The organism is Pantoea sp. X-Soil-TKNS-1211, from assembly GCF_059730495.1.
On record NZ_AP035953.1, the window covers coordinates 2980752 to 3096094 of the forward strand.

Here is a 115343-nt window from a genome sequence, read left to right on the forward strand (position 1 = left end):
CACGCGGAATGTTTTTCGCCGGATCCTCAGATTCACCCGCGGCAATACCGATCAGCTCGGTGCCCTGGAAGGAGAAGCCGACAATCATCGCCACGCCAATCATCGCGGCAAAACCACCGGCAAAGGGTGCATCCCCTACCGTCCAGTTATGCCAGCCCGCATTTTCCGCGCCGCGCATAATACCGACAATCATCAATACGCCGACCACGATAAAGATGATCACGGTGGCGACTTTAATCAGCGAGAACCAATATTCCGCTTCACCAAAACCTTTTACCGAGATGTAGTTGAGCAGGAACATCAGGCCGAGGAACAGCGCACTCCAAATCCAGCCGGGGGTATCCGGGAACCAGTAGTTCATCACCAACTGAGAGGCCACCAGATCAACCGCGATGGTCACCGCCCAGTTGTACCAGTAGTTCCAGCCCAGCGCGAAGCCGAAGCCCTCTTCCACATATTTTGCACCGTAGGTGGCAAAGGAGCCGGATACCGGCATAAACGCAGCCAGCTCGCCAAGGCTGGTCATCAGGAAGTAAACCATCAGGCCGATCAGCGCGTAGGAGAGCAACGCGCCGCCTGGACCGGCCTGGGAAATGGTGGCACCCGAGGCGACAAACAGACCGGTGCCGATCGATCCGCCAATGGCGATCATAGTGAGATGGCGCGCTTTTAATTCACGGCGCAGCCCAGGTTGTTGTGTTGTTTTTGAGTCATTATGCATGTGTAAACGCTATGCTGAATAAAAATAAGGCGCGATTGTAGCAGCTAAGCCTGCTCTGTATAGCATTCACGTCGGGTTATTAGTTACGTTCATAATCGTTACCAAATTATTAGCCAATTGCGTTTATTCACGGCAATAGGTCAGAAAACGATTGAGTGCTTTTGACAAATGTTTCTGCCGATGATGAATGCGATACAGGGTGCGCGTCAGACGCGGCAGCGGCACCGCCACCTCAACCAAGGTGCCTGCGTCCAGCTGATCGGTAATCACTCGCCGTGACAGGCAACTGATGCCCATCCCGTGGCGCACGGCGTGTTTGATCGCCTCTGAGTTACCCAGCTCCATGCCCAATTGGAACTGCGGCAAATGCGACAGCAGCAGATAATCGACGATTTCACGCGTACCGGAACCGCGCTCGCGCAGGATCCAGGGCGCAGCCGCCAGGCTCGCGAGGGTGATCGGTTGTTGCAGAATGGCCGCATCGGGTGCCGCAAACACCACCAATTCATCTTCCAGCCAGGGTTCACTAATCAGCTCCGGTACATGGCATGGTCCTTCAATCAGCCCAATATCCACGCGGAAATCAGCCACCGCATTAATGGCATCCTGGCTATTACCAACGCTCAGCTCCAGCGGCAGCCCGGGAAAATCGCGACGATACGCGGCAATCATCCCCGGTAACAAATAGTTGCCGATGGTGCTGCTGGCGAACAGACGGATCGCTCCGTTATCCTCTTTAAACAGTTGCTCGATTTCCCCGGCCTGCTCCAGTAACCCAACAGCCCGGGGATACAGCAGACGCCCATGCTCGTTTAACACCAGCCGTTTGCCGACGCGGTCAAACAGTTGCACGCCAAGCTGGATTTCCAGGTCCGCCAGCGCAGCACTTACCGCCGACTGCGATAACGCCAAAACCTGCGACGCTTGAGTTGTCGAGCCACTTTTCAGTACTTCGGTAAAAACCTCGATCTGACGCAGCGTAATATGCACGCGTCCTCCTCACATTGCTTACCACTTATAATGGTTAATTATAAATATATTATCAATTTCACTTTTAAGCCAGCCAGGCGCACCCTAAAGCCCTACTAAGGAGAAGAGTATGGCTGAGATAAGCGTAAGCAAAACCCCGTTTCCCTTTCATCACTGGCTGCCCGGCTTGCTGCTGACCGCTGCGATTGCGGGTTGCGCGGCGTTACTGGCTCAGCAGCCGTGGTTGGCTGGCGCAGGTTTCGGGGCATTAACGTTGGCGATTATGTTGGGCATCCTGCTCGGAAATAGCCTCTATCCCCGACTGGCGACCCAGTGCGACAGCGGCGTGCTGCTGGCGAAACAGCGCCTGTTGCGCCTCGGCATCATTTTGTATGGCTTTCGCATTACCCTACAGCAAATTGGTGATGTTGGCCTGAGTGGCGTGTTGATTGATGTGCTGGTGCTCAGCTCCACCTTTCTGCTGACCTGTTTTCTCGGTATCCGTCTGCTGAAAATGGATCGTGAAACCGTCTGGTTGATTGGCGCGGGCAGCAGCATCTGTGGGGCGGCGGCAGTGCTCGCCAGCGAACCGATCATCAAAGCCGAGCCGTCAAAAGTGGCCGTCGCGGTCGCCACTGTGGTGTTGTTTGGCACCCTTGGCATCCTGTTGTATCCGGTGATCTGGTCGTTGATACCGCCGGTCAGCGAGGCGCATTTTGGCATCTACACCGGTTCGACGCTGCATGAAGTGGCTCAGGTGGTCGCTGCTGGTCATGCTATCGGCGCAGATGCAGAAAACAACGCAGTGATCGCCAAAATGCTGCGCGTGATGATGCTGGCCCCTTTTCTGCTGGTGCTGGGCAGTTGGTTACGCCGTCAGCGCAGTCACAGCAGTACGCGTTCTCAATCGGTCGCCTTTCCGTGGTTTGCCTTGCTGTTTATTGGCGTGGCGTTGTTTAACTCATTGCATCTGCTGCCTGCCAGCGTTGTGGCTGGCATCAACCAACTGACAAACCTGATGCTGGCGATGGCGATGGCCGCGCTTGGCTTGACCACCCGCTTTAGCGCGCTGAAGCAGGCTGGCGTTAAACCTCTACTGTTGGGATCGATGGTGTTTATCTGGCTGATTATCGGTGGCGGCGCACTGAATGTGCTGGTGCAACATTTCATGGCCCAGGCACATCCGCTATGATGGGCGTTTTGCAAAACCCCAGCCCATTCAGGAGAGCGGCATGAAATATATCGGCGCACATGTCAGTGCATCAGGCGGCGTAGACCAGGCAGTGATCCGTGCCCATGAACTGGAAGCCACAGCCTTCGCGCTATTCACCAAGAATCAGCGTCAGTGGCGCGCCGCGCCCCTCTCCGGCGAGGTGATTGATGCGTTCAAAAGCGCCTGTGAGACTTATAAATTCACACCGGGCCAGATTTTGCCGCATGACAGCTATCTGATTAACCTTGGTCATCCGGTGATGGATGCGCTGGAAAAATCCCGTGATGCCTTTCTTGATGAAATGCAGCGCGCTGAACAACTCGGCCTGACGCTGCTGAATTTCCATCCGGGTAGCCATCTGCAACAGATTGAGGAAGATGCCTGTCTGAAACGCATCGCAGAATCGATCAATATCGCGCTGGAGCAGACGCACAACGTCACCGCAGTGATTGAAAACACCGCCGGTCAGGGCAGCAACCTTGGTTTCCGTTTTGAACATCTCGCGACCATTATTGAACACGTTGAAGACAAATCACGCGTCGGCGTGTGCATTGATACCTGCCATGCCTTTGCCGGTGGGTATGATCTGCGTACGGAAGAAGCCTGTGTTGCCACCTTTGCTGAGTTTGAACGCATCGTTGGTTTTCAGTATCTGCGCGGTATGCATTTAAATGATGCCAAAAGCACCCTGGGCAGCCGTGTTGACCGTCACCACAGCCTCGGCGAAGGCAATATCGGCAAAACCGTGTTTAGCTGGCTGATGAAAGATGCACGCTTTGATGGCATCCCGATGATTCTTGAGACCATCAACCCGGATATCTGGAAAGACGAAATTGCGTGGCTGAAGTCAGAACAGCAGGGATAAAAAAAAGGGGCGACCTTAGGGTACGCCCCTTTGCTTTTCCTGGTGTTAGCGGTAAATCAGGCGGCTTTTGCCAGCTCTTCTTCCGGACGTTTCAGGATGGCGTAGCCAAGGCCCGCCACCGCAGTACCGATAATGATTGAGAGTAAATAACCCAGTACCGGCGTAATCGCCCCCGGAATCAGCAGCACAAACAGGCCACCGTGCGGTGCCATCAGTTTGGCACCAATCGCCATCGAAATCGCACCGGTCACCGCACCACCAATGATGCAGCATGGCAGGACACGCATCGGGTCACGGGCCGCGAACGGAATCGCACCTTCAGAGATAAAGCACAGTCCCAGTACCAGCGCAGCCTTGCCACCTTCCTGCTGACCTTTGTTGAATTTACGACGCGCGACGATAGTCGCCAGCCCCATCGCCAGCGGCGGCACCATGCCGGCTGCCATGATAGCGGCCATCGGGGCATAGGTTTGCGAACTCAGCAGTCCGACACCAAACGCGTAGGCCACTTTGTTCACCGGGCCACCCATATCGGTACACATCATGCCGCCGAGGATCGCGCCCAGCAGGACAGCATTTGCCGTACCCATGTTCGCCAGCCAGTGAGTCAGGCCGCTCATGATGCCCGCGACCGGTTTGCCCACCACGTAAATCATCAGCAAGCCGGTGATCAGACTGGCAACTAATGGAATAATCAGAATCGGTTTCAACGCTTCCATACTCTGCGGCAACTTCACTTTGCTGCTGAGCATCTTCGCGGCGTAACCCGCAATGAAACCGGCGATGATACCGCCAAGGAAACCGGCGTTAATGCTGGTGGCGATCATACCGCCAATCAGACCAGGCGTCAGGCCCGGACGGTCGGCAATCGAGAAGGCGATAAAGCCCGCCAGCACCGGCACCATCAGGGCAAAGGCGCTACCACCACCGATCTGCATCAGCGCTGCGGCAAGGGTGCCCTGCTCTTTAAACGCGGTGATACCAAAGGCGAAGGAGAGCGCAATGCTCAGACCACCCGCCACCACCATCGGCAGCATGTAAGACACGCCGGTCAGCAGGTGACGATAGGCACCGGTTTTCTCCTGCTTCTCTTCCTGGCCTCCGGGGGCACGCGCGCCACTCGGCTGGTAAGTTTTGGCTTCGGCCTGAGCTTTATCCAGCTCCTGCGCGGTTTTCTTCAGCGCGAGGCTGGTTGAGGTGCGGTACATCGGCTTACCGGCGAATTTCGCCAGATCGACATCGATATCTGCCGCGACCACCACCAGATCGGCCGCCGCCACCTCTTCCGGGGTGATGGCGTTGCCAGCACCGACGGAACCGCGGGTTTCTACTTTCACCCACCAGCCACGTTTTTTGGCTTCGGCTTCAATGGCTTCGGCAGCCATAAAGGTATGTGCCACGCCGGTCGGACAGGCGGTGACGGCAACGATACGCTTTGGACCCGCGCTCTGAGTCGCAACCGGTGCCGCCACTGCGGCAACCTGGACAGTCTGAGCATTAGCTTTCGCCTGGCTGATTGTCGCCAGAGGATCGCGCAGCAGCTGCTGGACATCCACCAACGCCAGCGCTTTGCCTGCCAGCTGTGCATCGCTCGGAGCGTTATGGCCCGCCACCAGCACCAGGTCGGCGTCAGCGGCATTTTCTGTAAGGGTAAGACCAGCCTGCGCCGCGACCGCACGCAAACTTTCCATCGCTAAATGACCTGAGGCGAGACCCAGGGAAGAATCTTTAATCAGCAGCGTTTTCATTATACCTCTCCTGCTGTTAGTTAACGGGTTGTAAGTCAACACGCGCCATCATCGCGGCCAACTGGGTACGATCGGTAACCCCAACGTTGCTCTGGCTGACGGCCATGGCCGCCACTGCCGTTGCAAGACGCAGGGTGTGTTCACTGGATTCGCGCATCAGCAGGCCATAAATCAGCCCACCAACCATTGAATCCCCGGCACCTACGGTGCTGACCACTTCACACGCAGGCGGTTTGGCAATCCATTCGCCTGAAGCATTCACCCACAGCGCCCCTTCTGCTCCGAGTGAAATCACTACATGGGCAATGCCCTGCTCGCGCAGCTCGTGCGCGGCGTCAATCACTTCTTTCAGCGTGGGCAACTTACGGCCCGCCCAAATCTCCAGCTCGCGGCGATTGGGTTTCACCAGCCAGGGTGCTGCTTTGAGGCCCGCTACCAGCGCTTCACGGCTGCTGTCGAAAATGATGCATGGACATTGGCTGCGCAGATCGCTCATCCACTGGGTGAAGGCTTCCGGCGCGACGCCTGCTGGCAGGCTGCCGCTGACACATACCATGTCGAACTGACCCAGCCAGGTCAGGGAGTCGGCGGTGAAGCGGTCCCAATCCTGCGCGGTGACGTCAAAGCCGGAGAAATTCAGGTCAGTCACTTCACCGTCTTTTTCTGTCAGCTTGACGTTGATACGGGTACGCCCCTGCACCACCTGAAAACGGTTGGCGATACCCAGCTCGCTGAACAGTTGCTGAAAACCGTCCTGATTCTCTTTACCGAGGAACCCCCCCACGGTGACATCAATGCCTAAGTCCTTCAGCACTTTGGCGACATTGATACCTTTACCTGCGGCATGCAGGCCGGTGGTTTTTACCAGGTTAACTTCCCCGCGCTCGATCTCCGGCGTATAACCAACCAGATCGTAAGCCGGATTTAGCGTGATGGTGGCTACGCGACGACTCATGCTACCCCCTCGCCCAGGCCGCTATTAATGGCCTCTTCAATGGCATTCAGTGCCTGCTGTGCATCTTCACCGCTGGCGGTAAAGCGCAGGCGATGACCTTTCTTCACGCCAAGTGCCACCACCTTCATCAGGCTGCGACCGTTGGCGGGTTTACCGCTGCCGTCGAGGTTGGTGACCGTGATATCGCTGTTGAACTGTTTGATCACGCTGACCAGCGCCGTACCCGGACGAGCGTGTAAACCGTGCTCGTTACGAATGGTGAATTCGCCGGTCAGGATGTCGGCCTGCTCGTCAACTTCGCTGGTCAGCAACGCCAGAATCCCGGCGGCATCCGCTTTCAGCAGACGTTCAGCTTTATTGGCGTGCAGCAAGCTGCTGAGGTAGCCCAGCACTTCCAGCGGACGATCGTCGCTGGCCGCAACGGTTACCAGCAGCGCCACGCTTTCACCGGCGTGGTCAAATGGCGTTACCGCACGGCTGACGGCCACACCGCTGTTGAGATTGCCGATGGCGCTGTCACTCAGCCAGATACCCTGGCCCAGACTCAGCGGGGCATTCGACACCACGCTGGCGACGAAACCGGCATCGACTGAGCCAGCTGCCTGTAAACGACCGGCGTTCAGCGCCTGCAAGGTGATCAGATCACTGGCAGCAACATCCACCGCAATTAAGGAGGTATCGAATTTAAATTCTGCCGCCTGCTTCTCACCCATCAACAGCGCGCGCAAATCTTCCGCTGATGCGGTTTTCAGCTGGTCAGCAATGCTGTCATCGCTAAGCACGTGAGTCAGCTGACGTAATAAGGCGAGATGCTCGTCGGATTTCGCGGCAATACCGATGGCGACATACGCCGTCTGACCGTCGCCCCAGGCCACGCCCTGCGGGAACTGGAACACCTGCACGCCGGTGTTTAGCACCAGGTCGCGGGTGTCGGTGGTGCCGTGTGGGATGGCTATGCCGTTACCCAGAAAAGTGGTGGTTTGCTGTTCACGCGCCAGCATGCCATTAACGTAGCCTTCCGCTACATTGCCCGCTGCGGTCAATGCCGCCGCTACCTGACGAATGGCCTCTTCTTTGTTCTGTGCGCTGGCACCGGTATGAATGGCCTGAACTTCGAGCTGGAACATATCTCTCCTCGCTTGCTGAATTGAATCGTTTCAGCTTGATGGCGAAAAAATACGCTGTACGACACTGGCTTAGCCGGGACGACAACGCTGAAACGTTTCAGGGAATATGGTACAGCTGTGCCAGTCAGGCAAGAAAATGCGTAAACCACGTAGCAGATTTTTGACGCTACGCACACTTCAGATGTGATTTAGGACTTTCGCCAGATGCGAAGCTGACGGTTTTGCTGTAACGCCAGGTGCACTTAAGGCAAATATTTCAGCAAAATATCAGCAAATCTTCAGGGCGCAGTCTCCGCTTCCAATTTAAGCAGATAAATCATGGCGTCAGCGCGGCTGGTGCGGCACATCTCGGCACTGGGTTGCAGACCCGCGCACACCGCTGGACGCAGTGGTGAACCAAAGATTTTGCAGCGTTGTTGTACATCAAGCTGAACGCAGGGGGTATTGGCCGGTTTGCCATTGGGCATGCCCGGAATGGGGGAAGAGATAGAAGGAGCTGTGCAACAGGCACCGCATTGGTCACGACACAACATTACAGGCTCCTGCGCAGGGATTTCGCGCCGACAATAGCAGGCTGACAAGGGGAACTCCACTTCATTTCCCTACAAGACGGGAAAATTTGCGCCAGTCCGCTTGCCTGTTTTTACCGGCGCGAGTAACGTGGCGCGATCTATTTCTCTCTGAGCGAGTAACACACGATGCCAAAGGCAAACGAAGTTAAAAAAGGAATGGCTGTCACCTGGAACGGCAAACTGTTGCTGGTGAAAGATATCGATATTCAAAGCCCCAGCGCGCGTGGCGCATCTACCCTTTACAAGATGCGTTTTACCGACGTACGTACCGGCATGAAAGTGGAAGAACGTTTTAAAGGCGATGATATTCTCGAAGCCATTAACCTGACCCGCCGTTTTGTTTCCTTCTCTTATATAGATGGTGACGAATACGTGTTTATGGATGATGAAGATTACACGCCATACACCTTCAAAAAAGATCAGATTGAAGAAGAACTGCTGTTTATTCCTGAAGGTGGCATGCCGGGTATGCAAGTGCTGACGATGGATGGCCAGTTACTGGCGTTGGAACTGCCGCAAACCGTTGATCTGGAAATTGTTGATACGTCTCCGGGCATCAAAGGAGCCTCTGCCAGTGCACGCACCAAACCCGCCGGAATGAGCACCGGTCTGGTGATTCAGGTCCCGGAATATCTCAGCAATGGCGAACGCATCCGTATTCATATCGCCGAACGTCGTTATATGGGACGTGCTGATTAAGCATCCCAGCCTGTCCGGCGCACGGCAGATGTTATAGTATAACAATCTGTTGTGTGCGCCGGACGAATCTTTCCGCGCACGTTGTTCTCGTTCATTGAGGCCGAATTGTGACGCACGTAAACCTTATTACCGGATTTCTCGGCAGCGGCAAAACCACCGCCCTGCTGCATCTGCTCGCCAATAAACCCACCAGTGAAAACTGGGCGGTGCTGGTGAATGAGTTTGGCGAAATTGGCATTGATGGCGCGTTACTTGCCGATCGAGGTGCCACGCTGAAAGAGATTCCTGGTGGTTGTATGTGTTGCGTCAATGGCTTGCCGTTGCAGGTGGGTCTGAATATGCTGCTGAAGCAGACCAAACCTGATCGCCTACTGATTGAACCTACCGGGCTGGGTCATCCCCGACAATTACTCGATATGTTGCGTGCCGCCGTCTACCAGCCGTGGATTGAGGTTGATGCGACGCTGACACTGCTCGACCCCCAGCATCTCGCTGACGATCGCATCGTGCAGAATGAAAACTTCCGCGATCAACTCATCGCCGCCGATATCGTGATTGCCAGCAAAAGTGACCGCTGGAATGCAGAGGATCGTCAACGCCTCACGGCCTGGCGGCAGCAAAACCTTGGTGATCGTCAGTGGGTGGAAATGGCCAGGGGGCAGCTCGATCCGACTCTACTCAGGCAAAAAGCTTTGGCGGATCGTGCGGTTCCCGCAGCGCAACATCACCACGCAGAATCACGTCCGCAGGGTCTGGCAGCGTTAAAACTGGACGGTCAGGCGCGCTGGCGACGTGCGTTAAATGAAGGTCAGGGCTATGCTTCCTGTGGCTGGATTTTCGATGCTGATACCGTGTTCGATACCATCCAACTCCTTGAATGGGCAAGGCTTGCACCGGTTGATCGGGTTAAAGGCGTGCTGCGTACCCCTGACGGGTTAGTCACGGTTAATCGTCAAGGCGAGGACTTCTTTATTGAAACGCGTCCCACCACGCCACCGGATAGCCGCATTGAATTAATCCACCATCAACCTGTCGACTGGAACAATTTGCAGTCCAGCTTGTTGAAGATTCGTTTAAAATAGTTGCGCTAGGTTTCCCCGTTATTTTTCTTTTTTTGAGTTGAACTATGCGCGCATCTCGTCTTTTCACCATCCTGCTGTTGAATGTTCTGGGTGTGGTGATTTTCTTTTCCTGGTATTTGCCGCCCGATCACGGGTTCTGGTTTGGTCTCGATAAAGCCATTTTCTTTGGCTTCAACGATCAAATGGTGGTGCATCACGGTTTTGCCATCCTGGTGGCAATCACCAACTTTCGCGGCTTTGACCTGGTGTCACTGCTGGCAATGGGGCTGCTTTATCTGTGGTTCTGGCGTCGCGAAACGCCGCAGGGCCGTCGACGTTTACTGGCAATCGGCATCACTATGCTGCTGACTGCGGTGGTGCTGAACCAACTGGGCCACCTGATACCCGTGCAACACGTCAGTCCGACGTTGTTCTTTGAAAACGTCCATCGCGTAAGCGAACTGACCGGTATTCCAGCTAAAGATGCCTCCAGCAACAGCTTCCCTGGTGACCATGGCATGATGCTGATTATCTTCGCCTGCTTTATGTGGCGCTATTTCGGCTTCCGCCCTTTTCTCGTCGGGCTGGTGATTGTGGTGGTGTTCGGCCTGCCGCGTGTGATGGCGGGTGCGCACTGGTTCACTGATATCGCTGTCGGTTCACTGTCCGTGGTGCTGGTGGGCCTGAGTTGGTGGTTATTAACCCCAGCCAGTGACAAATTGGTTAACTGGTTGTATCGAACGCTGCCGGGAAAATATAAGCCGCAGGCATAATTGTTTAGCGCGAGTGATCAAACAACAAAATAGTGATCGCTCGCGCTTAATGAAACCGAAAATAGATTATTAGCTTACTAAGTAATTGTGCGTAAAAAGAAAAGATTATGATGTGATCGACCGGAGAATCAGCTTTTTCCTAAGCTGTCCAGTCGGAACCCTCTCAAAATCGGCCTTAACGCCAGAATTAGCCCCTGATCCTGCCGTTATTTCCCTGTTTAATCACTGCCAGTTGTCGATAAAGTAGCCATTGTGTTACAGATTGATTTCACATAGAAAAATCCTATAAAAATTTATATAAAAGCACTCGCCACGCGGTCTGTAATCGGTTAACCTCAAACGCAATCAGTAGCTGAACAGCATAAAATGTGGTTCCGAAGGCAACTAAAATGTGTTCATTAACACATTTTAGTAAATAAGGAATTGTCTTAGCTGGTCGCTCTTATTAATCTCGACTCGTTTTGTCATCTGGCTGGCGACATTTTGTCGTAAGGATTTCGAAGGAAAACACCCATAATGGTCAAGTCTCAACCAATACTGAGATACCTCAGACGGATTATTCCGGCAGTAGCATTAGCAACACTCTTATCGGCATGTAGCAGTACCCATAACGGGCAGAACGCGAATAACGAGAATCATGAAGTTAACAACCAGAATGGTTTTTTACTTCAGGCGTCTCAGGATGAATTCGAACAAATGGTGCGGAACGTGGATATCAAATCCCGCATCATGGACCAATACGATGACTGGAAAGGCGTGCGTTATCGCTTAGGCGGCGACACCAAACGTGGCATCGATTGTTCCGCTTTTGTTCAGCGCACCTTCCGTGAGCAGTTTGGGTTAGATCTTCCCCGTTCAACCTATGGACAGGAAGATACCGGCAAGCAGGTTTCGCGTACGAAACTGCGTCCGGGTGATTTAGTGCTGTTCCGCGCCGGTTCCACCGGTCGCCATGTCGGCATCTATCTGGGTAACGACAATTTCGTGCACGCATCCACCAGCAGTGGTGTGATGATCTCCAGTCTTAACGAGAGTTACTGGAAAGCACGTTATCGTGAAGCACGACGTGTTTTAGGGCGCAATCCCAGCTAATCAATACCCTTTGAAGATCCTCTCAGCCAGAGAATCAGAAAACGCTGCCACGGCAGCGTTTTTTTTTCGTCTGTGTGTTTTTTTGCCCATCAGAACCGATAAAAAGTAATTGAGAATCAAAAATATAACGAGACTTTTCTCGCGCTCTCGTTATATTCTCGTTCACTTACTTACCCTTGCTAAATCGGGTTGTGCAGCGGCGAAAGACGCAATGGCAGCCGGACGAAAGACGGGAAGACACCAGATAGCAGTAGTGCGCGGTTAACATAATAAAATGGCAAGACAAGGGGAATTCACTCCATGCCACTGTCGGGGACGTTAAAACGTCATGCAACCTATTCGCGCCGAATCGCCTGGAGCAGCGTGATCGTCGGCGCGGTGTTCTTTCTGTTGTTTGTCACTGTCCTGTTAACGATGACCTGGCAAAAAAGAGTTCAGCAACATGCGCTGTTGCTGTCACACAGCCGGGACGATTTACAACAGGTGATGACAACCCTGGTCAATACCCTTTATCCACTCCAGCAATATACTCAGTTGGAGTGCAACAGCGTTGGCCGTGAGCTTACCTCACGCGCTGCTTTTGCCGGGAATATTCGCGCTATCCTGTTAGTGCGGGATGGTAACGCCTATTGCTCATCCGCCACCGGTGCCTTCCTGATGCCGGTGGGCGATATCTCACCGGAATCTGATCTTGAGCGTGATAACGATTTACGCTTAATGGAAGGCACACCGCTGCAACCCAAAAAACCGGCTCTGGCGCTGTGGATGAAAAATCCCGGCAACAATGAAACCGGCATTTTCACCACTATGAATCTCAGTCTTACGCCTTATCAGTTGCTGGCGTCTTACCATCCGGAAATCACCGGCATGGCGTTAATTGTCGGAGACCGGGCGATATTAAGCGGTAGCAATCAGGTTGTTCGTGTCAGCGATTTACCCCCGGCGCTGGCGAGTATCGCGTTAAATCAACAGACAATGCATTTTGTTCTGTTCGGCTCCGTGCTCGACTCGCGTGATTATCATCTGATTATTCTCAGTGGACTGCTGTTTTCACTGCTGGTGGGCGGAGCCTGCTGGTTGCTACTGATGATGCATTTGCACCCCAGGAAAGAGATTATGCAGGGGATCAAACGCGGCCAGTTTCACGTGGAGTATCAGCCGCTGGTCACGGCCCAGGACGGAAAACCTTATGGCGTAGAAGCCCTGCTACGCTGGACCCATCCCAGCGAAGGTATGATCCCGCCCGATGCCTTTATCAGTTATGCCGAAGCTCAGAACCTGATTATCCCTCTTACCCGCCATCTGTTTAAACTGGTGGCACGGGACGCGCATGAAATGTGCCATCAATTACCGCGCGGCACGCGGATGGGCCTGAACCTGTCGCCGTTGCACCTTGCCTCTGACAGTTTCCGTCATGATGTGCAAGACTGGATTGCCGACATGCCGCCGAATCACTTCAATTATGTGTTTGAAATCACCGAACGCACCATGGTCAAAGAGAAGAACGCCGGTGAAATCTTTGCCTGGTTGCATGATAACGACATCAAAATTGCCATTGATGATTTTGGCACCGGACATAGTGCCTTGATCTATCTTGAAAAATACCCCTTCGATTACCTGAAAATTGACCGTGGTTTTGTGCAGAGTATTGGCACCGAAACCGTCACCTCACCGGTACTGGATGCGGTGTTGCTGCTGGCGAAAAAACTCAATCTGAAAACGGTCGCTGAAGGGGTGGAAACCGGTGATCAGGCGGCCTGGCTGGTCAATCGTGGGGTGACACATTTGCAGGGTTATCTGTTTAGTCGTCCACTGAAACCGGAAAACTTAGTGAATTACTATCAGCAGCAGCTGGCAGCGGCTGGTTAACGTCACGCGAACGTCATGAAACTGCTACCATAAGGTGCGGATAACGAAAGGAGAGCGTCCCTCTTATGCTGCTTCGTTTAATCACAGCGTTATTAATTAGCTGTGTCATGTCGTCAGTACATGCGGAAACCATCAATGAAAGCTATGCCTTTGCCAAGCTGGGCGAGCCGAAGTATGGGGTGAACTTCACCCATTATGATTATGTCAACCCGGCAGCACCAAAAGGTGGCAAGCTGACAATGGCGGTGATCGGCACATTTGATAACTTCAACCGCTACGCTTCACGCGGCAATCCAGGCGCTGCGACCGACACGCTGTACGACGGCCTGTTCACCACCTCCGATGATGAGCCAGCCAGTTATTATCCCCTGATTGCCGAATCCGCTCGCTATCCCAGCGATTTCCACTGGATGGAAGTATCCATCAACCCGCACGCCCAATTCCAGGATAGCACGCCCATTACCGCGCAGGACGTGGCCTTCACTTTCCAGAAATTTATGACCGAAGGTGTGCCGCAGTTCCGCGTAGCGTTTCGTGGCGTGACGGTTAAAGCGTTGAACCGCCTCACGGTACGTATTGATCTGCCAAAGCCAGATAAAGATTTAGCCCTCAGCTGGCTGACGCTGCCGGTACTGCCGCAAAAATTCTGGCAGGATAAAAAATTCAACGAACCCATTGGTTATCCCCCGCTTGCCAGTGGCCCTTATCGCGTCACGTCATATAAATCCGGGCAGTTTATCCAGTACAGCCGGGTGAAAAATTACTGGGCCGCCAATCTGCCGGTGAATCGTGGTCGTTTTAATTTCGACACCATCCGCTATGACTACTATCTCGACGACAATGTGGCGTTTGAGGCCTTTAAAGCTGGCGCTTTCGACCTGCGCATTGAAGGTTCCGCCAAGAAATGGGCAACCCAATATCGTGGGCGCAATTTTGACAGCCATGCCATCGTCAAACAGGTCACGCCAAATGATGTCTCCACCAATACCACTTGGCTGGCCTTTAATAATGAAAAACCGCTGTTTCAGGATTTGCGGGTGCGCCAGGCGATAAGCCTCGCCTTTGATTTTGAATGGATGAATAAGGCTTTGTTTTACGGGGCGTATAACCGTTCCAGCAGCTACTTCCAGAACACCGCTTACGCGGCAAAAGGCTATCCCGATGCCGCACAACTGATTTTGCTGGCACCTTATAAAGCCGAGCTGCCCCCCGAGGTGTTTAACAATGAGTACACCCCGCCCCGCTCTGACGGCAGCGGTTTCGATCGTGGCAATTTGCTGAAAGCCATGAGCCTGCTGAAAGAAGCGGGTTGGGAGATTAAAAATCAGCAATTGGTGAACAGTAAAACGGGTCAGCCGTTCCGCTTTGAGCTGCTGCTGAACAGCGGTTCAACCAATGACTGGACCCTGCCGTTTCAACACAGCCTGGCGCGGCTGGGTATCCAGGTCTCTCTGCGTCAGGTGGATAGCTCGCAATATCTGCGCCGCCTGCGCCACGGCGATTATGATATGACGCCATCAACCTATTACGCGATGCCGTGGCCATCGACCGATCTGCAAACCATCTGGCAGTCAGAATATATCGAATCAACCTGGAACACCGCGCGGGTCAAAGATCCCATCGTTGATCACTTTGTGCAGCAGATTGTTGCGGCTCAGGGCAATCAGCACGCGCTGCTACCGCTCGGCCAGGCGCTGGATCGCATCCTGCTATGGCGCGCCTACATGATCCCGATGTGGTACAACGCCGAACAGCGGCTGGCATACTGGGACAAATTCTCGCACCCCGAAATTAAGCCCGCCTTTACCACCGGGCTGGATAACTGGTGGTACGATGTGAACAAAGCCGCGCGTTTGCCGGCCGATAGACGCTGAGGAGTGCGGTTTGGGTGCTTATTTCCTGCGCAGGCTACTGCTGATCATCCCCACCCTGTGGGCGATTATCACGCTTAACTTTTTTATCGTGCAAATCGCGCCGGGTGGGCCGGTGGATCAGGCGCTGGCAAATATTCAGTTCGGTCACAGTAGCGGGATCCCCGGTGCGGCGGTTGGCGACAGTGGGGGCGGCGCGCGTGGTGCGCTCAGCCGCGATAATCCCGGTGATAGCCAGTATCGCGGTGCGCGTGGTCTTGATCCGGAAGTGATTGCCGAAATCAAAAAACGCTACGGTTTCGACAAACCGATGTGGCAGCGCTACGTGGAGATGCTGTGGAACTACGTACGCTTTGATTTTGGCGACAGCCTGTTTCGCAGTTCGTCTGTACTCCAGCTCATCAAGGAGAGTCTGCCGGTCTCCATCAGCCTGGGGCTATGGAGCACGCTGATCATTTATCTGGTATCGATTCCCCTCGGCATCAAAAAAGCGGTACGTAACGGCAGCGCTTTCGATATCTGGAGCAGCAGCTTTATTATTATCGGCTACTCCATCCCCGCATTCCTTTTCGGGGTGATGCTGATCGTGTTGTTTGCCGGTGGCAGCTATCTCGATTGGTTCCCGCTGCGTGGCCTGACGTCGCCACAATTTGATGCCTTACCCTGGTACAGCAAAATTACCGATTATCTGTGGCATATCACGTTACCGGTGCTGGCGACGGTCATTGGCGGTTTCGCCACGCTGACCATGCTGACCAAAAACTCCTTTCTCGATGAGATCCGCAAACAATATGTCGTGACCGCGCGGGCTAAAGGTCTCGATGAGAAACGCATCCTGTATGGGCACGTGTTCCGCAACGCCATGCTGCTGGTGATTGCTGGTTTTCCTGCCACCTTTATCAGCATGTTCTTCACCAGCTCGGTACTGATTGAAGTGATGTTCTCGCTGAACGGCCTTGGCCTGTTGGGCTACGACGCCACCATCCAGCGCGACTATCCGGTGATGTTTGGCACACTGTATATTTTTACGCTGATTGGCCTGCTGATGAATATTCTCAGTGATTTGACCTACACGCTGGTTGATCCACGCATTGATTTTGAGGGTCGCTGATGCGCTTGTCTCCGTTAAACCAGCAGCGCTGGCAGCGTTTTCGCCACAATCGCCGAGGTTACTGGTCGCTGTGGATTTTCCTGATCATTTTCCTGCTGTCGCTGGGCGCTGAGTTACTGGCGAACGATAAACCGCTACTGGTGCATTATCAGCAACGCTGGTATGTCCCGATACTGTTTAACTATAGCGAAAGCGATTATGGCGGGGATTTTTCGACCCCGGCGGATTATCAGGACCCATGGCTGAAGCAGCGTATTGACCAACATGGTTGGGCCATCTGGGCACCGATTCGTTTCAGCGACAGCACCATCAACTTTGCGACCAACGTGCCCTTCCCTTCCCCCCCCTCGTCGCAGAACTGGCTCGGCACCGATGCTAACGGCGGGGATGTGCTGGCCCGCCTGTTGTATGGCACCCGCATTTCTCTGTTGTTTGGCCTGCTGCTGACGTTATTTTCCAGTGTGATCGGCATTGTGGTCGGCGCGGTGCAGGGTTATTTCGGCGGCCGTATCGATTTAGTCGGACAACGTCTGATTGAAGTGTGGTCGGGCATGCCATCGCTGTTTTTATTGATTTTGCTTTCCAGCGTCATTCAGCCGGGTTTCTGGTGGCTGTTGCTGGTGACCGTGGTGTTTGGCTGGATGAGCCTGGTTAGCGTGGTACGCGCTGAATTTCTGCGCGCGCGCAACTTTGACTATATCCGTGCCGCACGCGCACTTGGTGTCAGCGATAGCCGTATCATGTTGCGCCATATGCTGCCCAACGCGATGGTCGCAACCTTAACCTTTTTGCCATTCATCCTCTGTGGATCGATCACCACACTGACCTCGCTTGATTTCCTTGGCTTTGGCCTGCCGGTGGGGTCGCCCTCCCTCGGTGAATTGTTGTTGCAGGGCAAGAATAATTTGCAGGCACCGTGGTTGGGGCTGTCGGGCTTTTTTGCCCTGGCGATCCTGCTGTCGCTGCTGATTTTTATTGGTGAAGCGGTGCGTGACGCCTTCGATCCGAGCCGGGGGAGATAAATGAGCAACTTACTGACGGTTAATCACCTCGCCGTCGCGTTCCAACAACGCACCGTGGTGGAAGATATTTCGCTGCGTGTTGACGCGGGTGAAACGCTGGCGCTGGTCGGCGAATCCGGTTCCGGTAAAAGCGTTACCGCGCTGTCGATTATGCGCCTGCTGCCGCAACCGCCGGTCAGCTATCCACGCGGTGAAATTCTGTTTAATGGGCAGGACCTGTTACAGGCTAACGAACGCGCGTTGCGCGGCTTGCGCGGTGACCAGATGGCGATGATTTTTCAGGAGCCGATGGTGTCGCTCAATCCACTACACAACGTGGAAAAACAGCTGTATGAGGTGCTGTCGCTGCATCGGGGCATGCGGCGTGAAGCCGCACGGGCGGAGATTCTCAGTTGCCTTGATCGTGTCGGTATCCGCCAGGCGGCGACGCGTTTGCAGGATTTCCCGCATCAGCTCTCTGGCGGGGAACGCCAGCGCGTAATGATCGCAATGGCACTGCTGACGCAACCCAAACTGTTGATTGCCGATGAACCGACCACGGCGCTGGATGTCACGGTGCAGGCGCAGATCCTGCAACTGCTGCGCGAACTGCAACGCGAACTGAACATGGGGATGCTGTTTATCACCCACAACCTCAATATCGTGCGTCAACTGGCGCATAACGTGACAGTGATGCGCAATGGCAGGGAAATCGAACATAACCGTTGTACTGCGTTGTTCAGTCAACCGCAGCAGGCCTATACCCGCGAATTGCTGGCGGCTGAGCCAGATGGCAGGCCCGCTCCGCTCAGTGACAGTGATCCGCTGTTACAGGTAAAGAACCTGCATGTTGGTTTTCCAGTGCGTCGGGGGCTGCTGAAACGCACCGTAGCGGAGAAAATGGCGGTTAAGGATCTGAGCTTTACCCTGCGGCGCGGCGAAAGTCTCGGTCTGGTGGGGGAATCGGGATCGGGCAAAAGCACCACCGGGCTGGCGTTGCTACGATTGATTGCGGCGCGCGGGGAAATCTGGTTCGACAACCAACCGCTGCACCAGCTGTCAGCGAAGCAATTGCTGCCGCTGCGGGAAAAAATTCAGGTGGTGTTTCAGGACCCGAACTCCTCACTCAACCCACGGATGACGGTGCAGCAAATTATCGCGGAAGGTCTGGCGGTACATCGCCCGTCACTCAGCGCCGCCGAGCAGGAAGCCAAAGTCATTGCGGTGATGGAAGAAGTTGGGCTGGATGCCGAGAGCCGTTCACGCTATCCGGCTGAATTCTCCGGCGGTCAACGCCAGCGCATTGCCATCGCGCGAGCATTAATTCTCGAACCACAACTGATGGTGCTGGACGAACCAACGTCATCGCTCGATCGTTCGGTGCAAAAACAGATCCTTAACCTGCTACGCCGCTTACAGCAGCAACACCAGCTGGCCTATCTGTTTATCAGTCACGATTTGCAGGTGGTACGTGCCCTGTGCCATCAGCTGATTGTGCTGCGCCAGGGAGAGGTGGTAGAGCAAGGTGAATGTGATGCGCTGTTTAATGCACCGACGCAAGAGTACACACGTCAGTTATTGGCCTCAGCGCAGGGTGAAAGCCGGGTTTAATGGCCGTCAAAGGTTTCCGCGATTGCCACACCCTGATTCTTCAGGCAGCAGTTGGTGGCGCTTTCATCGCCACGCTGGATCAGCAGGCACAGCTGCCCTTCACATTGCGCGATCTTGCACTCAACCTGAATCTGCGCCAGCGTATCCTGCAACTCACGTAAAATTTCCAGTGCCGGGTGACCATCGTGGCTCAGCAAGCGTAACGCGACCAGATCCTGGTCATTTTCAGCATCGGCAGATTCCTGACGCTCAATCTCACCGGCATGATCAACAGACCAGCGGTAGTGTTGCGGCAGACGATGCACAACGGAAAGTTGCAGCATAGATACCTAATCCCCAGAGACGTTAACGTTATTCACAACGAACGGCGCACAAGCAGTGAATCCTTTTTCCTGGTTAACTCAGAATACGGACGTCAAGGTTAGCCTTCTCGTTTTAAACACAAAGCCTATAGCAGAGTTATTATTTGCGAGTTTGCTCGCATTTATCGCTATATGTACCCTGTTCGGCGGCACTTAACAATCATTTTAGACGCAATACCGTTACTTTTTTGCTTATTTATTTTCACAATATGGAAACATTACAAACGGTAAAGGTATTACATAAACCTTAGCGGCGTGATTTATCACACAGTTTTGGGCGGCAAGGATGGCGGCGGTGGATAAAAAAACAGCGCGATAAATCGCGCTGTTACGAGTTTGGCGGCCTTATCAGATCAGACGATCGCGTGACGGGGTCGTGAAGCGTAACTGAACAACACGATGGATACGGTGGCACACAACGCAATGGTCGCCACCATTGGCCAGGCGCTGCTGACATTCACCATTGATAACAATGCCCCAACCAGCGCGCCGACACCGAAACGTAAAGTGCCTGCCAGCGAAGATGCGGTGCCTGCCATATGCGGAAACTCATCCAGCACCACCGCCATCGCGTTGGACGAGACTGTCGAAACGCAGCCAATAAACATTGCCACGCCCAGCACCAGCGGCAGAAATCCGAGGCCAAGCGCGCTGACCACCAGCAGCCAAACGCCCATGCAGAACTGGATTACCAGGCCGATACGGAACATCGCCAACGGACCAAAGCGACGCACGGCGCGGCTGTTGATTAACGTCATCACAAACAGGAACACCACATTGAGGCCAAAGTAATAGCCAAAATTCTGCGGCGAAACGTGGTTAATCTCGATATAGACAAAAGGACCGGCATTGAGAAAGGCAAACAGCCCGGCAAAGGAGAAGCCACTCGCCAGCATATAACTGAAGGCACGTTTATGGCGAACCAGAGCGACAAAATTTCCCAGCGTGGTGCGCAGGTGAAACCGCTGTCGTTGCTCCGGTTTTAGCGTCTCGCGGATCTGCGTCACCACCAATACCGTGGTGACGATCGCGGCAATCGACAGCGTCCAGAAGATGGCGTGCCAGCTCCATAATAGCAACAACCAACCGCCGATAATCGGTGCCATCAATGGCGCAATGGTGGTGATCAGCATGACGAACGACATCATGCGCGAAAAGTCCTCTTTCGAATAACTGTCGCGCATCAGGGCGTTAATCACCACGCTGGCCGCCGCAGCTGACAGGCCGTGCAGAAAACGCATGAAAATCAATTGATCAATGGTTTGCGACAGCGCGCAAGCCGCCGCCGCACAGGCAAAAATCAGCGTACCAAGGGCGATCACCGGTTTACGGCCGTAGCTATCAGCCAATGGGCCATACACCAACTGACCAATCGCAAAGCCGAAGATATACAGGTTTAACGTCATCTGTACGCTGCCGGATGACACCGCAAACTGACGTGCAATTTGCGGCATGGCCGGCAGATACATATCGATGGAGAGTGGCATCAACATCGCCAGCAATCCGAGAATAACCACTAACCCGACCGGTGAGTTCTTTTCCTTTGGCACCACATGCTCCCGCTATTTCTGCTGTTTTAGTTCGTCAGGCAAGCCAATGCTGGCAACTTCTTCCTCAGTCAATTCACGGTATTCACCTTCCGCGAGGTCCGCATCAAGCACGATGTCGCCGATACGTTCACGGTGCAGCGTCACCACATGGTTACCCACTGCGGCAAACATGCGTTTTACCTGGTGATATCGTCCTTCGCTGATGGTCAACAGTGCTTCCTGCGGCCCCACAATCTCCAGCGTAGCCGGTTTGGTCAGATCTTTTTCGTTGTGCAGTTGCACCCCGGCGGCAAATTTTTCCACCAGTTCAGGATCTATCGGCAACTCAACACCAACACGGTAGGTTTTTTCGCAGTGGTGACGCGGCGACGTAATGCGATGTGACCATTGGCCATCATCGGTCAGCAGTACCAGGCCAGTGGTATCCACATCCAGACGCCCCGCCGCATGCAGTTTCCCCACCATCGGCTCTTCAATAAAGAACAGAATAGTTGGGTGATCGGGATCATCGGTGGAGCAAACATACCCCTGCGGCTTGTTCAGCATGAAATAACGTGGGCCGTGTTGCTGCACCAGCGGATTGCCGTCATAGGCGACTTCGTCATCCGGCAGTACTTTATAGGCGGTATCGCGCACCACTTCGCCATTGATGGTGATTTTTTTTGCGCGGATTTCACGTGCTGAGATGGCACGGCTGATTTCCAGTTGCTGAGATATGAATTTGTCGAGTCGCATGAATTCGCTTTGCCTGTTACTGCGGAGGGAAACTGAAACGGTGTTTTTATCCGTTGAAAATGTGCGGGCAGTATAGCCTGAACCATCGGCGGCTAACAGAGCTGATCCTGCGTTTCACGCCCTTTCATGGCATAATGCGCGCCCGTTTCAGAAAAAAGTTTTTTCCGATGTCCTTCACCCTGCGCCCCTACCAACAAGAGGCGGTTAATGCGACCATTGCACACTTCCGCCAGCATGCCACACCGGCTGTGATTGTTCTGCCTACCGGGGCGGGCAAAAGTCTGGTCATCGCTGAGTTGGCCCGCCTGGCACGTGGGCGGGTACTGGTGCTGGCGCATGTAAAAGAACTGGTGGAGCAGAACCACAGCAAATATCAGGCATACGGTCTGGAAGCGGATATCTTCGCCGCTGGTCTGCAACGCAAACAAAGCGAACGCAAAGTGGTGTTTGGCAGCGTACAATCGGTGGCGCGTAATCTCGACCGCTTTGATAGCGCTTTTTCGTTGGTGATCGTCGATGAATGCCATCGCATCAGTGATCAGAGCGAAAGTCAGTACCAGCAACTCTTCACCCACCTGCGTCAGCATAATCCACAGCTCCGGTTACTGGGATTGACGGCAACCCCCTTCCGCCTTGGCAAAGGTTGGATCTATCAGTTTCATTATCACGGCATGGTACGCGGTGATGAAAAAGCGCTGTTTCGCGACTGCATCTACGAATTGCCGCTGCGCTATATGATCAAACACGGTTTCCTGGTGCCGCCGGAACGGCTGGATATGCCGGTGGTGCAATATGATTTCAGTCGCCTGATCCCGCAAAACAATGGCCTGTTTAGCGAAACCGATCTGAATCGCGAACTGAAACAACAGCAGCGCGTCACGCCGCATATTATTCAGCAGATCATTGAATTCGCTGAAGATCGGCGTGGCGTGATGATTTTTGCTGCTACCGTCGAACACGCACGGGAAGTACTGACGTTGCTACCGCCGGACAGCGCGCTGGTTTCCGCTGAAACCGCCGCGAAAGAGCGTGACCGACTGATTAACGCCTTCAAGGCGCAGCAACTGAAATTTCTGGTCAATGTCGCGGTATTAACCACCGGATTCGATGCTCCGCATGTCGATCTGATCGCTATCCTGCGTCCGACCGAATCCGTCAGCCTGTATCAGCAAATTGTCGGACGCGGCCTGCGCCTTGCGCCCGATAAAACCGACTGCCTGATCCTCGATTACGCTGGCAACCCGCACGATCTTTTCACCCCAGAGGTCGGCGCGCCGAAAGGTGCCAGCGACAACCAGCCGGTGCAGGTTTTTTGCCCGGCCTGTGGCTTCGCCAATACCTTCTGGGGCAAAGCCACCGCCGATGGCCATGTGATCGAGCATTTTGGCCGCCGCTGTCAGGGGGTGCTGGAAGATGATGACGGCCTGCGCGAACAATGTGATTACCGTTTCCGCTTTAAAAGCTGCCCGGATTGCGGCGCGGAAAACGATATTGCGGCGCGTCGCTGCCACCAATGTGACAAGGTACTGGTCGATCCTGACGATATGCTGAAAGCGGCGCTGAAGCTGAAAGATGCCCGCGTATTGCGCTGTGGCGGTATGACGCTGACGCAAGGGCGTGATGAAAAAGGCGAATGGTTAAAAGCCACCTATTACGATGAAGATGGGTTGGACGTGAGTGAGCGCTTCCGTTTACATACGCCCGCGCAGCGTAAAGCATTTGAGCAGCTATTTATGCGGCCACACCAGCGTGCCCCCGGCGTGCCACTCGGATGGCAGACCGCTGCTGACGTGGTGGCATTGCAGCCGTTACTGCGACACCCCGATTTTGTCGTGGCACGTGCCAAAGGCCATTTCTGGCAGGTGCGTGAAAAGGTGTTTGATTATCAGGGCCGTTTTCGCCGCGCCAACGAGCTGCGATAAGCCACGGAATCATTTGCCCGCAGCGGGGATAGCGGCTATAATGCCGCCCGCTTTTGCATCCGCAAGAGCGTTTGAATAATCGTCCTGTTGCTGGGTCGCCTGTAGCAGGAATCAACGAAGAGACATTAAGATGTTCACTATCAACGCAGAAGCACGTAAAGAGCAGGGTAAGGGTGCGAGCCGCCGCCTGCGCCACGCTAACAAGTTCCCGGCCATCGTTTATGGCGGAACTGAAGCACCGGTTTCTATCGAACTGGATCACGATGCAGTCATGAACATGCAGGCTAAAGAAGGTTTTTACTCTGAAGTTCTGACCATCGTTGTTGACGGTAAAGAAACCAAGGTTAAAGTTCAGGCTGTACAGCGTCACCCGTTCAAGCCGAAACTGCACCACATCGACTTCGTTCGCGCTTAATCGCCTGACGAGTTGAAGAAAAAACGCCGCATCTGCGGCGTTTTTTTATGGGGAAAAATCAGTTACCACCCGTACGACGTTGCAGCTGATCGCGCAGATTCGGCGGTGTACCTTTGATGGTTAACGTGTCAGTCGCCGGATCCCAGAAAATACGCTCGCCCAATAGCATGGCATCGAAGTTCAGGGTTAAGCCACCGCCACTACCGGCAAATTTGGTCAGTTGACGCAGCGTGCTGCGGTCAGCAGGAAAATGTTCTTCCAGTTCGTAGCCCTGCTCCTGGGTAAAGGCCTGGAATGTCTTCTCGCCCAGCGGTGGCAGTTCGCTGGAGAGATCTTCCAGCGCAATCTCCTCACCAGCTTGCAGCTGATCGTTGCAGTAGCTGTAGACCTGCTGGCGATAATTCTGCCGCTCATTTTTATCCAGATTCGATTCCGCGCAATAATCATCGACCGCCTGCAACAAACCACGGTTCTGCGCTTTGGTATCCAGACCGACGCTGGCACCGAGGAAATCCATAAAGAAGTCAGCGACCTTGCGCCCTACCCGTCCACGTAGAAACGTCAGATAGCGGGTGGACTCCGGGTTAGTTTCCCATTCGGTGAGATCAATACGCGCCACAATATCCGCATGATTGATATCGAGATAGTGGGTACTGCTGATATCCAGCTGTTCGTTAACGCGCATGCTGGACTGGCTATTCAGCACCGCCACCAGCAGATACTCCACCGCCAGATAGCGATAATGGATGAACAGCACAATACCGCCTTCCGCAAACGGATATTTGCTCAGTTCATCGCGCAGGCGCCCGGTCGCCGCACGGCTGAAGGCCAGAAAATCATCCTCCCCTTTGCGACAGTTACGCAGCGCTGCGGCCAGTTCGCTCTCTGCATCGAACAGTCCATAGGCTTTGTTTTTGGCGCTGTAAACCCGATGTAACTCCTCTGCCATCTCTTCCACCGCTTTGGTAGCAGGCAGCAGGGTATCGCGCAGCACCAGCTCCAGCTGGTTTTCATCACGTTTGACTAACTGATGCAGGGCGATCTGGTCGATATCCAGACTCATGATAGACTCTCCTTTAAGCTCAGGCGCGTATTCAAACACCGCCTGCCGCAGCTTTCAACTCCATGCACAACGCGAACATTTCTCTTGCGATAAAATTGCGGAAAAAATCGCGTGGTTACGGTAATATACCGCCTTTTGATACTTGATTAGTCGACGATATGCCACAATCATCCCGTTACAGTGACGAACGCGTGGAGAAACTCCTCGCGCAGCTAGCGCAGATTCTTGAGAAAGACAAAGCGCCTACCGACCTTTCCCTGATGGTGCTGGGAAATATGGTAACCAATTTGATCAACACCAGTGTTTCTCCGGCGCAGCGCCGTAGCCTGGCGCGATCTTTTGCCGATGCGTTGCAAGCGTCGGTTCGCGATGACAACGCCCATTAATTTGCAGATTTGACCTTATAATATGGTAACCAACCGGCAGCGCTACCGTGAAAAAGTCTCCCAGATGATCAGCTGGGGGCATTGGTTTGCCCTGTTTAATATTATCTTCGCGTTAATTTTAGGCAGCCGCTACCTGTTGGTTTCCGACTGGCCTGCCTCGCTGGCTGGTCGTATCTATGCCTACAGCAGCTGGATTGGCCACTTTAGTTTCCTGGTGTTTGCCGCCTATCTGCTGGTCATCTTTCCCCTCACCTTCGTGGTGATGTCGCAACGGCTGCTGAGATTCCTGTCGGCCATTATTGCGACCATCGGTCTGACGCTAATTGTGGTCGACAGCGCGGTGTTTAATCGCTTCCATCTCCATCTCAACCCGGTGGTATGGGAACTGGTGATTAACCCTGACCAAAGCGAGATGGCGCGCGACTGGCAGCTGATGTTTATTGGTGTGCCCATCATTTTTCTGGTGGAGATGCTGTTCGCCACCTGGAGCTGGCAGAAACTGCGCAGCCTCAACCGCCGCTCATTTGGCAAGCCGCTGGCGGCACTCTTTATCTCTGCCTTTTTCGCCAGCCATCTGCTGTATATCTGGGCTGATGCCAATTTCTATCGCCCAATTACCATGCAGCGCGCTAACCTGCCGCTCTCTTACCCGATGACCGCACGACGTTTCCTTGAACGCCACGGCCTGCTGGATGCACAGGAATATCAACGTCGTCTGGTGCAACAAGGCGATCCGGAAGCCTTATCGGTGCAGTATCCGCTCAGCGACATCACTTTCCGCGATGGCGGCACACGGCATAACTTACTGGTGCTGACGGTAAATGGCCTCAACAACGCCACGGTAGACAAAGCGCTGCCATCACTCAATCAGTTTGCCAGTGACAATGTGCGCTTCACGCAGCACTACAGCGCGGGCAATCAGCCGGAAAAAGGTCTGTTTGGCCTGTTCTATGGCATCTCATCCAGTTATATGGATGGTGTCCTGGCCGCGCGAATGCCTTCTGCCTTGCTCAGCGCGTTGAACAGTCAGGGCTATCAGTTTGGCCTGTTCTCGTCCGATGGCTTTAACCAGCCACTCTATCGTCAGGCACTGCTGGCGGATTATTCGCTGCCAACCATGGACAGCCAGCCCAATAGCGCAACCGTTGCCCAGTGGCAAAGCTGGCTAAATGGACAGAAAGACAACAGCGCCCCGTGGTTCTCGTGGGTTGCGCTGAACGGTGTCACCGTCAATGGCGACAGTGTCAAAGCGCGCCAGCGCAGCTATCTGCGTCAGGCAACTGGCGTTGACAACCAAATCGCCGCCGTGCTGCAAACCTTGCAGGACCGCGATTTGTTGAAAAATACCGTCGTAGTGATTACCGCCCAGCACGCTATTGCACTGGATGACAATGACGATAACCCTGGCAACCGCGCGACGCTCCAGGTACCGCTGGTGGTGCACTGGCCTGATACGCCCGCACAAACCATTGACCGTCTGACCGATCAGCAGGATGTGATGACCACGCTGATGCAACGTCTGTTGCATGTACGCACCAACCCGGTGAATTACTCGCAGGGTGAAGACCTGTTTGCAGCACAGCGCAGCCATGACTGGGTTGCGAGCAGTGAAGATGGCAGGCTGGTGGTCACCACCCCTGAAACTACGCTGGTCTTGAACAACAATGGCAGCTATTACGCCTATGATGCACAGGGGAACGTCCTGAAGGACCATAAACCGCAACTGGCGTTGTTATTGCAGGTATTGACGGAACAGAAGCGTTTCATCGCAAACTGATTAATAATGAGGCAGTTAAATCCGTCGCATCTTGCAATCGCGCACGGAAACGGTAGTATATGCCTCCACGTTCGGCACGTAGCGCAGCCTGGTAGCGCACTGTCATGGGGTGTCAGGGGTCGGAGGTTCAAATCCTCTCGTGCCGACCAAATCATTATTCAGCATGTATCGGTTACATGCTGAAACCCCACAAAAAACCGCATTCTCTCTGAGTTTGCGGTTTTTTGTTGTCTGTAACTTCCGGTTTGGATCGTTTACAGCCGGAATTTTTAGCTATACGCACACCATATAGCTAAAGACCGTATAACTATGGCTCGTATAACTACACCGCTTACCAATACTGAAATCCGCGCTGCAAAACCAGCAGACAAAGATTATACCCTCCAGGATTGAAACAGCCTGTGCATATTCCGACCTAATTCGATCACCCATTCCGATTTAATCCGATCGCGATTTCCGATGTAATCCGTTCACTTTTCACCGCTCGTCGGAATCACTGACCGACATCATCGGAATACACACACTGCCGAAAGTTTCTTGAGGCAGCGCAATACCACGCTCATTTTTTAGTCGTAAAGCTTGGTGTCATCATTGTCTGCTTAAAGGGAAATCACATGGTTAACAGAATGATCCTCAATGAAACATCCTACTTCGGTCAGGGGGCAATTCAGTCCATTTTTCAGTTGCCACGCGCGTCACTGGCCTGCTTGAGAAACACGGCCTGCCGTTCGCCATCTATGACGGTGTTATTCCCAATCCCTCGGTCGAGGTGGTGCATGCCGGTGTGTCGGCATTCCGCGATTCAGGTGTTGACTACCTGCTTGCCGTTGGTGGGGGGGTAACCACAGGATACCTGTAAAGCTATTGGTATAATGCTGGCGAATCCTGCATATACCGATGTAGGTATGCTGGAAGGAGGATCACCAACGCGCAATCCCTCGATTCCGATCGAAGTTACCATCAACTACGTCATCACCGATGAAGAGAGGAAGCGTAAGTTTGTCTGCTACGACCCTCACGATATCCCGGTTATTGCGATTATCGACCCGGACATGATGTCCCGCGCATGCCTGCGGACCTGAAGGCGGCAACCGGCGTTGACGCGCTGACACACGCAATAGAAGGTTACATAACCCGTAACGCGTGGGAACTGACGGATATGAAGCGATCGAGATTATTGGCCGCTTTCTGCGCGATTCAGTGAAAGGCCTGACATCTGGCGTGGAAGACATGACGCTGGGCCAGTACATCGCGGGTATGGGGTTCTCAAACGTCGGACTCGGGCTGGTACACAGAATGGCACGCCCAGAAGTGGGTAGGCATGTTCAACGCAACCCGCGCGCGTTTCCAGACTGAAATATCCGACATCCCGATCGCTAATAAGGCGTATTGACAGCGAACGCTTGACCGCATGGCGACCTGGACTGAGCACATGAAGGACTTTGCATTCATTGCCTTACCCTTTGAACAGGCGGCGAAAGAGTGCGCCGACGCCTGAACCAACCGATAAAAGGTGGAGCACACAGGCAACGATCGCGACGCTTGCCCGCCGTCAGTGTACAGACCTGTATGAATAGTCCCCGGTAAATCAGCAGAAGCGATTCATGCTTAACCTGGAATGTTTAGAGCAGAATACTCAGGAATGTATAAACCAGCGATATTCAGAAAATCTGCAATTTAATAACTACACTGATTTAGAACCTGTCGGAAGTTGTAGCTGTTCACATCGCGAGCAGCATTAACCGTCGAAGTCAGCCGGCTGCTGAAAAAATTTTTCGGACAGCCGATAAACAGGTAATACCACACAGAGGGTCTGCCATGTTATCTCCTGCCAAAACATCACTGATCGCCACTCTTTTTATCTTAGTAGTCACCCCTGCCAGTGCGAAGGATATGCAGTCTGGTACCATTAAATTTACCGGCAGTATTGTGGAAGGTGCCTGTGAGCTAAATCCGGTGAATTTGCACTTACAATTCCAGTGCCCAAATGGCGAAAAGTCACTGAATATAACATCCCGCACGGACAGCAAGCAGCTTGCCAACATCGCACCACAGTTTGCATCGATAAAAATTGACTGGAAAGATCCTGAGCATCACATAGGCATAATCACTACAACCTATCAATGAAGGCTCTAAGGGGACACTGAATACCGTGGAATGAAATCCCGTTACTGAGTCAGATGATTGGCTGAGTAACGTTCCCCCTTGCTGCACCGCAACTGATGTTCCAGGGCAGGCAGAACCGCACAGATATTTTATCGCAGTCACGACACGAGGAGACTTTTCTGCCATCACTACGCAAGAAGCAAGGTATAGATAAAAACAAAATTACCATACTCTCGTGCGACCAAAATTCCCCAAAAAAGCAGCCTTTATGGCTGCTTTTTTGTTTCCTGCTACCCTTCATTCACCCAAATTCGCATCTCCCCTTCCCCGCGATTCGCCCAGCTAAACCACGGAATAAAGGTTAGGGTCTGCGTCTGGCTAGTAGCTGGAGAACGGTCGTAATGCCACAGTAGCTGCTGCTCTGGCGCGCTGGTGCTATGTTTGCTGCCCTCGGCCTGGATCAACACCTTGTGCGCGAATAGCCCCTTACCTTCGAAGGTACGAAAGGTCGCCGTCTGCGGTAACCACAGGTTATGCAGCTCCTCGCCGTTGTCGGCCTGCTCAAGGCAATACACCAACGGTCCGCGTTGCAGCGCCACTTTGCCCGCGACATGACGCACCAGCGGGTTGCCATAGACACGACGTACCGGCATCGGCAAAGTCAGGGTTAAGGTATCGCCCTCGCTCCAGTTACGGTTGATGTGCAGATAGCCTTTTCGAATATCGCTGACCACCGTGGCATCATTCAGTGTGACCTGCGGCGCGTCGCACCAGTCCGGCAAGCGCAACGCCAGCGTGTGCTGAATGGGTTGCGGTGAATCGATGGTGATAGTCACCGTCTCCTGCCACGGGAAGTTGCCGCTGATGCGCAGCCGCAACATTTTCTCGCCCACCGGCACCTCAAGGCTATTGCCGACATAGAGATTGATGTACAACGCATCTTCACGCGGCGTGTAAATGTAATGACCGAGCGACGTCAGCACGCGGGCAATATTGGGCGGGCAGCAGGCGCAGCCGAACCAGCGTTGGCGCACCGGTTTTACGTGATCATAGATATGGTTGAAGCTGAGGGTTTTCGGGTGCACCTCCAGCGGATTAACGTAGAAGAAGTGTTTACCATCCAGCGCCATACCGCCCAGCACGGTGTTATATAACGCCCGTTCCATCACATCGGCGTACTGACTGTCAGCTTCCATCTCCAGCATGCGACGGGCAAACATCATCAGGCCAATCGACGCACAGCTTTCGGCATACACGCTGTCGTTCGGCAAATCGTAATCGCTGCTGAAGGCTTCGCCACTGCTTTGTGAACCGATACCGCCGGTAATATATAGCTGACGCTGAGCCATGTTATGCCACAGGCGCAAGCAGTCCTGGCGCTTCGCCTCATCCTGGCTGAGCCTGGCCAGGTGCGCCACGCCGGTCATCAGATAGACAAAACGCACCGCATGGCCGATGGCGGTTTGTTGCCCGGCAATCGGTTGATGGGCCTGGCTGTAGGCTTTGTCTTTCACCATCCATGCCGGGCCATAGGTGTTCCAGTAAGAGGTTTTGCCGCGCTTTTCATACTCGCTATCGTAGAAATGCGGCTGCGTGCCGCGCTGCTCAACGAAGTAGTTCACCAGCATCTGGTAACGCGGTTCCTGAGTCACTTCGTACAGGCGCATCAGTGCCAGTTCAATTTCCGGGTGTCCCGGATAACCGTGCAACTGCGAGTCACCCGGTCCAAATACGCTGTCGATATGGTCGGCGAGTTTACACACCACCTCCAGCAGACGACGCTTGCCGGTGGCCTGCAAGAAAGCGACTCCGGCTTCGATCATATGCCCGGCACAATACAACTCGTGACATTCCGCGAGGTTGGTCCAGCGTTCGCCAGGTGCTTTGACAGTGAAATAAGTGTTGAGATAGCCGTCGTCACACTGGGCTGCCGCCACCAGCTCAATCACCTCATCAGCGGTTTTCTCCAGCTCCGCGTCCGGCTGCTGGCATAGCGACCAGGCCACCGCTTCCAGCCACTTCGCCACGTCACTGTCCTGAAACACCATGCCGTAGAACTCACCGCTCTGTAACCCAGCGGCGATGCGAAAATTTTCAATTGCATGGCTGGGATCTGCTTCCGCAATGCGATCATTCAGCGCATCCCACTGATAAGGAATCACCACCTCGCGCACCAGTTGCTGATACTGGCCGAGGAAGGGATCGTTAATTTTAAGCTTGTGCAGATCGACTTCCATCACAGACATAATGTTCTCCTTAAGAGGAAACATGGCGGACACGCAGATCGCTGGCAATGCGCGCCATCAGTGGATTATTGAGTTTGCAGGCGAGAATGGTGAATGCCAGCAACAGGTGAAATAAGGCAGGCAGCAAGGTTTCCATGCTGGTGATGCCATGCAGTGACGCCGCCGTCTGGTTGCCCGCACCCGGCTGATAAGCGACGAAGATAAATATCAGGCTGATAATCCCGGCACTGGAGGCCCAGGCAAGTTTGATGCAGAACAGGTTAAAGGCGAAGTTCATACCAGAGGAACGCACGCCGGTTTTCCACTCGCCATAATCATCGGCAAAGGCCATCAACGCAAAATGCAGCGGCAAGGTGAAGCCAAGGATAATACCGTTGCCAAGGATCACCACCAGCCACAGGGTTTGCCACGCCGGACCGGTGGGCAGGAGCCACATCACTCCCGCCAGCGCCGCCAGCACGATATTGGTCCAGTAGTACAACCTGACGGTATCCACACGTTTTGCCAACGGGCTGACCAGCACCGAGCCAAGAATCGAGGCAAAGGTGACCATGGTAAAAAACAACGAGGTATAAGCGGTGCTGCCCTGCAACACGTAGGTGATGAAGTACATATAACCCCCACCCCGGATGTTGAACACATTAATCAGCAGGAACGACATCAGCAGCATCAGCAACAGCTGGTCATTTTTGCGTAATCCTGCCAGATGTTCCCGCAGAGTAAATTTCCCCATACTGTCCAGCGATACGCGTTCACGTACCGAAAAGAAGCAGCACAGGAACATCACCACCGCCACGCTACACAGGATCCCCACGCCTAATTGATAACCCTGCGCGACATTGCCTTTACCCAGCGTTGATACCAGCCAGGGTAGGCCCACCGATACCAGAAAGCCCGCCACGCCGCACAACACAAAACGCCATGACTGGCAGGAAATCACCTCACTATGGCGACTGGTCATAGTGTTGATCAGCGCGCAGTAAGGCACGTTAATCGCGGTATAACTGACGGAAAGCAACAGATAGGTGCCAAACGCCCAGACGATCTTCATGTTGGTACTGACGTCAGGGACGGTAAAGGTCAGTACGCCGATAATGCCAATCGGCACCGCAATCCACAGCTGCCACGGACGAAAACGTCCCCAGCGGCTCTGGGTACGGTCAGCCACGATCCCCATGATCGGATCGGATACCGCATCAAACACGCGCAACGCCATAAACAGCGTCCCGACCAGCGCCGGGGTCAAGCCAAACACATCGGTATAGAAAAATGTCAGGAAATTCATAATCAGGCAGGTGATCACCGTACCACCGGCGTCACCCAGCCCGTAACCGATTTTCTCACGCAGTGAGAGCGCATCATTCGTGGCCTGCTGCGCCAACTCGGTTTGGGTAATCGGGGTAGAAGTCATGGCAAACTCCTCATCAGGGTCAGAGTCCATCGCCCGCATCTGGGCGGACTTATTAGTGGGTACGGATTTATTCTGCCCGGAATACTACGTGCAACAAGGGAAGGGAAAAGTATAAAAAGAGGGTAATTCCGACCTTGTTCGCAAAATGTGAACTGGATCGGGAAGAGAAGAAATTAATGTTTAATAATCAAACACAAAATGAATTTTACGTCGTTAAACAAGCGAAAAAGTGAATATCGATGCTCGAATTATCCATAGCGTTTCCGATTCAGGTGCAAAATGGCGGGTTGTTTATTTCACGTGGGATGGGAAGCCATCCGGCGCGCACCCTGACCTCATGGGAAGTGATTTTTGTGGAGCGCGGGCAACTGCAAATCCGCGAAGACGATCGCCTGTTTACCGTGCAGGCGGGCGAGAGTTTGCTGCTGCGCCCCGGACACCGCCATGTCGGTGAAGGCGCATTTCCTGCCGACCTCAAATTCTACTGGCTGCACTTTGACTGGCTGAAAGGCGTGGGTGAAACCGGGTTACATCCGGCACATCTGGCGATCCCCCAGTACATGCGGGTGAGTGATCCCCAATACGTCATTTCACTGTTTCGCCAGTTCCTCAGTGAGCAGGAGAATATTCACCGCAGCATCGCGCTGGAGTGTATTTTGTTGCTGATCCTGCAACAGATTGCCGCGCCCGGTCCGCAGGAGAACGCCAACGATAGCCCCGGTCTGGCGCTGGCGTGGAAAGCCCATCAGATCATCCGCACGCAATTTCATCTGCCGATCTCCACCTCTTCACTGGCAAAAGAGCTGCACTGCAACGCCGATTATCTTGGACGCGTCTATCGCCGTGCTTTTCGTCTGACGCTGACGGAGTCCCTCCATCGCCAGCGGGTGCTGATGGCAGAGAAGCTGTTGATCAACAACTCGCTGTCATTGAGCGAAGTGGGTCGGCAGTGCGGATTCAACGACACCAGCTACTTTCGCCAGATCTTTCGTAAACATACCGGTCTGACCCCGGCAGGCTGGAAACGCCGCTACTGCAAGGAACATATCAACTCTTGAGTGTAAAGTAGCGTTGCGGCGTCATTCCCAGCACCTTGCTGAACATGGCGATCAGCGCGCTGCCGTTGCCATACTCCTGTTGGCGGGCTACAGCATTATGCCCGCCGATCACGCTAGCAAAGACGCGTCTGCTCACTCTGGCATTGATCGCCATGCTGACGGCAGGCGCGACCTTGATCGTCGGTCCGGTATCCTTTGTTGGCCTGACCGCCCCGCCTATTGCTCGTCTGCTGGGCGCACGCCGCCCCGGTCAGCAATTACTGCTGGCTATTCCCAGCGGCGCACTGATGATGGTGGTGGCCGACTGGGCCGGGCGTAGCCTGCTGGCCCCCGAGGAACTCCCGGCCGGGCTGGTCGCCACCTTACTCGGCGCCCCCTATATGATGTGGCTATTTACCCGCCGCGCTGGCCGCTCATGACAACGAACGCTGTGCCAGCCACTCTTCGCGGGTGATTTCCCAATTGCCCGCCAGCATTTCTCCGCCGACAAAGGCTTTGCTGAAAGTTTCAATCAGCCGCATCCCGCTGCGTTCCGAAATGCGCCGCGATGCGAGGTTATCCATCGCTTTTGGCACGCGCAGGCGCGGTTGTTGCAGGGTTTGAAACCAGAAATCCGTCACCACCGCACAGGCCTCACTCATCAACCCCTGCCCCTGCCACTCCGGGACCAGCCAGAAGCCACGGTTATCTTCCTCACCCGCACGCAAGGAGATCAACCCGATTAACCGATCGGGAACTGAGCGATGGCGTAAACTCCAGTGCCAGGCCTGTCCGGCAGCCATGGCCGGTAGCGCAATCTGATCAACGTAAAAACTTGCACCGTCCGAGGGGTAGGGCCAGGGCACCGCATTGGTCAGATGGCGCACAATATCCCAGCGAGGAAAGACCTGCTGTACCTGAATGGAATCACGACTTTGTAACGGCTCAAGCAGTAAACGCGGGGTGTCAAAGCGGGGTACTGTCATCTCAACCTCCTGTTGGCTAACTACTTAAGCTTTATCAGAAAAAAATCTGTTTTTATATTGTTTTCAACAAAAATATCAGTAATTTACCGTGCGCAACCAATGAGGATCAGGATCACATTTTTGTCAGATTATGACAGCAATTCATCTGATTGAAACAAAACTGTCACACACTTACCCTACCCTTAAGCCTCCTGTTTTTCGATGGAAAACCGATATGGTCATCAAAGCAAAAAATCTGCAGGACGCTGAAGAACTCCTGCATTCCGGTATCAGCAAAGTCGAACTGGCTTACGATATTGGTAGCGACGATTTCTTCCGCCTGGCGTCTCGCTGGTGCGATCGCGGAGCGCGCATCAGTAAAGGCCATCAGCATTTTGTGGTATCGATCAAGAGTTTTGCCATTCCCCCCAATGACTAAAAAGACGGTGAGCGCTAAGCTTGCCCTCTCTCCGGCTGACTGATTAAATAGCTTTTTCCGTCAGCCGTGATTCTTTATGTTTACCTCTGCCTCAGCACTTACCCTGCCTGATTCCCCGTTTTTCACCGCTGCCGGTTTGACCTCTGGCTCGCTGCTGCTGGCATGGTGTCAGTTCGAGCAACAACATTGGCAGGCCGAGCTGCACCAGCGCTGGCAACTGCCCCTGCCTGCTGCGCTGGCAAACGCTGTCGTCAAACGCAAGTCCGAACATCTGGCCAGCCGCTGGCTGGCACGTGAGCTGCTGGCGCAATATGGCGTGGACGATTTTGTGCTGCATAACGCGGCGGATCGTTCACCCTGCTGGCCCGACGGCATCCAGGCATCGTTGTCGCACAGCCACAATCAGGTGGTGATGGCTGTCACGCGAGAACCGTTGTGCGTCGGAGTCGATGTGGAACAGGTGATGAGAGACGACACTGCACGGGAAACGGCAGAGATGCTGATGAGCGCTCAGGAACGCATTTTACTGGAACACCTGGCGCTGCCTTTTTCTCAGGGCGCGACGCTGCTGTTTTCTCTGAAGGAGAGTCTGTACAAAGCGCTGTGGCCGCAGTTGCATCAGCCAATGGATTTCTTGCAGGCAGAATTGCAAGCGGCCGATCTGACCACCGGTAACGCCGTACTGCGCTTAACCGAAGATTTTGGTAACGGGTTTGATCAGCACGTTGCTTTGCAGGCGCGTTTTTGCTGTGAAGCACAGCGTGTTATCACGCTGGTCACTCACCCGTTGCCGGGGCAATAAAAAACCGGCTCAGAAATAACCAGAGCCGGTAACAACACAAGACGACAGAAAATGTTCCAGGGAGGCAGAAACCGAAGTCTCTGCTGGCTATTACCTTAACGTGGTGCGCCTCTGCTGCCCAATAACCCTTTCCACTAAGCTTTGCCAATATTGCGCGATAAATCGCGCCGCTACGACGTTAAAAGCCAGTATCGGTACGTTTTACCGCATCCAGCGTCGCCATTTCACGTTCTCTGCCGGTCAGCTCACTCAGCTTGCCGTCACGCATTTCCAGCAGTCGGTCGGCGTGAATAAAGTAGTGATCATCATGGCTGATGGCGAACACCGTCTTGCCCGATTCCTGCAACCACGGCAGCAACTCACGATAGAAGATACGACGGAAGTGCGGGTCCTGATCCGCTGCCCATTCGTCGAGCAGCAGGATGTCACGCTCCTCCACTGCGGCCAGCAGCAATGCCAGACGCTTGCTCTGCCCTTTTGACAGTTGCAGGTTCAACACCCTGTTGCCTTCCAGCTTCAGCTTATCCTGCATCTTCAGGCGTTCCAGCCACTGCTGCACCAACGCCGGTTTGGCGGGCTTACCTGCCCGGTTGATCAGACGGTCGAACAGATGCACATCGGTGAATACCGCTGAGAAATGCTGGCGATACGCATCAAGGTTGTGCCAGTCAACCACCTTACCATCCAGCAACAACGCGCCAGATTGCGGCAGGTACAGGCCGGTGAGCAGCATCGCCAGCGTCGATTTGCCACTGCCGTTGCCGCCAATCAGAAACACCAGTTCCCCACGACGCAAAGTCAGGTTAATTGGCCCTACTTCAAAGCCATGCTCGCCATAATGGAAGCAAACATCGCGCAGTTCGAGCGTCTGCCAGTCACCGATCGTCGGCAAGGTTCTAAATTCTGCCTCATACGGCGCGAGGTCAAAGGTCTGGAGTTTACGAAACGCCACCTGCGCGCTGAGCAACGTCGGCAAGGCACCGACCGCCGCCAGCAGCGGCGTACGCAGGAACAGCAATGTCAGTGAATAGGTGGCGGCCACGGCGGTATTGGCCCAGCCAAGACCGTTGGCCATCCAGAACACGATGCCGATCGCCCCGAGCATCATAATGTTTGACCAGTTCACCGCACTGAGATGAAAAGTATCAGCGCGCACGATATGGTGACGATAGCTTTTGGCATTTTCCTGATAGACGTTGTCGTAAATCAACTGCGCACGCTGACGGTTCAGTTGCAACTCTTTACGCCCCTCAATGATGGTTTGATAATCGCGATAGAGGTCATCCTCCACCTCACGCAACTTCGCCATATGCTGATAGACACGTGATACCAGCAGCCAGCCGCCGACCAATGTCACCACCAGCCATACTGACGTCACCAGCAGCATTTTGGGAGAGAGCCACGCCATATAGAGCGCGGAACCGAGGGTAATAATGATGCCCTGAATCAGCTCAGGCAGGCGAACAAACGCGATAGTAATCGCACGCACGTCGCTGGTCAGCCCGGCCAGCAATTGCGCGTTGCCGATCTGCTCAAGGCGCTCGACGCGGGTATCGAGAATACGTTTGATAAATTCCCCACGCAGACGCCAGACAAACTGGTGGCCCAGCAACGTTAACGACAGCTGCGAACCCAGCGTCACCGCCATCAGCAAACACAGCTGCAACAGGAATTCTGGCAATACACCGACCGAGGTGTTCACTGCGGTGATCAACTCGCTGTTGATCCAGGCGATCATTCCGATGCCAAGCGCAGCGCTGAGTAAAGTAAGAAGGATGACGCCAATAAAAGGCCAGCGGAACTGGCGATAAACAACCTGAAGCAGAGCCATTAAAAGGTTCCAGCAATGAAAAAAGCAGCCTGCAGTTTAATGGGGCTTCAATTGATAGCAAGAATAATTCTCAACCAACGCGCGCGCCGCTACGAATTTAATGGGCGCGTCGGAATGTGAGGTTATAGCGGAAAGCCCCCGCCTGTGGATGTATGCCAGGTTTAAGCGGCAGGATGCCGTGATAACGCAGACGGGAAGGCCCGCCCCACACCACGATATCGCCATGCTCCAGCAAGACACGCTGCGTGGCATCGCCGCGTTCAAATCCGCCGAATTGAAAAACAGCGGGCAACCCAAGCGATACTGACACGATCGGCTGCCGCAAGTCCTTCTCATCTTTATCCTGATGCAACGTCAGTTTTGCCCCCGGCTCATAACGGTTAATCAGGCAAGCATCCGGATTGAAGCCGCTGAACCCAGCCTCCTGTGCCGTCTGTTGCGCCAGCTCGCGGAACAGGATGGGCATTGGCGGCCATTTGTGACCACTGTGGTTGTCCTGTTCGGTGTACTGATAGCCGCGCGAGTCACTTGACCAGCCTAAATCGCCGCAGTTGGTCATCGCCACCGACATGCGGTGCCCACCCGGGGTAATACGGTGGGCAAACGGATTCTGCGCAGCAGTGGCGTAAATCTCCGCCAGCAGCGCATCCGCCTGCTCACGTGCGCGGCGACGCAGGATCACCGCCCCTTCTGCCAGCGGCTCCTGCCACGGCGCTTCGTCACTAAACAGATCCAGCATCTGCGCCTCCGTTATTGCTGGTCATCCTGGGAAATCAGGAAGGATTTAAACTGGGGCGACATCCAATGAGTGAAACCATCGCCCTGTTTGGTGATCAGATACACCGCCAGATGTTCCTTCAGTGCCAACGCTTTAGCACGTTCGGTGCCGAGTACCATCAAACCGGTATCCCAACCATCCGCCTCCAGCGCGGTGGTAGCGATCACCGTTGCCGATACCAGTTTATGCTCAATTGGCCGTCCGGAACTGGGATCGATAACGTGAGAAATGCGTTTACCGTCCAGTTCATAATAGTTGCGATAGCTGCCGGAAGTGCTGATGCCGTGGCCCTGTAAATCCACTCGCGCCTCCACCGCGTTTTCCCGATCGGTGGGCTTCTGGATTGCCACCCGCCACGGCTGGTTTTGCGCATTACGTCCACGACTCAACACCGCGCCGCCCACCGACACCAGATAATCAGTTATTCCCTGTTGCTCCATCAATCGCGCCAGATGATCGGTGGCATAGCCCTCGCCCATCGTGGAGAGGTCAACATACAATCCCGGCAGATCCTTTTGCAGCCACTGGCCGTTAACTGCCTGAATCACCCGCAGATGCTGCAAACCGGTAAGCGCTTTGGCCGCGGTTATTTGCGCGTCGGTTGGCGTATGAGCAGGTTGCTTTGCCGGACCAAAGCCCCACAAATTCACCAGAGGACCGACGGTGATATCCATGGCACCACCGGTTTTTTGTCCGATGCGCAGGGCTTCCGTGACAATATCTGCCATATCGGCACTGACCGGCTGCGGATCTGTCCCCTGATACTGGTTGAAGCGCGACAGCACCGAATCTGCTTTCCAGGTGGAGAGTTCGCCATCATCACGATCCAACTGTTGTTGGATCACCTGCTGGAGTACCGCTTTACGTTGTTCATCCACACCCGCAAGGCTCACACGCCAGACGGTGCCCATGGTTTTTCCTTCCAGCACCAGTGCTGATCGGTTGGAGGTTTGATCGCAGCCGCTTACCCCAAACACAACCAGGCAGATCAGCAGAATATTCTTAAAACGCATCATTTCCTCATTTGTAACGCTTTAATAACGTCCATTACAAAGCATAACTCGCTTGTAAATCAGGCTAAAGTTGCTTGAAGTGGATGGCTGGCTGCCGCAGGATAACCCGTTCCTGTACAACCGCGAATACCGGAGCGTCAGATGATTTATACAATTCTTGTCGTGGCCGCTGGCCTGTTTTTCTACAGCAGCCTGAAATGCTGGCAACACTATCGCCACCGTCATCTGCGCGGGCGTTAAATTTTTGCACCAGAAAAAACCGCGATGCACCGCTTCAGCGCTGACGCAGTGTAGCAAAGCCAGGCTGAACCGCGTGGCGCTGAGAGCGGTGTTGTGGCACGAATTCTGCAATGTTGAAGCTGAGTTGAACATCAGTGAGGCAGCAGAATGGAAAAGGCAAAAACACAACAGGATAAATGGCAACAGTGGCTGAGCTTTTCAGCCTTCACCCTGGCGGGTGTGGCACTGGAAGGTAGCTTACCCCCTGCTCAGCCTCCGTTACAGCAGGCACCCAAAGCCAAAAAATGGCGTCCGATGCCATAAAAACCGCTACAACCCTAATTCACTCAGGCCCGGATGATCGTCCGGGCGTCGACCCAACGGCCAGTGAAACAAACGCTGAGACTCAATGATTGGCAGATCGTTGATGCACGCGTAACGTGCAATCATCAAACCGTCTGCACCAAAGTGCCAGTTTTCATTGCCGTAACTGCGAAACCAATTCCCGCTATCATCGCGCCATTCATAGGCGAAACGCACCGCCAGCCGGTCGTGATGCCATGCCCACAACTCTTTGATCAACCGGTACTCCAGCTCGTTTGCCCATTTGCGTTGTAAAAACGCCACCACTTCGGGGCGTCCGTTAACAAATTCGCTGCGATTACGCCAGCGCGTATCTTCACTGTAGACCTGAGATACCCGCTGCGCGTCGCGGCTGTTCCAGGCATCTTCCGCCATACGTACTTTTTGCATGGCACTTTGTTCATCAAACGGGGGAATCAGCATCATCGTCTCCTTATAAGTAGACAGGTCTGTCTACTTGATTCATCCTGCCGTATGTAGACAATTCTGTCTACCTCATTTTTATCGGTGACATTATGCTCGCTCCTCTCATCTTTGATCCCCAGGCTGCCGCCCGCGATCGCATCCTGGATACCGCCCAACGCCTGTTTTATCAACAGGGCATTCGCGCCACCGGCATTGATAAGGTGATTGCGGAAGCGGGTGTCACCAAGGTGACTTTTTACCGCCACTTCCCGGCCAAGAACGCCCTGATTCTGGCGTTCCTGCAACAACGCCATCAACGTTGGATGAGCGCCTTTTGTACAGCACTGGCGCAACAGCAAGAGGTGGCGGACGCCCTGCCTGCTGCGTTACTGAGCTGGTTTAGTGAAGTGGATTTCCGTGGCTGCGCTTTTATTAATAGCGCCGCAGAACTGGGGGATAGCCTGCCAGAAGCCAGCGCCCTGATTCTTGGACATAAAAGAGAAATGGCAGCGGCGATTGCGCAGAGGCTGACGGCGGAACAGCAGGATAAGATCGGTCAGATTGTGTTGCTGGTGGAAGGTGCGATTGTGCAGGTGCAACTGGGTGAAGGGGTTTTGGCTATCGTCGGGGCGCTGCGCGCGGCGTTGAAAACGCTGTTAAAAACCGGAGCGTGACCAACAGGCCACGCTCCGCAACACTTCTTAGAACTGGTAAACCAGGCCCAGTGCTACGATGTCGTCGGTGTTGATACCGGTAGCTTGGGTGAAGTTGTTGTCGTCCAGCAGGTTGATCTGGTAATCAACATAGGTGGACATGTTTTTGTTGAAGTAGTAGGTCGCGCCTACGTCGATGTATTTTTTCAGGTTCTGGCTGCCATAACCCTCGATGTCGGAACCACGAGAGGAAACGAACGCCAGGGACGGACGCAGACCGAAGTCAAACTGGTACTGCGCAACCAATTCCCAGTTATCCGCTTTGTTGGCGTAGCCGTAAGCGGTGGCATCGCTGGAACCAAAGCGGGTTGCGTTGTAGGAACGGGTGTACATCGCCGCCAGGTAGATATTGTTGGCGTCATATTTCAGACCACCGGTATATGCATCAGCGCGATCGCCACGACCGAGGATACCCGCAGAACCGCCATTCTGGTTGTTGGTACGGTCAGATGACATCATCGCGGCACCGATACCGAAACCGGCACCGATATCATAGGTGGTGCTCAGACCATAACCGTCACCGTTTTCACCCAGTACATCACGGCCAGATGAGGATTCGGTTGGGTTGTCGTTTTTGCCCTGATACTGCACAGCAAAGTTCCAGCCATCCACCAGGCCGAAGAAGTTGCTGTTGCGGTAGGTCGCCAGGCCGTTGCTACGCTGGAACATAAAGTTGTCCGCACCGTAGGTGTCGCCACCAAACTCTGGCAGGACGTCAGTCCATGAGCCGATGTCATACAGCACGCCGTAGTTACGACCGTAGTCGAAAGAACCGGCATCACCGAACTTCAGGCCAGCAAAACCAACACGGGTATAGCTGTTAGCAGTGCCCTGTGACTCAGCGGTGTTCAGCGCAGCCTGATACTCCCACTGACCATAACCGGTCAATTGGTCGGTGATCTGCGTTTCGCCTTTAAAACCGAAGCGCAGATAAGACTGGTCACCATCATTGCTGTCGTTGTCGGAGAAATAGTGCAGACCGTCAACTTTGCCGTAGAGGTCTAATTTGTTGCCATCTTTATTGTAAATTTCCGCTGCATTTGCAGCGCCTGCTACCAGGAGTGCAGGAATCATCAGGGAGAGAACGCGAAGTTTCATTTTATTACCCTCTGTAATGTGCCTTATTTATGCCACTGCGAGCTGAGTGAATAAAAATCAGCCGGCAAGCCATTGTTATTTTATACCGAGCAATAATCTATCACGAAAATGATACTAAATTTCCGAAAGTGTTTCATTGTATTAAATATATATTTCAAAATGTAAAATTCGAGGAACTAATAATCAGCACGCATCGGTAAAAAATATAGCACAGATTGATAAACCGATTTTTAATCATTAATAATCAATTAGTTACACGCAAGTTACTTTTCGCACTGAATGATAAAACTTTTCAGTCATCAGAGAATACAATTACTCCCGCTATCATCATTTATTTCATTATTACCTTCATTCACCCCGAATGAGATGTTTACCCTGAATTCCCGCCGGACATGATTGTCCGGCATTTTTTTATCTGCAATCCTACCCCCAATTGTCATTTTCCGTAAACTTAATTGACCGGACATAATTAAGATAATTCCGGGATCACATTATTTGCTCATTTCCGCACGTTTTGTTTAATAACAAACAAAAATCACTCCATGTTAATTTCTACGCGCAATAAAGTGGATTGTATTTATTTGCGGACTGCAATATTAACGCCTACGGATTGTTTCTTTGATTTTATTCAGTGGCTTAAACACCTCATTAATGATGCATTTATAGCCAGTGTTACTTATACCGGTTTCCCCTCAGGGAAAATCGACTGGAAAATATCTTGTCAGAGGTTGGGCCGGATTTAATGTCGCATTGCGCACAGTGAACTCCGGGATATAACCTCGGCATATTTATGAGAAAATCGTGACAAATATCACAGATTATCTGCTCAACCCCTGCCTCCCGTTCAGCTAACCTATTGAATATAAGCCTGATAATTTGAGTTAAGTTCATTCCATTCGGTTATCCGGCACCAGGAAAGTTCTGGAAAAAAATTGTAGTGGCTCAAAAGTCGGTAAAATGCCCGCTTGATTCTTATTTTTGATGGCACGGTACGGGTCTTTAAACCCGCTCAACACCTACTGTTGCGGCGAGTTGATGCTAAAATCGCCCTTTTACAGAGAAAGATAATAACCTCATGACAGCACTGGACGCCGCACAACAGCCACAAGACGCACGCCATCTGCACTGGTCAACCCGTACCGTGTTTCTGATTAATGGTCTCGGTATGTCAGCCTGGGCACCTCTGGTGCCCTTTGCCCGCGATCGCCTGCATTTATCCGGCAGTATGCTGGGTGCGTTATTGCTCTGCCTGGGTATTGGTTCGCTGGCCGCCATGCCGGTCACCGGCAAGTTGGTAGCACGTTTTGGCTGTAAAAGCGTGATGCTTTGCTCTACCACGCTGGTGCTGGCGATGCTGCCGCTGTTGGCAACAGCTCATCACACATTATTGATGGCGCTGACGTTGATGCTGTTCGGTGCCGGGTTGGGTACGCTGGACGTGGCGATGAATTATCAGGCGGTTGAAGTCGAAAAAGCGGCACGTCGCCCAATGATGTCAGGCTTCCACGCCTTCTTTAGTCTGGGAGGGATTCTCGGTGCCGGTACGGTCAGTCTGCTGATGAGCGTGAATTTGTCGCCACTGGCAGCCGTAGGCGTGGTGATGGTGGTGATGGTGCTGCTGTTGCTGCGCAGCCAACCGGGCATGATGACCACCCGCCTGCATCAACCTGATCAACCGTGGCTGGTGCGTCCGCGTGGCTGGGTGGCCTTTCTGGGTCTGTTGTGTTTTATCCTGTTTCTGGCGGAAGGCGCAGTGCTCGACTGGGGCGCGCTGCTGTTGTTACAAAGCCCGGAGATGACAGCCAGCCTGGCCGGACTGGGTTATGCGGTGTTTTCTGTTGCCATGACGCTGGGACGTTTCACCGGAGATAAGATTATCCAGCGCTGTGGTCGTTACCCGGTCATGCTGGGTGGCGCGCTGGCCGCAGCAGCAGGTATGACGCTGGCGGTGCTGATACCCTGGCCTCAGCTTGCGCTGCTGGCATTTTTGCTGGTTGGCTTCGGACTGGCTAATACGGTGCCAATGTTGTTCAATGCGGCAGGAAATCAACACGATATGCCGTCAAATCTGGCGATTTCCGCCATGACAACCTTAGGCTATGCAGGTATTCTTTCAGGTCCGGCTTTGATCGGATTGATATCCCAGTGGATCAGCCTGAGCGGCGCATTTCTGCTTATCGCCTTGCTGCTACTGGCCGTGGCTGCCAGTGCCCGACTGGTTGCGCGATAATTTCAGGTGCCTGAGACGCTATGCTGCCTTACAAATTCCCTCTGACATCCGGCAATGTGACCCGCTTTTTTGTGGTGTTCAACCTGGTGCTTTTTCTGGCGCTGGGCGCGATGGTACACAACAGCGTCAATGCCTGGGTGACAGAAAAGCGCTACGCCATGACCGATCTGGCGCGCGCCATGCAGAAGCGCATCGATGGCTATCGCTTCGCGACCTGGCAAATCTATGAAAACCTGGCGACCAGTGCTGCCGGTTCTGCGCCAAACAGCAGCTTGCAGGAAACCCGTCTGCGCCCGGACGTCTACTATCTGGAAAAAACGCGCCGCAAAACTGAAGCACTGATTTTTGGCTCGCATGACAGCAGCACGCTGGATATGACCATGCGCATGTCCAACTATCTCGATACCCTGTGGGGCGCAGAGAGTCCGACCTGGTCGATGTATTTCCTGAATGGTCAGGACAATAGCCTGATCATGATCTCTACCCTACCGCTGAAAGACATGGCGACGCGTTACAAAGAAAGCGCCATCAATTCGCTGGTGGACAGTCGCCGGGCAGAAATGCTGCAACAGGCTAATGCGCTGGATGAACGCGAAAGCTTTTCGCCCTTGCGTCACTTTGCCTGGCAAAACGATCACTACTTCACCCTGCGTACCACCTTTAATCAGCCGGGCCATCTGGCGACGGTGGTGGCTTTTGATTTACCGGTGAATGATCTTATCCCGCGTAGTATGCCGCTGGAGAATTTCCAACTGCGCCAGGACACCACCCAGACCAGCACCACCGATGACGAATCAAGCGAAAGTACCCACGTTTCTCTGGTAAACCCCAACCTGGAGATTGCCGCGTCACTGCCCAGCACCTCTTTGCAGCTGGTATATCGTGTTTCGCTCACCAGCCTGGCAATGGACACCCTGCACAATCTGCTATGGCCACTGCTGATCAATTTGGTGCTGTTCCTGCTTTCCATTGCGGGCATCACCCTGCTGCGTCAGCAGTCGTTGCGTCCCAATGAAAACCAAAGCGCTGAGCTGGATTCTTTGCGTATGTTGAATGAAGAGATTGTCGCCAGTCTGCCGGTAGGTTTGCTGGTGTATGATTTCGCTACCAACCGCACGCTTCTGAGCAACAAAATTGCCGAACATCTGCTGCCGCATCTGAATCTGCAAAAAATCATTAATATGTCAGATCAACATCAGGGCGTGTTGCAGGCCACCATCAATAACGAAGTCTATGAGATCCGCCATGCCCGCAGCGTGCTGTCACCACATACCCAGTTATTTATGATGCGCGATCAGGATCGCGAGTTGCTGGTGAATAAAAAACTGCAAAAAGCGCAGCAGGTACTGGATCGTAACCACCAGATGCGTCAGCAGTTGATGCATAACCTCGGCCATGCCCTGCATCGCCCACTGGAAAGTATGGTCACGCAGCTGGTGCAGCTCAGCCAGCGTGCTGATGATGAAAACGTGCTCGACCTGCTTGACGAAAGCCAGGGGCTGGCACGACTGGTGGATGACATTGTATTGCTGAATCGCCTGGAAGCGCATGACTGGTCACCCGATGCCAGCCGTTTTAACCTGCAAGAGCTGTTGGATGACATTGCACTGGAGAGCCTGCCGCTGCTACGTCGTAAGGGGTTAGCATTGGTGGTTAATAACCACCTTGCCAATGACGAAATACGTTTTGGCGATCGCCGGGCGCTGCGTAAGGTACTGACTACCCTGATGCATTACTCATTGACCACCACGCAATGGGGCAAGATCTCGCTGGAGATCAAAGCCAGCGGAGGCAAAGCGGAGCGTATCCTGTTGCAACTGGTGGATACCGGCTCCGGCCTGACGGTTGACGAGTTGGCGAATGTCGATTTCCCGTTCCTTGGCGATACCAGCCAGGACCGCTTTGGCCAGGCTTCTGGCATGGCGTTCTTCCTGTGTAAACAACTGTGTAAGCAGATGGGCGGCACGCTGGAGATCGTGGCAAAACCCGATATTGGTACCCGCTACAATATTCAGCTGCCGCTGGCACTGGAACAGCAAACCGAGCAGGAAGAGAAACTGCTGGAAGGCGTCAGCGTACTGGTCGATATCGCGATGGAAGATGTGCACAAAATTGTTTGCCGCCACCTGGAGAACTGGGGGGCGAAATGCCTGACCTCTGACGAGCGATTGTCAGGGCAGGAACACGATGTGCTGGTCACTGACGATCCCGCCCGACTAAACGGGTGGGGATTGTTGCTGGCCGGTGACGAAATGGGTCATCACGCGCTTAATGATCAACAATTCCGTGTCAATTTTAATCTCAGCAATGCGTTGCTGGATGCGTTGCTGGCACTGATCGAGAAGCAACTGGCCCATGATTTGATGGAGGAGAATAACGACGATGAAACGGCCACGCCGCTGCTAAGCGGAGGCTATTTTCAGCTGTTTACCGAGACAGTTCCGCCTGATGTCAAGAGACTGTATACTGAGGCAGCGGAAAAGGATTACCCCTCGCTTGCTCAGACAGCGCATCGCCTGAAAGGCGTGTTTGCCATGCTAAATCTGGTGCCAGGTAAACAGCTTTGTGAAGAGTTAGAACAGCACATTAAAATATGTGACGATTCAACCATTAAAAATACCACCAGTGACATTGACACTTACGTCAATCAACTGCTGCAGCAAGGTAACCCATAAGATGAATAACCTGAATGTAATTATTGCCGATGACCATCCAATTGTTCTGTTTGGTATTCGTAAGTCTCTGGAACAGATTGAATGGGTCAACGTTGTAGGTGAGTTTGAAGACTCAACAGCACTGATTAATAGCCTGTCCAAACTGGATGCCAATGTCCTGATTACCGATCTCTCCATGCCTGGCGAGAAGTACGGTGACGGTATCACCCTGATCAAATACATCAAACGCCACTATCCGGATCTCTCGATTATCGTTCTGACCATGAACAATAACCCGGCGATCCTGAGTGCTGTGCTGGATCTCGATATCGAAGGGATCGTGCTGAAGCAAGGTGCACCGACTGACCTGCCAAAAGCACTGGCCGCATTGCAAAAAGGCAAGAAATACACGCCAGAAAGCGTGGCCAAGTTGCTGGAAAAAATCAGCGCGGGGGGTTATGGCGACAAACGCCTGTCACCTAAAGAGAGTGAAGTACTGCGCCTGTTTGCAGAAGGCTTCCTGGTCACCGAGATTGCCAAGAAACTGAACCGCAGTATCAAAACCATCAGTAGCCAGAAGAAATCGGCGATGATGAAACTGGGCGTGGATAACGACATCGCGCTGCTGAATTACCTCTCTTCGGTCAGCGCGACGCAGGTCGACAAAGAGTAATCTCTGGTAGGCGGTGCAAATGCACCGCCCGCTAACCATCCGTAGCGGCGCGATTTATCGCGCTTTTTTACATGGTTAAACCCGCGCGATAAATCGCGCCGCTATGAATAAGGTATCAGGGTCAATCTTCTCGCGTTTTCCGCACCCGCTCTGCGTAGATCGCCAGCGTGGTTTTCAACACATCCAGCGTCACCGGTTTGGACAAACAATTATCCATCCCCGCCTCCATACAACGCTGTTTCTCTTCCGCTAACGCATTTGCCGTGACACCAATCACCGGGAACGCGTGCCCCAGCTGGCGCAGACGCTGCGTGAGACGATAGCCATCCATATTCGGCATATTCACGTCACTCAAGACGATATCGATATGGTTACGGCTGAGCACATTCAGCGCATCGACGCCATCCTGTGCGGTTTTCACCTGATAACCCAAAGTACCGAGCTGTTCTGACAACAACATGCGGTTGATCGGATGGTCATCCACAATCAACACCATGATGTCTTCATAGCTGGCCTCTTCAGTCACAGCACCCGGCAGCGCCAGCGGCGCAGTGGTTTCGCTGTCGATAGCAATGCGATAAATGCGCCCCAGCAACACCGGTAATTCATGCAGCGTGGCACTGCTGTGCAGCCAATATCCCGGCTCGCTCTCCTGCGGCATATCAATGTGCTCACCGCTGATGCGAATACGTGCGCGCACGCTGTGGGCTGGCGCATCATCATGATCACTGATGATCACATCATCGCTCCCCGCCTGCCCCTGAAAACGCGCGACCTGCATCCCCTGCTGTTGCAGCAAGCGCAACAGGAAGCTGGCAAGGTAATCGTTACGCAAATCGAGCCAGATGGCTTTTTCCTGTAATCCCTCCAGCAACGGAGGCGCAGCCAGATGACCTGCGTAAATCGGGATGCGTACCACAAATTGGCTGCCCATGCCCGGTTCGGAATCGACCTCGATATCGCCGTCCATCATGTTGATCAGTTTTTCGCAGATAGCCAGTCCAAGGCCGGTGCCCTGGAAGTGACGCTGCACCCCACTACCAACCTGGAAGAACGGGTCGAACAGGCGCGTCACTTCTTTAGCCGGAATCCCCACGCCGGTATCACGCACACGGAATGCCAGATACCCTTCATGCTCGTAGGCATGCAGGATAATACAACCGGTATGGGTGAATTTAATGGCGTTATTCAACAAGTTGGAGATCACCTGTTGCAGGCGCAACGGATCGCCATCCAGCGCCAGCGGTACATCGTTTTCAATAAACACATACAGCGCCAGGCGCTTGCGTACCACCAGCGAGAGGTAGTTACCGACGATATGGTTAATCACTTCGCGCGGCGAGAACGGGCGCGGTTCGATTTTCAGCTGCTCAGACTCGATTTTCGAGAAGTCGAGAATGTCGCTGATAATTTTCAACAGCAGGCTGGAGGAGTTATTCATCGCCGTGACCAGCGAATCGACGCCTTTCGGCAGCGCCTTGGTCTGCAACAGATCGAGGTTACCGATGATGCCATACAGCGGCGTACGCAATTCATGGCTGACAGTGGCAAGGAACATCGATTTCGATGCACTGGCCTGCTCCGCAGCCTGCGCCATCTCCTGTAACGACTGCTCCATGCGCACACGTGCCGAGACATCCACCAACACACAGATGGCGACGTTTTCGTTGCGGTAGCGTGAATGAACAAAGCTGATTTGCAGGTTCGTGTTGCTGCCGGTTAGCACATCGACAAAGTTCACCTGCTGGCCGCCGATGATCTCGTTGAGGCGCTGGCGGTCTTCCTGCGTTAACAACGTCAAATAGTTGTGCGCCAGTTCATTGCTGAGAATGTTGGTGCCATCGCTGGTGCGTAAAATACAGATGCCAACCGGTGCGGAAGCCACGATTTTACGGTTAAACTGCTCATGTTCCTCCAGCCGATGCGCATTATCTTCCGCCGGTAAAAACATCCGACGTTCAAATACCCAGGCGAGGGTAAACAGCAGCAGCGCACTGAAAACATTCAGCAACAGCGCATTAATCAGCATCAGCTTCAGCTGATCGACCAACACATCGGTGGAGAGTGACCACACCACATTGAGATCGGAGGGTGGCAGCGGCTTTTTCAGCACCAGTTGACGGTAGCCGTCGAGATAACCGAACCAGGTTTTGTCATCCGGTAACTCGTCAAGGGAGTAACCCGGACCACCGCGACGCGAACTCAGCAACGGACGGTAGTTATCATCGGTGATGGTTGCCACCAGCGGCAGACCGCCCGGCTGAATAAACTCGTCGAGACGGATATTTTGTTCTACCCCGAGTAGCGCCTGAAGCTTGTTCGCAACATATACCGGCATCACCATGTAGAAACTGCCCACTCCCGGCTGGGAGCTTTGGGTGATCCAGTACATCGGATTACGACGTTCGTCTTCGTTGCTGCTGCGATAGTGCAACACGCGCTCACGTAGCACTTTCAGGCTGCGTTCGCGATCCATGGTATTACTGCCGATGGTGAAATCCGCCAGACACTGATTTTCCCCACCGATAAAGAACACCCGGTTCAGCTCATAGGCCGAAGCAAAGTTACTTTTCCAGTAGTTGATGTAGTAACTAAGTGAGTCGAGGGAATTGCGCCAGGTACTGCTCATCGAGGTGCAATCACCGTCGGAGAACAGTGGCGTAAATTGCGGCAGCGTGCCTTTACTGGTCGGGATACCATTGAGCACGTCCAGACCACTGGCGCTGCTGGTCAGGCGATTTTCCGTGATGTACTTCAGCTCACGCATCACATCTGCCGAGTGGCGTACATACCACTCCGCCTGACTATAGTTGGCGGCGAACTCCTGGCGTACCGCATTCTCTTTCTCGTGCAACACATTGATGATGTAAAAGGTGGTCAGCAGCGCACCCAGCGACCAGAGCAACAATGCCAGCGCACGAAACAGATAGCGCGAGATACGGAGCGTGGTACGAAAGGAGACGAGATATTTCAAAACAGGCTCACTCGCGGAAAATATCAGGGAACAGAGGTGCCCATACACTAGCTTTATCATCCCGAAAAAGCCAGACAGAGCGCCTGCTGCGGTGAAAACTCAGAAAAAGAAACGGCAGGTCGGTTGCCCTGACCTGCCGTTGATACTCAACGCGGCGGATTACTCTTCTTCGTCCGCATCTGGCGCATCATCATCGTTGTCAACTTCCGGCGCAATATCGTCATCGCCTTCCGCCACGCTGCCGTCGATGGAATCCAGTTCTTCCTCTTCCACCGGCTCCACAACGCGTTGCAGGCCCACCACGTTTTCATCTTCCGCGGTACGGATCAGAATCACGCCCTGGGTGTTACGCCCCACCACGCTGACTTCAGACACGCGAGTACGCACCAGCGTACCGGCATCAGTGATCATCATAATCTGATCGCTGTCATCCACCTGCACCGCACCGACCACCGGCCCGTTACGTTCGGTAACTTTAATCGAGATCACACCCTGAGTTGCACGGGATTTGGTCGGGTATTCGCTGTTCGCCGTACGTTTGCCGTAACCGTTCTGCGTGACCGTGAGGATGGCCCCCTCTTCACGCGGCACAATCAGCGACACCACTTTGTCACCTTCGGCCAGCTTGATACCACGGACACCCGAAGCAGAACGACCCATCGCACGCACCGCCGCTTCGGCGAAGCGCACCACTTTACCGGCCGCCGAGAACAGCATGGTTTCGTCGCTGCCGTTGGTCAGCGCCACACCGATCAACTCATCGTCTTCACGCAGGTTGATGGCGATGATGCCCGCGCTACGCGGACGGCTGAACTCCTGCAACGCCGTTTTCTTCACGGTGCCATCAGCGGTCGCCATAAAGATATTGAAGCCTTCGGTGTACTCACGCACCGGCAGAATGGCGGTGATACGCTCGTTGGCTTCCAGCGGCAGCAGGTTAACGATCGGACGACCGCGCGCACCACGGCTGGCTTCTGGCAGCTGATAGACCTTCATCCAGTAGAGACGGCCACGGCTGGAGAAGCACAGAATGGTGTCATGGGTGTTGGCCACCAGCAGACGATCAATAAAGTCTTCTTCTTTAATACGTGCGGCGGATTTGCCTTTACCGCCGCGACGCTGGGCTTCATAGTCCGACAGCGGCTGGTATTTGACATAACCCTGATGCGACAGCGTCACCACCACATCTTCCTGATTGATCAGGTCTTCGATGTTGATGTCGGCGCTGTTGGCGGTGATTTCGGTACGACGATCGTCGCCAAACTGGTCGCGCATCGCTTCCAGTTCTTCACGGATCACTTCCATCAGGCGCTCTGCGCTGGCAAGGATATGCAGCAGTTCAGCAATTTGATCGAGCAGCTGTTTGTATTCGTCGAGCAGCTTCTCGTGCTCCATGCCGGTCAGTTTCTGCAAGCGCAGATCCAGAATGGCCTGAGCCTGCTGCTCAGTCAGGTAATACCGACCATCACGAATACCGAATTCGGCTTCCAGCCACTCGGGACGCGCGGCGTCATCACCGGCACGTTCCAGCATCGCAGCGACGTTGCCCAGCTCCCATGACTGTGCGATCAATCCAGCTTTCGCTTCTGCCGGTGTTGGCGCGTGGCGAATCAGTTCGATAATCGGGTCGATATTGGCCAGCGCAATCGCCAGACCTTCAAGGATGTGGGCGCGGTCACGTGCTTTGCGCAGTTCGAAAATAGTACGACGCGTCACCACTTCACGACGATGGCGAACGAAAGCTTCGAGGATCTCTTTCAGCGCCATAATCTTCGGCTGGCCCTGATGCAGTGCCACCATGTTGATACCGAACGAGACCTGCAACTGCGTCAGCGAGTAGAGGTTGTTGAGTACCACTTCGCCGACCGCATCGCGTTTGATCTCGATGACGATGCGCATACCGTCTTTGTCAGATTCATCGCGCAAGGCGCTGATGCCTTCGACACGTTTCTCTTTCACCAGCTCGGCAATCTTCTCGATCAGACGCGCTTTGTTTACCTGGTAAGGCAGTTCATGAATGATGATGGTTTCACGACCGCTTTTCGCGTCAGCTTCCACTTCGCCACGGGCACGGATATAGATTTTGCCGCGACCAGTACGGTAGGCTTCTTCAATACCACGACGGCCATTAATGATGGCGGCGGTCGGGAAATCAGGCCCCGGAATGTGCTCCATCAGTCCTTCAACGCTGATGTTCTCATCATCGATATACGCCAGGCAGCCGTTAATCACTTCGCGCAGGTTATGCGGCGGAATGTTGGTTGCCATACCTACGGCAATACCGGAAGAACCGTTTACCAGCAGGTTGGGAATTTTTGTCGGCAGAACTTCAGGAATCTGCTCGGTGCCGTCATAGTTTGGAACGAAATCGACGGTCTCTTTTTCCAGGTCCGCTAACAGATCGTGGGCGATTTTGGCCATACGCACTTCGGTGTAACGCATCGCTGCGGCGGAGTCGCCGTCGATGGAGCCGAAGTTGCCTTGACCGTCTACCAACATGTAACGCAGGGAGAAAGGCTGGGCCATACGAACGATGGTGTCATAAACGGCAGAATCACCATGCGGGTGATATTTACCGATAACGTCACCGACCACACGGGCAGATTTTTTATAGGGTTTATTCCAGTCGTTACCCAGTTCGCTCATCGCGAAGAGTACGCGGCGATGCACCGGCTTCAGGCCATCACGTACATCGGGTAAGGCTCGGCCAACAATGACCGACATGGCGTAATCGAGATACGAGTTTTTCAACTCTTCTTCGATATTGACCGGTGTAATTTCTCTCGCAAGGTCGCTCATGGAGCCGCTATCCCTCTACATAATCCCGGATTTCAAAGGTGCGAAAGTATATCACAAAGCTTGCTCACGGTGAATGTTAAGCACGGTTTAATACGGCTTTTCATTTGTACTGAGAGGTGCGCGGGCAGCGCTTAAGCGTTTATACTGAGGTCACATTTTGTCTGGAGCCATGATTCAATGAATGAACAACCGCAGGAAAACCGCCAGAACGTTGATCACAACGAAATTGCCAAGTTTGAGGCAGTCGCATCGCGCTGGTGGGATTTAGAGGGTGAATTCAAGCCGTTACACCGGATTAATCCCCTGCGTCTTGGCTGGATTGCCCAGCACAGCAACGGCCTGTTTGGCAAAAAGGTACTGGATGTCGGCTGTGGCGGCGGCATTCTGGCAGAAAGCATGGCGCGCGAAGGTGCCAATGTCACCGGGTTAGATATGGGTGCTGAACCGCTGGAAGTGGCGCGCCTGCATGCACTGGAAAGCGGTGTCAGCGTCAATTACGTGCAGCAAACGGTGGAAGATCATGCCGTCAGCCATGCCGGTGAATATGACGTCGTCACCTGTATGGAGATGCTGGAGCATGTGCCCGATCCGCGTTCCGTGGTGCTGGCTTGTGCGCAACTGGTGAAACCGGGCGGCGAAGTGTTCTTCTCCACCATCAACCGCAACCCGAAAGCCTGGCTGCTGGCGGTCTTCGGTGCTGAATATGTGATGCGCATGGTGCCGCGCGGCACGCATGACGTGAAGAAATTTATCCGTCCGGCAGAGTTGCTGAACTGGGTGGATGAAACCCCGCTGCGTGAACAAGGCATGATTGGTTTGCACTACAACCCGCTGACCAACCAGTTCCGTCTGGGTCGTGGGGTCGATGTGAATTATATGGTGCATACGCACCGGCAGGCAGCAGTTTAGTTCTGGGAAGGTTCCGCCCGTTGATGGCAGCGGTTTAACACCGAGAAGGTTCCGCCCGTTGATGGCAGCGGTTTAACACCGAGAAGGTTCCGCCCGCCAGGCATTTGGTAGTTTCAGCTGCAACGTGCAGGCGGACGGGCAAAGGTCCGAGGGCGCGGACCTTTGCAATCCGCGCCCTGCGGCGTCCTCGCGCAGCGCATCGCGCTGTTCCCTCGCTTATCACTCAGGCCGCACGGCACGCGCGGATTCGCCATCCATGGCTCATTCCGCTCTCTCGCCGCATCCATGCGGCTCGGCCTGGCCTTCCCTCTGCGCTCGGCGCTGTGGATGCCGCCCACCCCACCGCCTGCAAGACCGCAGAAAACACAAACAATATAAAAAGCAAAAAGAAAGGAACTGAAAAGCACAAAACGTGCAGCGGTGGATGGGGCGCCATCCGGACTCGCTGAGCGAATGAATGCTGCCAGGATGAGCCGCATGGATGCGGCGAAAGGCGGCGTTGAGCAGGAGCGAATCGACGCCAGTCCGTCGGCAGCGTGAATGAGCGAAGGCACCGCGCAGCGGCGAGGGAGGCTGGCGCGAGGCCGGGGATTGCAAAGGGTGCGGCCAGGCACCCTTTGCTCGGTCGCCGCACCGGCGGCGTGCAACTGCCAGTGCCCATGGCGAACGAAATATGCTCAGTGCCAACTACAACAACCCGGGGCCGCCCGGAACCATCAAGGATATATCCCGTTAAACACCGTTTTCTTTCTCGGCTCGGACATCAGCGCCTCCAGCGCTTCGACACAGGCAAGATAGTGCGGTGTTTTTTTATGCGCCAGTACCGCCGCTTCATTGGCGTAAGCTTCATAAATAAAAAAACGCGTCGGCACGCTGCTGTCCTGCAAGACATCAAAACGCATATTGTCCGGCTCCTGCACCGCGCCTAAATGATTTGCGCGGAAAACCCGTAAAAATTCGTCGATACAGTCAGGTTTGACGTTAATTTCCACCAAAGTGACTTCCATTCGTTCTCTCCTTAAAAATCGTAGTTATCAATATTGTCTTTCGTGAATACCACCCGTTCAGGCAACAGCACGATACCGTTGTCTTTGGCCTCATAATGATAGCCCTGAACGCTGTTGTCCGAGACCGTCACTTTCCCCACATCAGGCACCTCTAAAGTGTCACCCGGATTAAGGTTGCCCTTCAGTAACTGGTTGGCGACCGCAATAGAAATTTTGCCCTGCTTGACCACATCCCACAGACCAAACTGTTGCACCGTGCCACGTTTGACATAGGGACGCATCACGTTGGGCGTACTGAAACCCACAATGGTGACATTCTTGCGCCCGAGGTTTTCCGCCGCCTGCGCCGCTGCCGGTAACGCATTGGCATCCGGGGCGATAATCGCATCCAGATCATGCCAGGATTTCAGAATACCTTCGGCGGTTTGCAGAGATTTGGTGGCATCGTTATAACCGTACTGCGTGGTGACGATCTCCCAATTCGGGTGATCTTTGGCGATCTTCGCTTTGGCTTCTTTAACCCACTGATTCTGATCCGTCACCGTCGGGCTGGAGTAGAAAAACGCCACCTTCGCTTTGTCCTTCTTCACCTGGCTGGCCGCCATATCCACCAGCATGCCACCCAACTGCGTCGGGGTGCCCTGATTAATATAAATCGAGCGGCATTCCGGTTTGGTATCCGAATCCCAGGTTAACACCTTCACGCCGCGCTGCATGGCACGTTTCAGTGCCGGACATAACCCATCCGGGGAAACCGCCGCTACCACGATGCCGTTGTAGCCCTGATTGACGAAGTTGTTGATCATCTGTACCTGGCCGGAGACGCTTGGCTCGGTCGGACCATCGTAAGTGACATCCACCCCCAGCGTTTTTCCGGCATCCGTTGCCCCTTTGCCGCCGCTGGTGAAATACCCCACACCGACCAGCTTGGGGATAAAGGCGATGCGTTCCGCTGCCTGCGCACTGAGGCTCACGCCCAGTACACAGCAAAGCGCCAGTGATAATCGCTGCATTTTCATGATTTTTACTCCTGGTAAGATGCGCGCTCCCGCGAGAAGCGCGCACGCAAGCGCCGGCTAAGCTGGCGCACAATGCCTGGATTCAGGCTCCAGGAGCGTCCGATCACCGCAAGGATCAACAAGGCACCGGAAAGCGCACTGCTGACCTGACTCGACACTCCCACCATTTGCAAACCCTGCTGCAAAAAACCAATCACCAGCGTCGCCAGCGCCGTGCCCAGCACCGAACCGGCTCCGCCGTAGATATTTGCCCCGCCCAGTACCACTGCGGTGATCGCGGGCATCAATAAAGGAGCCCCGAGATCAGCGCGGGCAGATCCGAAATAGGCGCTCATCACCGCCGCCGCGACTGCAGATGCCACGCCGACCAGGCTGTAGAGCAGCATCAGCGTCCGGTTGACCGGCAGTGCACCGTAACGCGCAGCACGCAGGTTCTGGCCCAGCAAAAACACATAACGTCCGGTACGGGTGCGATGCATCAGCAGCCAAAACACCAGACACAACAGCGTAAACAACAGCAATGGCATCGGGATGCCCAGCGGGGTCAGATTGGCTAAATCGGTGAAGGTTGTCGGAAAATCACCAATACCTTCAAAGCCGGTGGCCCCGGCCAGACCGGAAAGCAGCAACGCGCCGCCGCCGTAGAGATAAAGGGTGCCGAGGGTAATCACCAACGGGTTGACGCCGGTCCAGAGGATCAGGACACCGTTAAGTAATCCGCACAGGCTGCCGAGCAACAGCGTGCACAGCAAGGCAACGGGCAACGGCCAGTGGCTTTGCAACATGATGCCAAGGGCGATGGCACACAAACCGGTTACCGCCGCAAAGGAGATATCGATGCCACCACTGACAATGACCAGCGTCAGCGGCAACGCCACGATACCAACGGTGATAAAATCGCTGGTGCTGAACAATAAGGTATCGATATTCAACATCCGGGGGTTGGCCCAGCCGAACAGCAAAATCTCCAGCACCAGCAGCAACGCCAGCGCCCCTTCCCAGTTCAGATAGCGTTTCATTCGGTTGCTCCCCGGCGCGTCGCCGCTGTCGGTGGCGGGTTAACACCGCTTTTTTTTCGCGCCGGAGGGGTTAAAAAACGCGCGTAGCGCTGGCGATGTAAACGCCGTGCCAACGCCTGGCGTAAGCGCCCATCAATCACCAGCACCAGCAGCAACACCAGTCCCGAGATAAAATCGTTCCACCAGGCGGGCAATCGCAGCAGCACCAGCACGCTATCGATTTGCGTCAGGAACCACGCCCCCAGGACCGCCCCCAGCAGGGTGCCGGAACCGCCCAGCAAGCTCACGCCGCCAAGGACACAGGCGGCAATGGCTTTCATCTCCATGCCAGTCCCGGTCTGATTGGGTACAAAACCAATTTGCGCGGCAAACACCATCCCGGCGAGCGCCGCCATCGCCCCATTGGCGGTAAACGCCAACAGGCGGACCTGATTGACCGGCACCCCCAGTTGGCGCGCCCCTTGCAGGTTATCGCCTGTGGCATAGAAGTTGCGGCCTGCCGCGCTGCGCGCCAGGAACACCATCATCGCTACGGCAATCAGCAATACCATGATCCCTAACGGCGACAAACCGGCGAACAGCGGCACGGCCAGGGTTTTCAATTGCTCGGGCAGCCCTTCAATCCATTTTCCGCCGGTCAGCAACAACATCAGGCCGCGATACAATCCGAGGGTGCCGAGCGTGGCGACAATCGCCGGAATCCGTAACCCGGTCACCAGCACGCCGTTAAACAACCCGGCGAGCATACCGGTTGCCAGCGTGACCAGGCAGGCCAATGGCAGCGCCATCCCCTGATTCAGCAGGATGCCCAGCACCGCCGCGCATAACCCCATGGTGGAGCCACTGGAGACATCGATGTTGCGCGTCAGCAGCACCAGCGTCGCGCCCATCGCCAGCAGGATGGCGATCTGCGCACTGCCAAAAATCATCCCCACCAGTTGCAGGCTGACATTCTGGCGATCCAGCAGCCATGGCAGCATAAACAGCAACAGGATCGCCAGCAGCGTGCTTAGCTCACGGTGAGTTTGCAGGTATTTCAGCATCGATGTTCTCCTGCCGCCTGTGCGTTGCGTCCCCAGGCCATCTGGACAATATTTTCGGCACTGACCGCCGACTGGGTTAATTCTCCAACCCATTCCCCGTGATGCATCACCACCACGCGATCCGCCAATTGCGCCACTTCATCCAGATCTGAGGAGATGATGATCAACCCGATCTGCTGCGCCACCACGGAGCGCAGCAGTTGGTAAATGTCAGCGCGCGCTGCCACATCCACGCCGCGCGTCGGTTCATCAACGATCAGGACTTTTGGCATCGCTTCCAGGCAATTTGCCAGCAGCAACTTTTGCTGATTGCCGCCAGACAAGGTGCGTGCCAGTTGGTCACTACGGCTGAATTTGATGCCCAGTGCGCGCTGGTAACGCGTTAGCACCGCCCTCTCCTGCGCAGGTCTCAGCCACCAGCTACGGCGTGGCAAAGTTAGCGCGGTAACGTTCCAGGCCAGCGGCGCATCCGGGTAGAGACCGGAGGTTTGCCTGTCTTCCGGCAAGTAGACCAGTCCGGCACGCAGACGCTGCGCTGGCGAAAGTGTCAGCAATGATTGCTGCTGCAAACGCGCCGTGCCGCTGCTGGCGGGGCGTAAACCATACAGGGTTTCCGCCAACTCAGTCCGTCCCGCACCCACCACGCCTGCCAGCCCGAGGATCTCACCGGCCTTAACCTGTAAAGAGATCTCGCGAAAACCTTCACCGCTCAGCGCTTCCACCTGCAACAACACCTCGCCTTTGCGACCGGATGGCGTGTTACCCGCCTGCAACCACAGCTGCTGCTCAGCGCTGAGTGGCGGCTGCCGTTCGGGGGGCATCATGGCCGCCACCAGCGCGTCATCATTGAGGGTGTCAATATTGCCATGCAGCACCACACAACCGTCACGCATCACGCTGACCTGATGCGCCAGCGCACGGATTTCCGGCAGCTTATGGGAGATAAACACCACGCCAACGCCTTGTGCGGCGAGCTGGCGAATCAGACGAAACAGACGTTCGGTTTCCACCGGCGTGAGCGAGGCGGTAGGTTCATCGAAAATCAGCACTCTGGCGTCGCGCATCAAACCACGCAGAATCTCCACCTGTTGCTGGTCGGCAACGGCCAGGGTGCCTGCCAGCGCATCCAGCGGCAGCGAGCAGCCCATCTGGCTGAGTAAGGTTTGTAGTTTCTGTTGATCGGCCTGAGCGCGCGGCAGACGAAACAGGATGTTTTCCCGCACCGTCAAGCTGGGAAACAGTAGCGGCTCCTGCGGCACCAGATAAATGCCACACTGATGCGCTTTGGCCGGTGTCATCAGGGTGAGAGGCTGCCCGGCCAGTCGGATCGTGCCGCTATCCGGCTGTTCGATACCGGCGATGATCTTCATCAGCGTCGATTTACCCGCACCGTTACCGCCCAGCAGCGCATGGATCTGCCCGGTTAGCAGTTGAAAATCGATGCCACGCAACACCGCCACGCCGGAGAATGCCTTGCTCACTCCGGTGATGTGTAACAGCTGACCGTGATCCTGTTGCTGCGCCATTGCCGCTCCCGTTACGAACAAATGATTTTTTTAAAACATTATGTTCACAATCCTGGATAAGCTTTTTCGATAAATCTCTCGCAGCGGTCACAGATTGTTATTTCACGATAATGGCGCGTATCATTGTGGCGAATTTGTTGTGCGAACTGCCAGCAAGGTCACATTTCCTGCAAGACTCGGAACGAACAATTGATTTACTTTTTATAAAGTGTTCATCATGAAAAGCGATCTTAACCCGGTAACGGGTCTCACTGTGGAAAACAGTATGAGTGAAGAAGAGCTACTGGCGCGCACCGCCTGGTTCTATTACCACGACGGACTGACACAGAACGAAATTGGCGAACGGCTCGGTTTGACGCGCCTTAAAGTGTCGCGCCTGCTGGAGAAAGGCCGTCAGTCCGGGGTGATCCGCGTGCAGATCAATTCGCGTTATGAAGGGTGTCTGGCGCTGGAACATGCGCTGCTTGAGCGGTTTAACCTTAAGCAAGTGCGGGTGCTGCCGCAGCTGGCCAGCCCCAATCTCAGCCAGCGGCTGGGTGTCGGGGCGGCGCAGATGCTGATGTCACTTCTGCAACCGCAGCAACTGCTGGGCGTGGGGTTTGGTGAGACCAGCATGAACACGCTGCAACATCTGAGCGGTTTTATCGCCTCACAGCAGATCCGTATGGTGACGCTGTCCGGTGGCGTGGGGCCGTATATGACCGGGATCGGGCAGTTGGATCCCGCCTGTGGCATCAGCATTATCCCCGCACCGCTGCGTGCTTCCAGCGCCAGCGTCGCACAAATTCTGCGTCATGAACGCAGCGTACATGATGTGATGCTGACCGCCTGTGCCGCCGATGTGGCAATTGTCGGCATTGGTGCCCTCAATCAGAAGCGGCAGGCCACCATTTTGCGCTCGGGATATATCAGCGAAGGTGAGCAACTGATGTATGGCCGTAAAGGCGCAGTGGGCGACATCCTCGGCTACTTTATGTGCCACGACGGACAACTGGCTGAAGGGATGCCAATACATGATGAATTGATTGCCGTTAGCCCTGACGAACTGGCAACCATTCCGGTGGTGGTTGGTGTGGCGGGCGGTATTGAAAAAGCCGACGCGATTATCGCCGCCCTCAAAGGGGCGCGAATTAATGCCCTGGTGACTGAAGAGGAAACTGCCCGCGCGATGTTGGCATTATTGTCGTAGCCCTGCGGCGGGGTCGATCCGGTAAGATTTTTTGCAGGAGTTACTGAGATGACGATATCCCACGCCCCGCATTTGATGGCGCTCGACGCTGGCACGGGTAGCATCCGCGCCGTGATTTTTAACCTGCAAGGCGAGCAGATTGCCGTGGCACAAGCGGAATGGCAGCACCTTGCCCTGCCCAATGTGCCCGGTTCAATGGAGTTTGATCTGGCAAAAAACTGGCAGCTCGCCTGTCAGTGTATCCGCCAGGCACTGCATCAGGCTCAGCTACCGGCCAGCGCCATTCGTGGCGTGGCCTGCTGCTCAATGCGCGAAGGTATCGTGCTGTATAACAAGGCGGGTGACGCTATCTGGGCCTGCGCCAATGTCGATGCCCGTGCCAACCGCGAAGTCAGCGAGCTGAAAGAGATTCATCACGGCGAGTTTGAGCGCGAAATCTACCAATGCTCAGGACAAACCCTGGCGCTCGGTGCCATGCCGCGCTTGCTATGGCTGGCCCACCATCGTCCCGATATCTACCGCCAGGCCACTACCCTGACGATGATTAGTGACTGGCTGGCAAAATGTCTCAGCGGCGAACTGGCGGTCGATCCTTCCAATGCCGGTACAACTGGCCTGCTTGATTTATCCACCCGCAACTGGCGTCCTGACCTGCTGGAGATGGCCGGTCTGCGCGGCGATATCCTGTCACCGGTGGCGGAAACTGGCACGCCGCTCGGCGCTGTCACCGCGCACGCGGCTGAAGCCTGTGGACTGCAACAGGGGACGGTCGTCGCCATGGGTGGCGGCGATGTCCAGCTCGGTACGCTGGGGTTAGGCGTAGTCAGGGCCGGGGAAACCGCGGTGTTGGGAGGCACCTTCTGGCAGCAAGTGGTCAACCTGCCCCAGCCGCAGGTTGATCCGGCAATGAATATCCGCATCAATCCTCATGTGATCCCGGGGATGGCACAGGCCGAAGCCATCAGCTTTTTTACCGGGCTGACCATGCGCTGGTTTCGTGATGCCTTTTGCGGTGAGGAAAAGTTGCTGGCAGAACGACTGGGCGTCGATTGCTATAGCCTGCTGGAAGAGATGGCAGCGCGCGTCCCGGCGGGTGCCTGGGGCGTGATGCCGGTGTTTTCCGACGCGATGCACTTCAATAAGTGGTATCACGCCGCCCCCTCCTTTATTAACCTTTCCATCGATCCCGAACGCTGTAATAAGCAGACCCTGTTCCGCGCGCTGGAGGAGAATGCCGCCATTGTCTCGGCCTGCAACCTTGATCAGGTCGCCGCGTTTTCTGGCGTGCGTGCGCCGCAGCTGGTGTTTGCCGGTGGTGGTGCCAAAGGCAAACTGTGGAGCCAAATTCTCAGCGATGTCACCGGTCTGACGGTGAAAGTGCCACAGGTCAAAGAGGCCACCGCGCTGGGCTGCGCGATTGCGGCGGGCGTAGGAGCCGGGCTGTATACCAATCTGGCAGAGACCGGGCGCGATTTGGTGCGCTGGGAGCGGGAATTTGCCCCTAATGCGACCAACCACGCCCTGTATCAACAACAGAAGATCGTATGGCAGAAAGTGTATGCGGATCAGCTGGCGTTAGTGGATAACGGGCTGACCACCTCGATGTGGAAAGCGCCAGGGTTGTAAAACATCGCGTGATAAATCGCGCCGCTACAACTGGATATCTCCCCCGTAGCGGCGCGATTTATCGCGCAAAATAACATCCCAATGTCATAAAAATTTCATAAGCAAACTCGGAAAAATCCTTACCCACGTAGCTGATGCTGCCATTTTTTCACCAGAAATTTGGCTTGCCGGAGAGGATTGCATAAGAAATACGCGCTCGATCAAGTTCTGAAAAAAATCTCCATTTTGGTTGACACGAGGTCGGGCCTTATAAGACAAGGCCTAAGAAATTTCGCAAAAATTACAACCCCTGCAAACATCATTTTTTCCTCTTGTTAACCCGCGTTAAAATACTAAAATATGCCTCCATGTTGTTATGGTTTCGCCCCTCAGCCCCTAGATGTAGTGTTTATCCACAACATTATGCACAATGAATATGCTGTGTATAACCCGGGGTTTCTTTTAATTTTTGGATACTCACGCAAAGGTAAAAACGCGACATGAACCAAAGTCTGCTCGTTACTAAACGCGATGGCCGTCAGGAACGCATTGATCTCGATAAAATTCACCGGGTACTGGACTGGGCAGCTGAAGGGCTGAACAACGTCTCTGTGTCTCAGGTCGAACTGCGTTCTCACATTCAGTTCTATGATGGTATTCGGACCTCCGATATCCATGAGACCATCATCAAGGCCGCTGCAGACCTTATTTCTCGCGATGCCCCTGATTATCAGTACCTCGCCGCACGCCTGGCGATTTTCCATCTGCGTAAAAAAGCCTACGGCCAGTTTGAGCCGCCCGCGCTTTACGATCAGGTGGTTAAAATGGTCGAGATGGGCAAATACGATCGCCATCTGCTGGAAGACTACAGCAAAGAAGAGTTCGAGCAGATGGACGGCTTTATTGACCACTGGCGCGATATGAACTTCTCCTACGCCGCCGTCAAGCAGCTGGAAGGTAAATACCTGGCGCAGAACCGCGTGACCGGTGAAATCTACGAAAGCGCGCAGTTCCTGTACATTCTGGTCGCAGCCTGCCTGTTCTCAGGCTACCCGCGTGCTACGCGTATGGATTACGTCAAACGTTTCTATGATGCGGTCTCAACCTTCAAAATCTCGCTGCCGACACCGATTATGTCCGGCGTGCGTACCCCGACTCGTCAGTTCAGCTCTTGCGTACTGATCGAGTGCGGCGACAGCCTGGATTCCATCAACGCCACCTCCAGCGCCATTGTGAAATACGTTTCGCAGCGCGCCGGTATCGGTATCAACGCCGGTCGCATCCGTGCACTGGGCAGCCCGATTCGTGGCGGTGAAGCATTTCATACCGGTTGTATCCCGTTCTACAAACACTTCCAGACCGCAGTGAAATCCTGTTCGCAGGGCGGCGTGCGCGGTGGGGCTGCCACCCTGTTCTACCCGATGTGGCATCTGGAAGTGGAAAGCCTGTTGGTGCTGAAAAACAACCGAGGTGTTGAAGGCAACCGCGTGCGTCATATGGACTATGGCGTGCAGATCAACAAACTGATGTATCAACGTCTGCTGAAAGGTGAAGATATCACCCTGTTCAGCCCGTCTGACGTGCCTGGCCTGTACGATGCGTTCTTCGCCGATCAGGACGAGTTTGAGCGTCTGTACACCACTTACGAAAAAGACGACAGCATCCGCAAACAGCGTGTTAAAGCCGTCGAGTTGTTCTCGCTGATGATGCAGGAACGTGCCTCAACGGGCCGTATCTACATCCAGAACGTTGACCACTGCAACACCCACAGCCCGTTTGATCCGTCTATCGCCCCGGTGCGCCAGTCTAACCTGTGCCTCGAGATCGCGCTGCCGACTAAACCGCTGGAAGACGTTAACGACGAAAACGGCGAAATCGCCCTGTGTACGTTGTCAGCGTTCAACCTCGGCGCTATCGACAGCCTCGACGATCTGGAAGAGCTGGCGATTCTGGCGGTACGTGCGCTGGATGCCCTGCTCGACTACCAGGATTACCCGATCCCGGCCGCGAAACGTGGCGCGATGGGCCGTCGTACTCTGGGTATCGGCGTGATCAACTTCGCCTACTATCTGGCGAAAAACGGTGTGCGCTACTCCGATGGCAGCGCCAACAACCTGACGCATAAAACCTTCGAAGCGATTCAGTATTATCTGCTGAAGGCGTCAAACGAGCTGGCGAAAGAGCAAGGTGCCTGCCCGTGGTTCAACGAAACCACCTATGCGCAGGGCATTCTGCCGACCGATACCTATAAAAAGGATCTCGACAGTATCTGCAACGAACCCCTGCACCTCGACTGGGAAACGCTGCGTGAGTCGATCAAAACGCACGGTCTGCGTAACTCAACGCTGTCCGCCCTGATGCCGTCAGAGACCTCATCGCAGATCTCCAACGCCACCAACGGCATCGAGCCGCCGCGCGGCCACATCAGCATCAAAGCGTCGAAAGACGGTATCCTGCGTCAGGTGGTGCCGGAGTATGAGCGTCTGAAAGATCAGTACGAACTGCTGTGGGAAATGCCGTCCAACGATGGCTACTTGCAACTGGTCGGCGTGATGCAGAAGTTTATCGACCAGGCAATTTCGTCGAACACCAACTACGATCCGAGCCGCTTCGCTAACGGCAAAGTGCCGATGAAGCAGTTGCTGAAAGATCTGCTGACCGCTTACAAGTTTGGCGTGAAAACCCTGTACTACCAAAACACCCGCGACGGTGCCGAGGATGCGCAGGACGATCTGGCCCCCTCCATTCAGGACGATGGCTGCGAAAGCGGCGCTTGTAAGATTTAATCAGAGGCGGAGCTACGGCTCCGCCCACATTTGGACATCCCTATGGCTTACACCACATTCTCACAAACCAAGAATGACCAGCTGAAAGAGCCGATGTTTTTCGGTCAGTCGGTTAACGTTGCCCGTTTCGACCAGCAGAAGTATGACATCTTTGAAAAGCTGATCGAGAAGCAGCTCTCCTTCTTCTGGCGTCCGGAAGAAGTCGACGTGTCACGCGATCGCATCGACTATCAGGCGCTGCCGGATCACGAAAAACACATTTTTATCAGCAACCTGAAATATCAGACGCTGCTGGACTCGATCCAGGGTCGTAGCCCGAACGTCGCGCTGCTGCCGCTGATTTCGATCCCGGAACTGGAAACCTGGATTGAAACCTGGGCGTTCTCCGAGACCATCCACTCGCGCTCCTATACCCACATCATCCGTAACATCGTCAACGATCCGTCGCTGGTGTTTGATGACATCGTGACTAACGAGCAGATACTCGCCCGTGCGCAGGATATCTCAAAGTATTATGACGACCTGATTGAGATGACCAACTACTGGCATCTGCTGGGCGAAGGCACGCATCAGGTGGCGGGTAAAACCGTGACCGTTAACCTGCGCGCATTGAAAAAACAGCTTTATATCTGTCTGATGAGCGTCAACGCGCTGGAAGCGATTCGCTTCTACGTCAGCTTCGCCTGCTCGTTCGCCTTTGCCGAGCGTGAGCTGATGGAAGGTAACGCCAAAATCATCCGCCTGATCGCTCGTGACGAAGCGCTGCACCTGACCGGTACCCAGCATATGCTGAACCTGATGCGTACTGGCGAAGACGATCCAGAGATGAAAGATATTGCGGCAGAGTGCCGTGACGAATGTTACGACCTGTTCAAGAAAGCGGCCGAGCAGGAAAAAGAGTGGGCAGAATATCTGTTCAGCGGCGGTTCGATGATTGGCCTGAACAAAGACATTCTGTGCCAGTACATTGAGTACATCACCAACATCCGTATGCAGGCGGTTGGCCTTGATCTGCCGTTCCAGACGCGTTCGAACCCGATTCCGTGGATCAACAGCTGGCTGGTGTCTGACAACGTCCAGGTGGCACCGCAGGAAGTTGAAGTCAGCTCTTATCTGGTAGGTCAAATTGACGCGGAAGTGGGCGAAGACGACTTTAACGACTTCCAGCTGTAAGTATGAGCCGTTCCGTTGTTATTCTGCGCAGCTCCGGCACCAGGCTGGAGTGCGCAGAAGACCATCCCAATCTGCTGACGACCCTCGAAGCGCACAATGTTTGCGTCGAGTATCAGTGTCGCGAAGGCTACTGCGGCTCCTGCCGCATGCGTTTGCTGAAAGGTGAAGTGCAGTACGCCGAGACACCGCTGGCGTTTATTCAGCAGGGTGAGTTTTTGCCCTGCTGCTGTATAGCCAAAGGCGAGATTGAGATCGAGTTATAACCTACCTTCTCGTCGCGGCGCGATTTATCGCGCAATCCGTGCACCTGACGGAAAAAGCCGCGCGATAAATCGCGCCGCTACAACCGTGCCGTTTTGGCTAGAGTCTCACCGTTTCCAGCACATCAATCCAGCCGTGTCCGGTGCTGACTTCGCTACCGTGCAACCAGCGCCGCAGCATATTCATCGCCATCATCGCCACCACCTTCTGCCGGATTTCGAGGTTATGCCGCCCGTGGTTAAACTTCACCAACTGGCCCCAGCTTGCCTCCGGTGTGTGTAGCGAAATCGCCACCTCGCCATCGCGCAGCGTGCCGACCGCCAGCCCGACCTCAGCCTGCTGCTGTGTCGCGAAATCGCGCAGACGCTGTACCTGCTGTTCCAGCGTTTCTGTCTGCTCCGGCAATACATTACCGGTACGCAGCGGTACGTCGGCGGATGCCAGCTGCCATTGCAATAATCCGGCGGTATAGGATTCACTGACCGCCAGCGTCAACCCGCGCGCGACGAGTTGTTGTGCCAGCCATGCCGGTAATCCTTCCGTCCCTTCAAAAATGGTGCATTCTGCCAGTTGTAGTTTGACCTGCTGCCACACCTGCTCCATTGCCACCCGCTGACTGGCCGGGCCGGTGAGTTTGATTTCAATAATCGGCATTGAGGAGCGATAGCCCATCACAACACCTTCAGGTAAGGGTAACGGCTCCAGTTCTGCCGCGATATCGCTTTCGCCGCGACCAAAGGTGGTGAGACGCAGGCATAATGGCGGCTCCGGCAGTTCGAAACGGGCTTTCAGACGCGGCAGGATCTCCTGCTCGACCATCACCTTAAATTCTGATGGCACACCCGGTGTGAAGAATATCCAGCAGCGATTGAGTTGCAGCGCGAAACCGCAGGCGGTGCCCACCGGGTTATCAATCAATTCGGCATTGGCGGGGATCTCCGCCTGCTTGCGATTGCTCGGTGCCATGACACGTCCACGCCCCGCAAACCAGGCTTCCATCTTCTCCAGCCACTCCTGATGCAGTACCAGATGGCTATCGCTGGCGGTCGCTGCCGCCAGCGCACTGAGGTCGTCGCTGGTGGGGCCGAGGCCACCATTCACAATCAGCACGTCGGCAATCTGGCTACGGCTTTGTAACGCTTCCACCAGCGATGGCAGCGCATCACCCACCGTACTGCGGCTGGTCATCGGTAAGCCATGCTGGAACAACACATCAGCCAGCCAGGCCGCGTTAGTATCGACAATCTGCCCGTGTAACACTTCATCGCCCGTCGAGAGCATTTCAACTCGTATCACGTCTATTCTCCTTATCCCTGTTGCATTAATGTAGGAAGCGGACAAGAGAAACACAATCGCTGTCGATGCGGTAAGGGAGAATTTCAGGTGGGCGGTCAGGGATGGGCGCGCACGCGACGCGCCCGATAACGATTAGCGGCGGGCCAGGAGCAACCCTATAAACAGCCCGGCGGCGGCACCAATACCAATGCCCTGCCAGGGTTTATCGTGGACATAATCATCGGCGCGGTAAGCCGCTTTTTTCGCCCGATAGTAGTAACTGTCAGAAGCATGGCTGACGCGCGACTTCACTTCTTCCAGCGCCTGCTCCGCTTTGCTTTTCAGTTCGATATATTTTTGATCGGCCGGATCGCCAGATGAGCGCAACACCTCTTCCAGCGTTTCAGTCAGCAGAGCCAAATCATCGTCAAGACGGGTTTCAAATTGATCGGTGGATGACATTACGTGGTTCCTCCATGTATTTAACTTACCTGTCGGTTAACTATAGTCATTAAAAATCCGTTCGGGGCAATGAGCGGCCAGGATTTGCCCGAGTTTCACCCGTAAAGGGTAAAGATTTGAAATCTGCTTCGCTTCTATGATTTATCTGATAAATTTCTTCGGACTGAATTTTTTCATTCGGCGACTGTCGTAACCCCCTGTAGCCTGACGCTATCAGGTCTGAAATGCGTGTGTGATGCACGGCAGTCACCTTAAACCCGAGCAGCTAAGGATTAGATTTCTGGCATGAATCGTAGAAAGTTTATGAAAGCGTCAATGGCCCTCTCTGCCCTGAGTGGCATGACGGGTCTGTCCACGCTGTTTGCACAGTCCGCCTGGGCCGAAGATGGCATCGCCGACGGTACTGCGGTTCGCTTCGATTTCGATGTACTGAAAAAGAAAGCCGCCGCACTGGCTAAACAGCCCTGGGGCGGCGCGCCTGGCCCGCTGCCTGACACCCTGGCCAATCTGACACCACAGGCTTATAACGCCATTCAGTACGACCCCAACCATTCGCTGTGGAACAACATCCCCGATCGCGAACTGGATGTACAATTCTTCCATGTCGGCATGGGCTTTAAACGCCGCATCCAGATGTTCTCCGTTGATGCCGCCAGCCGCGAAGCGCGTGAAATCCACTTCCGCCCGGAGTTGTTTAACTACAACGACGCCAACGTCGACACCAAACAGCTGGTGGGTAAAACCGATCTCGGCTTCGCCGGTTTCCGTGCATTTAAGAAACCGGAGCTGGCACGCCGTGACATCGTCTCTTTCCTCGGTGCCAGCTACTTCCGCGCCGTCGATGAAACTTACCAGTACGGCCTTTCCGCCCGTGGCGTGGCGGTGAATACCTTCAGCAACGGTCATGAAGAGTTCCCGGATTTCACCGCCTTTTGGTTTGAAACCCCGAAAGCCGAAGACACGACCTTTGTGGTGTATGCCCTGCTGGACGGTGCCAGCGTCACCGGCGCGTACAAATTCACCATCCACTGCGAAGCCAAACGCGTGGTGATGGAGGTGGAAAACCACCTGTTCGCACGCAGTGATATCCGTCAGTTGGGTATCGCACCGATGACCAGTATGTTCAGCTGTGGCACCAACGAGCGCCGCATGTGCAACACCTACCACCCGCAAATCCACGACTCTGACCGTCTGGCGATGTGGACCGGCAACGGTGAATGGATTGCCCGCCCGCTGAACAATCCGCAGCGTTTGCAGTTCAACGCTTATCAGGATGAAAACCCGCGCGGCTTTGGCCTGTTGCAGCTCAATCATGACTTTAAGGATTATCAGGATGTGATTGGCTGGTACGACAAACGTCCAAGCTTGTGGGTTGAGCCGATTGGTAAATGGGGTAAGGGAGCCATCAACCTGATGGAGATCCCTACCACCGGCGAAACGCTGGATAACGTGGTGTGCTTCTGGCAACCGGAAAAACCGGTCAAAGCGGGCAGCGAATTCAACTTCCAGTACAAACTTTACTGGAGCGGCCTGCCACCGGTACGCAGTGGTCTGGCGCGTGTCGATGCCACCCGTACCGGTATCGGTGGCTTCCCGGAAGGTTGGGCGCCGGGCGAGCACTTCCCGGAGCAATGGAGTCGTCGCTTTGCTATTGATTTCGTGGGTGGCGATCTGAAAGCTGCCGCGCCGAAAGGGATCGAGCCGGTGATTACCGTGTCAGCGGGAACCATCAAGCAGGTCGAGATTTTGTATGTCGAGCCAATCGATGGCTATCGCATCCTGTTTGACTGGTATCCCAACAGCGATTCCACCAAGCCGGTGGACATGCGTCTGTTCCTGCGCACCAAAGACGAAACCCTGAGTGAAACCTGGTTGTATCAGTACTTCCCGCCACCGCCGGATCAGCGTAAATACGTTGATGATCGGCAGATGACGCCGGGCTGATAACCATGGCGAGGTGCAAACCTCGCCATTTGTTTATTTAAAACCCGCGCGATAAATCGCGCTGCTACGCAGGCATGCAGGCCATGTCGATATGTGGGATATCATCTTCGAGATAGATATCACTCACCGCGACAAAACCATGACCGGCATAGAACGCTTGCAAATGCGCCTGGGCTGAGAGGAAGGGCGTGTGCTGCGGCCAGTAACGCTGGCAAACCTGCAAAGCCTGCACCATTAAGCGATTACCCAGGTTGATACCGCGGGCGCGACCGGAAACAATCACCCGCCCAATCTTCACCGGACTCTGCGCATCGACGGGCGATAAAATGCGTGCATACGCTACCAGATCATCACCCAGCATACCCAACAGATGGCGATTTTCCGCCACTAAATCCTGCCCATCCACATCGAGATAGGGACAGTTTTGTTCCACCACAAACACTTCGCTGCGCAAGGCCAGCAATGCATAAAGTTGTGACACCGTTAAATCGCGGTGGTGAATATCCAGCCAGTTAATATCCATGATAATTTCCTTCAAGGGACACATTACGTAGATACTCTGTTAAGCATCAACACTTTCCCGATGCTTGGTACTAAAAAGTCTCGCTGAATCAAAATCCTGACCGTGCTTTATACAGCTCCATAAGCCGGTCAGGTATTTCCGCATTACTGCGCATATCGCCTGGATTTTCTTCTTACCTCTTTTTATCAGCCCCTGATAAAACATCGCGGTGCGGGGTTCATGCTGCGCAGCACTCAGCGCGGCCATATACAGCGCCCTACGCAGATGACCGTTGCCCGCTTTACCCAGACGTCCCGGACGGTTCACGCTGCTGCCCGACTGGCTCTGCCTCACATGCAGGCCCGCATGACGGCTTACCTGATTTGCCTTCATATCCCGGGGCAGCAGGCTCAGCTCGCCCAGTACAGTAATGGCCGTTGTCTCTCCGACGCCTTTGGCTGAACACAGGCACATGAACGCCGCTTTCAGGGCGCTATTTTTCGCGATGATTTTCAGCGCCAGCGCGTGCAGCTTCTCTACCTTACGGCTGTAATATTCCACGTCTTCTTCTTCCAGCTCCAGCAGGACATCGGCAGTTCCGGCGCGGGTTTCCAGCGCATGAAGACGGTTTTTTGAACGTGTCCGGGACTGAACGGCTCGCGTCATCATGCGGGCGATATCGCGCAACGCCATGCAGTCATCATCCGGAGCCTGCCAGAGTGCAGGCCTCATGCTTTCTCCATATTCAGCCAGCAGTACCGCATCACGGGCGTCAGTTTTGGCAGCGTTCAGGCGCATGGCGGCATAGTGGTGATAACTGGCGGGATTAATGACGCAGACGGGCAGCCCGGCACGGACAAGAGCCACCGCAAGGTCAAAATGGTAGACACCGGTTGCTTCCATAACGATGCGTTCGGGGGACAGCGATATCAGCTTTTTCGCAAAAGCCTGATAGTCCTCAGGTGTCTGATTAAGCTCAGAAACCAGCGTTGTTTTACCGTTAACGCGTACGGCAAAGGTAAAGGTTCTGGCAGAAATATCGATCCCGGCAAAACAGGTCATGTGGCCTCCGGAAGGCAAAATAGCGTAAACTGTTAACCGGTTCCCGACCTCGTCATCTGAGATTGTTCAGCCTGCCTTGTAATGCGAAGTCAGTCTCGCGAGAGAAAGCTTCCTGGTACTCTTCGGCCTGAACAAGGAGGCGGGAGCCACTCTACGTACGAAGTCACTGTAAAAGCTGCTTCCAGCGGCGCACGGCTTCCCGGTTATCAGAACTGATTTCAGGGAAATCATAATCTGACCCTCCAAACATACAAGCGGCGCGATTTATCGCGCAGGTTTTATTATTTCTTAAATAAATCAACAACGTCGTTGTTGCAAGGCAAAACCGGTAAAGAAGGCGCACAATAACGCTGCCATCCACGGCAAACCATGTAGCGTGAGCGACATCGCCATCCCACCTAATGCCGGACCAATAAAGGCACCAATGCCCCATGCCACCGACAACACCGCATAGGCCGCCGCCAGTTCCGAACCCTGAAAACGCTGCCCCACCAGCGTGATGATCACCGTATAGATGCCGACAAATACCCCACCCCAGCAGAACAACAGCAAACGCGCCAGCCACAACGATTGCAACGCCAGCGGCCAGGCAAGCGCACCAAGGGTAGACAAGCCAGCCAGCCAGACAATTAAGTGATGGCGATCCATACGATCGGCCAGCCAGCCGATCGGCAGCTGCAACAGGATCGCGCCGACCAGTAAAATGGTGATCAATGATGTCGCCTGCGCTTCGGACCAACCAAGATTGATCGCATATAGCGCCAGCAAATTCATACCTGCGGCTTCCAGTGCCGCATTGAGAATGGTTGCCGTCAGTGCCAGCGGCAACAGCCGCAACCAACGTGCGAGGGTACGCGACGCGCCCTGCTCAGCGCTGAAGCGCAGTTTGCCGCTGCCGAGCAGTGCCAGCGCGGCGATGGCCGACAACGCGGCCCCGGTAATAAATGCCCCATCGCCGCTGCCCTGTAAGGTCAAGATGAAAGGACCCAACGCAAATCCTGCTGATAACATCGCGGTGTAGGTTGCCAGCATCTTCGCCCGATTGCTTTCCACGCATTGTTGATTGAGCCAGGTTTCCGTTACTACCAGGATCACTTCAGAAACCATGCCGAGCAGCAGGCGCAGCACGAAGCTGCTGGCAATCGGCAGCAAGGGAAAAAGGATTAACAACAACACTGACGCCAGCAATGAGGTGATCAGTAATGCTTGTGGCGAAAAACGACGACAGAGTGCCGGTAAGGCGGGCGCAATAATCAGCACACCTGCCGCATGCATTGCCGCATTGAGACCAATCAGCGTTTCGCTGTAGCCCACCGCCGAGAGCCTGAGCGCAATCAGCGGCGCGCTTAAACCATAGGTCAGACCAAAGATGGTAATGGCGAGGAGGATCATCACGCTGCTGCGCATCATTTAATCACACTCCGCGAGGGTGCCCGTTTCTGCTGCCACAGCGCATGGCGTAAGCACAGGCTTCGCCACAGTCGAACCGGCCAGAGCACGCTGGGCTGGGGTTCAATGACGCGGTGCAGTAAGCGGACATAATCCAGTACCAGACCGGGTGTCCAGGTCATCTCCTCCGCCCTGCCGCGCACCACACCCAATAACCAAAAGTTGGGGTCGCTGAACAGCCGCAATCCGGCATAAGCCCGTCTGGCAAGGATGCCCTCAATCGCGACATCCAACGCCTGGATAACCGCTGAGGAACAGTTACGCGCAGTCAGGTTATAGGTGCTGTCCACACGATAGCTGCGCCAGAAATTGTGCAATGCTTTGAAATTGTAATGAGCAAACAGAATTTGTTTGTCAGGCGCACACCAGTCAGCCACCTCCAGCGACAGGGAGGAAAGAAAACGCCCGGCCACATCATTGTGTTCCCCGGAACGCAGTACAGCACGGAAGTTACTGCTGTCACGATCAATATCATCCTTAGGATAGTGACTGATATACAGATCATCTCCGGCTTCTATCGCCGCATGCCCGGTTGAGATCACACCATGTTGATCGACCGCAGCGATGTATCGATTGATTAATTGGTAACTTTCGCGCAGCCTGCCTGATCCTAACGGGGTCCAGACATAGACTTTCAGTGGCTGAGCGGGCGGTCGATGAGGAAACGGCGGATGAACGTATTGGCTGCTGTGCCATTGCCGCAATCCCCCGACTTTGAACAGCGGTAGCGTGGTAACCGTGCTGTTATCTGTCAACAAATTCGCCTGCCGGGCCATTTGCAGCAGCGTGGTGCCAATGCTCAGCAGCAGCAAGGCGAAACACAAAGGTACCGCGATATGATGATGAAATGGCCAGTCGCTCAGGATAAGGATGCTGATAAACCACTCCACCACCCCGGTCAGGCATTGCTTACGCCAGCGCCAGCCGCGCAATACCAGAGCAGCCGCGATGCGAAATAGGCCATCGACCATAAACGCGATGCCAAACAGCACCGCCGAAACATCATTGTTGTCCTGAGGAATATTGAGGATCAGGAAACCGATAAACCACAATCCCAGCGCTTTCAGCAAGGTCAGGCCATCGATACGCATTTCGCGAATAAACGCGAATGTCATCTGCACCAGACCTTCGATGATAAAAAATATTGCGAGCAGGTCCAGCGGCACTGAAAGCAGGCCGTCGCTACCGATGTCATAGAGGATCAATGCGGACAACACCAGCAAGACTAAGCCGCCTAAAGCCAGCCAGTACCAACGCCTGCGAATCACCTGTGCACCGGTGAGCAGAAATATCAACTTGATCACAAGGCCTCTGTGCGACGAGTGAACACTGTTTAAAAATTAGCAACACGCGACAGAATTGTCAGATGGCGGGCAAAAAAAATCAGGCCCGTAGGCCTGATTTAGCTGGAGCAATCACGCGTCCGTTTTACATCAGCGGTTGGGCCATCTGCACCAGCGTGATCAGCGGCTGCGGATACACACCCAGCAGCAGCACCAGAATCGCGGAAATCAGGACCACCACACCGCCAGCAGTGAAGGCCCAGTTGGCCGGGGTATCACGATCGCGGGTATGCAGTTCCGGCGGGCTGAGGTACAGACTGACGGTAACACGCAGATAGTAGTACAGGCCGATGGCGCTGCCTGCCACCACCGCACCGGTCAGCCACCACAGATGGGCATTCACACCGGATGCGATCACGTAAAACTTACCAATAAAGCCCAATGTCATCGGGATACCGGCCAGCGACAGCATCATGATGGTCATCACCGCCGACAGAATCGGACGGTGCCAGAACAGGCCACGATAGGAGTACAGGGTATCAGCATCCGGGCCACGATAAGGACTGGACATCAGGCTTACCACACCGAACGCGCCAAGGCTGCTGAACAGGTAACCGGCCAGATAGACCCCGGCGGTTTCCAGCGACAGCTGATGCGTTTTCACCGCAATCAGCGCCACCAGCAGATAACCAAGGTGAGCGATGGAGGAGTAACCAAGCAGACGTTTGATGTTGCTTTGCGAAATCGCCATCAGGTTGCCGAACAGGATGGAGACAAAGGCGATCACACCCAACACGGTGCGCACTGCTTCGCTGTCGGTCACCGGCGCGTACATAAACAGACGCATGATCACGCCAAAGATAGCGATTTTGCTGGCGGTCGCGAGGAAGGTGGATACAGGGGCAGGTGCACCCTGATACACATCCGGCGTCCACAGATGGAATGGCACCAGCGACAGTTTGAAGCCAAGTCCAATAATCATCATACCGAGGCCGACCAACAGCAGCGGCTGCTGCATCATGCTGTCATTCAGGCTTTTACCCAGCTGCACAAAGCTCAGGCTGCCGGAATCCGCATAAATCAGCGCGATACCAAACAGCAGGAACGATGACGCCGCCGCTGACAGGATGGTGTATTTCAGCGCCGCTTCCAGCGAACGTTTCTGGCGGAAGGCGTAACCAATTAAACCAAACAACGGCAGCGACAGCAGTTCGATACCAATGAACAGCGCCGACAGATGGTTGGCACTCGCCAGCACGATACCGCCCAGCGCGGCAATCAGCACCAGCAGATAGAACTCATCTTTATTGTCCGGAAAACCAGCCAGCCACGGGTAGGCGAAGGTACAGGTTGCCAGACTCGCCAGCATCACCAGCCCGGTGTAGAAGATAGAGTAACCATCGACGCGCAGCATCGGCGTCACATCCATTGCCCCGACATGGGCAACAAACCACAGCGAAAGCAGCGCCAGGTTAAGACCAATTACCGTCAGCGTGGCATTTACAAAGTGGTTGCGTCGCCATGCAATGGACAGCATCACAACCACCACCGTCAATCCGACGATCAACAGCGGCAGTAACGCGATCAATTGTAGAGGAGTTATTGTCATGGCGAATTACGGCCTTGTAGTTGAAATTGAAGCGGTAAACCACTGCTGAATATTGCTCATTGCAGCATGGGAGGTATCAAGAATCGGCTGTGGATAAACCCCCAGCAGAACCAGCAACACCACCAGAACCATAATCATAGTGAACTCACGCGGTGACATGCCGGGCAGTGGTGCCTGTGATTTGGCTTCACCGTAGTACGCGCGCTGCATCATCACCAGCGAGTACACCGAAGCGAACACCAGACCAAAGGTGGCAATCACGATAATCACCGGCACCACCTGGAAGCTACCGGTCAGAATCATAAATTCCCCGGCAAAGTTACCGGTGCCCGGCATCCCGAGGTTAGCCACGGCAAAGAACAGCGACAGACCCGGAATCCATTTGATACGTGACCACAGGCCCCCCATCTGACGCAAATCACGGGTATGCAGACGCTCATACAGCTGACCACACAAGATAAACAGCGCCGCGGCGGACAGGCCGTGGGCGATCATCTGAACCACCGCACCCTGGAACGCCAGCTGGCTGCCGGTGTAAATGGCGATCAGTACGAAACCCATGTGCGAAATGGAGGTGTAAGCGATCAGGCGTTTGATATCCGTCTGCGCGAACGCCATCCAGGCACCGTAGAAGATACCAATCACGCCCAGCCACATGGCGATCGGAGCAAACTCCGCCGACGCATGTGGGAACAGCGGCAGGCTGAAGCGCAGCAAACCATAGGCGGCGGTTTTCAACAGAATCCCTGCGAGATCGACCGAACCTGCGGTCGGTGCCTGACTGTGCGCATCCGGCAGCCAACCGTGCAACGGCACCACCGGCATTTTGACCGCGAAGGCGATAAAGAAACCCAACATCAGCAGATATTCGACGGTGTGGGACATTGGGGTTTTCAGCAGTTCTTCGTAGCTGAAAGTCCAGATGCCGGTCGCGTTGTAGTGCACGAACACCAGCGCCAGGATAGCAATCAGCATCACCAGACCGGATGCCTGGGTATAGATGAAGAACTTGGTCGCCGCCGTGATACGGGTTTTACCGTCCGAAGCTTTGTGACCCCAGAGCGCGATGAGGAAGTACATCGGCACCAGCATCATTTCCCAGAAGAAGAAGAACAGGAACATGTCGATGGAGAGGAACACGCCAATCACGCCACCGAGGATCCACATCAGGTTGAGGTGGAAAAAGCCCTGATACTTCTCGATTTCATTCCACGAGCAGAGTACCGCCATCAGACCAAGCAAACCGGTCAGCACTACCATCAGCAGCGACAAGCCATCAATCGCCAGATGGAAATTGATACCGAAACGTGGGATCCAGGCTACCTGAAAACTCGACTGCCACTGCGGCATACCTGCCGCCTGCGTCAGTGAATAGCCGCCCTGCAACCATAGTTGCAACCCAAGCACCAGCGTCAACGCCATGGTGATCAGAGCGATCCAGCGCGGCACCTTCTTGCCGAGGCGCTCAGCCAGCCAGCACAGCAAGCCACCGAGAAAAGGTATGATTATTAGCCAAGGTAATAACACGGCATACTTCCCTTTTTTCTGCCTTTATCAGGCAATTTTTACTTTCTCGACTGGGGTGAAAAAATCCTCACCCCGCCCATCAATCTTGTTAGATCACCAGCAACAGTGCCAGCACTACTACTGCACCGACGCTCATCGACGCCACATACCAGCGCAGATAACCGTTTTCACTGACCACCAGGCCTTTGTTGCCAATGCGCGAAATCAGAGCTGGCAGGGTCATCAGCGAATCCAGTGGGTCGCGTTTCAGCAGCCAGGCAAGGCCGAGGAAAGGTTTAACGAACACTTTGTCGTACAACCAATCGAAGCCCCAGGCGGCAAACCACCAGGTGCCGAAGAAACGACCCGGTGCACTGTTAGCCACGCTGGTAACCAACTGACGTTTGCCCAGCCACAGCGCTGCGGCAATCAGAATGCCGACAATAGCGACCACGCCAGAGGTGATTTCCAGTGCCACTTTGCCGCCTTCGCCAAACTCGTTCTGCGGCAGAACACCGGCCAGTGGCGGCGTAATCAACGCGCCAATGAAGGTGGACAGCACCAACAGCACAATCAGCGGCAGATGATGAGTAATGCCTTTGCCAGCATGCGCATGAATTTTCTCTTCACCGTGGAACACGATGAAAATCATGCGGAAAGTATAGATAGATGTCAGGAACGCCCCTACCAGACCCGCTACCATCAGATTGATGTGACCATTCGCCAGCGCACCAAACAGGATTTCATCTTTACTGTAGAAACCTGCGGTAATCAGCGGCAGCGCTGCCAGTGCGGCACCACCCACCAGGAAGCAGGTGTACACCAGCGGGATGCTCTTACGCAGACCGCCCATCTTGAAGATGTTCTGTTCGTGATGACAGGCCAGAATCACTGAACCGGAAGAGAGGAACAGCAGCGCTTTAAAGAACGCATGGGTCATCAGGTGGAAAATCGCCGCATCCCACGCCTGTACGCCAAGCGCCAGGAACATGTAGCCGATCTGACTCATGGTGGAGTAGGCCAGCACGCGTTTGATATCGGTCTGCACCAGCGCAGCGAAACCCGCCAGCACCAGGGTGATAGCTCCCACAATACCCACCAGATGCAGCACGTCCGGCGTCAGCAGGAACAGGCCGTGTGTGCGGGCAATCAGGTAGACACCCGCCGTTACCATCGTGGCGGCGTGGATCAGCGCAGAGACCGGCGTCGGACCGGCCATCGCATCTGCCAGCCACGTCTGCAACGGCAACTGTGCCGATTTACCTACCGCACCACCCAGCAGCAGCAAGGTTGCCCATTGCAGCATGTGGTTGTCGGCGGCGAAGTGCGCCGGAGCCAGTTCCATCAGTTCACGGAAGTTCAGCGTGCCGAGTTCGTTGTAGAGAATGAACAACGCCAGCGCGAGGAACACATCACCCACACGGGTAATGATGAAGGCTTTCATCGCCGCTTTGCCGTTTTCCGGGTTGCTGTAGTAGAAACCGATCAGCAAGTAAGAGCACAGCCCCACCCCTTCCCAGCCGAGATACATCAGCATCAGGTTATCGGCCAGTACCAGAACCACCATGCTGGCAATAAACAGGTTGGTGTAGGCGAAGAAGCGTGAATAACCCTCTTCACCACGCATGTACCAGGAAGCGAACATGTGGATGAAGAAACCCACGCCGGTGACCACCGACAGCATAGTCAGCGACAGGCCATCCAGCACCAGGTTGACCTTGATGTCAAAGTGGCCGACCTGCATCCAGGTCCAGAGCGCCTGGGTGAACGGTTGCTGCCCCTGACTGAAGAAATCCATGCCGACAAAAATCGTGGTCAGGGCAGCCAGACCGACTGATCCCATCCCCACAGCGGCAGACAGGTTCTCCGACCAGCGACCACGGGAAAATGCCAACAGCAGGAAGCCAATCAGTGGAAATAAAACAGTTAAGTAGAGAAGATTCATCCGCGCATCTCGCTCACAGTGTCAATGTTCAGCGTCTGACGACGACGATAGAGCTGGAGCAGCAGCGCCAGACCGATACTGGCTTCCGCCGCCGCAAGGCTGATGGCCAGGATGTACATTACCTGCCCGTCGGCTTGTCCCCAGTAGCTGCCCGCGACCACCAGCGCCAGCGCCGCCGCGTTGATCATGATCTCCAGACCAATCAACATAAACAGCAGGTTACGGCGCAGCACCAGTGAGGTCAGGCCGAGAACAAACAGCACCGCAGCCAGAATCAGGCCATGTTGTAACGGGATCATGCGTGCCCCTCCTTATTCCCTTGCGTCTCAGCCGGGCGATTGCTCAGTACTTCACCCTGACGCTCTTCACGTCCGATATGGAAGGCGACAACCAGACCCGCCAGCAACAACATCGACGCCAGCTCAACCGCCAGCACATAAGGGCCAAACAGGCTGATACCCACCGCTTTGGCGTCAATGACGGTGCCATCGATACCCTGATCGTGTGCGGTACTGATGGCATAAACCATCACCACCAGCAGCAGCAATGAAACGATGCCGGGGCCAATCCACAGTGAAGGCTTCAGCCATTCACGCTCCTGATCCTGTTGGGATTTGCCGAGGTTCAGCATCATCACCACGAACACGAACAACACCATAATCGCGCCAGCATAGACGATGATTTCCAGCGCACCGGCAAAGTAAGCGCCCATGGAGAAAAACACGCCCGCAATCGACAATAGCGAAACAATCAGGTACAGCAACGCATGTACCGGGTTGGTGTGGGTGATAACGCGTAGCGTCGTCAGCACCGCCACCAGACCGCAAAGATAAAACGCAAATTCCATAGCTGGCTCCTTAAGGTAACAAGCCTTTGACGTCGATGGGTTTGGCTTCGTTTTCCGCGTCGCCTTTACCTTTGCCGTCAATTGCCATACCCGCCATGCGGTAGAAGTTGTACTCCGGATATTTACCCGGACCGGAGATCAACAGGTCCTGTTTTTCGTACACCAGATCCTGGCGCTTAAACTCACCCAGTTCGAAATCCGGGGTCAGCTGGATAGCGGTGGTCGGACAGGCTTCTTCGCACAGACCACAGAAAATACAGCGTGAAAAGTTGATGCGGAAGAACTCCGGATACCAGCGACCATCCTGCATTTCCGCTTTTTGCAGCGAAATACAACCTACCGGACAGGCTACCGCACACAGGTTACAGGCCACACAGCGTTCTTCGCCGTCCGGGTCGCGCGTCAGCACGATACGACCACGGTAGCGCGGCGGCAGGTACACTGGTTCTTCCGGGTACATCTGGGTTTCGCGCTTGGCGAAGGCATGCATGCCTATCATCCAGATACTGCGCACTGTCGTGCCGAAGCCAACGACAATATCTTTTAAAGTCATCTCAAAACCCCTTACTGCGCGGACAGAATCACTGCGGCGGTCGCCAGCAGGTTCAACAGCGTCAACGGCAGACACACTTTCCAGCCGAACGACAGCACCTGGTCATAGCGTGGACGCGGAAGCGCAGCACGAATCAGGATAAACATCATCATGAAGAACGCGGTCTTAATGGCGAACCAGATGAACGGCGGCAGGAAGGGTCCGTGCCAGCCACCGAAGAACAGCGTCACAATCAGCGCTGATACGGTGGTGATCGCCACATATTCACCGACAAAGAACAAACCAAACTTCATCCCGGCATATTCGATGTGGTAACCATCGGCCAGTTCCTGTTCCGCTTCCGGCTGGTCAAACGGGTGACGGTGACATACCGCAACGCCTGCGATACAGAAGGTCAGGAAGCCGAAGAATTGCGGAATGATGTTCCACAGGTGCGCCTGGCTTTCGACGATGGCGTTCAAATTGAATGAACCCGCCTGCGCCACCACGCCCATCAGCGACAGGCCGAGAAACACTTCGTAGCTCAGGGTCTGCGCAGAAGCACGCATTGCACCGAGCAGCGAGTATTTGTTGTTACTCGACCAGCCCGCAAACAGCACCGCATACACCGCCAGACCGGCCATCATCAGGAAGAACAACAGACCGATGTTCAGGTCAGTCACCATCCAGGTCGGTGATACCGGTACAATGGCGAAGGCCAGCAGCAGCGAAACAAACGCAATCACCGGTGCCAGGGTAAAGATAAAACGGTCAGTAAAGGGCGGAACCCAGTCCTCTTTAAAGAACATTTTCAACATGTCTGCGGCTAATTGCAGTGAACCGCCCCAACCTACACGGTTTGGTCCGTAACGGTTCTGCCAGAGGCCGAGCAGACGACGCTCGGCAAAACTCATGAAGGCACCACAGGCCACGACCACCAGCAAGATGACGATGGCTTTGACGATGCTAATCAGGATGTCAATAACGTCCGGTGTCAGCCAGCTCATTGCGGCGCCTCCTGCAATTTGTCAATTTGCGCACCCGAGAGGAACGGCGGCACGCCCGGCATACCCAGCGGCAGGCCAACCTGTCCCGCCTGCAACGCGCTGGAGAAGCGCACCGGCAGGCGCAGCGTTTCACCAGCACATACCAGATCAACGGCAGCACCGTTGTTAACGCCCAGTTTTTCCGCATCGGACGGGTTAATTACCAGGGTGGCCGGTGCCATACGCTTCTGGAATACCGGAGAACGCTGGGTCATCTCCTCGCTACCGAACAGTTGATAGTAAGGCGCGACACGCCACTGGCTGCCACCGACGAAGCTGTCCGGAATCGCGCTGAACCACGGCAATGCACCTTCCGTAGCTTCAAACAGGCGTACGCCCGGATCACCATTGCGCAGCTTACCGCCCACTTCGGCCTGGAATTTGTTCCACGCCTGGGGGGAGTTCCAGCCTGGCGCCCAGGCAAACGGGATCTGCGAACGCGCAGCGCCCGGCTGGTTGTTCCCTTCCATTGAGAAGGCGAACATGGTGTCTTTATCCTGCGGCTGACGCGGTTCGTGCACGCTGATATTGGCGCGTGCAGCGGTACGACCACTGTAACGATGCGGTGAACGCGCCAGTTTTTGTCCGCGAATACGGAAGCTGGCGTCTGGCGCTGCATCTTTGATGCCTTTCAGTTGCGGCAGAGCAGCAATGGCGGCATCAATCACATGATCGAGCAGCGTCCAGTCAACCTGGCGGCTTTCCACCGTGCTGTGCAGCGAGTGCAGCCAGCGCCAGCTCTCCAGCATCACTACGCTGTTGTCGTAATAAGCGGGATCGTAAACCTGGAAGAAACGCTGGGCGCGGCCTTCATGGTTGATCGAGGTACCGTCGCTTTCCGCAAAGCTGGCGGTAGAGAACACCAGATTGGCTTTCTCCAGCGTGGCGGTGCGTTGATGGTCGACCACAATCACGTTAGCAGCCTTAGCCAGCGCCGCATCCACCGTCGCTTTCGGCGCGTGACGATAGAGATCGTTTTCCAGAACCACCAGGGCATCGGCTTCGCCGTTGCTCAGTTGCGCCAGCGCGCTATCCAGCGATGCGCCGCCCATCAGACCGAGGCCGATGCTGTTCGCGGCTGAAGCCAGCAGCGTAATGCCGACATCCGCGCCACGCGCTTTCAGCGCTTTAGCGACGTTGGCTGCTGCTTCAATCATCGCGGTGCTGCCAGAGTGGGTACCGGAGATGATCAGCGGCTTCTTCGCCCCTGCCAGCGCCTGCACCACAACATCCAGCTTGCCATTCAAAGCGTTATCAAAATTGCTCACCGCCGGTGCGGTGTCATCCAGCGCGTGGGCGATGGCAAACCCGAGACGCGCCTGGTCTTCAATCGGCGCACGGTAGCTCCATGCAGCGATATCATCCAGACGGGTTTCATCAACATTGGTCACAAACAGCGGGTGTTTTGCGTGCTGACCGATGTTAAGGATCGCCGCAATCTGCCAGTCGGCCACTTTCTGTGCCGCCGCCATTTCGCGGGCTTTACCTTTCACCGCCTGACGCACCGAAAGTGCGACGCGCGCGCCGACCTGCGTCAGATCTTCACCCAGCACCAGCACCGCATCGTAGCTTTCAATCTCACGCAGTGACGGGGTATAGATGCCGCCTTCACGCAGCACTTTCAGCATCAGCTCAAGGCGCGCCTGCTCGCCAGCGGGCATACCGGTGGAGAAGTTTTCTGCACCCACCAACTCACGCAACGCAAAGTTGCTTTCAATGCTGGCGCGCGGGGAGCCAATACCGATAACTCTTTTCGCCTGACGCAACACGTCTGCCGCGGCGTTAACCGCCTGTTCGGCGTTCAGCGTAACCCAGTCATTACCGCGCAGCTGCACCGGATGACGTGGACGATCTTTACGGTTGACGTAACCATAACCAAAGCGACCACGGTCACACAGGAAGTAGTGGTTTACCGTGCCGTTATAACGGTTTTCGATGCGACGCAGTTCGCCATAACGCTCACCCGGGCTGGTGTTACAGCCGACACTGCACTGCTGGCAGATGCTCGGGGCAAACTGCATATCCCACTTACGGTTGTAGCGTTCGGAGTGGGTTTTATCGGTGAACACGCCGGTCGGACAGATTTCGACCAGGTTGCCGGAGAATTCGCTCTCCAGCGTGCCATCTTCCGGGCGACCGAAATAGACGTTGTCGTGTGCACCGTAAACGCCAAGGTCTTTGCCGTCTGCATAATCTTTGTAGTAACGCACGCAGCGGTAACAGGCGATACAGCGGTTCATTTCATGCGAAATGAACGGGCCAAGATCCTGATTCTGGTGGGTACGTTTGGTGAAACGATAACGACGGAAGCTATGGCCCGTCATCACCGTCATATCTTGCAGGTGGCAGTTACCGCCCTCTTCGCACACCGGGCAGTCGTGCGGGTGGTTGGTCATCAGCCATTCCACCACGCTTTCACGAAACTCTTTCGCTTCGCCATCGTCGATGGAGATAAAAGTACCGTCCATTGCCGGCGTCATGCAGGACATGACAAGGCGACCGCGGGTATCTTCGGCATTCTGGAATTGCTTTACCGCACACTGGCGGCAGGCACCGACGCTTCCCAGCGCGGGATGCCAGCAAAAATAAGGAATATCAAGGCCCAGGGAGAGACAAGCCTGTAGCAGGTTGTCCGCCCCGTTCACATCATACTCTTTACCGTCTACATGGATTGTAGCCATAGTGAATATGCTTCCGTAAGGCCCGTCCGGAGACGAGCGTTAAACATCTCTTTCTTCCCCTGTCGCGAGACTCTCGCCACAAGGTAATCCGTGTACGGCGGCTGATTACCAGCGCGCTTTCAGCAGGTTAGGCTGAATACCGCCAATAGCGCGGGTATTGCCAAACACCTGCGGCGCAATGCCGGCTTCAAACTCTTCACGGAAATATTTAATCGCGCTTTGCAGCGGCTCGACGGCACCCGGCGCGTGCGCACAGAAGGTTTTACCTGGGCCAAGCTGGCGGCAAAGCTGTTGCAGGGTTTCGATATCCCCCGGCTGACCTTGCTTTTGCTCCAGCGCACGCAGGATCTTCACGCTCCACGGCAGACCATCACGACATGGCGTGCACCAGCCGCAGGATTCACGGGCAAAGAACTCTTCCAGATTGCGCACCAGCGACACCATGTTGATCTCGTGATCTACCGCCATCGCCAGCGCAGTTCCCAGACGGCTACCGGCTTTACCAATGCTGGCAAATTCCATCGGCAGGTCGAGATGCTGATCGGTGAGGAAGTCAGTTCCTGCGCCACCGGGTTGCCAGGCTTTGAACTTCAGGCCGTCGCGCATACCACCGGCGTAATCCTCAAGGATTTCACGCGCGGTGATACCGAACGGCAACTCCCAGACGCCCGGATTTTTCACGCGGCCTGAGAAGCCCATCATTTTGGTGCCGGTGTCTTCGCTGGTGGATATGTTTTTGTACCACTCCACACCATTGAGGAAGATGGCAGGCACGTTCGACAGCGTCTCAACGTTGTTGACACAGGTCGGCTTGCCCCAGACGCCAGCACTGGCCGGGAACGGTGGCTTGGAACGCGGATTAGCGCGACGCCCTTCCAGCGAGTTGATCAATGCCGTCTCTTCGCCACAGATGTAGCGACCCGCCCCGGTATGGACGATCAGTTCGAAATCAAAACCGGTACCGAGAATGTTTTTACCGAGGAAACCCGCTTCCGTCGCTTCAGCAATCGCCCGACGCAGATGTACCGCGGCTTCGATGTACTCACCGCGCAGGAAGATATAGCCACGGTACGCTTTCAGCGCAAACGCACTGATCAGCATGCCTTCCACCAACTGGTGCGGCAGTTGTTCCATCAGCAGACGGTCTTTATAGGTGCCCGGCTCCATTTCATCGGCGTTACACAGCAAGTAACGGATGTTCATGGATTCGTCTTTCGGCATCAGGCTCCATTTCAGGCCGGTGTTAAAGCCTGCACCACCACGGCCTTTCAGACCGGAGTCTTTCACCGTTGCGACGATTTCGTCCTGGCTCATGCTTTTCAGCGCTTTTTCTGCACCGACATAGCCGTTTTTGCTGCGATATTCATCAATCCACACCGGCTGTTTATCATCACGCAAACGCCAGGTCAGGGGATGGGTTTCCGCAGTACGAATGATCTGTTTGATAGTCATTGATACTGCTCCAGTAAAGTGGCGATACCTTCCGGCGTCAGATGAACGTGGGTGTCTTCATCCACCATCATGGTCGGGCCTTTATCGCAGTTACCCAGACAACAGGTCGGCAGCAGCGTAAAGCGACCGTCCGGCGTAGTCTGGCCCGGTTTGATATGCAGGTTCTGTTCTAAAGCGGCCTGAATCCCCTGATAACCGGTGATATGGCATACCACGCTGTCGCAGTAACGGATCACATGGCGACCAACCGGCTGGCGATAAATCTGGCTGTAGAAGGTCGCAACTCCTTCCACGTCACTGGCCGGAATACCGAGTACCTCAGCAATGGCGTTAATCGCGCCATCAGGTACCCAGCCACGCTGTTTCTGCACGATCTTCAGGGCTTCAATCGAAGCCGCGCGCGCATCTTCGTAATGGTGTTTTTCGTGCTCAATCGCGTGGTGTTCTGCCTCGCTCAGCACAAAGACCTCATTAGGGTCGATCGTTTGGATGGCAATTTTTTGATCGTGCATAATTAGCGGTCCACGTCTGACATAACAAAATCGATACTACCGAGGTAAACGATCAGGTCGGATACCAGGCTGCCACGGATCACTGACGGGATCTGCTGCAGATGCGGGAAGCTCGGCGTACGCACACGGGTGCGGTAGCTCATGGTGCTGCCGTCGCTGGTCAGGTAGTAACTGTTGATCCCTTTGGTCGCCTCGATCATCTGGAAAGATTCGTTGACTGGCATTACCGGTCCCCAGGAAACCTGCAGGAAGTGGGTAATCAGGGTTTCAATGTGCTGCAGCGTGCGCTCTTTTGGTGGCGGCGTGGTCAGCGGGTGATCCGCTTTGAACGGACCTTCCGGCATGTTTTTCAGGCACTGCTCCAGAATACGCAGCGACTGCCACATCTCTTCCATTTTCAGCATCACGCGGGTGTAGGCATCGCTGATCCCTGCACCGACCGGAATCTCGAAATCGAAATTCTCATAACCTGAATATGGACGCCATTTACGCACGTCAAAATCAAGACCGGTGGCGCGCAGACCGGCACCGGTGGTACCCCAGGCCAGTGCTTCGTCCATGTTGTACGCCGCAACGCCCTGTGAACGGCCCATCAGCACGCGGTTGCGCAGCGCGGCTTTGTCGTACTCTTTCAGGCGTTTTGGCATCCAGTCGAGGAAGTCACGCAGCAGACGTTCCCAGCCTTTCGGCAGATCGTGCGCCACACCACCAATACGGAACCACGCCGGGTGCATACGGAAACCCGTGATGGCTTCCACTACGTCGTAGATTTTCTGGCGGTCGGTAAAGGCAAAGAACACCGGCGTCATCGCGCCGACGTCCTGAATAAAGGTGGAGATATACAGCAGATGGCTATTGATGCGGAACAGTTCCGACAGCATCACGCGGATCACATTGACGCGATCCGGCACGGTGATACCCGCCAGTTTCTCTACCGCCAGTACATACGGCATCTCGTTGACGCAACCGCCGAGATACTCGATACGGTCGGTGTACGGGATGTAGCTGTGCCAGGACTGGCGCTCGCCCATTTTCTCGGCACCACGGTGGTGATAACCGACATCCGGGACGCAATCGACGATCTCTTCACCGTCCAGTTGCAGGATGATGCGAAACGCACCGTGCGCTGACGGGTGGTTCGGACCGAGGTTGAGGAACATAAAGTCCTCATTGGCAGTGCTGCGCTTCATGCCCCACTCTTCCGGCTTGAAGGTCAGAGACTCCATCTCAAGATCTTCTTTTTGCTTGGTCAGCGTGAAGGGATCAAACTCGGTGGCGCGCGCCGGATAGTCCTTGCGCAGCGGATGCCCTTCCCACGTCTGCGGCATCATGATGCGCGTCAGATGCGGATGACCATCAAAGGTCATGCCAAACATTTCCCAGGTTTCGCGCTCATACCAGTTGGCATTCGGGAAAATTTTGGTGATGGTTGGCAGATGCATATCGTTTTCAGACAGCGCAACCTTGAGCATGATGTCGCGATTGCGTTCAATGGACAGCAGATGATAGAAAACGGAAAAATCCGCGGCAGGTAACCCAGCGCGGTTGGTACGTAAACGCTCATCCATACCATGCAAATCATAAAGCATGACGTACGGCTTCGGCAGCTTACGCAGAAATTCGACAACTTCCAGTAATTGTTCACGCTTCACCCATACCACCGGGATGCCGGTGCGGGTGGCCTGAACGGTAAAGGCGTCCGGCCCAAAACGGTTACGCAGCTCGCCGATCACCGGGTCGTCCAGGTGATCCCGGGTTTGCCATGCTGGCTGAGCGAGATCTTGCGTGGTTAAATCTGTCATACGTTACTCACCATTCCGGCCTGTAATCAGGCACTCAAAAGAAGGCGTCAGGATGGCGGCACACATTAAATTGTGGTGTTCTGCTGCGGCCGTGGCTCCATCCGTGTACGGGTGCTTAAACTTCGTCGGGTGTTCTCAGGTTGGTGACCGCTATGCGTTCACCGCGTTTTCTTTCGCGTTCCGACTGCATATTGGCGCGATACACACCCTGATCACCCACCACCCACGAGAGCGGACGACGCTCTTTACCGATGGACTCACGTAACAGCAGCAGCGCCTGCATATAAGCTTCCGGACGCGGCGGGCAGCCTGGGATATACACATCCACCGGCAGGAATTTGTCCACGCCCTGCACCACTGAGTAAATGTCGTACATGCCGCCAGAGTTGGCGCAGGCTCCCATCGAGATGACCCATTTCGGTTCCAGCATCTGGTCATATAAACGCTGAATCACCGGTGCCATTTTGGTGAAGGGCGTACCGGCAATGACCATGAAGTCAGCCTGACGCGGGGAGGCACGCATAACTTCCGCACCAAAGCGTGCCACGTCATGTACCGCTGTGAATGACGTGGTCATCTCCACGTAGCAACAGGAAAGGCCGAAGTTATACGGCCAGAGAGAGTTTTTACGACCCCAGTTCACCATGTCGTGCAGGGCATGCTCAAGTTTGCCCATATAGACGCTGCGGTGAACGTGCTGCTCCAGAGGATCGGCGACAATCTCCTGTTTTTGCAGCGGATAGCGATCGTTATCGCCCCCGTTTGGGTCTACGCGTGTCAGCGTGTAGTCCATCTTATTGCCTCGCTTTTACTGCTTATGAGGGTTGGTGTGGCTGTGACTGATCGGGACCGATTTGACGACCACGCGACGACGCGCAGGCGCCCAATCCAGCGCTCCGATGCGAACCAGGTAAACCAGGCCTGCCAGCAGCACCAAAATGAAAATTGCGGCTTCGACAAAGCCGACCCAGCCGCTTTCGCGGATGGAGGTCGACCATGCGTATAAAAAGAGGGCTTCGACGTCGAAAATTACGAAGAACATCGCAACCAGATAGAATTTTGCGGAGAGGCGAATATGGGTGTCACCGACCGAGTCGATACCCGATTCAAACGGGGTGTTTTTGTAGCGCGCTTTGGCGCGTCCACCTAACAACCAGCCACCGGTCAACATGAAAGCACAGAGACCGAATGCAATAACGATAAATACAATAAATGCCCAGTGATGAGCGATCACTTCTGTGGTTGTCGACATACTCTTTGCTTACTCATCAAAAGTGGCGCTGGCATCCTGCACTGTCGCAGCAAACACACCACATCGATTCAAGGGAAGGATAAAAAACCTTATAAACTTTGCTGTCATTATCAATTAAGCAGCAATTTTATGGGGTTTTTTACTCCTTTCTATAACCTTTTGTCAACTTTGACAAAAGTATCCAAACATTATTTTACATCCGCAGCATATTATTAACATACAAGGTCCATTGCGCCAGCTAAATCGCTTCAGTTTGTGAGGTTAATTTTAGTGTAGCGGGTATTCACATGCATGGATCGTGCATTTAACAATCATATTTTGACAGGTATTAACTGGATTTCCTTGTCCTTTTCAGGGCTATTTTTTTGATCCAGAACACATAACAGTGCTTTTTGCTGTAAAAATCGGCAAAACGGCCAGGCAAGCGCCCAGGGGAAGATGGCACGAATTGATAAAATCGTTCCACTTCAATTGAAAATGGAACGCATTTCATTTTTCAGGAAGACAGGAAATGATTTGGTGCTAATTTCACCTGATTAATATCGGAAAAACACCATAAAAAAAGCCTTAGCCAGAAAAAACCAGGCTAAGGCTTATTTATATCAGTTTTAACAATTGACCGATGTTCTATTTGAGAACGATTATCGGCTCAGATTGTCATTACTCTTCGTCATCCAGCAGCAGCGTACCATCCGGATTCGCGCTCAGGTTGTACGGATCGTTAGTTGACTGCATAGCATTGAAGATCGCCAGCGCCAGTTCATTATCGCTGTCCGGGTTACGGCACAGCAGATATTGCGTATCCGGCAATACAGGTAAACCTTCAGCGGCCCCCATGACACGCAGCTCAGGACTCATCATCTCGACCGGACGCGCGGTGACGCCAAGCCCGGCTTTAACCGCAGCACGGACCGCCGCCAACGTGGAAGCAACATAAGAAATGCGCCACGGAATACCGGCTTCGTTCAGATGGTCGATCGCCATATCGCGATACGGGCTGGGTTCATCCAGCAGCACCAATGGAATCGCTTCACCGCGCTGGAAGATGTAGTCAGCCGCGCAGTACCATAAGGTCGGCGACGTGCGCAGTACCTGATGGGTGAAGTTACCCGGACTGGAGGTGGTCACCACCAAGTCCACTTCGCCCTGGTTCAGCATTTCCATCATAAATGGATTACGCTTTACGCGGACATCAATCGCCAGTTTCGGATAGACCGACGTCACGCGATTAAGCAGGAATGGCAGGATGGTGTCAGATGTGTCATCAGAAGCGCCAATGGTCAGCACGCCCTGAATATTGCTGTACATCAGAGAGGTACAAGCTTCGTCGTTGAAACGAAGGATCTTTCTGGCGTAGCCCAGCAGTTGGATGCCATGCTCCGTCAGCAATTTATTACGTCCATGTCTGGCAAACAGCTCTTTACCTACCAATTGTTCCAGACGCTGCATCTGCTGGCTTACTGCTGATTGCGTTCTGCACACGGCTGCAGCCGCAGCTGCAAAGGTGTTCAGGTCAGCAACGGCGACGAAAGTTCTCAGCAGATCGAGGTCGAGATTCAGTATCGGACGATTTGCATTAGTCATGTTTTTCTTCACTTATAAGATTTTTTACAAACTACTACCCTGGTGTATTACCTTGCTTATCATTGGGATAAGAGGTAATGGTGCTTAATGACAGTCCTGTGTGGAGACTGTCATGAAAAACTTTATCAGGCGGATTCCAACGATTACGTCACTCTGAAGACAGAGCAGCGGCGTCACAAAGACAGAACAACTTCTTGGGCCGAAAGCGTAAATCGCGCAAATGCAGGAAGCTGTGTAGTTGCCTGGTTTTCTGCCAAAAAAAACGGCGAATCAAAAAAATGATAACTGCATGTTATGATGATGCGAAGAGGTAAACTGCATCAAATAATAAATTATACTTAATCATTTTTGCACCAGAAAGGGAAATGTTTTTATCAGAAACCTTGTAATTTTTGACCAAAACCCCTTTCCAGCACATCCTGCCACAACGCTGCTCATTTTTTAAGCCCCCCTGGCTCCTAAACTTCTTAGGGAAAGCTTAAGTTTCAGCGCAAATGCTCTTTATAGCACCTTGTCATGAGCCGCCCGGACCCGGTACGTTCCTGATTTAGCCGATTGAAACCCGATAAGAATGACGCGCATTTTCTAACGCCAGCAGAGGGTGTACCCACAATGATTAACTATTCGGCTTCTGACAAATATTCTTTAACTATTTCATTACGTCGCTAATAATTCTTTATCGCAGTTGTGAATAAATATTTTTTAATCGCACGTTGATTATCTGGATTAGGGAGTTTACACAACAGCTCATCTCACCCAGCATTAAATTTCAACATTCTTTACTTTACTGGACAATTAAACCACTTTAATTAGTCTAAGATATCTTTTCCCCCAGGACTAGCTTAAAAAATTGCCAAACACGCCAAAACCTGTAGTGACCCTTCTTTTGTTACGGGGAGAGGAGTAAATTGGGCGGGTTTGTTTTTTGTGGCAGGTTAAATGGACTCTGCCCGTTAAGGCGGTAGCGATGAATTTTCAAATTGATAAATCCGGTAAGCTGGATAATGTCTGCTATGACATCCGTGGACCGGTACTGAAAGAGGCGAAACGTCTCGAAGAAGAAGGCAACAAAGTTCTCAAACTCAATATTGGCAACCCTGCCCCGTTTGGTTTTGAAGCCCCCGATGAAATCCTGGTTGATGTGATCCGCAACCTGCCCAGCGCGCAAGGATATTGTGACTCCAAAGGTCTTTATTCAGCGCGCAAAGCGATCATGCAGCATTACCAGGCGCGCGAGATGCGCGATATGACCGTTGAAGACATCTATATTGGCAACGGTGTTTCAGAGCTGATCGTGCAAGCGATGCAGGCCCTGCTGAACAGCGGTGACGAGATGTTGGTGCCCGCACCAGATTACCCGTTATGGACAGCGGCGGTTTCGCTTTCCAGTGGTAAAGCGGTTCATTATCTGTGTGATGAATCCTCGGACTGGTTCCCGGACCTGGATGATATCCGTAGCAAAATCACGCCACGCACGCGTGGTATCGTGATCATCAACCCGAATAACCCGACCGGTGCGGTATACAGCAAAGAACTGCTGCTGGAAATTGTCGAGATTGCGCGTCAACATAACTTGATCATTTTCGCCGATGAGATCTACGACAAAATTCTGTACGACGAAGCCCAGCACCACTCTATTGCCGCACTGGCACCGGACCTGCTGACTGTCACCTTTAACGGCCTGTCAAAAACCTATCGCGTTGCCGGGTTCCGTCAGGGCTGGATGGTGCTGAATGGTCCGAAAAAACATGCCAAAGGTTATATTGAAGGTCTGGAAATGCTGGCTTCAATGCGCCTGTGCGCCAACGTACCGGCGCAACATGCGATCCAGACGGCGCTGGGTGGTTATCAGAGTATCAGCGAGTTTATCGCACCCGGTGGGCGTTTATATGAACAGCGCCAGCGTGCATGGGAATTGATTAATGACATTCCCGGTGTCAGCTGTGTGAAACCGCAAGGCGCGCTGTATATGTTCCCGCGTATCGATGCGAAGAAATTCAACCTGTTCGACGACCAAAAAATGGTGCTTGATTTCCTGTTACAGGAAAAAGTGCTATTGGTTCAGGGTACCGCGTTCAACTGGCCGTGGCCGGATCATGTGCGTATTGTGACCCTGCCGCGCGTCGACGATCTGGAGATGGCCATCAGCAAGTTTGGTCGTTTCCTGCAAGGGTATCGTCAGTAATCTCAGACGCGTATAGTTGTGGTATTTCGGGGAGAGTCCTCTCTCCCTGTAATACGACAGGAACCGCTCATGACCCGAAGCCATTTTTTCGCCCATCTCTCCCGTCTCAAACTGATCAACCGCTGGCCGCTGATGCGCAACGTGCGCACTGAAAACGTCTCTGAACACAGTCTTCAGGTGGCAATGGTTGCTCATGCGCTGGCGATCATTAAGAACAAGAAATTTAACGGTAATTTGAACGCAGAGCGCATCGCGATGCTGGCGCTTTATCATGATGCCAGTGAAGTGCTAACCGGTGACCTGCCGACACCGGTGAAGTACTACAACGCGCAAATCGCCCACGAATACAAGAAAATCGAGAAGATTGCGCAGCATAAGCTGATTGAGATGCTGCCGCCAGAATTGCAGGACGCCTACCGCCCACTGCTCGATGAACACCTGCACAGCGAAGCGGATCAGGCGGTGGTAAAACAAGCCGACGCCCTGTGCGCGTATGTGAAGTGTCTTGAGGAGTTATCTGCCGGGAACAATGAATTCCTGCTGGCAAAAGCGCGGCTGGAAAAAACCCTGGCAGAGCGCCGTTCGCCGGAAATGGATTATTTTGTTGAGGTATTCATTCCCAGCTTTAGCCTGTCACTGGATGAGATTTCGCAGGACACACCGCTGTAAAACTTAACACCCTGCAAGGCACACCGTAGCGGCGCGATTTATCGCGCGTCTTTTAAACCAGCGCGATAAATCGCGCCGCCACGGGATTGACTTAACCGTTTAATGCCAGGGTAAAACCGCCCTTCCCATCACCGGTCACCACCAAGGCTTCCAGCGTGGTTAGCGAAAAAGTCACATCGCTAAGACGTGGAGTATCGGCTGGCGCATTCACGGCAATCACCGCGCTTGCAGCATTCAACCCCGCCAGCACACCCGCAGGGGCATCTTCCACTACCACGCATTCGCGCGCGCTAAGTCCCAGTTTCTCGGCTCCCAACAGATAGGCATCCGGCTCCGGCTTGCCGCGTTTGACATTCTCCGCAGTAATAAACACCGCAGGCGCAGGCAGGCCAGCGGCTTTGTGACGTGCATGGGCTACCGGAATCGAACCCGAAGTCACAATCGCCCACGGGATTTGCAGCTCGTTCAGCGTTGCCAGCAGCGCCTGCGCGCCAGGCAAAGCGCGCACGCCGTCAGTATCTGACGCCTCATTACTTTCCAGACGTAAAAACTCCGCCTGAATCGCTTCCTCGCTCTGGCCCGCCATAAAATGACGCAGCGACGTTATTGCCTGTTTGCCATGAATAAAGCTCAGAATTTCGTGGGCAGAAAAACCATGACGTGCGCCCCATTGTGTCCACGCGCGTTCTACAGCAGGCAGCGAATCCACCAACGTGCCATCCAAATCAAACAGAAAACCTCGATACGTCACTCGCTACTCCTTCTTCAGGCATTGAGGATTTGCGCGATCTCATTCGCGCTTAAATGGTACTGACGCGGACAAGTGTGCCACAGCGCCAGCATACGTTGATATTTTTCCCACATCGGCGTTTGCGCATTGAAACCGTGGGTGCCGGAATCGAACTGCGTGTAGCGTCCTTCAGTGTTGACCATAAAGCGCACATAGCCGAGATAGCGCGCTTCCGTCGCGGCATCAAAGCCGAGAAAGGCCAGACGACGTTCCTCAACCTGAGAACCCTGTTTCAGATTGGACCAGGAAACATGCAGTGCGTGGTGCATCTCCATGATATCGATCAGGGTGCGACAGGTCGCCTCACTCAGCTCACCAAACTCTTTGTCCAGCTCGCGCAGTTGCAGGCCATAGCCGCGTTCAATGATGGTTTGATAACGACGATAGCGCTCGGCATTATCCGGCTCCAGCATCGCCATCATTTTGTACTGATTCGACAGGATGAGCCGCTGTGCGTGGGTCATTTCCATGATGTTCTCCAGGGTCATTGCGACCGTTTAAAATTTAAACCAATGGAGAAATGATTGCACAACGTAAGTGATGCGGGTATGTCCGCACCACTTTTCTTTGATTTGACCCCGGATAAGCAGCAAATTCTGTCGCCGCGAAAAGTCTCTGGCGATCAAAGATCGTCAAGGAAGGTACGATCGAGTTGCTTAAAAGCACGCTTCAGCACATCAGCCAGTGCCTGATAGGTTGGCTTCCCTTCTACGGGGGCAATCGCCTGCCCGGCCTCTTCCAGTTTGGCACGCACTTCATGGAACCATTGCAATAAGGTTGGCGGCAGCGGTGTCATCGAGCGTTTACCCAACCACCACAGCCCTTGCATCGGCAGGCTACAGGCAAACAACGCGGTCGCGACGGCCGGTCCCAGTTGTCCACCCATGGCGATTTGCCAGGTCAGGGTGAAGATGGCCAGCGGCGGCATAAAACGAATGGAAAAACGTGTTGCCGTCACCACGCGATTCTCAGGAAAAACCGGTGCCAGGCGTTTATCGGCCGGCCAGGTCTTCATGTAGTGCTGTCCACGCTGAAATAAACCAAACCAGCCAGGATTGCCTGTGTCATTCGCCATGATAGACCTCAACTATTATTACAATATTTAAAATAAACTGATAACCACACAACTTTACGTGACATCTTTCAAAATTTTTTGTCTTTAAGGGTGACACTGAGTATTCTGACGCCGTTTCAGCAACATTACCGGAAGCTACTGCTCAATTAAAGAACAGTTTAGAGCCATGTTTCGCTAAGCGGATTTCAAAAATTCGCGTAAAATTACCAAAATTTTTTGCGGAACGGTCTCTTTTTGACTACCGCATGATGTTAATCATTAATTTACCAGCTTTCATGGGCTACGCTGTTAGTCTGATCGCGTTATTTTTCGCCACTATTTAACCAATAGGTACTTCCATGTCGACGAAGTTAGTTCTGGTTCTGAACTGCGGCAGCTCCTCACTCAAGTTTGCCATCCTCAACCCCGCCAGCGGCGACGAATATCTCTCCGGTCTGGCTGAATGCTTCCATCTGCCTGAAGCACGCATTAAATGGAAGCTGGAAGGTAGCAAACAGGAAGCCCCTCTGGGTGCGGGTGCTGCGCATAGCGAAGCCCTCAACTTCATTGTTAAAACTATTCTGGCACAAAAACCAGAGCTGTCGGCACAAATCGCTGCAATCGGTCATCGCATCGTGCATGGCGGCGAACAGCTGACCCAATCTGTCGTGATTGATGAATCCGTTATCCAGGGTATCAAAGACGCCTCTTCCTTTGCTCCGCTGCACAATCCGGCACACCTGATTGGTATCGACGAAGCGATGAAAAACTTCCCGCATCTGTCAGACAAGAATGTGGCGGTTTTTGATACAGCTTTCCATCAGACAATGCCTGAAGAATCTTATCTCTATGCTCTGCCGTACAAACTGTATAAAGAGCATGGCGTACGTCGTTATGGCGCGCATGGCACCAGTCACTATTATGTGACCCAGGAAGCGGCCAAAATGCTGGGTAAACCGGTTGAAGAGTTGAACGTCATCACCTGCCACCTCGGCAACGGCGGTTCCGTTTCGGCCATCCGTAACGGCGTGTGTGTTGACACCTCAATGGGTCTGACCCCGCTGGAAGGTCTGGTGATGGGTACCCGCAGCGGTGACATCGATCCGGCGATCGTCTTCTTCCTGCACGACACTCTCGGCATGAGCGTCGATGCCATCAACAAACTGCTGACCAAAGAGTCCGGCCTGCTGGGTCTGACTGAAGTCACCAGCGACTGCCGTTACGTGGAAGATAACTACACCACCAAAGAAGATGCTAAACGCGCCATGGACGTGTTCTGTCATCGTCTGGCGAAGTATATCGGTGGCTACACCTCCCTGATGGAAGGCCGTCTGGACGCCGTGGTGTTCACCGGTGGTATCGGTGAAAATGCCGCGATGGTCCGCGAACTGTCGTTGCAGAAACTGGGTTTAATTGGCTTCGAAGTGGATCACGAACGTAACCTGGCCGCGCGTTTCGGCAAGTCTGGCTTCATTAACAAAGAAGGGACTCGCCCGGCCGTGGTGATCCCGACCAACGAAGAGTTGGTCATCGCCCAGGACGCAGCGCGTCTAACCGCATAAATGCTTCTCTCCGTCAGCTCAGGCTGACGGAGTTGTTTTGAGCCATTGCAATACCAGAGAGGATATAACGTGTCTCGTACAATTATGCTCATTCCAACCGGCACCAGCGTCGGCCTGACCAGCGTCAGCCTCGGCGTGATCCGTGCGATGGAACGCAAAGGCGTGCGCCTGAGCGTATTCAAGCCTATCGCCCAGCCACGTGCTGGCGGCGATACACCGGACCAGACCACCACCATCATTCGTAAGAACTCCGCGATCCCAGCCGCTGAACCGCTGCTGATGTCACGCGTTGAGTCGCTGCTGGGTTCCAACCAGCAGGACGTATTGATGGAAGAGATCATCGCCCGCTACCACGAAAACACCAAAGACGCCGAAGTGGTGCTGGTTGAAGGTCTGGTGCCGACGCGCAAACATCAGTTTGCCTCGGCGCTGAACTATGAAATCGCCAAAACTCTGAATGCGGAAATTGTATTTGTTACCGCGCTCGGCAACGATTCTCCGGCGCAATTGAAAGAACGTATCGAACTGACGCAAAGCAGCTTTGGCGGCAGCAAGAACAAAAACATCACCGGCGTGATCATCAATAAATTGAATGCCCCGGTGGATGAACAGGGCCGTACCCGCCCGGATTTGTCAGAGATCTTTGACGACTCATCCAAAGCCAGCATTGCCAACATCGATCCGAAGCAACTGTTTGCCGACAGCCCGCTGCCGGTGTTGGGTTGTGTGCCGTGGAGCTTTGACCTGATCGCTACCCGCGCGATTGATATGTCTCGCCATCTGAACGCCGACATCATCAATGAAGGTGACATCCACACCCGCCGGGTGAAATCCGTCACCTTCTGTGCCCGTAGTATCCCGCATATGCTTGAGCATTTCCGTCCTGGCTCACTGCTGGTCACCTCGGCTGACCGTCCGGATGTGCTGGTTGCGGCCTGCCTGGCAGCGATGAATGGCGTGGAAATTGGTGCCATTCTACTGACCGGTGGCTACCAGGTTGATGAACGTATTGGTCGTCTGTGCGAACGTGCCTTCCAAACGGGCCTGCCGGTATTTATGGTGAAAACCAACACCTGGCAAACCTCCCTCAGCCTGCAAAGCTTCAACCTGGAAGTTCCGGCTGACGATACGCAGCGCATCGAAAAAGTCCAGGAGTACGTTGCCAGCTACATCAACAACGACTGGATCGAATCGCTGACCGCCACCTCAGAGCGTAGCCGTCGCCTGTCACCGCCAGCATTCCGCTACCAGCTTACTGAGCTGGCACGCAAAGCGGGCAAACGCATCGTCCTGCCGGAAGGCGACGAGCCGCGTACCGTGAAAGCGGCCTCCATTTGCGCTGAACGTGGTATCGCAACTTGCGTGCTGCTGGGTAACCCGGATGAGATCCAGCGTGTTGCCGCAGCACAAGGCGTTGAACTGGGCAAAGGTATCGAGATTGTCGATCCGGAAGTGGTGCGTGAGAACTATGTGCCGCGCCTGGTCGAACTGCGTAAGAGCAAAGGCATGACCGAAGTGGTCGCGCAGGAGCAGCTGGAAGACAACGTGGTGCTGGGCACCATGATGCTGGAAAGCGGCGAAGTTGACGGCCTGGTATCCGGTGCCGTGCACACCACCGCCAATACCATCCGTCCACCGTTGCAGTTGATCAAAACCGCGCCGAACAGCTCACTGGTTTCTTCGGTGTTCTTTATGCTGCTGCCGGAGCAGGTGCTGGTGTATGGCGACTGCGCCATCAACCCGGACCCGAACCCGGAACAGCTGGCCGAGATCGCCATCCAATCCGCCGATTCAGCCAAGGCCTTCGGTATCGATCCACGCGTAGCGATGATCTCCTACTCCACCGGTAACTCTGGTGCCGGTAGCGATGTCGAGAAAGTGCGTGAAGCAACGCGTATCGCGCAGGAAAAACGCCCGGATCTGGTGATTGACGGCCCGTTGCAGTATGACGCCGCCATCATGGAAGACGTAGCGAAATCGAAAGCGCCGAACTCGCAGGTTGCGGGCCGTGCGACCGTGTTCATCTTCCCGGATCTGAACACCGGTAACACCACCTACAAAGCGGTACAACGTTCTGCCGACCTGATCTCCATCGGACCGATGTTGCAAGGCATGCGCAAGCCGGTGAACGACCTGTCGCGCGGTGCGCTGGTGGACGATATCGTCTACACCATCGCGCTGACGGCGATTCAGTCACAGCAGGCTGAAGGTTAAAACGCATAAGGCGTCCCGTGGGACGCCTTTTTTTGCGCGATAAATCGCGCCGCTACGGCCATCTGCGGTTTGTAGCGGCGCGATTTATCGCGCATTACTGCATTATTGCAACATCACATCCAACGCACGCAGATGCTGCGGCTGCCACGACAACGTCACCTGTGCGCCTGGCTGCCAGCTTTTATCCATCTTAGATGGCGACAGTTTCACCATAAAGTTCCCCTGCCCCGCCACGCTGGTCAGCATGCGCACATGGTCACCAAGATAAATAAACTGCTGGATCTGCGCCTGCACGATCTGATCGCCCTGTTCTGGTGCATTGACGTTTACGCGCTCCGGACGAATGCTGAGCTGGATCTTTTTACCCGGCGAGCTGGGACGCACTTTCAACGCATCGAGTTGCGTGCCATCATCCAATTTCACCTGATAGAAATCCCCGTTCTGTGCCACCTGCGTTGCCAGCAAGCTATTGTTTTCACCGATAAACTGCGCAACAAAAGCGTTCTCTGGCTGCTCGTAAAGTTTATCCGGGCTAGCCATCTGCTGGATCATACCGTCGTTAAACACCGCCACCCGATCGGACATGGTCATCGCTTCGCTTTGATCGTGCGTTACATAGACGATCGTCAGGCCAAGCATATCGTGTAACTGTTTGATCTCCATCTGCATATGTTCGCGCAGTTGCTTGTCCAGCGCACCGAGCGGCTCATCCATCAATACCAGCTTCGGCTCGAACACCAGCGCACGCGCCAGGGCCACACGTTGCTGTTGTCCACCGGACATTTGCGCCGGGTAGCGATCCGCCAGCGAGGTTAGTTTGATCATATCCAGAATGCGATCCACGCGAGATTTGATATCGGCTTTGTTCATACGCCGGATCGACAGCGGAAACGCGAGGTTTTCCGCCACCGTCATATGCGGGAACAGCGCGTAGTTCTGAAACACCATGCCAATATCACGCTGGTGCGGCGGCAGCGTATGCAACGGTTTATCACGCAATAAAATCTCGCCATCGGTCGGTGTTTCAAAGCCCGCCAGCATCATCAGACTGGTGGTTTTACCTGAGCCGGACGGGCCAAGTAGCGTGAGAAACTCCCCTTCCTCCACGTCAAGATTGAGGTTACGCACCACCAGCTTATCGCCGTCGTAACTCTTTTTTATGTTCCTGAAACTAACGAAATTTCTCATGACGTTCTCTCGTAATGCGTGAAGGAAGTGTAATCCAGGCACAGTTCCTGCATGAACAAGCTGAAAATGCACATGCTGGCGGCTCTTTTTTTAGCACTACCACATCGCATTTCAGGAACACAAGAGAAATTTGACAATTCAACTACAAAATTAGCCTGAATCAAAATTCACAGGCTATTGATTTCTATTGTCTTTTTAAATTCAATGTTGCATTAATGTTAAGCACAACAGAACTGCACTGATTACGTGCCCTGCACCGTGGCAGGGCAGCACAGGGTCAGTGAGCGACAGGCGTGGTTTTGAGGTGATGCTGCAAGCGTTGCAGAATCGGTGCAAAGGCGGTGGCCATCTGTGCTTCGTCAACGCAGGCGTAACCCAACAGCAGCCCACGACGTAGCGTGCCACGCTGGTAATACGACGAGAGCGGTCGCGTCAACACGCCGTTCTGCTCCAGTTCCGCGCTGAAGGCCACATCGTCGATGCTCTCCGGTAAACCGAGAATCAGATGCAATCCGGCGTTGCTGTGATGCACCACCCAGGACGCACCCAGCGTTTCGCTGATCAACGCCACCAGCGCCGCACGCCGACGGCTGTAAATCTGCCGCATGCGCCGCACGTGTGCCGCGTAATGTCCTTCGCGAATAAACTCCGCCAGCGTCAGTTGCACCAAACCATAACCGCCGCGATACAGCTCCGAATGGGCCATTTTCATCCGTGCCGCCAGTGGTTTCGGCACCACCATGTAACTCAGGCGGATGCCGGGATAAAGCGTCTTGCTGAACGTACCGAGATAAATCACTGGTGCATCGGGGGACAACCCCTGAAGCGCCGGAATCGGGCTGCCGGCAAAGCGGAACTCCCCGTCGTAATCATCCTCAACCACCCAGCTCCCGGTACTTTTGGCGCGATTTAATAACTCATGGCGGCGTTGCAGACTCATCACCGCCCCCAGCGGATACTGGTGCGATGGCGTTACGCAAATCAGGCGCGGCGCAGGCCGGTCACTCTGCTCCGGTGGCAGCACCAGTCCCTGCTCGTCTACCTCGGTTGGAATCAGGTCGATACCGTTGACCGCCAGCACGTTGCGAATACCCCAGTAGCCCGGCTCCTCCACCAGCGCGCTATCACCCGGATCGCACAGCATCTTCGCCAGCAAATCTAGCGATTGATGGGTGCCCGCAGTGACCAGCACCTGCTCTGCCGTGCAGTTGACTGAGCGGATCACCCGTAGGTACTCGGCCAGCGCCTGTTGCAGCTCCACGCAGCCGCCGTGGTTAGCGTAACTCAGAGATTCTACCGGCAGGCGGCGGCTGATGCGCAGCTGGATTTTGCGCCAGATGTCATGCGGCATGTAGCTGACATCCGGCACGCCGGGCATAAACGCCCCCCACTGGAACGCCCCGGCCCCACTTTGTGACAACAATCGCGATCCACGCCGGGACAGGCGAATATTATTCATACCCTGTGACCTTGCTGCCGCTGGTGCAGGCACCACTTCCGGGCTTTCCTCCGGCAACACCAGGCTGACGAAAGTACCACTTCCGGTACGCGTCTCCAGATAACCTTCCGACTGCAATTTTTCGTAGGCCGCCAGCACCGTGTTACGCGATACCGACAGCTCGCGCGCCAGGTCACGGCTGGCAGGCAGACGCACGCCGGTGGCAATGGCCCCCTGCTGGATCGCCCCCTGCAACGCATCGTACAGACGCTTCGCCAACGGGCCGCCGGAGAGCTGATTTAAACGCTGAAACAGCAGGTCACCCAGTAAGCTGCGCAAAATTGGTTCCTCAAAATAAAAAAAACTGGCTCTGGATTATAAAACCCTGAAAACGCTAAAAAGCAAGCAGGGCAGTTTTCCGGCATGAAATCAGCCGGCGAATCACATGATGAGGTTGAGCTATGAGTAACAGCGAATTACAGGCACGTCGTTTAAACGCCACCCCGCGTGGTGTCGGTGTGATGTGCGATTTCTATGCCGTGAAAGCGGAAAATGCCACGCTCTGGGATCATCAGGGCCGCGAATACACCGATTTCAGCGCAGGCATCGCGGTGCTGAACACCGGTCACCGCCATCCCAAAGTGATGGCCGCAGTGAAGCAGCAGCTGGATTGCTTCACCCACACCGCTTTCCAGGTCATCCCTTATGAGAACTACATCAGCCTGGCCGAGCGTTTGAACGAGCGCGTACCCGTGACCGGTCCGGCTAAAACTACTTTCTTCTCCACCGGTGCGGAAGCCGTCGAAAACGCGGTGAAAATTGCCCGCGCGGCCACCGGACGTCCGGGTGTCATCGCCTTCACTGGCGCGTTTCATGGTCGTACCCATATGACCATGACCCTGACCGGCAAAGTGGTGCCTTACAAAACCGGCTTCGGTCCGTTTGCCAGTTCGGTATTCCACGCCCGTTACCCGAACGCACTGCACGGCCACAGTGTCGCAGCGGCGCTGGAGAGCATTGAAGCGATTTTCAAATGCGATATCAGTCCACAGCAGGTTGCGGCGATTATCTTCGAACCGATTCAGGGTGAAGGCGGTTTCAACGTCGCGCCACCAGAATTTGTCAGCGCACTGCGCAAGCTGTGCGACCAGCACGGCATTCTGCTGATTGCCGACGAGATTCAGAGCGGCTTTGCCCGTACCGGCAAACTGTTCGCTTGTGAATACTACGACGTCAAACCCGACCTGATCACCATGGCGAAAAGCCTGGCGGGTGGCATGCCGCTGTCAGCGGTGGCGGGTCGCGCCGAAGTGATGGATGCCCCGCAACCGGGCGGCCTCGGCGGCACCTACGCCGGTAGCCCTCCGGCAATTGCCGCTGCACACGCGGTACTCGACGTCATCGATGAAGAACAACTGTGCCAGCGTGCCAATCAGCTCGGCGCAAAACTCACCGAAACCTTGCAGGGTGCCGGTTGTCGCTCGCTGGTTGAGGTGCGCGGTCGCGGTTCGATGATTGCCGCAGAATTTAACGATGCTGCTGGCAAGCCCTCTGCCGATATCGCCCGTGCCATCCAGCAACAGGCGCTGGCACAGGGACTGATTCTGCTGACCTGTGGCGTGTACGGCAACGTGATCCGCTTCCTCTATCCGCTCACCATTCCGGACGCCCAGTTCGACAGCGCCTTGCAACTGCTGACCGGCATTCTGGCACAACACTAAGTCTCCCCCGGCGCCTCGCTCCGTTCCAGCGCGGCGCCGGTTACCTGGCATAAAAGCTGCATTGCAAACACCACGCAGGTTCGCCTGCACATCAATAATAATTCAGGAGTTGTGGGATGGTTAAAAAGTTAGCTGTACTCATTTTCGCTACCATAGCACTGCAAGCACAGGCAGAAACCCTGACTGTGATCTCTTTTGGTGGCACCAATAAAGACGCCCAGGACAAAGCATTCTATAAACCGTTTACTGCCGCTGGCCTTGGCACCATTGACGCGGGCGAATACAACGGAGAGATGGCGCGTATCCGTGCCATGGTCGAAACCAAACAAGTAGGCTGGGATGTGGTTGAGCTGGAAACCCCGGAACTGCTGCGTGGTTGCGAGGAAGGGCTGTTCGAAACTCTCGACTGGAGCAAGCTGGGGAACAAAAGTGATTTTATTCCCGGCAGTGTGAGCGAATGCGGTGCCGGGATTTTTGTCTGGTCCACCGTACTGACCTATGACGCCGACAAACTGAAAGCCGCGCCAACCAGCTGGGCTGACTTCTGGGATGTGAAGAAATTCCCTGGCAAACGCGCGTTGCGTAAGAGCGCCAAATACACCCTCGAAATCGCGCTGATGGCCGACGGCGTGAAGCGTGAAGATGTCTACAAAGTACTGGCGACCCCGGCCGGTGTCGATCGCGCCTTCAAAAAACTGGATGCGCTGAAACCGAACATCCAGTGGTGGGAATCCGGTGCACAGCCGCTGCAATGGCTGGTATCGGGCGACGTGGTGATGGCTTCCGCTTACAACGGCCGTGTTGGCACCGCGCAGGCCGAAGGCCACAACTTCAAAATTGTCTGGGACGGCGGCCTGTATGACCTGGATAACTGGGCCATCGTTAAAGGTTCGCAACATAAGGCACTGGCGGAAAAATTTATCGCCTTTGCTAACCAGCCGGAAAACCAGAAAGTCTACGCCGAGAATATCCCCTACGGCCCGACCAATATTAAAGCCGGATCGCTGCTGGAACCCGCACGGCTGAAGCAGCTGCCAACTGCGCCAGATAACCTGGCGAAATCGGTGCAGGTGGATGCCAATTTCTGGCTGGAGCATGGCGAAGAACTGGAACAGCGTTTTAACAGCTGGGCCGCGAAGTAAGTCGTCCGGTAACGGTGCGATAAATCGCGCCGTTGCCGTAAATATCAGTAAGGAGTCCGGCCATGAGCCAAAATCCCGTTTTGGATCCCCCAGCACAATCGGCACGCAACGCGCATGAACCGACACTGCGCCAGCGTCTGCAACGCAGTGAGTTTGCCAAAACCCGGCGTTCGCTGCTGCTGATTGCGCCGTTGCTGGTGTTCGTGGTGGTCTGCTTCCTCTTCCCGATTGGCTCGATCCTCAGCCAAAGCATCAATAATCCGGAGTTGCCGGAAGCGTTGCCGCAAACCAGCAAAGCCTTGCAGGCGTGGTCAGGTGATACGCTACCGGATGAACATCTTTACGCCCTGCTGGCGAAAGAGTTAGTCGCCGCACGCGATCAGGGACAAATCGCCAGCGTGGCGAAACGTCTCAGCTACGAAGATGCCAGCTACCGTCGCCTGATCCTGGCGGTGCCGCGTCAGGCACCAGCGGATGGCGTAGATGTCAAAGACACCCTGATAGCCAAACAGCCGCAGTGGGGAGAGATCAGCACATGGCGCACGCTGCAACGGGCCGCCAAGCCGCTGACCAGCCTTTATCTGCTGTCGGCCTTTGACCGCAAAGTCGATGCCAAAACCGGCGCTATCGTCAGTCAACCCGCTGACCAGGCGCTGTACGTAAATGTGCTGCTGCGTACCTTATGGATGGCGACGGAGGTGACGCTGCTGTGCGTTGGCATCGGTTATCCGTTGGCTTACTGGCTGGCTAAGCAGCCGTCAGGCCGCGCCAATCTGCTGATGATTCTGGTGCTGCTGCCGTTCTGGACCTCGCTGATTGTACGTACCGCCAGCTGGATTGTGCTGCTGCAATCGGGAGGGCTGATCAACCGTGCATTGATGGGCATCGGTCTGATCGATCATCCGCTGACGTTGGTGTTTAACCGCCTCGGCGTCTATATCTCGATGACTCACATTCTGCTGCCGTTTATTGTGCTGCCGCTGTACGCGGTGATGAAAGGCATTTCACCCAGTTATATGCGTGCCGCGATCTCTCTGGGCGCACATCCGTTTCTCGCCTTCTGGCGCGTGTATGTGCCGCAAACCTTCGCAGGCATCACCGCTGGTGCGCTGCTGGTGTTTATGATGGCGATTGGTTATTACGTGACCCCGGCGCTACTCGGTGGTCCCAACGACCAGATGGTCAGCTACTTCGTGGCCTTCTTTACCAATAGCACCATGAACTGGGGCATGGCGGCTGCACTCGGCAGCCAGTTGCTGATTATCGTGATGCTGCTGTACATCGTCTATGTTCGTGTTACCCGCACCCCCGCTGAAGCGGCGGCGCGTTAAGGAGTGGCGAAGATGAAACAACAAGGTTCTACTCTGCTGCGTCTGTGGGGCGCGTTCTTCAACTTCTATGGCGCGGCGGTGCTGCTGTTTTTAATCCTGCCAATATTAGTGATCGTACCGCTGTCGTTTAATGCCAGCTCGTTCCTCAGCTATCCACTGAGCGGCTTCTCCCTGCGCTGGTATCAAACCTTCTTCCATTCACAGGAGTGGCTGGGCGCGCTGGGCAACAGTTTGCTGATAGCGCCACTGGCGACATTGCTCGCCACGGTCCTTGGCGTACTGGCGTCCATGGGGTTGGTGCGTGGCGAGTTTCGCGGTAAAGGTCTGGTGATGGCGATCATCATTTCACCGATGGTGGCACCGGTAGTGATCATCGCGGTGGGGATGTTTTTCTTTTTTGCGCGGCTGTCGTTGCTGAACAGCTATCTCGGTCTGGTACTGGCGCATACCCTGCTCGGCGTGCCGTTTGTGGTGATTACCGTGGTGGCGGTGCTGAAAAGCTATGACACCAACCTGTCGCGTGCCGCTGCCAGCCTTGGCGCCTCACCGCTGCTGACCTTCCGCAAAATCACCCTGCCGCTGATTGCGCCGGGAGTGTTTTCTGGTGCGTTGTTTGCCTTTGCCGCCTCGTTCGATGAAGTGGTGGTCACCCTGTTCCTCGCCAGCCCAAGCCAGCGCACGTTACCCATCCAGATGTTTGCCGGGATTCGTGAAAACCTTGACCCGACTATTGCGGCGGCGGCCACGCTGATGATTGCTGCGTCGCTGGTGTTGCTGATTGTGATGGAGATCTTGCGGCGACGGGGTGAGCGCATGCGTCAGTCACATCCGGCCCATTAAGACAAAAGGCGCCAAACTGGCGCCTTCATTTTAGTTATCGCTATTACGACTTAGCCAGAGTGACAAGGCTTTCAGTGAATCATCGGTGAACTCGTCACAACGCGCGGTGATCTCTTCCGGCGTCATCCAGAACACTTCATCCACTTCCTCTTCCTGCATGGCAAAAGGACCGTGCGAAACGCAGCTGAACAAACCGCCCCAGACGCGGCAATGCTCATCTTCGAAGTAGAATTTACCGTGTTCGGCAAAGGGAACCGCGGCGATGCCCAGCTCTTCTTCCGCTTCGCGCCGCGCCGATTCCAGCATATCCTCACCGGTCTGCACCACGCCACCGGCGGTAGCATCAAGCTTGCCTGGCATGAAGTCTTTGATTTCAGTACGACGTTGCACCAGAATTTTTCCCATGCCGTCGTGCACTACGATATAGGTGGCGCGATGACGCAAGCATTGCGCGCGCATCTGTGCGCGGCTGGCTTGCGCAATCACTTCATTCTCTTCGTTAACGATATCTACCCATTCGATACCGTCAGCTGCAGGTTGATCCACCATCCGTAACCCTTTTCTGTTTAGGCGTGCCGGGCACGCGCCTGTTTACTGTTCTTTATTAGAATGAGCGGTAAGGTAAAGGGTTCTTTTCCCTATCGCAAGACCTCATCGTGCTTAGCGTTGTTTGCCTGATTCGGCCAGCCAAAGTTGCACCGAAGCACGCTGCCACTGGAACTCGGCATAGTGTTGTAACTTCACCGGTAACGTATCGCCATGCAACGCCAGACGATTGATCATCACCGCCAGATCGGTATCAGCAATCGACCATTCGCCAAACAGATTCTGCTGCCCCTCCGGTAACAAACGCTGCACCGCGCTGATCAGCTTCTCGGCCGCCTGCTCGCCAGCCGGTGTCAGCGGCGCAAAACGTTCGCCAGCAAACAACACTTCAGTGGGACGTTCCTGACGCAGCGCCATAAAATCGCTGCGCACCCATGCCTGAATCTCTCGCGCATGGGCGCGCTTTTCGCGATCGCGCGGATACAGGCGTTCATATTCCGGCGCCGGGAAACGCTCCTCAAGATATTCGGCAATCGCCGAGGACTCATTGAGGATGAGATCGTCAATCTGCAAGGTCGGCACCCGGCAAGTCAACGACAGCGCACGATACTCATCATCCCATTGCGCATTACGCGACAGGTCAACACGTTTCAGGGTGAAAGGGATGCCCTTTTCGGTCAGTGCTACATAGACCGACATGGCATAAGGGCTGAAGAAAGAAGCATCGGACCACAACGTCATGTTCGGGTAATTCATCGGCTGCCTCGGATATGCATCAGGAGTGCTTCATGTTTACCGATTTTTAGCGCGTTAGGCAATGGCAGGCAGGTCGGTTATTGATGGGGTAAGACCAGTGGAGGCTGAGGTTTTTTCATCGTAAGCGTCGGCGCGGTCACGCCAGCTATACGCTTCTCTTCTATGCTGAAACTGAGCACATAACAAGCACAAGGAGGCTCAACATGCATCTGCTTATTACCGGCGGCACCGGTTTAATTGGCCGCCACCTGATCCCGCGTCTGCTGCAACTGGGTCAGCAGGTCAGCGTGGTGACGCGCGATGTCGCCGCCGCGCGTGAAAAGCTGGATCCGCGCGTCGCCTGTTGGTCCGGGCTGGCGCAGCAGCAGGATTTAAATGGGGTGGATGGCGTGATTAATCTGGCCGGCGAACCCATCGCCGACAAGCGCTGGACCGCAGAACAAAAACAGCTGCTGTGTGAAAGCCGCTGGCAAATCACCGAACGGATCGTGTCGCTGATCAACGCCAGCAGCCAACCGCCAAAATTTTTGATCTCCGGATCGGCAACCGGATTCTACGGCGATACCGGCGATCTGGTACTGACGGAGGACGATCCTGGCCACGAAGAGTTTACCCATACGCTGTGCGCACGCTGGGAGCAATTGGCGCAGGCAGCACAGAGCGAACGCACGCGGGTGTGCCTGCTGCGCACTGGCGTAGTGCTGGCAAAGGAAGGCGGAGCATTACCGAAGATGAAACTGCCGTTCAAGCTCGGGGTCGGCGGCCCGATTGGCAGCGGTAAACAGTACCTGCCGTGGATTCATATTGATGATTTGGTCAATGCTATCTGGTGGTTGATTGATAATCCGTTACAGGGGCCATTTAACCTGGTCTCTCCCTATGCGGTGCGCAACGAACAGTTTGCCGCCACCCTGGGGCATGTGATGCACCGGCCCGCCTTTATGCGTACCCCTGCCAGCGCTATCAAGCTGATGATGGGCGAGTCAGCGGTTTTGGTGCTGGGCGGCCAGCATGTGTTGCCAAAACGGCTGGAGGAGTCAGGATTTGGCTTCCGCTGGTATGACCTGGAGGAGGCACTGGAGGATACCGCTGCATAAACAGGGCACCAGATCGTAGCGGTGCGATTTATCGCGCGATTCCGTGTGTGATAACCGGAAAAGACGCGCGATAAATCGCGCCGCTACGGTGGGATCGGTTATTTCAATGATCCCTTCAGGAACTGTTGCAGGCGCGAACTTTTGGGATTGTTGAACAGCTCATTTGGCGCGCCTTGCTCCTCAATTTTCCCCTGATGGAGGAAAATCACATGGCTGGAGACGTGACGGGCAAACTCCATTTCGTGCGTCACCACCACCATGGTTTTCCCCTCTTCGGCCAGCTTCTGCATGATACGCAGCACTTCGCCTACCAGTTCCGGGTCGAGAGCTGAGGTCGGTTCATCGAACAACAACACTTCCGGTTCCATCGCCAGCGCACGGGCAATAGACACACGCTGCTGCTGACCACCGGAGAGATGCACCGGATATTTAGCACGGGCGCGTTCATCAATACCGACTTTGTCGAGATACTTGATGGCACGTTCACGTGCTTCTGCTTTGCTCAATCCCAAGACCTGAATCGGTGCTTCCATAACGTTTTCCAACACCGTCATATGGCTCCACAGGTTGAAGTGCTGGAACACCATGGTCAGGCGGGTACGTAATGAACGCAGTTGTTCCTTGTTTGAAACCTTCAGTTGACCATCAGTATCGCGCACCAGGTTGATCTGCTCATTATTGACAACGATGGTGCCTTCGCTCGGTTTTTCGAGGAAGTTAATGCAGCGCAGAAAGGTACTTTTCCCGGAACCGGACGAGCCAATGATACTGATAACGTCCCCGGCATCTGCCTGTAATGACACGCCTTTCAGGACTTCATGTTCACCGTAACGCTTGTGCAGTTCGGTAACGCTTAATTTATTTTCAGCCATAGTGATACTCAATGCGACGAAGAGGGTTTCACGTGCGCCAGCCAGCGGCGCTCCGCCATACGGAACAAGCTAATCAGCACGTAAGAGATAATCAGGTACAGCACCGCAGCAATGCCAAATGCGATAAACGGCTGATAGGTTGCCGAGTTGATATCGCGGGCGATTTTCAGCAAGTCCGGCACCGTAGCGGTAAACGCCAGCGCGGTGGAGTGCAGCATCAGGATCACTTCATTGCTATAAGCAGGCAGTGCGGTGCGCAGCGCTGACGGCAGAATGATGCAACGGTACAATTTAAAGGTGGAGAAGCCATAGGCACGCGCCGCTTCAATTTCCCCGTGCGGCACCGAACGAATCGCACCGGCAAAGATCTCGGTGGTATAGGCACAGGTGTTGAGGGTAAACGCCAGCAAAGTACAGTTGAGACCACTACGGAAAAAAGCGTTGAGCAACTCGGTGCCCTTCACCACTTCCAGCGTATACATACCTGAGTAGAACACCAGTAGCTGCACATACAGCGGCGTACCGCGGAAGATATAAGTAAACAACCACACCGGGGTGGAGACAAAGCGATTAGGTGATACGCGGGCAATCGCCAGCAACACCGCAAGGCAGCCGCCAATCGCCACTGAAATAATCAACAGCCACAGGGTGATGGCCACACCGGTAAAACGATAACCATCGGTCCAGAGCAGGGATTTCCAATACTCGTGAATAATATCGATCATAGCTCTGCCCTTTTCACACCAACCGAGTAGCGGCGTTCAAGCCACCACAACACGCCATTCGACAGCGTGGTAAACACCAGATAAATCACCCCGGCGACAATCGCGAAGTAGAACGGCTGCCAGGTACTTTTTCCGGCCAACTGGGTGGCTTTCACCACATCTTCCAGACCGAGCAACGACACCAGTGCCGTCGCTTTCAGGATCACCTGCCAGTTGTTACCGATGCCCGGCAGAGCAAAACGCATCATCGCCGGGAACAGAATGCGGCGGAAGGTTTGTGAACCGGTAAAACCGAAAGCCGTAGCCGCTTCAATCTGCCCTTTCGGCACCGCGAGGAACGCGCCACGGAAGGTTTCGGTAAAATAGGCACCGTAGATAAAGCCCAGCGTGATAATACCGGCCACCATCGGGTCGATATCGAACTGCGCCACACCCAGCGCATCCGTCAGGGTATTCAGGGCGATCTGCAGACCGTAGAAAATCAGCAGCATCAGCACCAGATCCGGCACGCCACGGATTAGCGTGGTATAGCCTTCGAACAGCATCGCCAGTGGGCGACTGCGGGAAAGTTTGGCGCCAGCGCCGATTAAACCAAGCACAACGGCCAGCAACACTGAACTGAGCGCCAGTTCCAGCGTGACCAGGGTGCCTTTCAGAATGACGTCAGAATAGCCATACAGCATGGAATAGATCCTGTCGTGGGGAAGTTAACGAAGCACTGCCCGCCTGAGCGGGCAGTCTTTTAGACAGGACGATTAGTCACCGTACACATTAAAATCAAAATATTTCTTCGCAATCTTGTCGTAAGTACCGTCTTTGCGCATCGCATCGAAGGCTTTGTCGATGGCAACTTTCAGGTCCGCATCATCTTTACGCAGGCCCATACCGGTGCCGACACCAAAGATTTTATCATCTTTTACTGCCGGGCCAGCAAAGGCGTAGTTTTTACCTACCGGCTGCTTCAGGAAGCCTTCACTCGCCTGCACTTCATCCTGGAACGCGGCGTCGATACGGCCCGCATTCAGGTCCTGATACACCAGGTCCTGGTTGGCGTACGGCGTTACCGTTACACCCTTCGGACGCCAGTATTCGTTAGCGTAGGTTTCCTGAGTGGTGCCCTGCAACAGACCGATGTTTTTACCTTTCAGTGATTCAATGGTCGGCTGAATGGTGGAACCTTTTGGTGCAACCAGACGGGCGTTAGCCGCGTAGAGTTTCTCAGAGAACGCAATCTCTTCCTGACGCTTTTCGGTAATGGAGAGAGAAGAGATGATGGCATCGATCTTCTTCGCTTTCAGCGACGGGATCAGCGCATCAAAATCGCTTTCTACATAGGTACATTTGGTTTTGATGCGTTTACAGATTTCGTTAGCCAAATCAATATCAAAACCCACTAACTGTCCTTGCGCGTTTTTTGATTCAAACGGCGGGTAAGTCGGGTCAGTCCCGATGCGTAGCGTATGCGGTACCGCCGCGAACACGCTCGCGGCGCTGGACATGGCCAGCATCAGAGAAAGAGCCAGAACTCGCTTTTTCATAGGTAACCCTCAAGTGAAGTGCTTTTTGTTATGTGCTGCGTGATGTGTTTGCGCTGATTAATGTGCATGTTTCATGCCAGTTATGCAAATTGGCGAAACCCTGTACAGGCGCACTAAATACTGCGTCCACCAGGGGCGCAAGCACTTAGTTTGTGAGGGAAATATAACAGCGAAGTGAGCAGGAAAAAGCGACATTGTTAACTTTTGGTGCATGAAATGCACGAAGAGTGATCGCGCGCGATATTTTGCACCACCTTTGTGCACAGCTGCACCATTTAAGCGCCTTGCCAGCGGGCGAACAGATCCTGCGGTAACTCAATATCGAACTGATCCAGCACGCGATTGACTGTCTGATCCACCAGTTCCCCGATATTTTGCGGCCGATGATAAAACGCCGGAACCGGCGGCATGATCACCGCACCCAGTTCTGCTGCGGTGGTCATCATGCGCAAATGCCCGACATGCAGCGGTGTTTCGCGCACGCACAGCACCAGTTTACGTTGTTCTTTCAACACTACATCGGCGGCACGCGTCAACAGGCTATCGCTGTAGCTGTGCACAATGCCAGACAGCGTTTTCATCGAACACGGCAGAATTGCCATGCCAAGGGTCTTAAAGGAACCGGAAGAGATACTGGCGGCAATATCGCGTACATCATGCACCACATTGGCCAGTGCCTGCACATCGCGCAAATTGAAATCGGTTTCCAGCGCCAGCGTCTGACGCGCCGCCTGACTCATCACCAGATGGGTTTCCACTTCCGCCAGCGGTTGCAGCACTTCCAGCAAACGCACACCGTAGATAGCGCCACTGGCGCCGGAAATACCAATAATGAGTCGTTTCATAATGATCTTGCTATGCAGGTAAAACGTAATCATAACCCGCAGTGGGAAAGGAAAACAAAAAAAGGTAATCGCCGAAGCGATTACCTTGCAGGATAAAACCTTGTTATTGCGTGGGCTGATTAACAGCGGACAAACATAATTTTCGGTTTCGGACCGTCAACACGTTTGCCATCGATCATCACTTTCAGGGTGTAGGTGGTGGTTTTATTATGCGGCACAGCAATGGCAGCAACACCCGTGATATTACCTTTTACATCGGTCCTGTTATTGTTGAACAGCTTGATGTTAAGCAATTTCCCTGCGGTATCTTCTACCGCCAGCACA

The 115343-nt window shown here is 54.5% G+C and carries 99 protein-coding genes, 1 tRNA gene and 3 pseudogenes (2 of these 103 cut by a window edge); 45 read left to right on the forward strand and 58 right to left on the reverse strand.

Features of this window, described 5'->3' with window-relative positions:
* On the reverse strand, positions 1-721 hold the 5' end (the start) of the coding sequence (locus AC6I8W_RS14110) for an amino acid permease (protein ID WP_497835522.1). The gene continues 746 nt to the left of window position 1, outside the view; the window shows 721 of its 1467 coding nt (coding positions 1-721); its start codon is at positions 719-721; its stop codon lies off the left edge, out of view.
* Between the two features lie 123 nt (positions 722-844).
* Positions 845-1711, reverse strand: a complete 867-nt coding sequence (gene yieE, locus AC6I8W_RS14115; RefSeq protein ID WP_497835523.1) for a DNA-binding transcriptional regulator YeiE — start codon at positions 1709-1711, stop codon at positions 845-847.
* A 109-nt stretch (positions 1712-1820) separates the two neighbouring features.
* On the opposite strand from yieE, the gene AC6I8W_RS14120 reads away from it, so the two are divergent.
* Both AC6I8W_RS14120 and nfo read left to right on the forward strand, forming a co-directional pair.
* Positions 1821-2882, forward strand: a complete 1062-nt coding sequence (locus tag AC6I8W_RS14120) for a YeiH family putative sulfate export transporter (RefSeq protein WP_497835524.1) — start codon at positions 1821-1823, stop codon at positions 2880-2882.
* A 40-nt stretch (positions 2883-2922) separates the two neighbouring features.
* The gene (gene nfo, locus AC6I8W_RS14125) at positions 2923-3768 is read left to right on the forward strand and encodes a deoxyribonuclease IV (RefSeq protein ID WP_497835525.1); all 846 of its coding nucleotides are present in this window, start codon (positions 2923-2925) and stop codon (positions 3766-3768) included.
* Positions 3769-3824: 56 nt separating this feature from the next.
* Here the strand turns inward: nfo and fruA are convergent, their stop codons facing one another.
* The 4 genes from fruA to AC6I8W_RS14145 all read right to left on the reverse strand — a co-directional run bounded on the left by fruA (position 3825) and on the right by AC6I8W_RS14145 (position 8131).
* Positions 3825-5516, reverse strand: a complete 1692-nt coding sequence (gene fruA, locus AC6I8W_RS14130) for a PTS fructose transporter subunit IIBC (RefSeq protein ID WP_497835526.1) — start codon at positions 5514-5516, stop codon at positions 3825-3827.
* Positions 5517-5532: 16 nt separating this feature from the next.
* Entirely contained in the window at positions 5533-6471 is a 939-nt protein-coding gene (gene fruK, locus AC6I8W_RS14135) for a 1-phosphofructokinase (protein WP_480364595.1), read from the reverse strand.
* On the reverse strand, positions 6468-7598 hold the full coding sequence (gene fruB / locus AC6I8W_RS14140) for a fused PTS fructose transporter subunit IIA/HPr protein (RefSeq protein ID WP_497835527.1): 1131 nt from the start codon (positions 7596-7598) through the stop codon (positions 6468-6470). The genes fruK and fruB overlap by 4 nt, the downstream gene beginning before the upstream one ends.
* Positions 7599-7876: 278 nt before the next feature.
* Positions 7877-8131: a YkgJ family cysteine cluster protein gene (locus tag AC6I8W_RS14145; protein WP_497835528.1), complete on the reverse strand. Its 255-nt coding sequence runs from the start codon at positions 8129-8131 to the stop codon at positions 7877-7879.
* Positions 8132-8296: 165 nt separating this feature from the next.
* On the opposite strand from AC6I8W_RS14145, the gene yeiP reads away from it, so the two are divergent.
* The 9 genes from yeiP to yejF all read left to right on the forward strand — a co-directional run bounded on the left by yeiP (position 8297) and on the right by yejF (position 19258).
* Positions 8297-8869 (forward strand): elongation factor P-like protein YeiP, encoded by a 573-nt coding sequence (gene yeiP / locus AC6I8W_RS14150; protein ID WP_480364598.1) that lies wholly within the window; start codon positions 8297-8299, stop codon positions 8867-8869.
* A 107-nt stretch (positions 8870-8976) separates the two neighbouring features.
* Complete coding sequence (locus AC6I8W_RS14155; protein ID WP_497835529.1) at positions 8977-9951, forward strand: CobW family GTP-binding protein; 975 nt, start codon at positions 8977-8979, stop codon at positions 9949-9951.
* A 44-nt stretch (positions 9952-9995) separates the two neighbouring features.
* Positions 9996-10703 (forward strand): phosphatase PAP2 family protein, encoded by a 708-nt coding sequence (locus tag AC6I8W_RS14160; RefSeq protein ID WP_497835530.1) that lies wholly within the window; start codon positions 9996-9998, stop codon positions 10701-10703.
* A 516-nt stretch (positions 10704-11219) separates the two neighbouring features.
* The gene (gene mepS, locus AC6I8W_RS14165) at positions 11220-11795 is read left to right on the forward strand and encodes a bifunctional murein DD-endopeptidase/murein LD-carboxypeptidase (RefSeq protein ID WP_497835531.1); all 576 of its coding nucleotides are present in this window, start codon (positions 11220-11222) and stop codon (positions 11793-11795) included.
* 300 nt (positions 11796-12095) lie between these two features.
* On the forward strand, positions 12096-13664 hold the full coding sequence (pdeN, locus tag AC6I8W_RS14170; protein ID WP_497835532.1) for a cyclic di-3',5'-guanosine monophosphate phosphodiesterase PdeN: 1569 nt from the start codon (positions 12096-12098) through the stop codon (positions 13662-13664).
* A gap of 65 nt (positions 13665-13729) precedes the next feature.
* Positions 13730-15538 carry an extracellular solute-binding protein gene (locus AC6I8W_RS14175; RefSeq protein WP_497835533.1) on the forward strand — a complete coding sequence of 603 codons (1809 nt, stop codon included), beginning with the start codon at positions 13730-13732 and terminating at the stop codon, positions 15536-15538.
* A gap of 10 nt (positions 15539-15548) precedes the next feature.
* The gene (locus AC6I8W_RS14180; RefSeq protein ID WP_497835534.1) at positions 15549-16646 is read left to right on the forward strand and encodes a microcin C ABC transporter permease YejB; all 1098 of its coding nucleotides are present in this window, start codon (positions 15549-15551) and stop codon (positions 16644-16646) included.
* Positions 16646-17668 carry an ABC transporter permease gene (locus tag AC6I8W_RS14185; RefSeq protein WP_497835535.1) on the forward strand — a complete coding sequence of 341 codons (1023 nt, stop codon included), beginning with the start codon at positions 16646-16648 and terminating at the stop codon, positions 17666-17668. Before AC6I8W_RS14180 ends, AC6I8W_RS14185 begins: the two co-directional genes overlap by 1 nt.
* Positions 17669-19258: a microcin C ABC transporter ATP-binding protein YejF gene (yejF, locus tag AC6I8W_RS14190; RefSeq protein WP_497835536.1), complete on the forward strand. Its 1590-nt coding sequence runs from the start codon at positions 17669-17671 to the stop codon at positions 19256-19258. It abuts the gene before it with no gap.
* On the opposite strand, the gene AC6I8W_RS14195 is transcribed toward yejF, so the two are convergent.
* The 3 genes from AC6I8W_RS14195 to rsuA all read right to left on the reverse strand — a co-directional run bounded on the left by AC6I8W_RS14195 (position 19255) and on the right by rsuA (position 21905).
* Entirely contained in the window at positions 19255-19581 is a 327-nt protein-coding gene (locus AC6I8W_RS14195) for a YejG family protein (RefSeq protein WP_497835537.1), read from the reverse strand. The two genes, yejF and AC6I8W_RS14195, sit on opposite strands and share 4 nt — an antisense overlap.
* Positions 19582-19973: 392 nt before the next feature.
* Positions 19974-21170, reverse strand: coding sequence for a Bcr/CflA family multidrug efflux MFS transporter (locus AC6I8W_RS14200; RefSeq protein ID WP_497835538.1), 1197 nt, complete (start codon positions 21168-21170; stop codon positions 19974-19976).
* A gap of 12 nt (positions 21171-21182) precedes the next feature.
* Positions 21183-21905 carry a 16S rRNA pseudouridine(516) synthase RsuA gene (rsuA, locus tag AC6I8W_RS14205; protein ID WP_497835539.1) on the reverse strand — a complete coding sequence of 241 codons (723 nt, stop codon included), beginning with the start codon at positions 21903-21905 and terminating at the stop codon, positions 21183-21185.
* Between the two features lie 167 nt (positions 21906-22072).
* On the opposite strand from rsuA, the gene radD reads away from it, so the two are divergent.
* Both radD and rplY read left to right on the forward strand, forming a co-directional pair.
* Positions 22073-23827, forward strand: a complete 1755-nt coding sequence (gene radD, locus AC6I8W_RS14210; protein WP_497835540.1) for a DNA repair helicase RadD — start codon at positions 22073-22075, stop codon at positions 23825-23827.
* A 130-nt stretch (positions 23828-23957) separates the two neighbouring features.
* Positions 23958-24242, forward strand: a complete 285-nt coding sequence (rplY, locus tag AC6I8W_RS14215; RefSeq protein ID WP_497835541.1) for a 50S ribosomal protein L25 — start codon at positions 23958-23960, stop codon at positions 24240-24242.
* 58 nt (positions 24243-24300) lie between these two features.
* On the opposite strand, the gene yejK is transcribed toward rplY, so the two are convergent.
* Positions 24301-25305, reverse strand: a complete 1005-nt coding sequence (gene yejK / locus AC6I8W_RS14220) for a nucleoid-associated protein YejK (protein WP_480364613.1) — start codon at positions 25303-25305, stop codon at positions 24301-24303.
* A gap of 158 nt (positions 25306-25463) precedes the next feature.
* Here yejK and AC6I8W_RS14225 point away from each other — a divergent pair, with 158 nt between their 5' ends.
* The 7 genes and pseudogenes from AC6I8W_RS14225 to AC6I8W_RS14255 all read left to right on the forward strand — a co-directional run bounded on the left by AC6I8W_RS14225 (position 25464) and on the right by AC6I8W_RS14255 (position 29595).
* The gene (locus AC6I8W_RS14225; protein ID WP_480364614.1) at positions 25464-25691 is read left to right on the forward strand and encodes a YejL family protein; all 228 of its coding nucleotides are present in this window, start codon (positions 25464-25466) and stop codon (positions 25689-25691) included.
* A gap of 22 nt (positions 25692-25713) precedes the next feature.
* Positions 25714-27468 (forward strand): LPS biosynthesis-modulating metalloenzyme YejM, encoded by a 1755-nt coding sequence (yejM, locus tag AC6I8W_RS14230; protein ID WP_497835542.1) that lies wholly within the window; start codon positions 25714-25716, stop codon positions 27466-27468.
* 72 nt (positions 27469-27540) lie between these two features.
* Positions 27541-27617: transfer RNA gene (locus AC6I8W_RS14235), tRNA-Pro, on the forward strand.
* A gap of 160 nt (positions 27618-27777) precedes the next feature.
* A pseudogene (locus AC6I8W_RS14240) lies at positions 27778-27858 on the forward strand (integrase arm-type DNA-binding domain-containing protein); the annotation flags it as partial.
* A 224-nt stretch (positions 27859-28082) separates the two neighbouring features.
* Positions 28083-28776: pseudogene (locus AC6I8W_RS14245) on the forward strand (iron-containing alcohol dehydrogenase); the annotation flags it as partial.
* Positions 28772-28963: pseudogene (locus tag AC6I8W_RS14250) on the forward strand (DUF2280 domain-containing protein); the annotation flags it as partial. The pseudogenes AC6I8W_RS14245 and AC6I8W_RS14250, both read left to right, overlap by 5 nt.
* A gap of 323 nt (positions 28964-29286) precedes the next feature.
* Positions 29287-29595: a YmdA family protein gene (locus tag AC6I8W_RS14255; RefSeq protein WP_497835543.1), complete on the forward strand. Its 309-nt coding sequence runs from the start codon at positions 29287-29289 to the stop codon at positions 29593-29595.
* A 269-nt stretch (positions 29596-29864) separates the two neighbouring features.
* On the opposite strand, the gene AC6I8W_RS14260 is transcribed toward AC6I8W_RS14255, so the two are convergent.
* Both AC6I8W_RS14260 and AC6I8W_RS14265 read right to left on the reverse strand, forming a co-directional pair.
* Entirely contained in the window at positions 29865-31820 is a 1956-nt protein-coding gene (locus tag AC6I8W_RS14260) for a glycoside hydrolase family 127 protein (RefSeq protein WP_497835544.1), read from the reverse strand.
* A gap of 10 nt (positions 31821-31830) precedes the next feature.
* Positions 31831-33231, reverse strand: a complete 1401-nt coding sequence (locus tag AC6I8W_RS14265; protein ID WP_497835545.1) for an MFS transporter — start codon at positions 33229-33231, stop codon at positions 31831-31833.
* 239 nt (positions 33232-33470) lie between these two features.
* On the opposite strand from AC6I8W_RS14265, the gene AC6I8W_RS14270 reads away from it, so the two are divergent.
* Positions 33471-34289: a helix-turn-helix domain-containing protein gene (locus AC6I8W_RS14270; RefSeq protein WP_497835546.1), complete on the forward strand. Its 819-nt coding sequence runs from the start codon at positions 33471-33473 to the stop codon at positions 34287-34289.
* Between the two features lie 44 nt (positions 34290-34333).
* On the forward strand, positions 34334-34708 hold the full coding sequence (locus AC6I8W_RS14275; protein WP_497835547.1) for an iron chelate uptake ABC transporter family permease subunit: 375 nt from the start codon (positions 34334-34336) through the stop codon (positions 34706-34708).
* Here AC6I8W_RS14275 and AC6I8W_RS14280 read toward each other — a convergent pair.
* Positions 34703-35254 carry a GNAT family N-acetyltransferase gene (locus tag AC6I8W_RS14280; RefSeq protein WP_497835548.1) on the reverse strand — a complete coding sequence of 184 codons (552 nt, stop codon included), beginning with the start codon at positions 35252-35254 and terminating at the stop codon, positions 34703-34705. The genes AC6I8W_RS14275 and AC6I8W_RS14280 overlap by 6 nt on opposite strands.
* Positions 35255-35468: 214 nt before the next feature.
* Here AC6I8W_RS14280 and AC6I8W_RS14285 point away from each other — a divergent pair, with 214 nt between their 5' ends.
* Together AC6I8W_RS14285 and AC6I8W_RS14290 are read left to right on the forward strand one after the other, a co-directional pair.
* Positions 35469-35672, forward strand: coding sequence for a hypothetical protein (locus AC6I8W_RS14285; RefSeq protein ID WP_013509840.1), 204 nt, complete (start codon positions 35469-35471; stop codon positions 35670-35672).
* A gap of 76 nt (positions 35673-35748) precedes the next feature.
* Positions 35749-36474, forward strand: a complete 726-nt coding sequence (locus AC6I8W_RS14290; RefSeq protein ID WP_497835549.1) for a 4'-phosphopantetheinyl transferase family protein — start codon at positions 35749-35751, stop codon at positions 36472-36474.
* A 178-nt stretch (positions 36475-36652) separates the two neighbouring features.
* Here the strand turns inward: AC6I8W_RS14290 and AC6I8W_RS14295 are convergent, their stop codons facing one another.
* The 3 genes from AC6I8W_RS14295 to apbE all read right to left on the reverse strand — a co-directional run bounded on the left by AC6I8W_RS14295 (position 36653) and on the right by apbE (position 40099).
* Positions 36653-38305, reverse strand: a complete 1653-nt coding sequence (locus AC6I8W_RS14295; protein ID WP_497835550.1) for a multidrug ABC transporter permease/ATP-binding protein — start codon at positions 38303-38305, stop codon at positions 36653-36655.
* A 97-nt stretch (positions 38306-38402) separates the two neighbouring features.
* Positions 38403-39044 (reverse strand): DNA oxidative demethylase AlkB, encoded by a 642-nt coding sequence (alkB, locus tag AC6I8W_RS14300; RefSeq protein WP_497835551.1) that lies wholly within the window; start codon positions 39042-39044, stop codon positions 38403-38405.
* Positions 39045-39055: 11 nt separating this feature from the next.
* A complete protein-coding gene (apbE, locus tag AC6I8W_RS14305; RefSeq protein WP_497835552.1) occupies positions 39056-40099 on the reverse strand; it encodes an FAD:protein FMN transferase ApbE in 1044 nt (347 codons plus the stop codon).
* Positions 40100-40483: 384 nt separating this feature from the next.
* On the opposite strand from apbE, the gene AC6I8W_RS14310 reads away from it, so the two are divergent.
* Positions 40484-40639: a hypothetical protein gene (locus AC6I8W_RS14310; protein ID WP_480364631.1), complete on the forward strand. Its 156-nt coding sequence runs from the start codon at positions 40484-40486 to the stop codon at positions 40637-40639.
* Positions 40640-40645: 6 nt separating this feature from the next.
* Here the strand turns inward: AC6I8W_RS14310 and AC6I8W_RS14315 are convergent, their stop codons facing one another.
* Positions 40646-41101, reverse strand: coding sequence for a nuclear transport factor 2 family protein (locus tag AC6I8W_RS14315; RefSeq protein WP_497838194.1), 456 nt, complete (start codon positions 41099-41101; stop codon positions 40646-40648).
* Between the two features lie 92 nt (positions 41102-41193).
* Here AC6I8W_RS14315 and AC6I8W_RS14320 point away from each other — a divergent pair, with 92 nt between their 5' ends.
* The gene (locus AC6I8W_RS14320) at positions 41194-41757 is read left to right on the forward strand and encodes a TetR/AcrR family transcriptional regulator (protein ID WP_497835553.1); all 564 of its coding nucleotides are present in this window, start codon (positions 41194-41196) and stop codon (positions 41755-41757) included.
* 27 nt (positions 41758-41784) lie between these two features.
* On the opposite strand, the gene ompC is transcribed toward AC6I8W_RS14320, so the two are convergent.
* Positions 41785-42894 (reverse strand): porin OmpC, encoded by a 1110-nt coding sequence (ompC, locus tag AC6I8W_RS14325; protein WP_497835554.1) that lies wholly within the window; start codon positions 42892-42894, stop codon positions 41785-41787.
* A gap of 1075 nt (positions 42895-43969) precedes the next feature.
* Here ompC and AC6I8W_RS14330 point away from each other — a divergent pair.
* From AC6I8W_RS14330 to rcsB, 3 genes are read left to right on the forward strand one after another with little or no spacing between them, the layout of a single operon-like run.
* Positions 43970-45124, forward strand: coding sequence for an MFS transporter (locus tag AC6I8W_RS14330; RefSeq protein ID WP_497835555.1), 1155 nt, complete (start codon positions 43970-43972; stop codon positions 45122-45124).
* Between the two features lie 23 nt (positions 45125-45147).
* Complete coding sequence (gene rcsD / locus AC6I8W_RS14335) at positions 45148-47799, forward strand: phosphotransferase RcsD (RefSeq protein ID WP_497838195.1); 2652 nt, start codon at positions 45148-45150, stop codon at positions 47797-47799.
* Position 47800: 1 nt separating this feature from the next.
* Positions 47801-48451, forward strand: a complete 651-nt coding sequence (gene rcsB, locus AC6I8W_RS14340; RefSeq protein ID WP_013509853.1) for a response regulator transcription factor RcsB — start codon at positions 47801-47803, stop codon at positions 48449-48451.
* Positions 48452-48572: 121 nt separating this feature from the next.
* On the opposite strand, the gene rcsC is transcribed toward rcsB, so the two are convergent.
* Both rcsC and gyrA read right to left on the reverse strand, forming a co-directional pair.
* On the reverse strand, positions 48573-51425 hold the full coding sequence (gene rcsC / locus AC6I8W_RS14345; RefSeq protein WP_497835556.1) for a two-component system sensor histidine kinase RcsC: 2853 nt from the start codon (positions 51423-51425) through the stop codon (positions 48573-48575).
* Between the two features lie 159 nt (positions 51426-51584).
* Positions 51585-54224: a DNA topoisomerase (ATP-hydrolyzing) subunit A gene (gene gyrA / locus AC6I8W_RS14350; RefSeq protein WP_497835557.1), complete on the reverse strand. Its 2640-nt coding sequence runs from the start codon at positions 54222-54224 to the stop codon at positions 51585-51587.
* 177 nt (positions 54225-54401) lie between these two features.
* Between gyrA and ubiG the strand changes: the two genes are divergently transcribed.
* Positions 54402-55133, forward strand: a complete 732-nt coding sequence (gene ubiG / locus AC6I8W_RS14355) for a bifunctional 2-polyprenyl-6-hydroxyphenol methylase/3-demethylubiquinol 3-O-methyltransferase UbiG (RefSeq protein ID WP_497835558.1) — start codon at positions 54402-54404, stop codon at positions 55131-55133.
* Between the two features lie 716 nt (positions 55134-55849).
* Here ubiG and lsrG read toward each other — a convergent pair.
* The 5 genes from lsrG to lsrA are packed head-to-tail and all read right to left on the reverse strand — an operon-like array spanning position 55850 to position 60747.
* Positions 55850-56140 (reverse strand): (4S)-4-hydroxy-5-phosphonooxypentane-2,3-dione isomerase, encoded by a 291-nt coding sequence (gene lsrG, locus AC6I8W_RS14360; protein ID WP_497835559.1) that lies wholly within the window; start codon positions 56138-56140, stop codon positions 55850-55852.
* A gap of 11 nt (positions 56141-56151) precedes the next feature.
* Positions 56152-57159, reverse strand: a complete 1008-nt coding sequence (gene lsrB / locus AC6I8W_RS14365) for an autoinducer 2 ABC transporter substrate-binding protein LsrB (protein ID WP_497835560.1) — start codon at positions 57157-57159, stop codon at positions 56152-56154.
* A gap of 5 nt (positions 57160-57164) precedes the next feature.
* On the reverse strand, positions 57165-58178 hold the full coding sequence (gene lsrD, locus AC6I8W_RS14370) for an autoinducer 2 ABC transporter permease LsrD (RefSeq protein WP_497835561.1): 1014 nt from the start codon (positions 58176-58178) through the stop codon (positions 57165-57167).
* Entirely contained in the window at positions 58175-59221 is a 1047-nt protein-coding gene (gene lsrC / locus AC6I8W_RS14375; protein WP_497835562.1) for an autoinducer 2 ABC transporter permease LsrC, read from the reverse strand. The genes lsrD and lsrC overlap by 4 nt, the downstream gene beginning before the upstream one ends.
* Positions 59215-60747 carry an autoinducer 2 ABC transporter ATP-binding protein LsrA gene (gene lsrA / locus AC6I8W_RS14380; RefSeq protein ID WP_497835563.1) on the reverse strand — a complete coding sequence of 511 codons (1533 nt, stop codon included), beginning with the start codon at positions 60745-60747 and terminating at the stop codon, positions 59215-59217. Before lsrA ends, lsrC begins: the two co-directional genes overlap by 7 nt.
* Positions 60748-60964: 217 nt before the next feature.
* On the opposite strand from lsrA, the gene lsrR reads away from it, so the two are divergent.
* From lsrR to yfaE, 5 genes are all read left to right on the forward strand, one after another.
* Positions 60965-61936, forward strand: coding sequence for a transcriptional regulator LsrR (lsrR, locus tag AC6I8W_RS14385; protein WP_497835564.1), 972 nt, complete (start codon positions 60965-60967; stop codon positions 61934-61936).
* A 48-nt stretch (positions 61937-61984) separates the two neighbouring features.
* On the forward strand, positions 61985-63562 hold the full coding sequence (gene lsrK, locus AC6I8W_RS14390; protein WP_497835565.1) for an autoinducer-2 kinase: 1578 nt from the start codon (positions 61985-61987) through the stop codon (positions 63560-63562).
* Positions 63563-64041: 479 nt separating this feature from the next.
* Positions 64042-66327, forward strand: coding sequence for a class 1a ribonucleoside-diphosphate reductase subunit alpha (gene nrdA / locus AC6I8W_RS14395; protein ID WP_497835566.1), 2286 nt, complete (start codon positions 64042-64044; stop codon positions 66325-66327).
* Positions 66328-66369: 42 nt separating this feature from the next.
* Positions 66370-67500, forward strand: a complete 1131-nt coding sequence (gene nrdB / locus AC6I8W_RS14400; RefSeq protein ID WP_497835567.1) for a class Ia ribonucleoside-diphosphate reductase subunit beta — start codon at positions 66370-66372, stop codon at positions 67498-67500.
* 2 nt (positions 67501-67502) lie between these two features.
* Positions 67503-67763: a class I ribonucleotide reductase maintenance protein YfaE gene (gene yfaE, locus AC6I8W_RS14405; RefSeq protein WP_497835568.1), complete on the forward strand. Its 261-nt coding sequence runs from the start codon at positions 67503-67505 to the stop codon at positions 67761-67763.
* Between the two features lie 97 nt (positions 67764-67860).
* Here yfaE and AC6I8W_RS14410 read toward each other — a convergent pair whose 3' ends face one another.
* Both AC6I8W_RS14410 and elaB read right to left on the reverse strand, forming a co-directional pair.
* Positions 67861-69057: a nicotinamide mononucleotide deamidase-related protein YfaY gene (locus AC6I8W_RS14410; RefSeq protein WP_497835569.1), complete on the reverse strand. Its 1197-nt coding sequence runs from the start codon at positions 69055-69057 to the stop codon at positions 67861-67863.
* A gap of 132 nt (positions 69058-69189) precedes the next feature.
* Entirely contained in the window at positions 69190-69498 is a 309-nt protein-coding gene (gene elaB, locus AC6I8W_RS14415) for a stress response protein ElaB (protein ID WP_497835570.1), read from the reverse strand.
* 285 nt (positions 69499-69783) lie between these two features.
* Between elaB and AC6I8W_RS14420 the strand changes: the two genes are divergently transcribed.
* A complete protein-coding gene (locus tag AC6I8W_RS14420; RefSeq protein ID WP_497835571.1) occupies positions 69784-71442 on the forward strand; it encodes a glucan biosynthesis protein D in 1659 nt (552 codons plus the stop codon).
* Positions 71443-71506: 64 nt separating this feature from the next.
* Here AC6I8W_RS14420 and AC6I8W_RS14425 read toward each other — a convergent pair whose 3' ends face one another.
* The 18 genes from AC6I8W_RS14425 to lrhA form a co-directional block, all read right to left on the reverse strand.
* Positions 71507-71965 carry a GNAT family N-acetyltransferase gene (locus AC6I8W_RS14425; protein ID WP_497835572.1) on the reverse strand — a complete coding sequence of 153 codons (459 nt, stop codon included), beginning with the start codon at positions 71963-71965 and terminating at the stop codon, positions 71507-71509.
* A 39-nt stretch (positions 71966-72004) separates the two neighbouring features.
* Positions 72005-73006 carry an IS110 family RNA-guided transposase gene (locus tag AC6I8W_RS14430; protein ID WP_497835573.1) on the reverse strand — a complete coding sequence of 334 codons (1002 nt, stop codon included), beginning with the start codon at positions 73004-73006 and terminating at the stop codon, positions 72005-72007.
* A 297-nt stretch (positions 73007-73303) separates the two neighbouring features.
* A complete protein-coding gene (locus tag AC6I8W_RS14435) occupies positions 73304-74416 on the reverse strand; it encodes an MFS transporter (protein WP_497835574.1) in 1113 nt (370 codons plus the stop codon).
* Complete coding sequence (locus AC6I8W_RS14440; protein ID WP_497835575.1) at positions 74413-75759, reverse strand: HdeD family acid-resistance protein; 1347 nt, start codon at positions 75757-75759, stop codon at positions 74413-74415. The genes AC6I8W_RS14435 and AC6I8W_RS14440 overlap by 4 nt, the downstream gene beginning before the upstream one ends.
* Before the next feature lie 124 nt (positions 75760-75883).
* A complete protein-coding gene (gene nuoN / locus AC6I8W_RS14445) occupies positions 75884-77347 on the reverse strand; it encodes an NADH-quinone oxidoreductase subunit NuoN (RefSeq protein WP_480364663.1) in 1464 nt (487 codons plus the stop codon).
* 6 nt (positions 77348-77353) lie between these two features.
* Entirely contained in the window at positions 77354-78874 is a 1521-nt protein-coding gene (gene nuoM, locus AC6I8W_RS14450; protein ID WP_497835576.1) for an NADH-quinone oxidoreductase subunit M, read from the reverse strand.
* A gap of 88 nt (positions 78875-78962) precedes the next feature.
* Positions 78963-80798, reverse strand: coding sequence for an NADH-quinone oxidoreductase subunit L (gene nuoL / locus AC6I8W_RS14455; protein ID WP_497835577.1), 1836 nt, complete (start codon positions 80796-80798; stop codon positions 78963-78965).
* The gene (nuoK, locus tag AC6I8W_RS14460; protein ID WP_013509877.1) at positions 80795-81097 is read right to left on the reverse strand and encodes an NADH-quinone oxidoreductase subunit NuoK; all 303 of its coding nucleotides are present in this window, start codon (positions 81095-81097) and stop codon (positions 80795-80797) included. Before nuoK ends, nuoL begins: the two co-directional genes overlap by 4 nt.
* Positions 81094-81645 carry an NADH-quinone oxidoreductase subunit J gene (gene nuoJ / locus AC6I8W_RS14465; protein ID WP_497835578.1) on the reverse strand — a complete coding sequence of 184 codons (552 nt, stop codon included), beginning with the start codon at positions 81643-81645 and terminating at the stop codon, positions 81094-81096. The genes nuoK and nuoJ overlap by 4 nt, the downstream gene beginning before the upstream one ends.
* Before the next feature lie 10 nt (positions 81646-81655).
* Positions 81656-82198, reverse strand: coding sequence for an NADH-quinone oxidoreductase subunit NuoI (gene nuoI / locus AC6I8W_RS14470; RefSeq protein ID WP_013509879.1), 543 nt, complete (start codon positions 82196-82198; stop codon positions 81656-81658).
* Between the two features lie 11 nt (positions 82199-82209).
* A complete protein-coding gene (gene nuoH, locus AC6I8W_RS14475; protein ID WP_021185071.1) occupies positions 82210-83184 on the reverse strand; it encodes an NADH-quinone oxidoreductase subunit NuoH in 975 nt (324 codons plus the stop codon).
* Entirely contained in the window at positions 83181-85904 is a 2724-nt protein-coding gene (gene nuoG / locus AC6I8W_RS14480; protein ID WP_497835579.1) for an NADH-quinone oxidoreductase subunit NuoG, read from the reverse strand. Before nuoG ends, nuoH begins: the two co-directional genes overlap by 4 nt.
* A 105-nt stretch (positions 85905-86009) precedes the next feature.
* The gene (gene nuoF, locus AC6I8W_RS14485; protein ID WP_497838196.1) at positions 86010-87350 is read right to left on the reverse strand and encodes an NADH-quinone oxidoreductase subunit NuoF; all 1341 of its coding nucleotides are present in this window, start codon (positions 87348-87350) and stop codon (positions 86010-86012) included.
* A gap of 2 nt (positions 87351-87352) precedes the next feature.
* A complete protein-coding gene (gene nuoE / locus AC6I8W_RS14490) occupies positions 87353-87868 on the reverse strand; it encodes an NADH-quinone oxidoreductase subunit NuoE (RefSeq protein ID WP_013509883.1) in 516 nt (171 codons plus the stop codon).
* 2 nt (positions 87869-87870) lie between these two features.
* On the reverse strand, positions 87871-89670 hold the full coding sequence (nuoC, locus tag AC6I8W_RS14495) for an NADH-quinone oxidoreductase subunit C/D (protein WP_497835580.1): 1800 nt from the start codon (positions 89668-89670) through the stop codon (positions 87871-87873).
* A gap of 115 nt (positions 89671-89785) precedes the next feature.
* A complete protein-coding gene (locus AC6I8W_RS14500; RefSeq protein ID WP_013509885.1) occupies positions 89786-90463 on the reverse strand; it encodes a NuoB/complex I 20 kDa subunit family protein in 678 nt (225 codons plus the stop codon).
* A gap of 15 nt (positions 90464-90478) precedes the next feature.
* Positions 90479-90922, reverse strand: coding sequence for an NADH-quinone oxidoreductase subunit A (locus AC6I8W_RS14505; RefSeq protein ID WP_013509886.1), 444 nt, complete (start codon positions 90920-90922; stop codon positions 90479-90481).
* Between the two features lie 660 nt (positions 90923-91582).
* Positions 91583-92506, reverse strand: coding sequence for a transcriptional regulator LrhA (gene lrhA, locus AC6I8W_RS14510; RefSeq protein ID WP_007889314.1), 924 nt, complete (start codon positions 92504-92506; stop codon positions 91583-91585).
* Positions 92507-93473: 967 nt separating this feature from the next.
* On the opposite strand from lrhA, the gene AC6I8W_RS14515 reads away from it, so the two are divergent.
* Positions 93474-94691 (forward strand): pyridoxal phosphate-dependent aminotransferase, encoded by a 1218-nt coding sequence (locus tag AC6I8W_RS14515; protein ID WP_013509888.1) that lies wholly within the window; start codon positions 93474-93476, stop codon positions 94689-94691.
* A gap of 69 nt (positions 94692-94760) precedes the next feature.
* Positions 94761-95360, forward strand: coding sequence for a 5'-deoxynucleotidase (gene yfbR, locus AC6I8W_RS14520; protein WP_497835581.1), 600 nt, complete (start codon positions 94761-94763; stop codon positions 95358-95360).
* Between the two features lie 91 nt (positions 95361-95451).
* Here the strand turns inward: yfbR and AC6I8W_RS14525 are convergent, their stop codons facing one another.
* From AC6I8W_RS14525 to yfbV, 3 genes are all read right to left on the reverse strand, one after another.
* Positions 95452-96111, reverse strand: a complete 660-nt coding sequence (locus tag AC6I8W_RS14525; RefSeq protein WP_497835582.1) for a sugar phosphatase — start codon at positions 96109-96111, stop codon at positions 95452-95454.
* Positions 96112-96125: 14 nt separating this feature from the next.
* On the reverse strand, positions 96126-96620 hold the full coding sequence (locus AC6I8W_RS14530) for a YfbU family protein (protein WP_497835583.1): 495 nt from the start codon (positions 96618-96620) through the stop codon (positions 96126-96128).
* Positions 96621-96772: 152 nt separating this feature from the next.
* Positions 96773-97225 (reverse strand): terminus macrodomain insulation protein YfbV, encoded by a 453-nt coding sequence (gene yfbV, locus AC6I8W_RS14535; RefSeq protein WP_036626815.1) that lies wholly within the window; start codon positions 97223-97225, stop codon positions 96773-96775.
* A 338-nt stretch (positions 97226-97563) separates the two neighbouring features.
* Here yfbV and ackA point away from each other — a divergent pair, with 338 nt between their 5' ends.
* Together ackA and pta are read left to right on the forward strand one after the other, a co-directional pair.
* Positions 97564-98766 (forward strand): acetate kinase, encoded by a 1203-nt coding sequence (gene ackA / locus AC6I8W_RS14540; protein ID WP_497835584.1) that lies wholly within the window; start codon positions 97564-97566, stop codon positions 98764-98766.
* A 69-nt stretch (positions 98767-98835) separates the two neighbouring features.
* Positions 98836-100980: a phosphate acetyltransferase gene (pta, locus tag AC6I8W_RS14545; protein ID WP_497835585.1), complete on the forward strand. Its 2145-nt coding sequence runs from the start codon at positions 98836-98838 to the stop codon at positions 100978-100980.
* A 102-nt stretch (positions 100981-101082) separates the two neighbouring features.
* Here pta and AC6I8W_RS14550 read toward each other — a convergent pair whose 3' ends face one another.
* A complete protein-coding gene (locus AC6I8W_RS14550; protein ID WP_497835586.1) occupies positions 101083-102168 on the reverse strand; it encodes an ABC transporter ATP-binding protein in 1086 nt (361 codons plus the stop codon).
* Positions 102169-102445: 277 nt separating this feature from the next.
* Entirely contained in the window at positions 102446-103945 is a 1500-nt protein-coding gene (gene pdxR / locus AC6I8W_RS14555) for a MocR-like pyridoxine biosynthesis transcription factor PdxR (RefSeq protein WP_497835587.1), read from the reverse strand.
* Positions 103946-104067: 122 nt separating this feature from the next.
* Here pdxR and AC6I8W_RS14560 point away from each other — a divergent pair, with 122 nt between their 5' ends.
* From AC6I8W_RS14560 to AC6I8W_RS14575, 4 genes are all read left to right on the forward strand, one after another.
* The gene (locus AC6I8W_RS14560; RefSeq protein WP_497835588.1) at positions 104068-105327 is read left to right on the forward strand and encodes a 4-aminobutyrate--2-oxoglutarate transaminase; all 1260 of its coding nucleotides are present in this window, start codon (positions 104068-104070) and stop codon (positions 105325-105327) included.
* A 116-nt stretch (positions 105328-105443) separates the two neighbouring features.
* Positions 105444-106469 carry an ABC transporter substrate-binding protein gene (locus AC6I8W_RS14565; RefSeq protein ID WP_497835589.1) on the forward strand — a complete coding sequence of 342 codons (1026 nt, stop codon included), beginning with the start codon at positions 105444-105446 and terminating at the stop codon, positions 106467-106469.
* Positions 106470-106531: 62 nt separating this feature from the next.
* Complete coding sequence (locus AC6I8W_RS14570; protein WP_497835590.1) at positions 106532-107800, forward strand: ABC transporter permease; 1269 nt, start codon at positions 106532-106534, stop codon at positions 107798-107800.
* A gap of 12 nt (positions 107801-107812) precedes the next feature.
* Entirely contained in the window at positions 107813-108640 is an 828-nt protein-coding gene (locus tag AC6I8W_RS14575) for an ABC transporter permease (protein WP_480364684.1), read from the forward strand.
* Positions 108641-108670: 30 nt separating this feature from the next.
* Here AC6I8W_RS14575 and yfcD read toward each other — a convergent pair whose 3' ends face one another.
* Positions 108671-109189: an NUDIX hydrolase YfcD gene (gene yfcD / locus AC6I8W_RS14580; RefSeq protein WP_013509901.1), complete on the reverse strand. Its 519-nt coding sequence runs from the start codon at positions 109187-109189 to the stop codon at positions 108671-108673.
* A gap of 111 nt (positions 109190-109300) precedes the next feature.
* Positions 109301-109942 carry a glutathione transferase gene (gene yfcF / locus AC6I8W_RS14585; RefSeq protein WP_497835591.1) on the reverse strand — a complete coding sequence of 214 codons (642 nt, stop codon included), beginning with the start codon at positions 109940-109942 and terminating at the stop codon, positions 109301-109303.
* A gap of 203 nt (positions 109943-110145) precedes the next feature.
* On the opposite strand from yfcF, the gene AC6I8W_RS14590 reads away from it, so the two are divergent.
* Entirely contained in the window at positions 110146-111039 is an 894-nt protein-coding gene (locus AC6I8W_RS14590; protein WP_480364687.1) for a TIGR01777 family oxidoreductase, read from the forward strand.
* A 98-nt stretch (positions 111040-111137) separates the two neighbouring features.
* On the opposite strand, the gene hisP is transcribed toward AC6I8W_RS14590, so the two are convergent.
* From hisP to AC6I8W_RS14620, 6 genes are all read right to left on the reverse strand, one after another.
* Positions 111138-111911, reverse strand: coding sequence for a histidine ABC transporter ATP-binding protein HisP (gene hisP / locus AC6I8W_RS14595; RefSeq protein ID WP_497835592.1), 774 nt, complete (start codon positions 111909-111911; stop codon positions 111138-111140).
* Positions 111912-111919: 8 nt separating this feature from the next.
* Entirely contained in the window at positions 111920-112636 is a 717-nt protein-coding gene (locus AC6I8W_RS14600; protein WP_497835593.1) for an ABC transporter permease, read from the reverse strand.
* Positions 112633-113319 carry a histidine ABC transporter permease HisQ gene (locus AC6I8W_RS14605; protein ID WP_497835594.1) on the reverse strand — a complete coding sequence of 229 codons (687 nt, stop codon included), beginning with the start codon at positions 113317-113319 and terminating at the stop codon, positions 112633-112635. Before AC6I8W_RS14605 ends, AC6I8W_RS14600 begins: the two co-directional genes overlap by 4 nt.
* A gap of 72 nt (positions 113320-113391) precedes the next feature.
* A complete protein-coding gene (gene argT, locus AC6I8W_RS14610; protein WP_497835595.1) occupies positions 113392-114174 on the reverse strand; it encodes a lysine/arginine/ornithine ABC transporter substrate-binding protein ArgT in 783 nt (260 codons plus the stop codon).
* Between the two features lie 275 nt (positions 114175-114449).
* Positions 114450-115019, reverse strand: coding sequence for a UbiX family flavin prenyltransferase (locus tag AC6I8W_RS14615; RefSeq protein WP_497835596.1), 570 nt, complete (start codon positions 115017-115019; stop codon positions 114450-114452).
* 119 nt (positions 115020-115138) lie between these two features.
* Positions 115139-115343, reverse strand: partial view of an inverse autotransporter beta domain-containing protein gene (locus AC6I8W_RS14620; RefSeq protein WP_497835597.1) — the 3' portion only. It continues 2300 nt past the right edge of the window; the window shows 205 of its 2505 coding nt (coding positions 2301-2505); its start codon lies off the right edge, out of view; the stop codon is at positions 115139-115141.

Coding starts and splice junctions, on each gene's coding strand:
- AC6I8W_RS14615 (WP_497835596.1), bottom strand. CDS start 115,019: ATGAAACGACTCATTATTGGTATTTCCGGCGCCAGTGGCGCTATCTAC.
- ubiG (WP_497835558.1), top strand. CDS start 54,402: ATGAATGAACAACCGCAGGAAAACCGCCAGAACGTTGATCACAACGAA.
- lsrD (WP_497835561.1), bottom strand. CDS start 58,178: ATGAAACGCTATCTGAACTGGGAAGGGGCGCTGGCGTTGCTGCTGGTG.
- AC6I8W_RS14430 (WP_497835573.1), bottom strand. CDS start 73,006: ATGACCTGTTTTGCCGGGATCGATATTTCTGCCAGAACCTTTACCTTT.
- lrhA (WP_007889314.1), bottom strand. CDS start 92,506: ATGACTAATGCAAATCGTCCGATACTGAATCTCGACCTCGATCTGCTG.
- mepS (WP_497835531.1), top strand. CDS start 11,220: ATGGTCAAGTCTCAACCAATACTGAGATACCTCAGACGGATTATTCCG.
- radD (WP_497835540.1), top strand. CDS start 22,073: ATGTCCTTCACCCTGCGCCCCTACCAACAAGAGGCGGTTAATGCGACC.
- AC6I8W_RS14575 (WP_480364684.1), top strand. CDS start 107,813: ATGAAACAACAAGGTTCTACTCTGCTGCGTCTGTGGGGCGCGTTCTTC.
- elaB (WP_497835570.1), bottom strand. CDS start 69,498: ATGTCATCCACCGATCAATTTGAAACCCGTCTTGACGATGATTTGGCT.
- AC6I8W_RS14505 (WP_013509886.1), bottom strand. CDS start 90,922: ATGTCGACAACCACAGAAGTGATCGCTCATCACTGGGCATTTATTGTA.
- fruB (WP_497835527.1), bottom strand. CDS start 7,598: ATGTTCCAGCTCGAAGTTCAGGCCATTCATACCGGTGCCAGCGCACAG.
- alkB (WP_497835551.1), bottom strand. CDS start 39,044: ATGCTGGATCTGTTTAGTGACGAAGCGCCGTGGCAGGAGCCGCTGGCA.
- fruA (WP_497835526.1), bottom strand. CDS start 5,516: ATGAAAACGCTGCTGATTAAAGATTCTTCCCTGGGTCTCGCCTCAGGT.
- nuoL (WP_497835577.1), bottom strand. CDS start 80,798: ATGAATCTTCTCTACTTAACTGTTTTATTTCCACTGATTGGCTTCCTG.
- AC6I8W_RS14590 (WP_480364687.1), top strand. CDS start 110,146: ATGCATCTGCTTATTACCGGCGGCACCGGTTTAATTGGCCGCCACCTG.
- AC6I8W_RS14310 (WP_480364631.1), top strand. CDS start 40,484: ATGGAAAAGGCAAAAACACAACAGGATAAATGGCAACAGTGGCTGAGC.
- yfcD (WP_013509901.1), bottom strand. CDS start 109,189: ATGGTGGATCAACCTGCAGCTGACGGTATCGAATGGGTAGATATCGTT.
- nuoJ (WP_497835578.1), bottom strand. CDS start 81,645: ATGGAATTTGCGTTTTATCTTTGCGGTCTGGTGGCGGTGCTGACGACG.
- AC6I8W_RS14185 (WP_497835535.1), top strand. CDS start 16,646: ATGCGCTTGTCTCCGTTAAACCAGCAGCGCTGGCAGCGTTTTCGCCAC.
- ompC (WP_497835554.1), bottom strand. CDS start 42,894: ATGAAACTTCGCGTTCTCTCCCTGATGATTCCTGCACTCCTGGTAGCA.
- AC6I8W_RS14330 (WP_497835555.1), top strand. CDS start 43,970: ATGACAGCACTGGACGCCGCACAACAGCCACAAGACGCACGCCATCTG.
- nrdB (WP_497835567.1), top strand. CDS start 66,370: ATGGCTTACACCACATTCTCACAAACCAAGAATGACCAGCTGAAAGAG.
- AC6I8W_RS14285 (WP_013509840.1), top strand. CDS start 35,469: ATGGTCATCAAAGCAAAAAATCTGCAGGACGCTGAAGAACTCCTGCAT.
- nfo (WP_497835525.1), top strand. CDS start 2,923: ATGAAATATATCGGCGCACATGTCAGTGCATCAGGCGGCGTAGACCAG.
- yfbR (WP_497835581.1), top strand. CDS start 94,761: ATGACCCGAAGCCATTTTTTCGCCCATCTCTCCCGTCTCAAACTGATC.
- lsrA (WP_497835563.1), bottom strand. CDS start 60,747: ATGGCGCAGCAACAGGATCACGGTCAGCTGTTACACATCACCGGAGTG.
- lsrR (WP_497835564.1), top strand. CDS start 60,965: ATGAAAAGCGATCTTAACCCGGTAACGGGTCTCACTGTGGAAAACAGT.
- rcsB (WP_013509853.1), top strand. CDS start 47,801: ATGAATAACCTGAATGTAATTATTGCCGATGACCATCCAATTGTTCTG.
- AC6I8W_RS14280 (WP_497835548.1), bottom strand. CDS start 35,254: ATGACAGTACCCCGCTTTGACACCCCGCGTTTACTGCTTGAGCCGTTA.
- argT (WP_497835595.1), bottom strand. CDS start 114,174: ATGAAAAAGCGAGTTCTGGCTCTTTCTCTGATGCTGGCCATGTCCAGC.
- nuoK (WP_013509877.1), bottom strand. CDS start 81,097: ATGATCCCGTTACAACATGGCCTGATTCTGGCTGCGGTGCTGTTTGTT.
- yejK (WP_480364613.1), bottom strand. CDS start 25,305: ATGAGTCTGGATATCGACCAGATCGCCCTGCATCAGTTAGTCAAACGT.
- rplY (WP_497835541.1), top strand. CDS start 23,958: ATGTTCACTATCAACGCAGAAGCACGTAAAGAGCAGGGTAAGGGTGCG.
- AC6I8W_RS14255 (WP_497835543.1), top strand. CDS start 29,287: ATGTTATCTCCTGCCAAAACATCACTGATCGCCACTCTTTTTATCTTA.
- nrdA (WP_497835566.1), top strand. CDS start 64,042: ATGAACCAAAGTCTGCTCGTTACTAAACGCGATGGCCGTCAGGAACGC.
- AC6I8W_RS14515 (WP_013509888.1), top strand. CDS start 93,474: ATGAATTTTCAAATTGATAAATCCGGTAAGCTGGATAATGTCTGCTAT.
- AC6I8W_RS14560 (WP_497835588.1), top strand. CDS start 104,068: ATGAGTAACAGCGAATTACAGGCACGTCGTTTAAACGCCACCCCGCGT.
- AC6I8W_RS14265 (WP_497835545.1), bottom strand. CDS start 33,231: ATGACTTCTACCCCGATTACCCAAACCGAGTTGGCGCAGCAGGCCACG.
- AC6I8W_RS14600 (WP_497835593.1), bottom strand. CDS start 112,636: ATGATCGATATTATTCACGAGTATTGGAAATCCCTGCTCTGGACCGAT.
- AC6I8W_RS14295 (WP_497835550.1), bottom strand. CDS start 38,305: ATGGCTCTGCTTCAGGTTGTTTATCGCCAGTTCCGCTGGCCTTTTATT.
- yejF (WP_497835536.1), top strand. CDS start 17,669: ATGAGCAACTTACTGACGGTTAATCACCTCGCCGTCGCGTTCCAACAA.
- AC6I8W_RS14425 (WP_497835572.1), bottom strand. CDS start 71,965: ATGGATATTAACTGGCTGGATATTCACCACCGCGATTTAACGGTGTCA.
- nuoG (WP_497835579.1), bottom strand. CDS start 85,904: ATGGCTACAATCCATGTAGACGGTAAAGAGTATGATGTGAACGGGGCG.
- hisP (WP_497835592.1), bottom strand. CDS start 111,911: ATGGCTGAAAATAAATTAAGCGTTACCGAACTGCACAAGCGTTACGGT.
- AC6I8W_RS14260 (WP_497835544.1), bottom strand. CDS start 31,820: ATGTCTGTGATGGAAGTCGATCTGCACAAGCTTAAAATTAACGATCCC.
- AC6I8W_RS14320 (WP_497835553.1), top strand. CDS start 41,194: ATGCTCGCTCCTCTCATCTTTGATCCCCAGGCTGCCGCCCGCGATCGC.
- nuoE (WP_013509883.1), bottom strand. CDS start 87,868: ATGCACGATCAAAAAATTGCCATCCAAACGATCGACCCTAATGAGGTC.
- rsuA (WP_497835539.1), bottom strand. CDS start 21,905: ATGCGACTCGACAAATTCATATCTCAGCAACTGGAAATCAGCCGTGCC.
- lsrC (WP_497835562.1), bottom strand. CDS start 59,221: ATGCTGAAATACCTGCAAACTCACCGTGAGCTAAGCACGCTGCTGGCG.
- yfcF (WP_497835591.1), bottom strand. CDS start 109,942: ATGAATTACCCGAACATGACGTTGTGGTCCGATGCTTCTTTCTTCAGC.
- AC6I8W_RS14225 (WP_480364614.1), top strand. CDS start 25,464: ATGCCACAATCATCCCGTTACAGTGACGAACGCGTGGAGAAACTCCTC.
- nuoI (WP_013509879.1), bottom strand. CDS start 82,198: ATGACTTTAAAAGATATTGTCGTTGGCTTCGGCACGACAGTGCGCAGT.
- lsrG (WP_497835559.1), bottom strand. CDS start 56,140: ATGGAAGTCACTTTGGTGGAAATTAACGTCAAACCTGACTGTATCGAC.
- AC6I8W_RS14275 (WP_497835547.1), top strand. CDS start 34,334: ATGGCGATCAGCGCGCTGCCGTTGCCATACTCCTGTTGGCGGGCTACA.
- AC6I8W_RS14290 (WP_497835549.1), top strand. CDS start 35,749: ATGTTTACCTCTGCCTCAGCACTTACCCTGCCTGATTCCCCGTTTTTC.
- ackA (WP_497835584.1), top strand. CDS start 97,564: ATGTCGACGAAGTTAGTTCTGGTTCTGAACTGCGGCAGCTCCTCACTC.
- lsrK (WP_497835565.1), top strand. CDS start 61,985: ATGACGATATCCCACGCCCCGCATTTGATGGCGCTCGACGCTGGCACG.
- AC6I8W_RS14605 (WP_497835594.1), bottom strand. CDS start 113,319: ATGCTGTATGGCTATTCTGACGTCATTCTGAAAGGCACCCTGGTCACG.
- AC6I8W_RS14530 (WP_497835583.1), bottom strand. CDS start 96,620: ATGGAAATGACCCACGCACAGCGGCTCATCCTGTCGAATCAGTACAAA.
- AC6I8W_RS14550 (WP_497835586.1), bottom strand. CDS start 102,168: ATGAGAAATTTCGTTAGTTTCAGGAACATAAAAAAGAGTTACGACGGC.
- AC6I8W_RS14160 (WP_497835530.1), top strand. CDS start 9,996: ATGCGCGCATCTCGTCTTTTCACCATCCTGCTGTTGAATGTTCTGGGT.
- AC6I8W_RS14195 (WP_497835537.1), bottom strand. CDS start 19,581: ATGCTGCAACTTTCCGTTGTGCATCGTCTGCCGCAACACTACCGCTGG.
- AC6I8W_RS14315 (WP_497838194.1), bottom strand. CDS start 41,101: ATGCTGATTCCCCCGTTTGATGAACAAAGTGCCATGCAAAAAGTACGT.
- lsrB (WP_497835560.1), bottom strand. CDS start 57,159: ATGAAAATGCAGCGATTATCACTGGCGCTTTGCTGTGTACTGGGCGTG.
- pdeN (WP_497835532.1), top strand. CDS start 12,096: ATGCCACTGTCGGGGACGTTAAAACGTCATGCAACCTATTCGCGCCGA.
- fruK (WP_480364595.1), bottom strand. CDS start 6,471: ATGAGTCGTCGCGTAGCCACCATCACGCTAAATCCGGCTTACGATCTG.
- AC6I8W_RS14500 (WP_013509885.1), bottom strand. CDS start 90,463: ATGGACTACACGCTGACACGCGTAGACCCAAACGGGGGCGATAACGAT.
- nuoH (WP_021185071.1), bottom strand. CDS start 83,184: ATGAGCTGGCTGACACCGGACGTTATTGACATCCTGATTAGCATCGTC.
- yfbV (WP_036626815.1), bottom strand. CDS start 97,225: ATGGCGAATGACACAGGCAATCCTGGCTGGTTTGGTTTATTTCAGCGT.
- AC6I8W_RS14120 (WP_497835524.1), top strand. CDS start 1,821: ATGGCTGAGATAAGCGTAAGCAAAACCCCGTTTCCCTTTCATCACTGG.
- AC6I8W_RS14565 (WP_497835589.1), top strand. CDS start 105,444: ATGGTTAAAAAGTTAGCTGTACTCATTTTCGCTACCATAGCACTGCAA.
- AC6I8W_RS14435 (WP_497835574.1), bottom strand. CDS start 74,416: ATGATGCGCAGCAGCGTGATGATCCTCCTCGCCATTACCATCTTTGGT.
- apbE (WP_497835552.1), bottom strand. CDS start 40,099: ATGATGCGTTTTAAGAATATTCTGCTGATCTGCCTGGTTGTGTTTGGG.
- AC6I8W_RS14570 (WP_497835590.1), top strand. CDS start 106,532: ATGAGCCAAAATCCCGTTTTGGATCCCCCAGCACAATCGGCACGCAAC.
- AC6I8W_RS14270 (WP_497835546.1), top strand. CDS start 33,471: ATGCTCGAATTATCCATAGCGTTTCCGATTCAGGTGCAAAATGGCGGG.
- nuoN (WP_480364663.1), bottom strand. CDS start 77,347: ATGACAATAACTCCTCTACAATTGATCGCGTTACTGCCGCTGTTGATC.
- AC6I8W_RS14175 (WP_497835533.1), top strand. CDS start 13,730: ATGCTGCTTCGTTTAATCACAGCGTTATTAATTAGCTGTGTCATGTCG.
- yejM (WP_497835542.1), top strand. CDS start 25,714: ATGGTAACCAACCGGCAGCGCTACCGTGAAAAAGTCTCCCAGATGATC.
- yeiP (WP_480364598.1), top strand. CDS start 8,297: ATGCCAAAGGCAAACGAAGTTAAAAAAGGAATGGCTGTCACCTGGAAC.
- AC6I8W_RS14420 (WP_497835571.1), top strand. CDS start 69,784: ATGAATCGTAGAAAGTTTATGAAAGCGTCAATGGCCCTCTCTGCCCTG.
- gyrA (WP_497835557.1), bottom strand. CDS start 54,224: ATGAGCGACCTTGCGAGAGAAATTACACCGGTCAATATCGAAGAAGAG.
- AC6I8W_RS14145 (WP_497835528.1), bottom strand. CDS start 8,131: ATGTTGTGTCGTGACCAATGCGGTGCCTGTTGCACAGCTCCTTCTATC.
- nuoC (WP_497835580.1), bottom strand. CDS start 89,670: ATGACAGATTTAACCACGCAAGATCTCGCTCAGCCAGCATGGCAAACC.
- yfaE (WP_497835568.1), top strand. CDS start 67,503: ATGAGCCGTTCCGTTGTTATTCTGCGCAGCTCCGGCACCAGGCTGGAG.